The 115,343-nt window shown below is 71.4% G+C and carries 92 protein-coding genes, 10 tRNA genes, 3 rRNA genes, 1 other RNA gene and 1 riboswitch (2 of these 107 only partly in view); of the genes, 52 read left to right on the forward strand and 54 right to left on the reverse strand.

From position 1 onward, the window contains the following. From OG357_RS17965 to pstB, 9 genes are all read left to right on the forward strand, one after another. A protein-coding gene (locus OG357_RS17965) for an ABC transporter ATP-binding protein (protein ID WP_329622124.1) crosses the window boundary here: on the forward strand, positions 1–717 show its 3' portion. Its footprint begins 129 nt before the window's first position; 717 of the gene's 846 nt are visible here — the last part of the coding sequence; its start codon lies off the left edge, out of view; its stop codon occupies positions 715–717. Continuing rightward, positions 714–1,631: an ABC transporter permease gene (locus OG357_RS17970; RefSeq protein ID WP_329622125.1), complete on the forward strand. Its 918-nt coding sequence runs from the start codon at positions 714–716 to the stop codon at positions 1,629–1,631. The genes OG357_RS17965 and OG357_RS17970 overlap by 4 nt, the downstream gene beginning before the upstream one ends. Positions 1,632–1,878: 247 nt before the next feature. Then, positions 1,879–4,188, forward strand: coding sequence for an RNA degradosome polyphosphate kinase (locus OG357_RS17975; protein WP_329622126.1), 2,310 nt, complete (start codon positions 1,879–1,881; stop codon positions 4,186–4,188). After that, positions 4,175–5,218, forward strand: a complete 1,044-nt coding sequence (locus OG357_RS17980; RefSeq protein ID WP_329622127.1) for a CHAD domain-containing protein — start codon at positions 4,175–4,177, stop codon at positions 5,216–5,218. The genes OG357_RS17975 and OG357_RS17980 overlap by 14 nt, the downstream gene beginning before the upstream one ends. Then, positions 5,215–5,637: an NUDIX hydrolase gene (locus OG357_RS17985; RefSeq protein WP_329622128.1), complete on the forward strand. Its 423-nt coding sequence runs from the start codon at positions 5,215–5,217 to the stop codon at positions 5,635–5,637. Before OG357_RS17980 ends, OG357_RS17985 begins: the two co-directional genes overlap by 4 nt. A gap of 209 nt (positions 5,638–5,846) precedes the next feature. Next, positions 5,847–6,992 (forward strand): phosphate ABC transporter substrate-binding protein PstS, encoded by a 1,146-nt coding sequence (gene pstS, locus OG357_RS17990; protein ID WP_329622129.1) that lies wholly within the window; start codon positions 5,847–5,849, stop codon positions 6,990–6,992. A gap of 107 nt (positions 6,993–7,099) precedes the next feature. Beyond that, positions 7,100–8,074, forward strand: coding sequence for a phosphate ABC transporter permease subunit PstC (gene pstC, locus OG357_RS17995; protein WP_329622130.1), 975 nt, complete (start codon positions 7,100–7,102; stop codon positions 8,072–8,074). Next, positions 8,071–9,147, forward strand: coding sequence for a phosphate ABC transporter permease PstA (pstA, locus tag OG357_RS18000; protein WP_329622131.1), 1,077 nt, complete (start codon positions 8,071–8,073; stop codon positions 9,145–9,147). Before pstC ends, pstA begins: the two co-directional genes overlap by 4 nt. Positions 9,148–9,173: 26 nt before the next feature. After that, on the forward strand, positions 9,174–9,950 hold the full coding sequence (pstB, locus tag OG357_RS18005) for a phosphate ABC transporter ATP-binding protein PstB (RefSeq protein WP_329622132.1): 777 nt from the start codon (positions 9,174–9,176) through the stop codon (positions 9,948–9,950). Between the two features lie 288 nt (positions 9,951–10,238). Here pstB and OG357_RS18010 read toward each other — a convergent pair whose 3' ends face one another. Next, positions 10,239–11,237: an inorganic phosphate transporter gene (locus tag OG357_RS18010; RefSeq protein ID WP_329622133.1), complete on the reverse strand. Its 999-nt coding sequence runs from the start codon at positions 11,235–11,237 to the stop codon at positions 10,239–10,241. Between the two features lie 5 nt (positions 11,238–11,242). After that, positions 11,243–11,863, reverse strand: coding sequence for a DUF47 domain-containing protein (locus OG357_RS18015; protein ID WP_327163361.1), 621 nt, complete (start codon positions 11,861–11,863; stop codon positions 11,243–11,245). Between the two features lie 194 nt (positions 11,864–12,057). Here OG357_RS18015 and OG357_RS18020 point away from each other — a divergent pair, with 194 nt between their 5' ends. After that, entirely contained in the window at positions 12,058–12,423 is a 366-nt protein-coding gene (locus OG357_RS18020) for a metal-sensitive transcriptional regulator (RefSeq protein ID WP_317597654.1), read from the forward strand. A gap of 34 nt (positions 12,424–12,457) precedes the next feature. Here OG357_RS18020 and OG357_RS18025 read toward each other — a convergent pair whose 3' ends face one another. From OG357_RS18025 to OG357_RS18045, 5 genes are all read right to left on the reverse strand, one after another. Then, positions 12,458–12,637 carry a hypothetical protein gene (locus OG357_RS18025; protein WP_125753417.1) on the reverse strand — a complete coding sequence of 60 codons (180 nt, stop codon included), beginning with the start codon at positions 12,635–12,637 and terminating at the stop codon, positions 12,458–12,460. 143 nt (positions 12,638–12,780) lie between these two features. Continuing rightward, the gene (locus tag OG357_RS18030; RefSeq protein ID WP_329622134.1) at positions 12,781–13,623 is read right to left on the reverse strand and encodes a hypothetical protein; all 843 of its coding nucleotides are present in this window, start codon (positions 13,621–13,623) and stop codon (positions 12,781–12,783) included. A gap of 306 nt (positions 13,624–13,929) precedes the next feature. Beyond that, a complete protein-coding gene (locus OG357_RS18035) occupies positions 13,930–14,652 on the reverse strand; it encodes a phosphatase PAP2 family protein (protein ID WP_329622135.1) in 723 nt (240 codons plus the stop codon). Positions 14,653–14,865: 213 nt separating this feature from the next. Continuing rightward, positions 14,866–15,894: a C40 family peptidase gene (locus OG357_RS18040; protein ID WP_443066692.1), complete on the reverse strand. Its 1,029-nt coding sequence runs from the start codon at positions 15,892–15,894 to the stop codon at positions 14,866–14,868. 87 nt (positions 15,895–15,981) lie between these two features. After that, complete coding sequence (locus OG357_RS18045; protein WP_329622137.1) at positions 15,982–16,854, reverse strand: NAD(P)-dependent oxidoreductase; 873 nt, start codon at positions 16,852–16,854, stop codon at positions 15,982–15,984. A gap of 125 nt (positions 16,855–16,979) precedes the next feature. Here OG357_RS18045 and OG357_RS18050 point away from each other — a divergent pair, with 125 nt between their 5' ends. The 7 genes from OG357_RS18050 (at position 16,980) to OG357_RS18080 (ending at position 24,905) form a co-directional block, all read left to right on the forward strand. After that, complete coding sequence (locus OG357_RS18050) at positions 16,980–17,552, forward strand: TetR/AcrR family transcriptional regulator (protein WP_329622138.1); 573 nt, start codon at positions 16,980–16,982, stop codon at positions 17,550–17,552. A 278-nt stretch (positions 17,553–17,830) separates the two neighbouring features. Beyond that, the gene (locus tag OG357_RS18055) at positions 17,831–18,139 is read left to right on the forward strand and encodes a hypothetical protein (RefSeq protein WP_017242359.1); all 309 of its coding nucleotides are present in this window, start codon (positions 17,831–17,833) and stop codon (positions 18,137–18,139) included. Between the two features lie 115 nt (positions 18,140–18,254). Beyond that, complete coding sequence (locus OG357_RS18060) at positions 18,255–19,088, forward strand: hypothetical protein (RefSeq protein ID WP_329622139.1); 834 nt, start codon at positions 18,255–18,257, stop codon at positions 19,086–19,088. Beyond that, positions 19,078–20,409: a hypothetical protein gene (locus OG357_RS18065; RefSeq protein ID WP_329622140.1), complete on the forward strand. Its 1,332-nt coding sequence runs from the start codon at positions 19,078–19,080 to the stop codon at positions 20,407–20,409. The genes OG357_RS18060 and OG357_RS18065 overlap by 11 nt, the downstream gene beginning before the upstream one ends. Further along, the gene (locus tag OG357_RS18070) at positions 20,406–21,959 is read left to right on the forward strand and encodes an SCO6880 family protein (protein ID WP_329622141.1); all 1,554 of its coding nucleotides are present in this window, start codon (positions 20,406–20,408) and stop codon (positions 21,957–21,959) included. The genes OG357_RS18065 and OG357_RS18070 overlap by 4 nt, the downstream gene beginning before the upstream one ends. A gap of 20 nt (positions 21,960–21,979) precedes the next feature. Beyond that, positions 21,980–23,374, forward strand: a complete 1,395-nt coding sequence (locus OG357_RS18075; RefSeq protein WP_329622142.1) for an ATP-binding protein — start codon at positions 21,980–21,982, stop codon at positions 23,372–23,374. 4 nt (positions 23,375–23,378) lie between these two features. After that, positions 23,379–24,905 (forward strand): type IV secretory system conjugative DNA transfer family protein, encoded by a 1,527-nt coding sequence (locus tag OG357_RS18080; RefSeq protein WP_329622143.1) that lies wholly within the window; start codon positions 23,379–23,381, stop codon positions 24,903–24,905. Here the strand turns inward: OG357_RS18080 and OG357_RS18085 are convergent. Beyond that, on the reverse strand, positions 24,895–25,461 hold the full coding sequence (locus OG357_RS18085; RefSeq protein ID WP_329622144.1) for a GNAT family N-acetyltransferase: 567 nt from the start codon (positions 25,459–25,461) through the stop codon (positions 24,895–24,897). The two genes, OG357_RS18080 and OG357_RS18085, sit on opposite strands and share 11 nt — an antisense overlap. A 152-nt stretch (positions 25,462–25,613) precedes the next feature. Between OG357_RS18085 and OG357_RS18090 the strand changes: the two genes are divergently transcribed. From OG357_RS18090 to OG357_RS18105, 4 genes are read left to right on the forward strand one after another with little or no spacing between them, the layout of a single operon-like run. Then, complete coding sequence (locus OG357_RS18090; protein ID WP_329622145.1) at positions 25,614–26,516, forward strand: ABC transporter ATP-binding protein; 903 nt, start codon at positions 25,614–25,616, stop codon at positions 26,514–26,516. Then, the gene (locus OG357_RS18095; protein WP_329622146.1) at positions 26,513–27,289 is read left to right on the forward strand and encodes an ABC transporter permease; all 777 of its coding nucleotides are present in this window, start codon (positions 26,513–26,515) and stop codon (positions 27,287–27,289) included. The genes OG357_RS18090 and OG357_RS18095 overlap by 4 nt, the downstream gene beginning before the upstream one ends. 13 nt (positions 27,290–27,302) lie before the next feature. Next, entirely contained in the window at positions 27,303–28,550 is a 1,248-nt protein-coding gene (locus OG357_RS18100) for a sensor histidine kinase (protein WP_329622147.1), read from the forward strand. Beyond that, the gene (locus OG357_RS18105) at positions 28,547–29,218 is read left to right on the forward strand and encodes a response regulator transcription factor (protein ID WP_329622148.1); all 672 of its coding nucleotides are present in this window, start codon (positions 28,547–28,549) and stop codon (positions 29,216–29,218) included. Before OG357_RS18100 ends, OG357_RS18105 begins: the two co-directional genes overlap by 4 nt. A 97-nt stretch (positions 29,219–29,315) precedes the next feature. On the opposite strand, the gene rrf is transcribed toward OG357_RS18105, so the two are convergent. The 4 genes from rrf to OG357_RS18125 form a co-directional block, all read right to left on the reverse strand. After that, positions 29,316–29,432: ribosomal RNA gene (rrf, locus tag OG357_RS18110) — 5S ribosomal RNA — on the reverse strand. 83 nt (positions 29,433–29,515) lie between these two features. Then, positions 29,516–32,636, reverse strand: a 23S ribosomal RNA gene (locus OG357_RS18115). Positions 32,637–32,924: 288 nt separating this feature from the next. Next, a 16S ribosomal RNA gene (locus tag OG357_RS18120) occupies positions 32,925–34,450 on the reverse strand. The 16S, 23S and 5S rRNA genes sit together here, the layout of an rRNA operon. A 641-nt stretch (positions 34,451–35,091) precedes the next feature. After that, positions 35,092–35,658 carry a MarR family winged helix-turn-helix transcriptional regulator gene (locus OG357_RS18125; protein ID WP_329622149.1) on the reverse strand — a complete coding sequence of 189 codons (567 nt, stop codon included), beginning with the start codon at positions 35,656–35,658 and terminating at the stop codon, positions 35,092–35,094. A 154-nt stretch (positions 35,659–35,812) separates the two neighbouring features. Here OG357_RS18125 and OG357_RS18130 point away from each other — a divergent pair, with 154 nt between their 5' ends. After that, positions 35,813–37,087, forward strand: coding sequence for an MFS transporter (locus OG357_RS18130; RefSeq protein ID WP_329622150.1), 1,275 nt, complete (start codon positions 35,813–35,815; stop codon positions 37,085–37,087). Here OG357_RS18130 and OG357_RS18135 read toward each other — a convergent pair. Both OG357_RS18135 and OG357_RS18140 read right to left on the reverse strand, forming a co-directional pair. Then, complete coding sequence (locus OG357_RS18135) at positions 37,084–38,742, reverse strand: ATP-binding SpoIIE family protein phosphatase (protein WP_329622151.1); 1,659 nt, start codon at positions 38,740–38,742, stop codon at positions 37,084–37,086. The two genes, OG357_RS18130 and OG357_RS18135, sit on opposite strands and share 4 nt — an antisense overlap. Positions 38,743–38,848: 106 nt before the next feature. After that, positions 38,849–40,213, reverse strand: a complete 1,365-nt coding sequence (locus OG357_RS18140; protein WP_329622152.1) for an NAD(P)/FAD-dependent oxidoreductase — start codon at positions 40,211–40,213, stop codon at positions 38,849–38,851. Between the two features lie 353 nt (positions 40,214–40,566). Between OG357_RS18140 and OG357_RS18145 the strand changes: the two genes are divergently transcribed. Further along, a complete protein-coding gene (locus tag OG357_RS18145; RefSeq protein WP_329622153.1) occupies positions 40,567–41,334 on the forward strand; it encodes a TetR/AcrR family transcriptional regulator in 768 nt (255 codons plus the stop codon). Between the two features lie 221 nt (positions 41,335–41,555). Then, positions 41,556–43,685: a sigma-70 family RNA polymerase sigma factor gene (locus OG357_RS18150; RefSeq protein WP_329622154.1), complete on the forward strand. Its 2,130-nt coding sequence runs from the start codon at positions 41,556–41,558 to the stop codon at positions 43,683–43,685. On the opposite strand, the gene OG357_RS18155 is transcribed toward OG357_RS18150, so the two are convergent. Together OG357_RS18155 and OG357_RS18160 are read right to left on the reverse strand one after the other, a co-directional pair. Beyond that, positions 43,672–46,986: an ATP-binding protein gene (locus OG357_RS18155; protein WP_329622155.1), complete on the reverse strand. Its 3,315-nt coding sequence runs from the start codon at positions 46,984–46,986 to the stop codon at positions 43,672–43,674. The two genes, OG357_RS18150 and OG357_RS18155, sit on opposite strands and share 14 nt — an antisense overlap. Before the next feature lie 154 nt (positions 46,987–47,140). Next, positions 47,141–49,363, reverse strand: a complete 2,223-nt coding sequence (locus OG357_RS18160; RefSeq protein WP_329625620.1) for an asparagine synthase-related protein — start codon at positions 49,361–49,363, stop codon at positions 47,141–47,143. A 573-nt stretch (positions 49,364–49,936) separates the two neighbouring features. Between OG357_RS18160 and OG357_RS18165 the strand changes: the two genes are divergently transcribed. The 4 genes from OG357_RS18165 (at position 49,937) to OG357_RS18180 (ending at position 55,160) form a co-directional block, all read left to right on the forward strand. Beyond that, positions 49,937–51,394, forward strand: coding sequence for an MFS transporter (locus tag OG357_RS18165; RefSeq protein WP_329622156.1), 1,458 nt, complete (start codon positions 49,937–49,939; stop codon positions 51,392–51,394). Between the two features lie 184 nt (positions 51,395–51,578). After that, positions 51,579–52,763: an L-2-hydroxyglutarate oxidase gene (gene lhgO / locus OG357_RS18170; protein ID WP_317597606.1), complete on the forward strand. Its 1,185-nt coding sequence runs from the start codon at positions 51,579–51,581 to the stop codon at positions 52,761–52,763. Between the two features lie 174 nt (positions 52,764–52,937). After that, positions 52,938–53,732, forward strand: coding sequence for a tRNA (guanosine(46)-N7)-methyltransferase TrmB (trmB, locus tag OG357_RS18175; protein WP_329622157.1), 795 nt, complete (start codon positions 52,938–52,940; stop codon positions 53,730–53,732). Between the two features lie 66 nt (positions 53,733–53,798). Beyond that, positions 53,799–55,160 (forward strand): PrsW family intramembrane metalloprotease, encoded by a 1,362-nt coding sequence (locus OG357_RS18180; protein WP_329622158.1) that lies wholly within the window; start codon positions 53,799–53,801, stop codon positions 55,158–55,160. A gap of 18 nt (positions 55,161–55,178) precedes the next feature. Here OG357_RS18180 and OG357_RS18185 read toward each other — a convergent pair whose 3' ends face one another. From OG357_RS18185 to OG357_RS18225, 9 genes are all read right to left on the reverse strand, one after another. Next, the gene (locus OG357_RS18185) at positions 55,179–56,126 is read right to left on the reverse strand and encodes an aldo/keto reductase (RefSeq protein ID WP_329622159.1); all 948 of its coding nucleotides are present in this window, start codon (positions 56,124–56,126) and stop codon (positions 55,179–55,181) included. A gap of 49 nt (positions 56,127–56,175) precedes the next feature. Next, positions 56,176–57,396, reverse strand: coding sequence for a M23 family metallopeptidase (locus OG357_RS18190; RefSeq protein ID WP_329622160.1), 1,221 nt, complete (start codon positions 57,394–57,396; stop codon positions 56,176–56,178). An 11-nt stretch (positions 57,397–57,407) separates the two neighbouring features. Beyond that, positions 57,408–57,554, reverse strand: a riboswitch (cyclic di-AMP (ydaO/yuaA leader). 201 nt (positions 57,555–57,755) lie between these two features. Further along, entirely contained in the window at positions 57,756–59,027 is a 1,272-nt protein-coding gene (locus OG357_RS18195) for a PP2C family protein-serine/threonine phosphatase (protein ID WP_329622161.1), read from the reverse strand. A gap of 165 nt (positions 59,028–59,192) precedes the next feature. After that, on the reverse strand, positions 59,193–60,422 hold the full coding sequence (locus OG357_RS18200; protein ID WP_329622162.1) for an MFS transporter: 1,230 nt from the start codon (positions 60,420–60,422) through the stop codon (positions 59,193–59,195). Then, positions 60,419–61,477: a PLP-dependent cysteine synthase family protein gene (locus OG357_RS18205; RefSeq protein ID WP_443066693.1), complete on the reverse strand. Its 1,059-nt coding sequence runs from the start codon at positions 61,475–61,477 to the stop codon at positions 60,419–60,421. Before OG357_RS18205 ends, OG357_RS18200 begins: the two co-directional genes overlap by 4 nt. 74 nt (positions 61,478–61,551) lie before the next feature. Next, a complete protein-coding gene (locus OG357_RS18210; protein WP_329622163.1) occupies positions 61,552–61,926 on the reverse strand; it encodes a hypothetical protein in 375 nt (124 codons plus the stop codon). A 160-nt stretch (positions 61,927–62,086) separates the two neighbouring features. Next, positions 62,087–62,827 (reverse strand): MerR family transcriptional regulator, encoded by a 741-nt coding sequence (locus tag OG357_RS18215; RefSeq protein ID WP_329622164.1) that lies wholly within the window; start codon positions 62,825–62,827, stop codon positions 62,087–62,089. 131 nt (positions 62,828–62,958) lie between these two features. After that, positions 62,959–63,032 (reverse strand) — tRNA-Met (locus OG357_RS18220). A 51-nt stretch (positions 63,033–63,083) separates the two neighbouring features. Beyond that, the gene (locus tag OG357_RS18225; protein ID WP_329622165.1) at positions 63,084–63,578 is read right to left on the reverse strand and encodes a rhodanese-like domain-containing protein; all 495 of its coding nucleotides are present in this window, start codon (positions 63,576–63,578) and stop codon (positions 63,084–63,086) included. A 184-nt stretch (positions 63,579–63,762) separates the two neighbouring features. Between OG357_RS18225 and sigJ the strand changes: the two genes are divergently transcribed. After that, entirely contained in the window at positions 63,763–64,725 is a 963-nt protein-coding gene (gene sigJ, locus OG357_RS18230; protein WP_329622166.1) for an RNA polymerase sigma factor SigJ, read from the forward strand. A gap of 111 nt (positions 64,726–64,836) precedes the next feature. Next, a complete protein-coding gene (locus tag OG357_RS18235; RefSeq protein WP_329622167.1) occupies positions 64,837–66,147 on the forward strand; it encodes a DUF1254 domain-containing protein in 1,311 nt (436 codons plus the stop codon). Between the two features lie 21 nt (positions 66,148–66,168). Here the strand turns inward: OG357_RS18235 and OG357_RS18240 are convergent, their stop codons facing one another. The 3 genes from OG357_RS18240 to OG357_RS18250 all read right to left on the reverse strand — a co-directional run bounded on the left by OG357_RS18240 (position 66,169) and on the right by OG357_RS18250 (position 71,141). Next, complete coding sequence (locus OG357_RS18240) at positions 66,169–66,762, reverse strand: phosphatase PAP2 family protein (RefSeq protein WP_329622168.1); 594 nt, start codon at positions 66,760–66,762, stop codon at positions 66,169–66,171. A 20-nt stretch (positions 66,763–66,782) separates the two neighbouring features. Next, entirely contained in the window at positions 66,783–68,183 is a 1,401-nt protein-coding gene (locus OG357_RS18245) for a diacylglycerol/lipid kinase family protein (protein WP_329622169.1), read from the reverse strand. 150 nt (positions 68,184–68,333) lie between these two features. Further along, positions 68,334–71,141, reverse strand: coding sequence for an ATP-binding protein (locus OG357_RS18250; protein ID WP_329622170.1), 2,808 nt, complete (start codon positions 71,139–71,141; stop codon positions 68,334–68,336). A 149-nt stretch (positions 71,142–71,290) separates the two neighbouring features. Here OG357_RS18250 and OG357_RS18255 point away from each other — a divergent pair, with 149 nt between their 5' ends. Both OG357_RS18255 and OG357_RS18260 read left to right on the forward strand, forming a co-directional pair. Beyond that, on the forward strand, positions 71,291–71,650 hold the full coding sequence (locus tag OG357_RS18255) for a VOC family protein (RefSeq protein WP_329622171.1): 360 nt from the start codon (positions 71,291–71,293) through the stop codon (positions 71,648–71,650). A gap of 9 nt (positions 71,651–71,659) precedes the next feature. Beyond that, positions 71,660–72,112: a pyridoxamine 5'-phosphate oxidase family protein gene (locus tag OG357_RS18260; protein ID WP_329622172.1), complete on the forward strand. Its 453-nt coding sequence runs from the start codon at positions 71,660–71,662 to the stop codon at positions 72,110–72,112. Positions 72,113–72,177: 65 nt separating this feature from the next. Here OG357_RS18260 and OG357_RS18265 read toward each other — a convergent pair. The 5 genes from OG357_RS18265 to OG357_RS18285 all read right to left on the reverse strand — a co-directional run bounded on the left by OG357_RS18265 (position 72,178) and on the right by OG357_RS18285 (position 79,431). Continuing rightward, positions 72,178–72,250, reverse strand: a tRNA-Lys gene (locus OG357_RS18265). Positions 72,251–72,346: 96 nt separating this feature from the next. Continuing rightward, the gene (locus OG357_RS18270; RefSeq protein WP_329622173.1) at positions 72,347–75,451 is read right to left on the reverse strand and encodes an FG-GAP-like repeat-containing protein; all 3,105 of its coding nucleotides are present in this window, start codon (positions 75,449–75,451) and stop codon (positions 72,347–72,349) included. 158 nt (positions 75,452–75,609) lie between these two features. After that, entirely contained in the window at positions 75,610–77,994 is a 2,385-nt protein-coding gene (locus OG357_RS18275; protein WP_329622174.1) for a DEAD/DEAH box helicase, read from the reverse strand. 198 nt (positions 77,995–78,192) lie between these two features. Then, the gene (locus OG357_RS18280; protein ID WP_329622175.1) at positions 78,193–78,888 is read right to left on the reverse strand and encodes a hypothetical protein; all 696 of its coding nucleotides are present in this window, start codon (positions 78,886–78,888) and stop codon (positions 78,193–78,195) included. A gap of 192 nt (positions 78,889–79,080) precedes the next feature. Next, on the reverse strand, positions 79,081–79,431 hold the full coding sequence (locus OG357_RS18285) for a metallopeptidase family protein (protein ID WP_024756838.1): 351 nt from the start codon (positions 79,429–79,431) through the stop codon (positions 79,081–79,083). Positions 79,432–79,558: 127 nt separating this feature from the next. On the opposite strand from OG357_RS18285, the gene OG357_RS18290 reads away from it, so the two are divergent. From OG357_RS18290 to OG357_RS18300, 3 genes are all read left to right on the forward strand, one after another. Continuing rightward, a tRNA-Glu gene (locus tag OG357_RS18290) sits at positions 79,559–79,631 on the forward strand. Between the two features lie 38 nt (positions 79,632–79,669). Further along, positions 79,670–79,743 (forward strand) — tRNA-Asp (locus tag OG357_RS18295). Positions 79,744–79,765: 22 nt separating this feature from the next. Then, positions 79,766–79,839 (forward strand) — tRNA-Phe (locus tag OG357_RS18300). A gap of 111 nt (positions 79,840–79,950) precedes the next feature. Here OG357_RS18300 and OG357_RS18305 read toward each other — a convergent pair. The 3 genes from OG357_RS18305 to OG357_RS18315 form a co-directional block, all read right to left on the reverse strand. Continuing rightward, complete coding sequence (locus tag OG357_RS18305) at positions 79,951–80,793, reverse strand: cytochrome c biogenesis CcdA family protein (RefSeq protein WP_317597497.1); 843 nt, start codon at positions 80,791–80,793, stop codon at positions 79,951–79,953. Then, positions 80,790–81,524 carry a DsbA family protein gene (locus tag OG357_RS18310; protein WP_329622176.1) on the reverse strand — a complete coding sequence of 245 codons (735 nt, stop codon included), beginning with the start codon at positions 81,522–81,524 and terminating at the stop codon, positions 80,790–80,792. Before OG357_RS18310 ends, OG357_RS18305 begins: the two co-directional genes overlap by 4 nt. Positions 81,525–81,593: 69 nt before the next feature. Further along, complete coding sequence (locus OG357_RS18315) at positions 81,594–81,956, reverse strand: hypothetical protein (protein WP_329622177.1); 363 nt, start codon at positions 81,954–81,956, stop codon at positions 81,594–81,596. Positions 81,957–82,059: 103 nt separating this feature from the next. On the opposite strand from OG357_RS18315, the gene hrpA reads away from it, so the two are divergent. From hrpA to OG357_RS18330, 3 genes are all read left to right on the forward strand, one after another. Beyond that, a complete protein-coding gene (gene hrpA, locus OG357_RS18320) occupies positions 82,060–85,998 on the forward strand; it encodes an ATP-dependent RNA helicase HrpA (protein WP_329622178.1) in 3,939 nt (1,312 codons plus the stop codon). 88 nt (positions 85,999–86,086) lie between these two features. Continuing rightward, a tRNA-Asp gene (locus tag OG357_RS18325) sits at positions 86,087–86,160 on the forward strand. A gap of 125 nt (positions 86,161–86,285) precedes the next feature. Further along, positions 86,286–86,477: a DUF6274 family protein gene (locus OG357_RS18330; RefSeq protein WP_329622179.1), complete on the forward strand. Its 192-nt coding sequence runs from the start codon at positions 86,286–86,288 to the stop codon at positions 86,475–86,477. Positions 86,478–86,807: 330 nt separating this feature from the next. Here OG357_RS18330 and bldC read toward each other — a convergent pair whose 3' ends face one another. After that, positions 86,808–87,014: a developmental transcriptional regulator BldC gene (gene bldC / locus OG357_RS18335; protein ID WP_003949541.1), complete on the reverse strand. Its 207-nt coding sequence runs from the start codon at positions 87,012–87,014 to the stop codon at positions 86,808–86,810. 587 nt (positions 87,015–87,601) lie between these two features. Beyond that, a complete protein-coding gene (locus tag OG357_RS18340; protein ID WP_329622180.1) occupies positions 87,602–88,447 on the reverse strand; it encodes a hypothetical protein in 846 nt (281 codons plus the stop codon). A 175-nt stretch (positions 88,448–88,622) separates the two neighbouring features. Here OG357_RS18340 and OG357_RS18345 point away from each other — a divergent pair, with 175 nt between their 5' ends. Together OG357_RS18345 and OG357_RS18350 are read left to right on the forward strand one after the other, a co-directional pair. Further along, positions 88,623–89,723 (forward strand): Leu/Phe/Val dehydrogenase, encoded by a 1,101-nt coding sequence (locus OG357_RS18345; protein WP_329622181.1) that lies wholly within the window; start codon positions 88,623–88,625, stop codon positions 89,721–89,723. A gap of 300 nt (positions 89,724–90,023) precedes the next feature. Further along, positions 90,024–90,275 (forward strand): DUF3073 domain-containing protein, encoded by a 252-nt coding sequence (locus OG357_RS18350; RefSeq protein WP_329622182.1) that lies wholly within the window; start codon positions 90,024–90,026, stop codon positions 90,273–90,275. A 150-nt stretch (positions 90,276–90,425) separates the two neighbouring features. Here the strand turns inward: OG357_RS18350 and purM are convergent, their stop codons facing one another. The 4 genes from purM to OG357_RS18370 form a co-directional block, all read right to left on the reverse strand. Continuing rightward, complete coding sequence (gene purM / locus OG357_RS18355) at positions 90,426–91,511, reverse strand: phosphoribosylformylglycinamidine cyclo-ligase (protein ID WP_329622183.1); 1,086 nt, start codon at positions 91,509–91,511, stop codon at positions 90,426–90,428. A 44-nt stretch (positions 91,512–91,555) separates the two neighbouring features. Then, positions 91,556–93,082 carry an amidophosphoribosyltransferase gene (purF, locus tag OG357_RS18360; protein ID WP_317597479.1) on the reverse strand — a complete coding sequence of 509 codons (1,527 nt, stop codon included), beginning with the start codon at positions 93,080–93,082 and terminating at the stop codon, positions 91,556–91,558. Positions 93,083–93,310: 228 nt separating this feature from the next. Then, positions 93,311–94,126: an META domain-containing protein gene (locus OG357_RS18365; protein WP_329622184.1), complete on the reverse strand. Its 816-nt coding sequence runs from the start codon at positions 94,124–94,126 to the stop codon at positions 93,311–93,313. Between the two features lie 34 nt (positions 94,127–94,160). Then, the gene (locus tag OG357_RS18370; protein WP_329622185.1) at positions 94,161–94,949 is read right to left on the reverse strand and encodes a maleylpyruvate isomerase family mycothiol-dependent enzyme; all 789 of its coding nucleotides are present in this window, start codon (positions 94,947–94,949) and stop codon (positions 94,161–94,163) included. 82 nt (positions 94,950–95,031) lie between these two features. On the opposite strand from OG357_RS18370, the gene OG357_RS18375 reads away from it, so the two are divergent. Beyond that, positions 95,032–95,439: a nuclear transport factor 2 family protein gene (locus OG357_RS18375; RefSeq protein ID WP_329622186.1), complete on the forward strand. Its 408-nt coding sequence runs from the start codon at positions 95,032–95,034 to the stop codon at positions 95,437–95,439. Here OG357_RS18375 and OG357_RS18380 read toward each other — a convergent pair. The 5 genes from OG357_RS18380 to purS all read right to left on the reverse strand — a co-directional run bounded on the left by OG357_RS18380 (position 95,424) and on the right by purS (position 100,139). Next, positions 95,424–96,275, reverse strand: coding sequence for a M23 family metallopeptidase (locus OG357_RS18380; RefSeq protein ID WP_329622187.1), 852 nt, complete (start codon positions 96,273–96,275; stop codon positions 95,424–95,426). The genes OG357_RS18375 and OG357_RS18380 overlap by 16 nt on opposite strands. A 54-nt stretch (positions 96,276–96,329) precedes the next feature. Continuing rightward, on the reverse strand, positions 96,330–96,845 hold the full coding sequence (locus tag OG357_RS18385; protein WP_329622188.1) for an ArsR/SmtB family transcription factor: 516 nt from the start codon (positions 96,843–96,845) through the stop codon (positions 96,330–96,332). Positions 96,846–96,949: 104 nt separating this feature from the next. Beyond that, positions 96,950–99,217 carry a phosphoribosylformylglycinamidine synthase subunit PurL gene (gene purL / locus OG357_RS18390; protein WP_329622189.1) on the reverse strand — a complete coding sequence of 756 codons (2,268 nt, stop codon included), beginning with the start codon at positions 99,215–99,217 and terminating at the stop codon, positions 96,950–96,952. Then, on the reverse strand, positions 99,217–99,897 hold the full coding sequence (gene purQ, locus OG357_RS18395; RefSeq protein WP_317597467.1) for a phosphoribosylformylglycinamidine synthase subunit PurQ: 681 nt from the start codon (positions 99,895–99,897) through the stop codon (positions 99,217–99,219). The genes purL and purQ overlap by 1 nt, the downstream gene beginning before the upstream one ends. Continuing rightward, positions 99,894–100,139 (reverse strand): phosphoribosylformylglycinamidine synthase subunit PurS, encoded by a 246-nt coding sequence (purS, locus tag OG357_RS18400; RefSeq protein WP_015035032.1) that lies wholly within the window; start codon positions 100,137–100,139, stop codon positions 99,894–99,896. Before purS ends, purQ begins: the two co-directional genes overlap by 4 nt. Before the next feature lie 379 nt (positions 100,140–100,518). On the opposite strand from purS, the gene OG357_RS18405 reads away from it, so the two are divergent. The 8 genes from OG357_RS18405 to OG357_RS18440 all read left to right on the forward strand — a co-directional run bounded on the left by OG357_RS18405 (position 100,519) and on the right by OG357_RS18440 (position 105,036). Beyond that, positions 100,519–100,866 (forward strand): histone-like nucleoid-structuring protein Lsr2, encoded by a 348-nt coding sequence (locus OG357_RS18405; RefSeq protein WP_329622190.1) that lies wholly within the window; start codon positions 100,519–100,521, stop codon positions 100,864–100,866. Between the two features lie 98 nt (positions 100,867–100,964). Continuing rightward, positions 100,965–101,036: transfer RNA gene (locus OG357_RS18410), tRNA-Gly, on the forward strand. Positions 101,037–101,115: 79 nt separating this feature from the next. Further along, positions 101,116–101,188, forward strand: a tRNA-Gly gene (locus OG357_RS18415). Between the two features lie 143 nt (positions 101,189–101,331). Further along, the gene (locus OG357_RS18420; RefSeq protein ID WP_329622191.1) at positions 101,332–102,282 is read left to right on the forward strand and encodes an ABC transporter ATP-binding protein; all 951 of its coding nucleotides are present in this window, start codon (positions 101,332–101,334) and stop codon (positions 102,280–102,282) included. After that, complete coding sequence (locus tag OG357_RS18425; protein ID WP_329622192.1) at positions 102,279–103,043, forward strand: ABC transporter permease; 765 nt, start codon at positions 102,279–102,281, stop codon at positions 103,041–103,043. The genes OG357_RS18420 and OG357_RS18425 overlap by 4 nt, the downstream gene beginning before the upstream one ends. A 27-nt stretch (positions 103,044–103,070) precedes the next feature. Continuing rightward, on the forward strand, positions 103,071–104,327 hold the full coding sequence (locus OG357_RS18430) for a sensor histidine kinase (protein ID WP_329622193.1): 1,257 nt from the start codon (positions 103,071–103,073) through the stop codon (positions 104,325–104,327). After that, a complete protein-coding gene (locus OG357_RS18435; protein WP_329622194.1) occupies positions 104,324–104,938 on the forward strand; it encodes a response regulator transcription factor in 615 nt (204 codons plus the stop codon). The genes OG357_RS18430 and OG357_RS18435 overlap by 4 nt, the downstream gene beginning before the upstream one ends. A 22-nt stretch (positions 104,939–104,960) precedes the next feature. Then, positions 104,961–105,036, forward strand: a tRNA-Gly gene (locus OG357_RS18440). A gap of 44 nt (positions 105,037–105,080) precedes the next feature. Here OG357_RS18440 and OG357_RS18445 read toward each other — a convergent pair. The 6 genes from OG357_RS18445 to ffs all read right to left on the reverse strand — a co-directional run bounded on the left by OG357_RS18445 (position 105,081) and on the right by ffs (position 113,595). Further along, positions 105,081–106,001: a phosphoribosylaminoimidazolesuccinocarboxamide synthase gene (locus OG357_RS18445; RefSeq protein WP_329622195.1), complete on the reverse strand. Its 921-nt coding sequence runs from the start codon at positions 105,999–106,001 to the stop codon at positions 105,081–105,083. An 88-nt stretch (positions 106,002–106,089) separates the two neighbouring features. Beyond that, positions 106,090–107,550 carry a N,N-dimethylformamidase beta subunit family domain-containing protein gene (locus OG357_RS18450; protein WP_329622196.1) on the reverse strand — a complete coding sequence of 487 codons (1,461 nt, stop codon included), beginning with the start codon at positions 107,548–107,550 and terminating at the stop codon, positions 106,090–106,092. A gap of 207 nt (positions 107,551–107,757) precedes the next feature. Next, positions 107,758–109,647 carry a hypothetical protein gene (locus OG357_RS18455; RefSeq protein WP_329622197.1) on the reverse strand — a complete coding sequence of 630 codons (1,890 nt, stop codon included), beginning with the start codon at positions 109,645–109,647 and terminating at the stop codon, positions 107,758–107,760. 275 nt (positions 109,648–109,922) lie between these two features. After that, a complete protein-coding gene (purD, locus tag OG357_RS18460) occupies positions 109,923–111,173 on the reverse strand; it encodes a phosphoribosylamine--glycine ligase (RefSeq protein ID WP_329622198.1) in 1,251 nt (416 codons plus the stop codon). A 61-nt stretch (positions 111,174–111,234) separates the two neighbouring features. After that, on the reverse strand, positions 111,235–113,394 hold the full coding sequence (locus OG357_RS18465) for a DNA polymerase III subunit gamma and tau (RefSeq protein ID WP_329622199.1): 2,160 nt from the start codon (positions 113,392–113,394) through the stop codon (positions 111,235–111,237). 102 nt (positions 113,395–113,496) lie between these two features. Continuing rightward, positions 113,497–113,595, reverse strand: an RNA gene (ffs, locus tag OG357_RS18470) — signal recognition particle sRNA small type. A 325-nt stretch (positions 113,596–113,920) separates the two neighbouring features. Here ffs and OG357_RS18475 point away from each other — a divergent pair. Both OG357_RS18475 and OG357_RS18480 read left to right on the forward strand, forming a co-directional pair. Then, a tRNA-Ser gene (locus tag OG357_RS18475) sits at positions 113,921–114,008 on the forward strand. 121 nt (positions 114,009–114,129) lie between these two features. After that, a complete protein-coding gene (locus tag OG357_RS18480) occupies positions 114,130–114,351 on the forward strand; it encodes a hypothetical protein (RefSeq protein ID WP_317597447.1) in 222 nt (73 codons plus the stop codon). Positions 114,352–114,483: 132 nt separating this feature from the next. Here OG357_RS18480 and OG357_RS18485 read toward each other — a convergent pair whose 3' ends face one another. Continuing rightward, a complete protein-coding gene (locus OG357_RS18485; RefSeq protein ID WP_329622200.1) occupies positions 114,484–115,083 on the reverse strand; it encodes a hypothetical protein in 600 nt (199 codons plus the stop codon). A 215-nt stretch (positions 115,084–115,298) separates the two neighbouring features. Between OG357_RS18485 and OG357_RS18490 the strand changes: the two genes are divergently transcribed. Next, a protein-coding gene (locus OG357_RS18490) for a DUF1269 domain-containing protein (protein ID WP_125746565.1) crosses the window boundary here: on the forward strand, positions 115,299–115,343 show its 5' end (the start). The gene runs 441 nt beyond the window's last position; only the first 45 of its 486 coding nucleotides appear in the window; its start codon is at positions 115,299–115,301; its stop codon lies off the right edge, out of view.

Consider the following 115,343-nt stretch of genomic DNA (forward strand, 5'->3'; position numbering starts at 1 on the left):
CCCAACGGCGCCGGCAAGTCCACCCTCCTCGCCCTCGCCGCCGGGCTCCTCCGCCCCACCGAGGGCACGATCCAGGCCCCGGCCCGCGAACACCTCGCGTACGTCGCCCAGGACAAGCCGCTCCACCCCCGGCTCTCCGTCGCCGACACCCTGCGCATGGGCCGCGAGCTCAACCCGGGCCGCTGGGACGAGACCGCCGCGCAGCGCGTGATCGCCGACGAACTCGACCCGCGCGCCCTCGTACGCGACCTCTCCGGCGGCCAGCGCACCCGCGTCGCCCTCGCGCTCGCCCTCGGCAAGCGCGCCGAACTGCTACTCCTCGACGAGCCGATGGCCGACCTCGACCCGCTCGCCCGCCACCAGCTGATGGGCCTGCTCATGGCCGACGCCGCCGAACACGGCACGACCGTCGTCATGTCCTCGCACATCCTCACCGAGCTGGAGGGCGCCTGCGACCACCTCCTCCTGCTCCACGGCGGCCGGATCCGCCTCGACGGATCCGTGGACGAACTCCTCGCCGCCCACACCCTGCTCACGGGCCCGGTCGCCGACCTCGCCCCGCACACGGTCGTCGAGTCCCGCACGACGGGCCGTCAACTCACGGCCCTGATCCGCCACGAGGGCCCGGTCGAAGGCCCCTGGGAAACCCAGGAACCCTCCCTGGAGGACCTCCTCCTCGCCCACCTCCGCGTCACCCCCGAAGGAGCCAAGGCATGAGCACCCTCGCCCTGAAGGGCCCCTACTGGGTGACGGTCCGCCAGTACCGACGGACGCTGTGGCTGGCGGGGGCGGGAGTCCTGCTGAGTCTCGTGGGCATGTCCTGGCTTCGTTATTGGGACGGCCGGACCGTCGGTACCGATCGGGACACCGGCCACTCCCTCCTCCGCATCGCCGTGGAGTGGGCCGAGGGCGGCATGATCCTCGTACCCTTCCTCGTCGGAGCATTCGTCGCCGGCCCGATGGTGGCGCGCGAGCTGGAATCGGGCACGTACAAGCTCGCCCTCACCCAGTCCGTCTCCCCCGCACGCTGGCTCGGCGCGAAGCTCGCGGTCGCCGGTGCCGTGACCGTCGTCGGCACGATCACACTGATCGGCGCCTATCGGCTCGGCTGGGCGAACCTCGGCGACACCTTGTCCTTCCTCTGGTACGAACCGGGGACGTACGTGTCCACCGGACCCGTCTTCGTCGCGCAGGCGCTGTTCGCCCTCGCCCTCGGCTCCCTGATCGGCCAACTGGTCCGCCGCACCGTGACGGCCATGGCCCTCACCGGCCTCGTCACCGGCCTCGTCCTCCTCGTCGTCGGCCAGCTCCGCTGGTCGCTGATGCCGGTGAAGACGCTGACCGGGCCGCTCACGGAAGGCGTCTCCGCTGCCCTGCCCTTCACCTCCCACGAGACCGACTCAGGTCTCGTCACGACCAGCGGGGAACGGCTCCCCCTGCACGCCTGCTTCGAACGGACCGAGCAGTGGGGCGTCTGCCCGGCCGACATGAACGTCGCCGGCCAGTACTGGGACTATCACCCGGTCTCCCACTACTGGCCCATCCAGCTCATCGAGACCGGCATCCTCCTCGCGCTCGCCGCCCTCGCGCTGTACGCCGCCTTCCGCGTCCTGCGCGCCCGACACGCGTAGACCCCGCACGCCGCAGACCGGGGGCGGGGCCCGCACACGGCCCCGCACACGGCCCCGCCCCCGATCAGCCCCCGATTCCCGAACGACATGTCGTCGTTACCGGCCATTCAGACGCGCTTGCGACGCTCACGCAATGAAGCGCTCCGTGACCACGCCCGGCAGGGCGGTCCTCCCCAAAGGGAGACTTCCCTCCCCCACGGCCCGCTCCGACGCGCCCGATGACCTCTTCGCGCGGAAGAATGGGGCCATGAGCAAGCAGCCCGCCGAGGTCCCGGTCCAGTCCTCCGCCACGCCGTCCGCCCAGACCTCCTCGCAGACGTCCGCAAACGCGTCCGCGAAGACGTCCGCCTCGTCGTCCCTCGGGTCCATAGCCGCACACCGCCCGCTCGGCGGCGCGAACGCGGTCGACGCGACCGAAGCGGCCGACGTGGCCACCGTCGCCGGCATGGACGCCGATCCCGACTCGTACGTCGCCGACGCCACCCTCGGTGACGAGCTGCCGCAGGGACGCTTCCTCGACCGGGAACGCAGCTGGCTCGCGTTCAACGAACGCGTCCTCGAACTCGCCGAGGACCCGACCACCCCCCTCCTCGAACGGGCGAACTTCCTCGCGATCTTCGCCTCGAACCTCGACGAGTTCTTCATGGTCCGGGTCGCCGGCCTCAAGCGCCGCATCGCCACCGGCGTCGCCACCCGCTCCGCCTCCGGCCTCCAGCCCCGCGAGGTCCTCGAACTCATCTGGACCCGCTCCCGCGAGCTCATGGCCCGGCACGCCGCCTGCTACCAGCAGGACGTGGCACCCGCCCTCGCCGACGAGGGCATCCACCTGATCCGCTGGCCCGAACTCACGGAGAAGGAGCAGGCGCGGCTCTTCACCCTGTTCCGGCAGCAGATCTTCCCGGTCCTCACCCCGCTGGCCGTGGACCCCGCGCACCCCTTCCCGTACATCTCCGGCCTGAGCCTCAACCTCGCCGTGGTCGTACGCAATCCGGTCAGCGGCCACCGCCACTTCGCGCGCGTGAAGGTCCCTCCGCTGCTCTCCCGCTTCCTCGAAGCCTCCCCGCAGCGCTACGTCCCCCTTGAGGACGTCATCGCGGCGCACCTGGAGGAGCTGTTCCCCGGCATGGAGGTGCTCGCGCACCACATGTTCCGGGTCACGAGGAACGAGGACCTGGAGGTCGAGGAGGACGACGCCGAGAACCTGCTCCAGGCCCTGGAGAAGGAGCTCATGCGGCGCCGCTTCGGCCCGCCGGTCCGCCTGGAGGTCGAGGAGTCCATCGACCCGTACGTCCTCGACCTCCTCGTGCGCGAGCTGAAGGTCTCCGACGCCGAGGTGTACCCGCTGCCCGGCCCCCTCGACCTGACCGGTCTGTTCGGGATCGCCGGGCAGGACCGTCCGGAGCTGAAGTTCCCGAAGTTCGTCGCGGGCACGCACCGGGACCTGGCCGAGGTCGAGTCGGCGTCCGCGCCGGACATCTTCGCCGCGCTGCGCGAACGGGATGTGCTGCTGCACCACCCGTACGACTCGTTCTCCACCTCCGTCCAGGCCTTCCTGGAACAGGCGGCGGCCGACCCGGACGTCCTCGCGATCAAGCAGACGCTGTACCGGACGTCCGGCGACTCCCCGATAGTCGACGCCCTCATCGACGCCGCCGAGTCCGGCAAGCAGGTCCTCGTCCTCGTCGAGATCAAGGCCCGCTTCGACGAGCAGGCCAACATCAAGTGGGCGCGCAAGCTGGAGGAGGCCGGCTGCCACGTCGTCTACGGCCTCGTCGGCCTGAAGACGCACTGCAAGCTGTCGCTGGTCGTCCGCCAGGAGGGCGAGCTCCTCCGCCGGTACTCGCACGTCGGCACCGGCAACTACCACCCCAAGACGGCCCGGCTCTACGAGGACCTCGGCCTCCTCACCGCCGACCCCCAGGTCGGCGCGGACCTGTCCGACCTGTTCAACCGGCTCTCCGGCTACTCGCGCCGCGAGACGTACCGGCGCCTGCTCACGGCGCCGAAGTCGCTGCGCGACGGGCTGGTCTCCCGGATCACCAAGGAGATCGCCCACCACCGCGCCGGCCGGCCCGCGTACGTGCGGATCAAGGTCAACTCGATGGTCGACGAGGCGATCATCGACGCCTGCTACCAGGCCTCCCGGGCCGGCGTCCCGGTCGACATCTGGGTCCGCGGCATCTGCGCCGTACGCCCCGGCGTCACCGGCCTCTCGGAGAACATCCGGGTCCGTTCGATCCTCGGCCGCTTCCTGGAGCACTCCCGGGTCTTCGCCTTCGGCAACGGCGGCGAACCCGAGGTCTGGTTCGGCAGCGCCGACATGATGCACCGCAACCTGGACCGCCGGATCGAGGCCCTCGTACGGGTCTCGGACCCGGCCCACCGGGCTGCGCTGACCCGGCTCCTGGAGACCGGGATGTCCGACACCACCTCCTCCTGGCACCTCGGCCCCGACGGGAACTGGACGCGGCACGCGACCGACCCCGAGGGCCGGCCGCTGCGGCACGTCCAGGAGATGCTCATCGACGCGCGGAGGCGCCGGCGTGCACAACCTTGACCCCCTGCGGGACGTCACGGCGGGGGAGGTCGTGGCCCCCTATCTCCACGCCCGGGCCGCGGACTTCCTCCGCGGCCTGCGGATCCACGGCGAGAGCGGCTCGGACTCGGCCGGTACGGACGAGGCGGCCCGTACGCTGCGGGCCGCCGCCCGGCGGATCAGCGGCACCCTCCACACCTTCCGGCCGCTCCTCGAACCCGCCTGGGCCGACCAGCTGCGGACCGAGCTGGCCTGGCTCTCCGGGACCCTGGCCCTGGAGCAGGCCTGTACGTCCCGGCTCGTCCGGCTGGTGGACGCGCTGTCCCGCCTGTCGAGCAGCGGCGGCCCGGTGCCGGCCGCCCGCGGCGGCGAAGGCCCGAGGACGGGCGCGAGTACGGGTGCCGGCGCGGGTACGGGCGCCGGTACGGGCGCCGGTGCGGGGCTCACCGTGGGTGCCGCCCGGGCCGGCGCCCTCCTCGAACGCCAGCTGACCCTGGCCCGGACACGCGCCCACTCGGCCGCCCTCCAGGCCCTCGGCTCCGCCCGCTTCCACGCGGTCGCCGACGCCGTCGCCCTCCTCGCCTCCGACGTACCGCTCGGCCCCGCCGGCGGAGCCCCCGCCATGGAGGTCGTCGACGCGCCCGCCGCGGTCGCCGAGCGGCGCCTCCTCGAATCGGTGGCCGCGCTCCCCCTGACCCGGGCGGCCCACCCGTACAACGCCGACGCCCTGGCCCTCGCCGCCGGGGAGGCCCAGGACGCGCCCTGGCACCGGACCCGGCACCTGCTGCGCCTCCACCGGTACGCCTCCGAGGTCCTGCACACCGGCGGCGAGCCCGACCCCGTCCTCTACGAGTCCGCCCGCGCCCTGGACCGGCACCGCGACGCCGCCGAGGCCGCGGCGGCCGCCGCCGCGGCGGCCCGCACCCCCCGGATCGCCCCGGCGACGGCGTACGCCCTCGGCGTCCTCCACGCCGACCAGCGCCACGAGGTCGAGGCGGCCCGCTTCGCCTTCCAGCACGCCTGGCGAAGAGCGACGGCCCCGGTCCCGTGACCACCCCACCCCTCCAGGAACCCATCCGCGCCGCCGGGTGCGTCCTCTGGCGCCCGGCACTTTCCGGCCACGGCATCGAGCTGGCCTTGATCCACAGACCGAAGTACGACGATTGGTCGCACCCGAAGGGCAAGCGGAAGCGCGGGGAGAGCGCCGAGGCCTGCGCGCTGCGCGAGGTCCTGGAGGAGACGGGTCGGCGCTGCGCGCTCGGCCCCCGCCTGCCCACGGCCCGCTACACCGTGGACGGCCGCCCCAAGGAGGTCGTCTACTGGGCGGCCCGCGCCCTCGACGGCGCCTTCGCGCCGTCCCGTGAGGTCGACCGCCTCGTCTGGCTGCCGCCCGGCGAGGCCCGCGCCCGCCTCACCCAGCCCCGGGACCGCGAGCTCCTGGACGCCGCCGTGGCGACCTCACGCCACTGAGGCCCCGTCCGACGTAACCGCACCCGGCCTTACGGCACGGTTCACTTTCCGTTCACTCTCTTCCGTCGGTCGCTTCACCTGTTCTGCCTAATTTCGGACTCACACGGTGCACGAAGCGCAACAGTGCACCACCACCCGACACACGCCGCCGTAGAACGATCAGGACACTGGGTCCGCGGCAAGGCGGCTTCTGGAAGGAACACCCGAAAGTGAAGCTTTCGCGCAAGAACGGGCTTCGCGCCTCCGCGATCGGTGCCCTCGTCGTCTCCGGCGCCCTGGTCCTCTCGGCGTGTGGCTCGGACGACAACACGGAGACCCCGGCGAAGGAAGGCGGCAAGACGACGACCTCCGCCGCCGCGTCGAACATCGCGTGCGAGGGTGCCAAGGGCAAGCTGCTCGCCGCCGGCTCCAGCGCACAGCGCAACGCGATGGACCTGTGGGTCAAGAACTTCCAGGCCGCCTGTGAGGGCGTCGAGATCAACTACCAGGGCATCGGCTCCGGTGGCGGCATCACCAAGTTCAACCAGGGCCAGGTCGCCTTCGCGGGCTCCGACTCCGCCCTGAAGGACGAGGAAGTCGCCGAGTCGCAGAAGATCTGCAAGGGCGGCAAGGGCATCAACCTGCCCATGGTCGGTGGCCCCATCGCCATCGCCTACAAGCTGGACGGCGTGGACAACCTCGTCCTGGACGCCTCCACCATCGCCAAGATCTTCGACAACAAGATCACCAAGTGGAACGACCCGGCGATCGCCAAGCTGAACCCGGGCGCCAAGCTGCCCGACAGCACGATCCAGGCCTTCCACCGCTCGGACGAGTCGGGCACCACCCAGAACCTGGGCAAGTACCTCTCCACCGCCGCCCCGGCCGACTGGAAGCACGACCCGAAGTCGAAGTCGTGGCCCGCCCAGGGCGGCCAGGCCGCCAACGGCTCCTCCGGTGTCGCCACCGCGGTCAAGGACACCGAGGGTTCCATCAGCTACATGGAGCTCTCCTACGCCACCGCGAACAAGTCCTCCACGGTCAGCATCGACACCGGTGCCGCCACCCCGGTCGCCGCCTCCTCGGAGAACGCGTCCAAGGCCATCGCCGCCGCCAAGGTCAAGGGCACGGGCAACGACGTCGCCCTCTCCCTCGACTACAAGACCAAGGCCGAGGGCGCCTACCCGATCGTCCTCGTCACGTACGAGATCGCCTGCGACAAGGGCAACAAGGCGGAGACCCTGCCGACCCTGAAGGCGTTCCTCAACTACACCGTGAGCGAGGAGGGCCAGAAGGTCCTCGCCGACGCCGGCTACGCCCCGCTCCCGGCCGAGATCGCGGCCAAGGTCCGCGCGATCGTCCCCACCCTGTCCTGACCCCCGGCCGGGTCCGGCCCCTCCCCTAGGGGGGCCGGACCCGGCATCCGGTGCACCGCCGCCAGGAGCCCGCACACCCGTACGGGCACCGCAGACCGGAGAAGCAGATGGCTACCACCACACCAGACATACAGAGGAGCCGGCGCGCCAAGAACGCGTCCCGCCCCGGGGACCGCATCTTCGCGGGTCTGTCCCGAGGCTCCGGCATCACCCTCCTCGTGATCATGGCCGCGATCGCCGGCTTCCTCACCTACCGCGCCGTCCTCGCCATCTCGAAGGACAGCACCAACTTCTTCACCACCTTCGAGTGGAACCCCGCCGGCAACCCGCCGGTCTTCGGCATCGCCGTCCTCGCCTTCGGCACGGTCGTCTCCTCGATCATCGCGATGGCGATCGCCGTGCCCGTCGCGATCGGCATCGCGCTCTTCATCTCGCACTACGCACCGCGCAAGCTGGCCAAGCCGCTCGCGTACGTGGTCGACCTGCTCGCCGCCGTGCCCAGCATCATCTACGGCCTCTGGGGCGCGATCTTCCTCGTCCCGTACCTGGACGGCCTGAACCTCTGGCTCGACGAGTACCTGGGCTGGACGTACATCTTCGACAAGGCCAACGAGGGCCCCGCCCGCTCGCTCTTCACCGTCGGCATCCTGCTGGCGATCATGATCCTGCCGATCATCACCAACGTGACCCGCGAGGTCTTCCTCCAGGTCCCGAAGATGCACGAAGAGGCAGCCCTCGCCCTCGGCGCCACGCGCTGGGAGGTCATCCGCATGTCGGTCCTGCCCTTCGGCCGCTCCGGCATCATCTCCGCCTCGATGCTGGGCCTGGGCCGCGCGCTCGGCGAGACCATGGCCGTCGCCGTGGTGCTCTCCCCCAGCTTCCTCATCTCCGGCCACCTGCTGGACCCGGGCGGCGGCACGTTCGCCCAGAACATCGCCGCGAAGTTCAACGAGGCCAACGAGTACGGCCGTGACGCGCTGATCGCCTCCGGTCTCGTCCTCTTCGTCATCACGCTGCTGGTCAACGGCGCGGCTCGCTGGATCATCGGCCGCCGCAAGGAGTACTCGGGGGCCAACGCATGAGCCACGCCATACAGGATCGCCCGCCCGTGCAGTCCCGGGTCACGCACGATCCGCTCAAGCACGCCCGGCTCCCCCGCTGGACCCCGTTCGCCATCGCCCTCGGCTCCGTCGCCGCCGGCTGCGGCCTCGGTCTCGTCGCCGGCTGGCACAGCCGCATCCAGTGGGGCCTGCTCTCCTCGCTCTTCTTCGTCCTGGCCACCTACGTGATCACCTCGAAGGTGGAGGGCAGCCGCCAGGCCAAGGACCGCGTCGCGACCAGCCTCGTGTGGGTCTGCTTCATCCTGGCCGTGATCCCGCTGCTCTCGCTGGCCTGGGTCACGATCAGCAAGGGCATCGAGGTCCTCGACCCGTACTTCCTCTCCCACTCGATGAACGGCGTCCTGGACACCGAGGCCGGCGGCGGCGTCTACCACGCGCTGCTCGGCACCATCGAGCAGGTCCTCATCGCGACCCTGATCGCGGCCCCGATCGGTCTCCTCACCGCGGTCTACCTCGTCGAGTACGGCGGCGGAAAGCTCGCCCAGGCCGTCACCTTCTTCGTCGACGTCATGACGGGCATCCCGTCGATCGTCGCGGGCCTCTTCATCCTCGCCACCTGGAATCTGATGCTGGGCTTCGGGCCCTCCGGATTCGCCGGCGCGATGGCCCTCGCGATCCTGATGATGCCGGTCGTGGTCCGCTCCACCGAGGAGATGCTCAAGCTCGTCCCGAACGAGCTCCGCGAGGCCTCCCTCGCGCTCGGCATCCCCAAGTGGCGCACGATCCTGAAGGTGGTCCTGCCCACCGCGATCGGCGGCATCACCACGGGCGTCATGCTCGCGGTCGCCCGCATCACCGGTGAGACGGCCCCCGTCCTGCTCCTCGTGTTCGGTACGAAGCTCATCAACCCGAACCCCTTCGAAGGCGCTCAGTCCTCGCTGCCGCTGTACGTGTACGAGCAGTACGCGGTCGGCACCGACGCCGCTGTGTCCCGTGCCTGGGCCGCCGCGCTCGTCCTGATCGCTTTCGTCATGATCCTCAACATGGTGGCCCGCGGCATCGCCCGCTGGAAGGCCCCCAAGACCGGCCGCTGACGCGGTCACCCTGGAAGTGAATTGATATGGCCAAGCGAATCGACGTCAGCGGCCTCTCCGCGTACTACGGCGCCCACAAGGCGATCGACGACATCTCCATGACCGTCGAGCCCCGCTCCGTGACGGCTTTCATCGGCCCCTCCGGCTGCGGCAAGTCCACCTTCCTGCGCACCCTGAACCGCATGCACGAGGTCACCCCCGGCGGCCGCGTCGAGGGCAAGGTGATGCTGGACGACGAGAACCTGTACGGGTCGCACGTCGACCCGGTCGCCGTGCGCCGCACGGTGGGCATGGTCTTCCAGCGCCCCAACCCCTTCCCCACCATGTCGATCTTCGACAACGTGGCGGCGGGCCTGCGCCTCAACGGCAAGTACAAGAAGGCCCAGCTCAACGACATCGTCGAGAAGTCCCTCAAGGGCGCGAACCTCTGGAACGAGGTCAAGGACCGCCTGAACAAGCCGGGCTCCGGCCTCTCCGGCGGCCAGCAGCAGCGTCTGTGCATCGCCCGTGCCATCGCGGTCGAGCCCGACGTCCTGCTGATGGACGAGCCCTGCTCGGCCCTCGACCCGATCTCCACCCTCGCCATCGAGGACCTGATCGGCGAGCTGAAGGAGCGCTTCACGATCGTCATCGTGACGCACAACATGCAGCAGGCCGCCCGCGTCTCGGACCGCACGGCCTTCTTCAACCTGTCGGCCGTCGGCCAGCCCGGCAAGCTCATCGAGCTGGACGACACCGAGCGCATCTTCTCCAACCCGAGCGTCCAGGCGACCGAGGACTACATCTCCGGCCGCTTCGGCTAGACCGCTCCCCCCAAGACCGTCTTACGGTGCTGCATGGCGGTGCCACCGTAATGACGAAAGGGCCCGGCTCCCCCACAGGGGAGCCGGGCCCAACCATTTGCCCAGCTGCGTCAGCGTCAGCGTCAGCCGAAGAACAGCTTCACCACGCTGTGTCCTCCCGGGGGATAACCCCCGGACCCCCAGCAAGTCCGGGTGGCATCGCTCGTCAGCCGAAGAACAGCTTCACCACGCTGTGTCCTCCCGGGGGATAACCCCCGGACCCCCAGCAAGTCCGGGTGGCATCGCTCGTCAGCCGAAGAACAGCTTCACCACGTAGTAGCTCGCGGCAGCGACCAGCGCGGCGGCCGGCATCGTGATGAACCAGCCCAGGATGATGTTCTTGGCGACACCCCACCGCACCGCGTTGACGCGCTTCGTCGCGCCGACGCCCATGATCGCGGAGGTGATGACGTGGGTCGTCGAGATCGGCGCGTGGAAGAGGAACGCCGAGCCGAACATGATCGACGCACCCGTCGTCTCCGCCGCGAAACCCTGCGGCGGGTCCAGCTCGATGATCTTGCGGCCGAGCGTCCGCATGATGCGCCAGCCGCCCGCGTACGTACCGAGCGAGAGCATCACGGCACAGGCGATCTTCACCCACACCGGGATGTCGTCGCCCGACTGCTGCACATCGGCGATGACCAGGGCCATCACCACGATGCCCATCGTCTTCTGCGCGTCCTGCAGACCGTGGCCGAGCGCCATGCCGGCCGCCGACACCGTCTGCGCGATACGGAAGCCGCGCTTGGCCTTGTGCGGGTTGGCCTTGCGGAACATCCACATGATCGCGCACATGACCAGGTAACCGGCGACGAGACCGACGACCGGCGAGATGAACATCGGGATGACGACCTTGTCGAGGACGCCGCCCCACAGCACCTCGGTGCCACCGGCCAGCGCCGCGCCCACCATGCCGCCGAACAGCGCGTGCGAGGAGGAGGACGGCAGACCGAAGTACCAGGTGACGAGGTTCCAGATGATCGCGCCCACCAGCGCGGCGAAGAGGATGCCCATCCCCTTGTCGCCGGTCGGGGTCTCGATGAGCCCCTCACTGACGGTCTTGGCGACCCCGCTGCCCATGAAGGCACCCGCGAGGTTCATGACCGCCGCCATCGCCAGCGCCGCCCGGGGGGTCAGCGCCCGGGTCGACACCGAGGTGGCGATGGCGTTGGCGGAGTCGTGGAAGCCGTTCGTATACGTGAAGCCGAGCGCGACACCGATGGTCACGATCAGAGCGAAGGTGTCCACGAAGCTCAGGACTCCTTGACCGCGATGGTCTCCACCGTGTTGGCGACGTGCTCGAAGGCGTCGGCCGCCTCTTCCAGCACGTCGACGATCTGCTTGAGCTTGAGCACCTCGATGGCGTCGTACTTGCCGTTGAAGAGCTGCGCGAGCAGCTTGCGGTGGATCTGGTCGGCCTGGTTCTCCAGACGGTTGACCTCGATCCAGTACTCCGTGAGGTTGGCCATCGTCCGCAGGTTCGGCATGGCCTCGGCGGTCAGCTCCGCCGCCCGGGCCAGGACCTCGATCTGCTGCTCGACACCCTTGGGGAGTTCCTCGACGTTATAGAGGACGACCAGGTCGACGGCCTCCTCCATGAAGTCCATGATGTCGTCGAGGGACGACGCGAGGTTGTAGATGTCCTCACGGTCGAAGGGCGTGATGAAGGAGGAGTTCAGCTGGTGGAAGATCGCGTGGGTAGCGTCGTCGCCGGCGTGCTCCGCTGCCCGCATCCGCTCCGCGATCTCGGCCCGGGCGGAAGGCTCCGCTCCGAGCAGTTCCATCAGGAGCTTCGAGCCCGTGACGATGTTGTCCGCGGACGCGGCGAACATGTCGTAGAAGCTCGTCTCCCTGGGGGTCAGACGAAATCGCACGTGAGGTCCTCGGGGTGCTGGGTTTCGGTCAGGCTGATGCTAGGCGCATCATCCGGCCACGGCTAACCGGCGTCCTCTCAGTGTCGCCCATCAGGCACAGTGAACTGCACGGGCCCCCGCCCGGATCGGCGGGGATCGGTACCATATACCCACGAGGGGTATACACCCCCTTATCTGGACAACGGGAGGACGCGATGACGACCACCGAGGCGGACCAGGTCACCCCCGAGACCGTCGAGGCAGTCGGGGCCGTCGAGCCTGCCGACCACGACCACGGCGTGCACGGCTACCACAAGCAGAAGGACGAGCACCTCAAGCGGCTCCGCCGCATCGAGGGCCAGATCCGCGGCCTCCAGCGGATGGTCGACGAGGACGTCTACTGCATCGACATACTGACCCAGGTCTCGGCGTCGACGAAGGCGCTCCAGTCCTTCGCCCTCCAGCTCCTGGAGGAGCACCTCCGGCACTGCGTCGCCGACGCGGCCGCCAAGGGCGGCGAGGGCATCGACGCCAAGGTCGAGGAGGCCACCAAGGCCATCGCCCGCATGATGCGCACCTGAGCGGGACCCCTCCACGAGCCAGGGGGCCGTACGGTCAGCGTTTCCGTACGGCCCGCTCGGCGGCGACCCGCAGGATCTCGTCGATCCGGTCGGCGCTGAGGCGCTCCCCGTCCGCGGCGGAGGCGGCGATGATCAGTTCGCCGCACAGTTCGATCTCGGCGAGGGCGACGCAGTCCGGGTCTGCGGGCACGGTCGCGGTACCGGGCGGGGCCACGTGCGGTCACCTCTTCCTGCCGGCTTCTGTCTCCCAGGTCTCCCGGCGGTCTCCCAGCGTAGGGAGAGGGCCACGCAGGGCGCATGACACGTCCGGACCATTTGACGATGGTCCGAACCACCCCGGCCGCGCAGCGGCCCTGCTCAGGCCTTGATCTTCCCGGCGTAGATGTCCCGCCGGTCCGGCAGCGTCACCTGGACGCGGACCCCGAAGCCGTACAGCAGGGTGGTCGACGCGACCGCGACCGTACGGCCCTGGTTGCTGAAGCTGAACTGGTGGCGGACCTTCCGCAGCCGCCCCTCCGCGTCCAGATACGCGTCGAAGGGCACCGTGTCCTTGGCGAACCCTTTCGCCGCCGCGGCGAGCGCCCCGCGCAGCTGCGGCGAGGCGGCGCGCGCCGCGTGGGCGATGTCGGCGACGCCGCGGTAGTGGCGGACCTTCACCCCTGCCAGGTCGACCTCTCCGAGGTACGTGACCTCCCGGGCGCCCCGCAGCAGCTCCGCCGCGGCCGCCGGGTCGGTGGCCCCGCCCGTGACGAGGTTCCCGTCGTCGAGGGTCGTGGTGTCGACGCGGACCCACTTGTCGGCGGGCACTCCCGCGCCCCGGTTCTTCATGTAGAGGGCGCCGGGGGTGAGGAGCTCGGTGATCGGCCGGTGCTCGTCGGTCCCGGCGGCGTCCTTGGGCAGTACCACCTGGAGCCGGCCGGTGCGGCGGCGGAAGTCGTAGCCGCCCTCGCCGCGGATGGTGACCCGGGTCCCGCCGGCGGCCATCTCCATGGAGGTGCTCGTCTTGGCGGTGCCGGCCCTGGTCAGCGCGTCGGCCGCGTTCCGTACGGCGAGGAGCGGGTCCACCGCGGGCTTCGGGTCCTCGGGTGCGGCGCAGCCCGCGACCGCCGAACCCCCGACGAGTGAGCCGACCAGGGCGGCGGTGACGGCGAACGCCCCGCTCCCGCGACCGTGCGGACGCCCGTATAGCTGCACCACCATCGCCTGCCAACCCCCAACGCCTCACCGCTGTTTGCCCGGGACCCGCACGTCCCCCGGTCCCGCGGGCCTGGGAACGCCCGATCCGCATAACGACGGCACGGGCGAGCCGTCACGCGCAGTACCGTGGTGGGGTGCACGCGCAGTCCTCCCCTCACACGACCACGACGACGGAACGCGGCTCGTTCGCGCTGGCCAGGTGCAGCTGCGGCTGGTCGGGGCCGGCCCGCAGATCGCGGGAGAGAGCGCGTACGGACGCCTCGGAACACCTCCGTACGTCGGCGGCGTCCGGCGACGCCCCCTAGACCCTCAGGCCGCGAGGTCGTTCTGGGTCGTCCCGCCGGCCGGGCCGCCGAGCCGGGGCTCGGGGATGTCGACGGCCTCGGGCCGGAGCGGTTCCGCGGCCCGCCGGGAGCGGACGAGCCGGGCGCCGCGGCCGGAGCGGGCGACGGCGGAGACGACGGGGGTCAGCAGGGCGAGCGCGACGGGCGCGAGGAGCAGCGCCACCGCCGTACCGAGGGCGAATCCGCCGATCACGTCGGTTGGGTAGTGCACGCCCATGTAGACCCGCGCGAAGCCCTCGGCGAGGGCGAGGGCGATGGCGGCGAGGCCGAACTTCCGGTGGGCGACGAAGAGGCCGACGCCGAGCGCCATCGCCATGGTGGCGTGGTCGCTGACGAACGAGAAGTCGGTCTTGCCCTCGACGAGGACGTCGAGGCCCTCGTGGTCGTTGAACGGCCTGGGGCGCTCGACGAAGCCCCGGATGGGGATGTTGACGAGAAGGGCGACACCGGCGGCCAGCGGGGCCCAGACGAGCCCGGCGACGGCCGAGACGGAGTCCGCGAGGGCGCCGCTGCGGCGGACGCTCCACCAGCACCAGAGCACGACGAGGACCATCCCGAGCATGATCCCGTACTCGCCGACGAACTCCATGACGCGGTCGAACCACGGCGGAGCGGCCTTCGCAAGACCGTTGATGTCGTAGAGCAGGCTGACATCGGGGTTGGAACCGTCCGATGCGAGTCCAGCCATCTGCTGTGGCCCCTTGCTTCTCGTGTCTGTCTTCCCACCCCCGTGGTCAGAGCGTTCGAATCAGGGAACGAACTGTCTGAGGCGTGCGTTCCGCTCTCTCCGGTGGATCATGCCGACGTTATCGAAGAGTGACGGTTCACCGCAGCTCAGGGCCACTGCATGACGGAGAGTTCCGGCCATGTCCCTTACGACCCGACGGTCCGTCTCCTGCCCCTACGTCTGCGGAAGATGGGTGGGCAGCGCGGCTGCGCCTTCCTTGGTGACCCGGGTCGCGCCGAAGTAGTCGGGGGTGTCGATCCGGCCGAAGCGGATCACCGCACCGGTGCGCGGGGCGTCGATCATGTACCCGCCGCCCACGTAGATGCCGACGTGCCGGATGGCACGCGAGTTCGTCAGATCGTCGGAGAAGAACACGAGATCGCCGGGGAGGAGTTCCTCCCGGCTCGGGTGCGGACCGGCGTTGTACTGGTCGTTGGCGACGCGCGGCAGCTCGATGCCGACGCTCAGGTACGCGGCCTGGGTCAGCCCGGAGCAGTCGAACCGGCCATTTTGCGCCGCCGTGCCCGTACCGCCCCACAGGTACGGGGTGCCGAGCTTCTGCTGGGCGTAGTGGATGGCCCCCGCGGCCTGCCGGGAGGGCTCGACACGGCCCAGCGGCCGGGCGAAGCTCTTCTCCAGGGAGCGGATGATCCGCACGTAGTTCTGCGTCTCGCTGATCGGCGGCACCCCGCCGTGCTTGATGACGCGGTACGCGCCCGCGTTGTACGCGGCCAGCATGTTGTTCGCGGGGTCGCCGGGCACCTTCTTCACGTACCCGGCGAGCTCGCAGTCGTACGAGGCGGCCGAGGGGATCGCGTCCTTGGGGTCCCAGATGTCCCGGTCGCCGTCCCCGTCGCCGTCGATGCCGTGTCCGGCCCAGGTGCCGGGGATGAACTGGGCGATGCCCCGGGCGTCGGCCGAGGAGACGGCCCGCGGGTTCCAGCCGCTCTCCTGGTAGAGCTGCGCGGCGAGCAGGGCGGGGTTGATCGCGGGGCAGAGGTTGCCCCATTTCTGCACGAGCCCCTGGTAGAGGGCGGGGACGGAGCCCTTGGCCAGCCCCACGGTGCCGTTCTTGCCGCTGCCCGCGCCGCCGATGAGACCCGACGCCGCGGAGTACGTCCCGACGACGAGCAGTGCGACAAAGCTGAGGCAGACCCCGAAGGCCCCGCCGGCCACCAGCCACGCCTTGCCAGCCCTACGCACCGTCAACCACCCCTCGGCTCATGGCAGTACGCCCCGGGGTCAGTCTAGGCGGCGGGGAGTCCGGAGGGGTGGTTGCACGACGTGCCGTCAGTTCTTCTTGAGCAACTCCACAAGACTGGAGGAACTGTCGTCCCCGTACCCGGCTTCCACACCACGGCGGAACAGGTCGGCGATCGCGGCCGGCAGGGCACCGTCCACGCCCGCGTCGGTGACGGTGTGCAGGACGTGTTCGGCGCTGGCGAGACCCATGGCGAGGCGGTCGACGTCGCCGCCGTGGTGGCCGGCGTCGACCCGGGGCCCGTAGAAGTCGAGGAACTGACCGAGGTCGAGCGCGTTCCTGGCGTACGGCTGGAGCTCGGCGGCCGTGATGCCGTGCGCGCCGGCGAGGGCGAGGGCCTGCCAGTATCCGGAGAGCGCCGTCCAGAACATGACCATGTTGAGCTGGTAATAGAGCGCCGCGAGCCCGGGGTCCTCACCGCGGTAGTCGGTGCCGGTGAGCACGGAGAGCGTGCCGCGGTGGGCCTCGAAGACCTCCCGGGGGCCGCTGTAGAAGGCGGAGGTCGTGGCAGGGTCGCCGACGCCGGACGGCGGGGTGAGGACGCCGCCGGTGAGCTGGACGGCGCCGCGCTCCGCCGCCCAGGCTGCGGCCTCCCGGGCCCGCAGCGGGGTGTCGGAGCTGAGGTTGACGAGGACCCTGCCCGCGAGGACGGCGGGGTCGACCTCGCCGAGGACGGCGTAGAAGGCGTCGTAGTCGGTGAGGCTGAGGACGACGAGCTCGTTCGCGGCGACGGCCTCGGCGGGGCCGGCGGCGAGCACCGCTCCCCGCCGGACGAGCTCGGCGGCGCGGCTCGGGGTCCGGTTCCAGAGGGTGACCTCGTACCCCTGGTCGAGATAGGCACCGGCCATGGCGCGCCCCATGGGCCCGAGCCCGATGACGGTGACGGAAAGTTCGTTCTGCACAGCAACAACCCCCTGCGATACATGCGATACGCGCTCTAAAACGAACGCTCTAACTACCGACGAGGTAAGACCGTAGCACGCTCTAAAACGAACGCTCTACTCAATACGCCGTCTAGACTCACCCCATGCAGACCAGCAGCACCCACGACCGGATCGTCGTCGCCGCCGCACGCCTCATCCAGCGCCAGGGCTACGTCGGAACGGGCATCAAGCAGATCGCGAAGGAGGCGGACGCCACCCTCGGCTCCGTCTACCACTTCTTCCCGGGCGGGAAGGAAGCCGTCGCGGTCGCGGCGATCGCGCACGGCCGCGAGGAGTTCGCCGCCCTCCTGCGCGCCGCCCTGGACGGCGAGGACGACCCCGCCAAGGCCGTCGACGCCTGCGCGCGCCTCCTGGCCCGCGAACTCCGCGCCTCAGGCTGGACGGACGGCTGCCCGGTCACCGCCGCCGCCCTGGAGACCCTCGGCCCCGACAACCCCATCCAGCGGGCCTGCGCCGACGCCCTGCGCGCCTGGCAGAACCTGGTCGCCGACAAGCTCCTCGGCTGCGGACTCCCCTCCCCCGAGGCCTGCGACCTGGCCGCCACCGTCATCAACACGCTCGAAGGCGCGGAAGTGACCGCCCAGGTCACCCGAAGCGAGGACCCCCTCCTCCTGGCGGGCCGTCACTTGTCGCGCCTGATCGCCTCGTACGTCTGACGACCCCGGGGGCGGGGCGACGGCGCCCCAAGAGTGCAACAACGACAATCATTGCCCGGAGTCACCCCCCGTGATACACAGAGTGACCATACGCTTCTTCGCATAGAAACCGGCCACGCCCTCGCAGGTCAAGACGGTCAGACCGGTCAAGTGTGCGGGGATCGGGTAAAGAGACCCGTCAAGGCGTCACACGCGAGCGGTTTCATCAGCGAAGATAGGGCGATGACCCATGCCGTCCGGCAGGGCCAGTTAACTACCCAACAGGGGCGGTGAGTTACATGTACCTGGCGGCAGAAAAGGGCGACATCACCACCATCATCGGTGGAATCGCCCCGAACTGGGGGCCTTTCGGGAGCCTGGGCGCCGAGGCCAAGATCATGATCGAGGTCGTGATGGCCGTGGCCATCCTGCTCTGCCTCGGCATCGCCATCTGGGGTGCGGCCAAGCAGCGCATCGGCGCGACCGCGCTCCGCGACACGTTCAGCGCGGAACAGGGCAAGGGCCTGATCGTGGCCGGCCTCACCGGCGTCTTCATCATCGGATCGCTGGGGACGCTCTTCACCATCGTGTACGGGATGGCCGTCTGATCCCCCGTCGGACTCCATCCTCCTGAGGCCTGCTGATGTCGTGTTTGCGTTCCCTGATGCCCAGCCATGTTGCAGCACTGTCGTACCCGCGAACGAGTGAGGGGGCGTACCCGGCATGAGCCTCGGCGACGAGCACGACGGCTTCGGCGGCGTGGGCGGCTCGGGCCAGACCCGGACCCGCCTGCCCGAGGGCAACAGCGGCGACGTCTACGGCGGCGCCCGCCGCCCCGTACGCAGCTCCCGCTCCCTGATCACGGTCATGGGCGTGGTGGTCCTCCTCATCGCGGCGATCGCCTTCGCCAACCGCGGCGGCGGAGACCCGGCGGACGCGGCCCCCACGACAGGCACCCCGGGCAAACCGGCCCCGACGGCAGCAACAGGCATCCGCCCGGTGACGGGCAAGAACGGCCAGTTCCCGGCAGGCTTCGCACACGACGAACAGGGAGCCCAGAGCGCCGCGTCGAACTACGCGGTGGTGCTCGGCTCGGCCGAGATGTTCCAGGACGGACCCCGCGCGGAGATCGTGCGCGCCATCCACGACCCCGCGGTCGTGGAGGACCTCCTGAAGAAGCTCGACACCTCGTACTCCGCGGGCCTCATGGCCGGCATGGGACTCGACGAGAACGGCGCGGCACCCTCCGGCACGACCTTCGTCTCACGCACCGTCCCGGTCGGCGCCAAGGTCCGGGACTACACGGAGAACTCCGCGACGGTCGAGGTCTGGTGCACCGGCCTGGGCGGCCTCGCCGGAGCGGGCTCGACCAAGCCCGTCACCTCCTCCTGGTTCACCATCACCCAGAAACTCACATGGGTCGGGGGCGACTGGCGCGTGGAGTCATTCAGCCAGAGCGAGGGCCCCACCCCGGTCAACGGCGACAGCCTCGCCTCCACGGCCGACGAGATCGCCGAGGCCGTCGAGGGATACGGAGGGTTCACCTATGCCCGCTAGCCGAAGCCTGGCAGGGCGCGCGTCGACCGCGGCCTTCGCCGCCTTCCTCGCCGTACCCCTCCTGCTCTCCCGGGCCGCCCAGGCGGCCCCCACCCCGACTCCGACTCCGTCGGCGCCCACGCCGTCCCCGACCCCGGGCAACAAGGAGTGCGACCTCCTCACGGGAACGGCCAGGCAGCTCTGCGAGAGGAGCGAGTCCGGCGGAGCCGGCGCCCCCCTCCCCGACTCCAACACCGCGGTCGACCCCCTCTCCTCCCTCGCCCGCGGCTGCGCCGACGCCGCCATCGCCACCATCGACTACCTCTCCAAGGCCGTCAAAGAAACCGCCGACGTCGACTTCACCAACGTGGAGTTCCTCGGCCGGTACGCGATCGTCTTCGCCGCCGCCACCGTCCTCACCCTCCTCCTCTGGCTCCTCGCCGTCGCCAAGCGGGCCATCCGCGGCGTCCCCCTCGCCACCGCCCTCTCCGAGGCCATCGGCTTCCTCTGGCTGACGGTCCTCGCCTCCGCCTTCACCCCGCTCATCCTCTACACCGTCGTCAACGCCACCGACGCCGTCACCGAGGTCATCGCCTCCGGCACCGGCCAGCAGACCGACGTCTTCTTCGGCAGCTTCAAACAAGCCCTCCAGAAGGGCGACAGCATCGGTGGCGGCCCCATCATGCTGATCATCGTGTCGCTGGTGACCGTCGTCGCCGCCGGCGTCCTCTACCTGGAGCTGTTCCTCCGCGCCGTGATGCTCTACGTCGGCGCCCTCCTCGGCGTCGTCGTCTACTCCGGCCTCGTCGACAAGAACATGTGGGGCCACGTCCGCCGCTGGGCCGGAATCATGATCGCCGTGATCCTCGTCAAGCCGGTCATCGTGATCGTCCTCGGCCTCGCCGGGGCACTCTCCTCCGGCACCGGCCCCGACTCGTTCTCCGCCGTCGTCTCCGGACTCGCGATCATCCTGCTCGCCATCTTCGCCTCCGGGGTCATCTACCGCTTCGTCCCCGGCTTCGGCGACGAGATCGCCGCCTCCCGCAACAACCGCCTCCACCGCGCCGGCGAGAACACGGCCGCCGCCGTCATCTCCTCCCCCGCCTCCCTCGTCTCGCAGGGCATCAAGACCCACAGCACCCGCGACAGCGGAGGCGGCGGCGGCCAGGGCTCCCAGGCCGCCCGCCCCGCCAACCCCCTCGCCGGCGGCGTCGCCGCCCACAGCAGCCGCGGCGGCGACAACCGCGGCGGCGGGGCCACGCCCCCGCCCGCACCCCGTAGCAGCAGTCCCACCACGGGTACCCCGCACAGCAACCGCAACTCTGGAGGTGGAGGGCGTTGACGACCCAGTCCCAGCCGGTCGCGCCCCGCCGCACGTATCTCGTCGGCCGCGCCCGGCCGAACGCGATCGTCGGCAAGAACCGTGAGACGGGCGAGATCGCCCTCATCATCGTCGGCGCGTTCCTCGGCATGATGAGCGGACTCCTCGTCCCCGTCCTCCCCCTCCGGATCGCGCTCCTCGCCGGCCTCCCCATGGTCGCGATCGCCGCCGTGTACCTCCCGTACAAGGGCCGCACGTTCTACAAGTGGTTCGAGATCAACCGCAGCTACAAGCGCATGCTCAAGCGCGGTACGGCCTACCGCTCCGTCGCCGCCGAGTCCGGCACCCGCCTCGACGGCCGCGAGGTCGAGATCGGCCCGCCCCCCGGCATCGGCCGCGTCGGCTGGCTCGCCGCCCCCTTCGGCCCCGACGAGATCGCCGTCCTCCTCCACGCCGACCGCCGCACCGTCACCGCCGCCATCGAGATCGAGGGCCCCGGCGTCGGCCTGCGCGACAGCGAGGACCAGGAGGCCCTCGTCGACCGCTTCGGCACCCTCCTCAAGCACGTCGCCAACGGCGACGGCTTCGTGACCCGCCTCCAGATGCTGGCCCGCACCCTCCCCGCCGACCCCGACGCCCACGCCAAGGACGTCAGCCAGCGCGGCGACACGGCAGCCCCTGCCTGGCTCAAGGAGTCGTACGAGCAACTCCAGTCGATGGTCTCCACCTCCAGCGAGCAGCACCGCGCCTACCTCGTCGCCTGCATGCACTACACGCGCGAACTCGCCGCCGAGGCCAACGTCATGGCCCGCGCCGCCCGCCACGCCTCCGGCGCCCGCAAGCTCGACCGCGACGCCGGCCTCGCCGTCGTCATGGCCCGCGAGCTCACCGACATCTGCGCCCGCCTCGCCGAGGCCGACATCCGCGTACGCCAGCCCCTCGGCCAGTCCCGGCTCGCCTCCCTCGTGCACTCCATGTACGACCCGGACCACCCCATCGACCACATCCAGGCCATGACGAAACGAAACGCTTGGCCCGCCGAACTCGACGCGATGGAACCGACGTACCTCCAGGCCAAGACCCGCGAGTCCTCCACCCGCGCCCCCTGGTGCCACGCCACCGCCTGGGTGAAGGAGTGGCCCATGACCCCGGTCGGCGTCAACTTCCTCGCCCCGCTCCTCGTCCACACCCCGGACGTCATCCGCACGGTCGCCGTCACCATGGACCTGGAGCCCACCGAGGTCGCCATCGAGCGCATGCTCACCGAGAAGACCAACGACGAGGCCGACGCCAGCCGCGCCGCCAAGATGAACCGCACCGTCGACCCCCGTGACATCGCCGCCCACGGCCGGCTCGACCAACGGGGTGAAGATCTCGCCAGCGGCGCGGCCGGAGTGAACCTCGTCGGGTACATCACGGTGTCGTCGCGTTCGCCCGAGGCCCTCGCCCGGGACAAGCGCACGATCAGGGCCTCCGCCGGCAAGTCGTACCTGAAGCTGGAGTGGTGCGACCGCGAGCACCACCGGGCCTTTGTGAACACCCTGCCGTTCGCGACCGGCATCCGCCGCTAAGGCCGAAGGGGCACCGTCCGATGCGAGATCCGATGTCCGTCCTGACCGACGCCTTCACCTCCTTCGTCTTCGGCAAGGTGGAGACGACCCGTCTGCCCGTCCGCACGTCCACCGGACAGGCCCAGGCCGTCTACCTGCCGACCGCCGCCCCCGGCCTCGGCGACTCCGGCGTGATCATCGGCCGCGAGGTCTACAGCGGCAAGGGGTACATCTACGACCCCTTCCAGCTGTACGGGCAGCAGCTCCCCGCCCCGCACTGGCTGGTCCTCGGCGAGTCCGGAAACGGCAAGTCGGCGCTGGAGAAGACGTACGTGCTCCGCCAGCTCCGCTTCCGCGACCGGCAGGTCGTCGTCCTCGACGCCCAGGGCGAGGACGGCGTCGGCGAATGGAACCTCATCGCGCAGGAGCTGGGAATAACTCCCATCCGGCTCGACCCGATGGTCGCCAACGACTCCGGCATCCGCCTCAACCCCCTCGACCCCTCGATCACCACCACCGGCCAGCTCGCGCTGCTCCGCACGATCATCGAGGTGGCCATGGGCCACGGCCTCGACGAGCGCTCCGGCTTCGCGCTCAAGGTCGCCCACGCCTTCGTCACCGAGCACACCACCCACCGCCAGCCGATCCTCACCGACATCGTCGAGCAGCTCCGCCACCCCAAGGCCGAATCGGCGGAGGCGATGAACGTCGACATAGACGACGTACGGGCCTGGGGCCTGGACGTCGCCCTCGTCCTGGACCGTCTGGTCGACGGTGACCTCCGGGGCATGTTCGACGGCCCGACGACCGTCGGCATCGACCTCGACGCGCCCCTCATCGTCTTCGACCTCTCCCACATCGACCGCAACTCCATCGCCATGCCGATCCTCATGGCGATCGTCGGCGTCTGGCTGGAGCACACCTGGATCCGCCCCGACCGGAAGAAGCGCATCTTCCTCGTCGAGGAGGCCTGGCACATCATCAACAGCCCGTTCGTGGCGCAGCTGTTCCAACGGCTGCTCAAGTTCGGCCGCCGCCTCGGCCTGTCCTTCGTCGCCGTCGTCCACCACCTCTCCGACGTCGTCGACGGAGCGGCGGCCAAGGAAGCCGCGGCGATCCTCAAGATGGCCTCCACCCGGACCATCTACGCCCAGAAGGCCGACGAGGCACGCAACACGGGCCGGGTCCTCGGCCTGCCACGCTGGGCGGTCGAGATCATCCCGACCCTCACCCCCGGCATCGCGGTCTGGGACGTCAACGGCAACGTGCAGGTGGTCAAACACCTCATCACCGAGCGCGAACGCCCCCTCGTCTACACCGACCGCGCGATGACCGAGTCCTCGGTCGCCGACCCGGAACTCGAGTGGGAGACGGAGCAGCGCGCGATCCTCGTCGAACAGCAGATGAACGGCACGTCGCAGTCGACGGTGGCGTAGCCGGATGGACACGACGCGAAAGGGAGGGGGAGGCATCTCCGACGGGCTGCTGCTCAGCCTGTTCGGCCTCCTCCTCTGCCTCACGGTCCTGGTGTGGACGGCGACCGGCCTGGCCGGCCTCTTCTCCCACGGCGCCTGGCCGCAGGACGTCGCCTACACGGGCACCCCGTCGGCCCTGCGCTCCCTGGTGACGGCCCCGACGGACCTCCCGGCGGCCTGGCCGACCACCCCACCGGGCCAGCTGTCGGGGTACGGCCTGTTCTGGGGCCTGCTGATCGGCGAGGCGATGATCCTGCTCGTCCTCGCGGTCTTCGCCCTCGGCACGATCGCCCGCTGGCGCGCGGTCCGCGCGAACAGGAAGGCGGGTACGTACGGGACGACCCGGGAGCCGGTACGGGACACCCGGGAGCCCGCGTACGAGAAGCCCGTACGGCAGGCCCAGCCCCCGAAGTCCGCGCCCGAGGAGCCCATACACGAGGAGCCCGTACGGAAGGCAGCTCCCCCGGCCCCCCGACGGCCCGCGACGGCGGAGGCACCGGAGACGGCTCCCACCGCGATCCCGATCCCGGCAACCACCCCGGCACCGCCCGCTCCCCTCGCCACGGGAACCCCCCGCCTCGTCTACGGCCCTCCGGAGACCCGCCACCCCCTCGCCGTCCAGGCGATCAGGGACGCCGAGGGACCCGTCCTGGTCGTCACCTCCGACCCCACCGTGTGGTCGTCGACGAAGGACGCGCGCGGCAAACTGGGCCCGGTCCTCGTCCACGACCCCGGCCACCTCTGCGACACCCCCGCCCGGCTCCACTGGTCGCCGTCCGAGCAGTGCGAGGACCCGGCCGTCGCCCAGCAGCGGGCGGCCGCCCTGCTCGCCCCCGTACGCCCGCACTCCCGCCTCGACGCGGCCACCGCCGACACCGCGGAAACGCTCCTGCGCTGCTGGCTGCACGCCGCCGCCGTCGACGGCCGCCCCTTCCGTCAGGTCCACCGCTGGGCCCAGGGCGCCGGCGCCCACGAGCCCGTACGCATCCTCCGCAGCCACCCCAAGGCCGCCTCCGGCCACGCCGGGCTCCTCGAATCGGCGCTCACCGCCCACCCCGAAAGCCGCCGCCTCGCGCAGGAACTGACGGCCCGTGCGCTCGCCGCCCTGTCCTCGATCCACATCAGGGAGGCCTGCGTCCCGAATCGAACGGATTCGCTGACGCTCGCATCATTCGTCGCCGAAGGGGGCACCCTCTACGTGGTGGGCGAACCGATCGAGGACCCGCGGACCCACCCCGGCGCGATGCCCCTCCTCACGGCCCTCGCCGCAAGCGTGGTCGAGCACGGCCGCCGCATGGCCGCACGGTCATCCGACGGTCGGCTCGACCCACCACTGACGCTCGTCCTCGACGACGTCGCCGCCGTGGCCCCGCTCCCCCACCTCCCGGAGCTCCTCGCCACCGGCCACGACCAGGGCCTCCCGACCCTGGCCCTGATGCGCTCCCGCGAACAGGCGAGGTCCCGCTGGCCGGAGGACTCGCTCAGCCGCTGAGCGAGGTGCGCCTGATCTCGTACTCGTTCTCCATGGCCGTGTCATGCCCCGGTACCGGCACCCGGTCGCCCGTCGCCACGAACCCGAACCGGCGGTAGAACGCAGCCGCTCGCGCGTTCTCCTCGTGGACGTACAACCGCACCCGCTCGACCGGCTCCGCCAGCGACCAGGACCACTCCACACCCGCCCGGAACAGCGCGTCGATCACACCCGCCCCACGCGCCTCGGGGCGCACGTAGACACCCACGATGTGCGTCTGTCCGACCTTCGCCGCCTCACCGAAGCGCACCTCGTCCGACGGCCGCTCCACGAGCAGCGTGATCGTGCCCGCCCAGCTGCCGTCCGGGCCCTCGGCCACGAACTGCCGCGCGTTCCCGGCGCCGCTCTCGGAACCACCCTCCGCCCGCTCCTGCCAGAAGGAGTCGGGCCGCTCGACCGAGGCCTCGTACGTGTCGAGGAACGCGAGGTGCGCGACCGGGTCCTGAAGGGCGGCCAGCCGGATCTCGCGGGTCTTCTCCCACTCGTCGGCGCGGATGGGGCGTATCGAATAGTCCATGCCGACGATCCTGACGACGCCCACACCCTCCTGACAAGGGCATTTCCCCGAGACCATGCCCACCCGCCGTCGTACCCCGGTACTACGCCCGCGCCGGACCTCCCGCCCCCGGTCGGACGAACGCCCCCCGCCCGCTCCCTACCGTCGAAGACATGATCCGAGCAGAGAACCTCACCAAGCGGTACGGGGACACCACCGTCGTCCAGGACCTCAGCTTCACCGTCCGCCCCGGCGCCGTCACCGGCTTCCTCGGCCCCAACGGCGCCGGAAAGTCCACCACTCTCCGCATGATCCTCGGCCTCGACGCCCCGACCCGCGGCCACGCCACCGTCGACGGCCGCCCCTACGCCGCCCACCGCGCCCCGCTCACCCGGGTCGGCGCCCTCCTCGAAGCCCGCTCGCTGCACCCGGGCCGCTCCGCGTACCACCACCTCATGGTCCTCGCCCACACCCACGGCATCCCCCACACACGCGTGGACCGGGTCCTCGCCCTCACCGGCCTCACCCACGTCGCCCGCAAGCGCGTCAAAGGCTTCTCCCTCGGCATGGGCCAGCGCCTCGGCATCGCCGCCGCGCTCCTCGGCGACCCGGCCACCGTCGTCCTCGACGAACCCGTCAACGGCCTCGATCCCGAGGGCGTGCTCTGGATCCGCACCCTCCTCAAGTCCCTGGCCGCCGAAGGCCGTACCGTCCTCGTCTCCTCCCACCTCATGAGCGAGATGGCGCTCACCGCCGACCACCTGATCGTCATCGGCAAGGGCCGCCTCCTCGCCGACACCACGGTCGACGAACTCGTACGGACCTCCGGCGGCGCCTCGGTCAAGGTCGTCACCCCGGAAGCGGACCGGCTCCGCGGACTCCTCCCCGGCGCACGCTGCACCACGGAGGCCCCCGACACCCTCCTCGTCACCGGCCTGGAAGCCCCGGAGATCGGCCGCACGGCCGCCGCCCACGGCCTCCCCCTCCACGAACTCACCCCGCAGGCCGCCTCGCTGGAGCAGGCGTTCATGGACCTCACCCGCGACTCCGTCGAATACCAGGGAGCCTCCGCATGACGAACACGACCTACCACCTGACCCCCACCCGCGTCCTCCGCGCGGAATGGCACAAGCTCCGGACCGTTCGCTCCACCTGGATCACAGCGGGCACCGCCATCGCGTTCGTCCTCGGCGTCGGCATCCTCATGGGCACCACCTACACCGCCGACGGCGGCGACTCCGACGTCGACACCGTCGTCCTCACCCTCTACGGCTCGCAGCTCGGCGGCATCGCCCTCGCCGTCCTCGGCATCCTCGTCACCGCCGGCGAGTACGCGACGGGCATGGCCCGCGCCTCCTTCACCGCCGTCCCGCGCCGCCTCCCCGTCCTGTGGGCGAAGGCGGCGGTCTACACGGCCACCGTCTTCACACTCTCCCTCGCCACCGCCCTCCTCACCTTCCTCACCGCCCAGCTCTTCCTCTCCGGCACCGACCAGGCCGCCTCCCTCACCGACGACGGCGTCCTCGCCGCGATCGCGGGCAACGCCGCGGGCATCACGCTCCTCGGCCTCATCGCCCTCGGCCTCGGCGCCACCCTGCGCTCCGTGCCGGGCGCGATCGGCGCGTTCGTCGGAGGGGTCCTGATCGTGCCCGAGATCCTCGGGATGCTCCCGTACGAGGCCATGGACACGGCCATCCGGTACTTCCCCACCCAGGCGGCCGGAGCCCTCGGCTCCGCGACCCCGATGCCCGGCGCGGCCTCGCCCGGCGCCGCACTCCTCGCCCTGCTCCTGTGGGCGGCCGCGACCCTCGCCGTCCCCGCCCTGTTGCTCAAGTCCCGCGACGTATGAGGATGATGACCGGGTGACCACACAGGAGACGACTGCCGAGGCGACGGGCCTGAGCAGGTACATCCAGCGCCTGCTGGCCCGGGCACGCGCCTTCGACGCCCGGCGCCCCGCGGTGTGGGACGCCGCCGTGACGCTCTTCTGGACGGGGGCGGCGCTCGTGGACGCGTCCGGCGGCTGGCGGAACACCGCCCCCGACCCGTCCGTCCCCGTCTGGCTCGTGTTCGCCACGAGCCTGGCCCTCACCCTGCCGCTCTACTGGCGCCGCCGGCGGCCCATGGCCGTCCTCGCCGTGATGGCCTGCGCGGCGCTCGTCAGCGACAGCACGGGAGCCTTCCTCCAGGCCGGCTACCTCCAGATGATCCCGGTCTTCCACCTCGCGCTCACCCGCCCGCCCCGCGCACTCCTCTGGGCCTTCGCCCTCATCCTGCCGCCGCTCGTGACGGGCGCGGTCCGCTTCCCCCGCGAGACCTGGGACCAGCGCGTCGTCCCCACCCTGTGGGCGTACGCGCTCGTCGCCCTCCTCGGCATCGTGGTCCGCTCCCGCAGGGACCACACCGCGGGACTCGTCGACCGGGCCCGCCGGCTGGAGATCGAACGCGACCAGGAGGTCAGGCTCGCCGCCGCCGCCGAACGCACCAGGATCGCCCGCGAGATGCACGACATCATCGGCCACAACCTCTCGGTCATCACCGGTCTCGCGGACGGCGGCCGGTACGCGGCGGCCAAGAGCCCCGAGCGCGCCGCCCAGGCCCTCGACGCCATCGGCACGACGAGCCGCCAGGCCCTGGACGACCTCCGCCGCCTCCTCGGCGTCCTGCGCGACGACGAACAGGAAGCGGTCCGCGACCCCCAGCCCACCCTGGCCGACCTGGACACCCTCCTCACCGGCGTACGGAAGGCGGGCCTCGCGGTGGAGCTCGACATCCAGGGCGAGCCGACCGCCCAACCCCTCGCACCAGGCGCCCAACTGACGGTCTACCGGGTGATCCAGGAAGCCCTCACGAACACGCTCAAGCACGCGGGCCCGTCGGCAAGGGCGACCGTACGGCTGGCGTACACCCCGAAGGAACTCCTGGCAGAGGTGACCGACACGGGCACGCAGAGCACCACGGCCCCCGCTCCCGCCACCGCCCCCGGCCAGGGCCTCACGGGCATGCGCGAACGCGCGGCCCTCTACGACGGCCATCTCACCTGCGGCCCCCTGCCGGCCGGCGGCTGGCAGGTCCGTCTCCGACTCCCCCTTGAGGACTCCCCCTCGTGACGACCGTACTCATCGCGGACGACCAGCCGATGCAACGCTTCGGCTTCCGCATGCTCCTCGAGAGCCAGGACGACATGACGGTCGTCGGCGAGGCCTCGAACGGCACCGAGGCGATCCGTCTGGTCGACCGCCACCACCCCGACGTCGTCCTGATGGACATCCGGATGCCCGGCCTCGACGGCATCGAGGCCACCCGCCGCATCGTCACGACGGGCGCCCGCACCCGGATCCTCATCGTCACCACGTTCGACCTCGACGAGTACGCGTACGAGGGCCTCCGCGCCGGCGCGAGCGGCTTCCTGGTGAAGGACGCCCAGCCGGAGGAGCTCCTCGCGGGCATCCGCGCGGTCGCGAGCGGCGACGCGGTCGTGGCTCCGAGCCTGACGCGCCGTCTCCTGGACGCCTACATCCACCACTTGCCGCAGTCCGCAGCGACGGCGGCCCCGCCCCAGGAGGACCCACGTCTCTCCTCCCTCACGGAACGGGAGCGCGAGATCCTCACGGTCGTCGGCCAGGGCTGGACGAACACGGAGATCGCCGAGCGTCTCCATCTCGCGGAGTCCACGGTGAAGACCCACATCGGCCGCATCCTCGCGAAGACGGGCGCCCGCGACCGCGTCCAGGCGGTCATCCTGGCCTACGACACCCAATTGGTAGCGCCGGCCTGACGGCCGGCGTTTCCGGACCGGATTCCTGGACCAGATTTCTGGCCCTGAACGCAGAAAAGCCCCGCACCATAAGGTGCGGGGCTTTCCCACAATGATTGTTCGGCGGCGTCCTACTCTCCCACAGGGTCCCCCCTGCAGTACCATCGGCGCTGAAAGGCTTAGCTTCCGGGTTCGGAATGTAACCGGGCGTTTCCCTAACGCTATGACCACCGAAACTCTATGAAGATATGAACCGCCGCACCACCCAAAGGGGGCGTGTTCGTTACTTCAGAACTAACACAGTGGACGCGAGCAACTGAGGACAAGCCCTCGGCCTATTAGTACCGGTCAGCTCCACCCATTACTGGGCTTCCACATCCGGCCTATCAACCCAGTGGTCTACTGGGAGCCTTACCCTCTCAAGGAGGTGGGAATACTCATCTTGAAGCAGGCTTCCCGCTTAGATGCTTTCAGCGGTTATCCCTCCCGAACGTAGCCAACCAGCCATGCCCTTGGCAGGACAACTGGCACACCAGAGGTTCGTCCGTCCCGGTCCTCTCGTACTAGGGACAGCCCTTCTCAATATTCCTACGCGCACAGCGGATAGAGACCGAACTGTCTCACGACGTTCTAAACCCAGCTCGCGTACCGCTTTAATGGGCGAACAGCCCAACCCTTGGGACCGACTCCAGCCCCAGGATGCGACGAGCCGACATCGAGGTGCCAAACCATCCCGTCGATATGGACTCTTGGGGAAGATCAGCCTGTTATCCCCGGGGTACCTTTTATCCGTTGAGCGACGGCGCTTCCACAAGCCACCGCCGGATCACTAGTCCCGACTTTCGTCCCTGCTCGACCCGTCGGTCTCACAGTCAAGCTCCCTTGTGCACTTACACTCAACACCTGATTGCCAACCAGGCTGAGGGAACCTTTGGGCGCCTCCGTTACCCTTTGGGAGGCAACCGCCCCAGTTAAACTACCCATCAGACACTGTCCCTGATCCGGATCACGGACCGAGGTTAGACATCCAGCACGACCAGAGTGGTATTTCAACGGCGACTCCACCATGACTGGCGTCACGGCTTCAAAGTCTCCCACCTATCCTACACAAGCCGAACCGAACACCAATATCAAACTGTAGTAAAGGTCCCGGGGTCTTTTCGTCCTGCTGCGCGAAACGAGCATCTTTACTCGTAGTGCAATTTCACCGGGCCTATGGTTGAGACAGTCGAGAAGTCGTTACGCCATTCGTGCAGGTCGGAACTTACCCGACAAGGAATTTCGCTACCTTAGGATGGTTATAGTTACCACCGCCGTTTACTGGCGCTTAAGTTCTCAGCTTCGCCACACCGAAATGTGACTAACCGGTCCCCTTAACGTTCCAGCACCGGGCAGGCGTCAGTCCGTATACATCGCCTTACGGCTTCGCACGGACCTGTGTTTTTAGTAAACAGTCGCTTCTCGCTGGTCTCTGCGGCCACCCCCAGCTCACGGAGTAAATCCGATCACCAGTGATGGCCCCCCTTCTCCCGAAGTTACGGGGGCATTTTGCCGAGTTCCTTAACCATAGTTCACCCGAACGCCTCGGTATTCTCTACCTGACTACCTGAGTCGGTTTAGGGTACGGGCCGCCATGAAACTCGCTAGAGGCTTTTCTCGACAGCATAGGATCATCCACTTCACCACAATCGGCTCGGCATCAGGTCTCAGGCTTAATGTGTGACGGATTTGCCTATCACACGCCCTACACCCTTACCCCGGGACTACCACCGCCCGGGCTGGACTACCTTCCTGCGTCACCCCATCGCTTACCTACTACCACCTTGGGTCGACGGCTCCACCACTTTCCTTTCCCCGAAGGGTCCGGAACGGCTTCACGGCCTTAGCATTAATGGGCTCGATATTGGGCGTTTCAAAGCGGGTACCGGAATATCAACCGGTTGTCCATCGACTACGCCTGTCGGCCTCGCCTTAGGTCCCGACTTACCCTGGGCAGATCAGCTTGACCCAGGAACCCTTAGTCAATCGGCGCACACGTTTCTCACGTGTGTATCGCTACTCATGCCTGCATTCTCACTCGTGAACCGTCCACAACTAGCTTCCGCTGCTGCTTCACCCGGCACACGACGCTCCCCTACCCATCACAGCGGGCGTTGGCCCTATTGCTGCAATGACACGACTTCGGCGGTACGCTTGAGCCCCGCTACATTGTCGGCGCGGAATCACTTGACCAGTGAGCTATTACGCACTCTTTCAAGGGTGGCTGCTTCTAAGCCAACCTCCTGGTTGTCTCTGCGACTCCACATCCTTTCCCACTTAGCGTACGCTTAGGGGCCTTAGTCGATGCTCTGGGCTGTTTCCCTCTCGACCATGGAGCTTATCCCCCACAGTCTCACTGCCGTGCTCTCACTTACCGGCATTCGGAGTTTGGCTAAGGTCAGTAACCCGGTAGGGCCCATCGCCTATCCAGTGCTCTACCTCCGGCAAGAAACACACGACGCTGCACCTAAATGCATTTCGGGGAGAACCAGCTATCACGGAGTTTGATTGGCCTTTCACCCCTAACCACAGGTCATCCCCCAGGTTTTCAACCCTGGTGGGTTCGGTCCTCCACGAAGTCTTACCTCCGCTTCAACCTGCCCATGGCTAGATCACTCCGCTTCGGGTCTTGAGCGCGCTACTAAATCGCCCTATTCGGACTCGCTTTCGCTACGGCTTCCCCACACGGGTTAACCTCGCAACACACCGCAAACTCGCAGGCTCATTCTTCAAAAGGCACGCAGTCACGAGAAACAAGCAAGCTTGTTTCCGACGCTCCCACGGCTTGTAGGCACACGGTTTCAGGTACTATTTCACTCCGCTCCCGCGGTACTTTTCACCATTCCCTCACGGTACTATCCGCTATCGGTCACCAGGGAATATTTAGGCTTAGCGGGTGGTCCCGCCAGATTCACACGGGATTTCTCGGGCCCCGTGCTACTTGGGTGTCTCTCAAACGAGCCGTTAATGTTTCAGCTACGGGGGTCTTACCCTCTACGCCGGACCTTTCGCATGTCCTTCGCCTACATCAACGGTTTCTGACTCGTCTCACAGCCGGCAGACTGTGAAAGAGAGATCCCACAACCCCGCATGCGCAACCCCTGCCGGGTATCACACGCATACGGTTTGGCCTCATCCGGTTTCGCTCGCCACTACTCCCGGAATCACGGTTGTTTTCTCTTCCTGAGGGTACTGAGATGTTTCACTTCCCCTCGTTCCCTCCACATGCCCTATGTGTTCAGGCATGGGTGACAGCCCATGACGACTGCCGGGTTTCCCCATTCGGAAACCCCCGGATCAAAGCCTGGTTGACGGCTCCCCGGGGACTATCGTGGCCTCCCACGTCCTTCATCGGTTCCTGGTGCCAAGGCATCCACCGTGCGCCCTTAAAAACTTGGCCACAGATGCTCGCGTCCACTGTGTAGTTCTCAAACAACGACCAGCCACCCATCACCCCACCGGACAAGCCGATGAGTTCACTGGGGCCGGCATCACGAAGGCAACGACCATACGGCCGTACCCTCAGATACCCAACAACGTGCCAGGCACGATCCTCCGCATCCCCGTCACTTTCCACGCCGAAGCAGTACTTGTGAGGAGATCCTTGAGACCGTGCCAACTAATCAACGTTCCACCCATGAGCTGACCGTGCAGCACGTTTGTCTGCAATCGGTACTGTGCTCCTTAGAAAGGAGGTGATCCAGCCGCACCTTCCGGTACGGCTACCTTGTTACGACTTCGTCCCAATCGCCAGTCCCACCTTCGACAGCTCCCTCCCACAAGGGGTTGGGCCACCGGCTTCGGGTGTTACCGACTTTCGTGACGTGACGGGCGGTGTGTACAAGGCCCGGGAACGTATTCACCGCAGCAATGCTGATCTGCGATTACTAGCAACTCCGACTTCATGGGGTCGAGTTGCAGACCCCAATCCGAACTGAGACCGGCTTTTTGAGATTCGCTCCGCCTCGCGGCATCGCAGCTCTTTGTACCGGCCATTGTAGCACGTGTGCAGCCCAAGACATAAGGGGCATGATGACTTGACGTCGTCCCCACCTTCCTCCGAGTTGACCCCGGCGGTCTCCTGTGAGTCCCCATCACCCCGAAGGGCATGCTGGCAACACAGGACAAGGGTTGCGCTCGTTGCGGGACTTAACCCAACATCTCACGACACGAGCTGACGACAGCCATGCACCACCTGTATACCGACCACAAGGGGGGCACTATCTCTAATGCTTTCCGGTATATGTCAAGCCTTGGTAAGGTTCTTCGCGTTGCGTCGAATTAAGCCACATGCTCCGCTGCTTGTGCGGGCCCCCGTCAATTCCTTTGAGTTTTAGCCTTGCGGCCGTACTCCCCAGGCGGGGAACTTAATGCGTTAGCTGCGGCACCGACGACGTGGAATGTCGCCAACACCTAGTTCCCAACGTTTACGGCGTGGACTACCAGGGTATCTAATCCTGTTCGCTCCCCACGCTTTCGCTCCTCAGCGTCAGTAATGGCCCAGAGATCCGCCTTCGCCACCGGTGTTCCTCCTGATATCTGCGCATTTCACCGCTACACCAGGAATTCCGATCTCCCCTACCACACTCTAGCCTGCCCGTATCGGATGCAGACCCGGGGTTAAGCCCCGGGCTTTCACACCCGACGTGACAAGCCGCCTACGAGCTCTTTACGCCCAATAATTCCGGACAACGCTTGCGCCCTACGTATTACCGCGGCTGCTGGCACGTAGTTAGCCGGCGCTTCTTCTGCAGGTACCGTCACTTTCGCTTCTTCCCTGCTGAAAGAGGTTTACAACCCGAAGGCCGTCATCCCTCACGCGGCGTCGCTGCATCAGGCTTTCGCCCATTGTGCAATATTCCCCACTGCTGCCTCCCGTAGGAGTCTGGGCCGTGTCTCAGTCCCAGTGTGGCCGGTCGCCCTCTCAGGCCGGCTACCCGTCGTCGCCTTGGTAGGCCATTACCCCACCAACAAGCTGATAGGCCGCGGGCTCATCCTTCACCGCCGGAGCTTTTAACCAGCTTCCATGCGGAAGCCGGTGTTATCCGGTATTAGACCCCGTTTCCAGGGCTTGTCCCAGAGTGAAGGGCAGATTGCCCACGTGTTACTCACCCGTTCGCCACTAATCCACCCCGAAGGGCTTCATCGTTCGACTTGCATGTGTTAAGCACGCCGCCAGCGTTCGTCCTGAGCCAGGATCAAACTCTCCGTGAATGTTTGCCGGTAATCCGGCGATACACTCGCGTTGAGCGGAACGATCGAGTCGGAATAAGACCGATCGTTCACAGCGTCCTCGCTGTGTGCCACCCGGCTAGGGGTGGACTTTTTCAAAGGAACCTCGACCATCCGAAGATGGACGGGGTATCAACTAATCTGGCGTTGATTTTTGGCACGCTGTTGAGTTCTCAAGGAACGGACGCTTCCTTTGTACTCACCCTCTCGGGCTTTCCTCCGGGCTTCCCTTCGTTCCGAAGCTTATCAGATGTTTTCGATCCGATTTCCTCGGTGCTTTCCGGTCCTGTTCGCTTTCGCTTCAGGCCCTTCCGGCGTTTCCGACTCTATCAGATCCTTTCGGCGTCTGACCCCCAGTCAGCGGGGTTTGTCTTTCCGGCTGTTGGGCCGTTCCGACGTCTCAAACTCTAGCGGATTCCCCCGTCAACTCATAATCGAGTCTTTCGAATTGAATTTCGGCATGCCGAAATTCGTCCCGGTGGGGAGATCGTGCTGAGTAGAGGTGCCGCATCAGCGGCGGGAGTGGCTGTCGAAGAACCGTTCCGGCTCCGTGACAACTCGGAGAACATTACGTATCCGGCGGGGGCGTGTCAACCCCCGGCCGGTGGCTGCGCGTGGTGGCGTCAGTCCAGGTCCGTGAGGCGGCCGCCGGCGTCCGGCTGGGTGAGCTCCACGCGGCGCAGGAGGCGGATGAGCACCTCGCCGAGGACGCCCTTCTCCTCTGCCGTGAGGTCCTGGAGCAGGTCCTCCTCGAAGTCCGTGGCCATGCGCATGGCCTCCAGCCACTTCGAGCGGCCCTCGTCCGTGAGCTCGACGATCACGCGGACGCGGTTGCTCTCGTCGCGGTCGCGGGTGACCAGGCCCTCGCCGGCCATGCGGTCGATGCGGTGGGTCATCGCCGCCGGGGTCAGGCCCAGTCGCTTGGCCAGCTCGCCCGGGCCCAGACGGTAGGGCGCTCCGGCGAGGACCAGAGTCTTGAGGACCTCCCACTCGGCGTTGCTGATGCCGAGCTCGGCGAGCTGGCGGCCGTACGCCACGTTCATCCGGCGGTTCAGCCGGCCGAGGGCCGAGACGACCTTCTCCACCTGGGGGTCGAGGTCGCGGTACTCGCGCTGATAGGCGGCGATCTGCTCGTCGAGGGTCGGTTCCTGGGGGGCCTGCGGGCCGGACCGCTCGGGGGTGTCGGACATGCGGCGAGTATCCCACGGGTCTCGTTGGCGTTGAAGTCCTTCGGTGTGTACTGTTAAGGCTCTAACTTTAGTGTTGAAGTCTTCAAGGTTCAGGGCTACACCTCTGAACCTGCGACCGAAGTGGGTGAGTGTGACCAAGGCGAGGGGCGCTGCGATGCGCCGTATTCAGGCAGGCAGCGCGCTGAGCGCGTTCGGACTCGGCTTCACCGTGCCGTACCTCTATGTGTACGTCGCCCAGGTGCGGGATCTGGGCGCGGCGACCGCGGGCATCGTTCTCGCCGTCTTCGCCATGGCCGCGCTCGTGGTGCTGCCCTTCAGCGGGCGGACCATCGACCGGCGCGGGCCGGTGCCCGTACTGCTCGTGGCGTCCGTCGTGGCCGCCGTGGGTGCGGTCGCCATGGGCTTCGCGTCGAGCGTGCCGGCGGCCGTGGCGGCCGCGGCGCTGCTCGGTGCCGGTACGGCCGTGCTCCAGCCGGCCCTCGCCACGATGATCGTCTGGTGCTCGACGCCGGTGGGCCGGACCCGGGCCTTCGCCACGCAGTTCTTCCTGCAGAACCTCGGCCTCGGTGTCGGTGGTCTGATCGGCGGCCTGCTCGTCGACACGAGCCGGCCGGGCAGCTTCATCCTGCTGTTCTCGATCGAGGCGGCGATGTTCCTGGTGCTCGCGGCGGTCGTGGGGACCGTCCGGATGCCGGGCTCCCCCGCGTTCCGGGGGACCCGTCCCTCCGAGGGCGGCAAGGGTGGCGGCGTCCGCGCGCTGCTCGGGCACAAGGCGATGGTGCAGCTGTGCGTCCTCGGCTTCGTCCTCTTCTTCGCCTGCTACGGACAGTTCGAGTCGGGTCTCGCCGCCTACGGCACGGAGGCCGCCGGAATCGAGCCGTCCACGCTCGGGATCGCGCTGGCCGCCAACACGGCCGTCATCGTCGCCGCCCAGTTCCTGGTGCTGAAGTTCGTCGAGCGCCGCAAGCGGACCCGGGTGATCGCGGCCGTCGGTCTGATCTGGACCGTGGCGTGGCTCATCGCGGGGTACGCGGGGCTCGGGCACGGCAGCCAGGCCATGGCGACCGCGGCGTTCGTCTCCACGTACGCGCTCTTCGGGCTCGGCGAGGCGATGCTGTCGCCGACCGTGGCGCCGCTGGTGGCCGATCTGGCGCCGGAGTCGATGGTCGGGCAGTACAACTCGGCCTTCGCCCTGGTCAAGCAGCTCGCGCTGGCCGTCGGTCCGGCCGTGGGCGGGCCCATGGGGGCCGCGCTGCACGGTCCGTACATCGTGACCTTCGTGCTCTTCTCGCTCGGCATCACGTTCCTCGCGGTCCGGCTCGGCCGGCAGCTGACCCCCGAGCAGAACCAGCCGTCGCTCACCGCCGCCAAGCCCTCGAAGGTCGTGGCGCGGCACCAGCCGGAGCGGAAGGTGGAGGCCGCCGCCTAGCCGGACACTCCCCGGGGCTTGTTCGGCAGGGCGAACTCGCACCACACCGCTTTGCCGCCGCCCGGTGTGCGGCGGCTCCCCCAGGACGAGGCGATCGTCGCGATGATCGAGATACCGCGACCCGCCTCGTCCTCCGATTCCGCCCTGCGGCGGCGGGGCAGGTGGTCGTCCCCGTCCGTGACCTCGATGATCAGCCGGCGGTCCGTGCGGCGCAGGCGCAGCCGCATGGGCGGGGTGCCGTGCTGGAGGGAGTTCGCCACGAGCTCGCTGGTGGCGAGGACGCCCAGGTCGCGCAGCTCGACCGGGAAGCGCCAGGACGACAGGACGCCGGAGGCGAAGGCACGCGCGCGGGGTGCGGCCTCCACTCCGCCGAGGAGCTCCAGGGCGGCGTTGTGGAAGAGCTCGGCGTCCGAGCCCTGTCGGGACGGGTGCTGGACGACGAGGACGGCCACGTCGTCGTCGTGCTCGGCGGTGACGCCCAGGGCGCGGAGCAGCCGGTCGCAGACCACCTGCGGGGTGCCGCTCGCGCCGGAGAGGGCGCGGGCCAGGGCGGCGACGCCCTCGTCGATGTCCTCGCGGCGGCGCTCGACCAGGCCGTCGGTGTAGAGGACGGCGGTGGAGCCGGGCGGCAGGGCGATGGAGCCCGAGGCGTGCAGCCAGCCGCCGGTGCCGAGGGGCGGGCCTGTGGGGTCTTCGGCGCGGCGCACGGTGCCGTCCTCGTCCCGTACGAGGATCGGGAGATGGCCGGCCGAGGCGTACACCAGCTTGCCCTCGCTGGGGTCGTGGATCGCGTAGACGCAGGTGGCGATCTGGCTGGCGTCGATCTCGGCGGCGAGGCCGTCGAGGAGCTGGAGCACCTCGTGCGGGGGCAGGTCCAGGCGGGCGTAGGCCCGGACGGCGGTGCGGAGCTGGCCCATGACGGCGGCGGCGCGCACGCCGCGGCCCATCACGTCGCCGATGACGAGCGCGGTGCGGCCGGCTCCGAGGGTGATCACGTCGTACCAGTCGCCGCCGACGGCCGCGTCCGTGCCGCCGGGCTGGTAGGTGGCGGCGATCCGCAGGTCGTCGGGCTGCTCCAGCTCCTGCGGGAGCAGGGAGCGCTGGAGGGTGACGGCGGTCTCGCGGTGGCGGCGCTCGCTGGCGCGGAGGCGCTCGGCGGCCTCGGCGTGGTCGGTGACGTCGGCGGCGTGGACGAGGACTCCGCCCTCGATGTGGGGGCTGTCGACGGGCAGGCATGTGACCGTGTACGAGCCGCCGTCCTGGGTGCGGCGGGACTTGACCGTGCGGGGCTTTCCGCTGCGCAGGACCTGGTCCATGAGGGGCAGCAGGCCGAGGTCCTCGGCCTCGGGGCAGGTGTCGGCGACGGTGGCGCCCGCGGGGCGGGGGCCGAAGGCGGCGGCGTAGGCGTCGTTGACGTACGCGATGCGGTGCTCCGGGCCGTACACGAGGGCGACCAGGCCGGGGAGCCGGCCGAGGAGCTCCCGTACGGAGAAGTCCTCCAGGGCGGGGATGTCGGTCGCCTGGTCGGTTTCGTCGGCCACATGCTCCAGCTGCTGCCCGTACTCACCGCGGGCGGCGGGCACGGAGCCTTCGGTCCCCCGCGCCGCGCGGCGCTGCGTGCCGGGGAGCCGGGCGCTCCAACGGGTGAAGTTCACGGATCTGTATGCCTCGTGGTGTCGGTGCCGTGCAGAGTCACGCTGTGCAGGTGTGAGCCCACCTATGGTCACACGTCCAGTGTGGACGAGTGCACTGACAGTGATGTCAGGACGACGGCTTGTCGCCGTGGTCGGGTGGCGGTGCGGCGGCGAGTTCGAATTCGGCGCGCGGGTGTTCCAGCGAACCGAGAGAGACGATTTCCCGCTTGAACAGGCCGGAAAGGGTCCATTCGGCGAGGACGCGGGCCTTGCGGTTGAAGGTCGGGACCCGGCTGAGGTGGTAGGCGCGGTGCATGAACCAGGCCGGGTAGCCCTTGAGTTTACGTCCGTAGACGTGGGCCACTCCCTTGTGGAGGCCGAGGGAGGCGACGGACCCCGCGTACGCGTGCGCGTACTCCGTGAGCGGGCGGCCGCTCAGGGAGGCGGCGACGTTCTCGGCGAGGACCTTGGCCTGGCGGACGGCGTGCTGGGCGTTGGGGGCGCATTCCTTGCCGGGTTCTCCGGAGGTGACGTCGGGGACGGCGGCCGCGTCGCCCGCCGCCCAGGCGTGCTCGACGCCTTCGACGGCGAGGTGGGCGGTGCAGCGGAGCCGGCCGCGTCCGTTCAGGGGCAGGTCGCTGGCGGCGAGGACGGGGGCGGGCTTGACGCCGGCGGTCCAGACGACGGTACGGGTGGGCAGGCGGGTGCCGTCGCTGAGGACGGCGACCCGGTCCTCGCAGGATTCGAGGCGGGTCTCCAGACGGACGTCGATGTTGCGGCCGCGGAGCTCGCGGATGGCGTACTTGCCCATGGCCTCGCCGACCTCGGGGAGGATCCGGTCCGAGGCCTCGACGAGGACCCATTTCAGGTCCTCGGGCTTGACGTTGTGGTAGTACCGCGAGGTGTAGCGGGCCATGTCCTCCAGCTCGCCGAGGGCCTCCACGCCCGCGTAGCCGCCGCCGACGAAGACGAAGGTGAGGGCGGCGTCGCGGAGCGCGGGGTCACGGGTGGAGGAGGCGATGTCCATCTGCTCGATGACGTGATTGCGCAGGCCGATGGCCTCCTCGACGGTCTTGAAGCCGATGCCGTGGTCGGCGAGGCCGGGGACCGGGAGGGTGCGGGAGACGGAGCCGGGGGCGAGCACCAGCTCGTCGTAGACGAGCTCGATGCCGCCGGTGCCCTCCTCCTCGGTGGCGAGGGTGGAGAGGGCCGCGGTCCGCTTGGCGTGGTCGATCGAGCCGACCTCGCCGATGAGGATCCGGCAGCGGTCGAGGACCCGGCGGAGGGGGACGACGACGTGGCGCGGGGAGATGGAGCCGGCCGCGGCCTCGGGCAGGAACGGCTGGTACGTCATGTAGGGATCGGGGGTGACCACCACGATCTCGACGGTGCCGGCTCTGAGCTCGGCCCGGAGCTGCCGCTGGAGGCGCAGCGCGGTGTACATGCCGACGTAGCCACCGCCGACCACGAGAATGCGCGCAGGTTCCGTCACTGTCCCATGACGCAACGCCGTCCGTTGTTTGTCCACAGGCCTGACAAATTGTGTGACCGGAGGGGTACGGAGGCGCGGGGTGGCGCGCAAGCGGGGTGCGGGGCGAACGGTGCAGGTCACAGTGGGCGTGACGGGTGGGTGGTGGGGTCGGAATCGGGAGTCTTCCGGTCCTTGCTCCGATCGGGGGGCGCACCGTACGGAACTCCCCCTTCTGAATTGACCCGGACTCAACTATGTTCGTACTTCATCGGGGTGTCGGACGGGTGCGCGTGGACCGAAGCGCTCACGGACCGGAAGCCCCGTGTCAGGGCGGGGAGTCTCCGGGGGGAGACATCATGAGCGGGGGAACGCTTATGCAGATTCAGGATTCACGGTGGCAGTCGGTCGTCGGGACGGCGACCGCCGACGACGGCCAGGGTGCCGGGGCGGTGTCCCCGTTGGCGGGCGGCAGGTCCGCGCCGCTGCGGGTGGATGCCCAGCGCAATCTGGAGCACGTGCTGCGGGCCGCGCGCGAGGTCTTCGGCGAGCTCGGTTACGGGGCGCCGATGGAGGACGTGGCGCGCCGCGCCCGGGTGGGTGTCGGCACCGTCTACCGGCGCTTCCCCAGCAAGGACGTGCTGGTGCGGCGGATAGCCGAGGAGGAGACCTCCCGGCTGACCGAGCAGGCACGGGCCGCGCTGGGCCAGGAGGACGAGCCGTGGTCGGCGCTCTCCCGGTTCCTGCGGACCTCGGTGGCCTCGGGTGCGGGCCGGCTGCTGCCGCCGCAGGTGCTGCGGGTGGGTGTGGACGACCCCTCGGGGCCGGTCGGCGCCGACGCCGCGGAGGACGCCGCCCGGGTGCCGTTCCAGCGGGGTGTCGCCGATCCCGACGCGCGGGTGATCGCGCCGCGCGCGGTGCCGGCCGAGGAGCGGGACGACGCGGGGGCGGCGGAGCTGCTCGACGTCGTCGGCCGGCTCGTCGACCGGGCGCGTGAGGCGGGCGAGCTGCGGGCCGACGTGACCGTGGCCGACGTGCTGCTCGTCATCGCCACCGCGGCCCCGGCCCTGCCGGACGCGGTGCAGCAGGCGGCCGCCTCGACGCGGCTCCTCGACATCCTGCTCGAGGGGCTGCGCTCCCGGTAGCGCCCGGGCGCCCTTGTGGTGCGGGGTGTTTGCTGTGGTGCGGGGCGTTGCTGTGCTCCGGGCGGACCAACGAGCATCGCACGAACGTGTGAGCGGTTACGCCCGGATACAGGAAGTCGCCCCGGACGAGTGGTAAGTGGACGCGCCGCTTCGGCGTGCCCGCGCTCTGTGGCAGTCTTGGCCGGTGTTCGGGTCTGGGCGTGCGTACGGGGGCTTCCGCGATGAGCGGTGACGGTCGGGACGATCCGCTGGGCAGCGGCGGCGGCGCGGAGACCGGGGGTCTGCCTCCCCGTCAGGTGCCGAGCCAGGGTGGCCCGGGAAGCCTCTCCGGTGCGCCTGTGAGCGGGCCGGGGACCGGGGCGGGGACCGTCGAGGCGAGCGTTCCGTCGCAGCGCGAGGGCAAGTCGGGTGCCGGGCCTGGTGCCGGTGCGGGTGCCGGGGTCGGGGTCGTCGCGGGGGCGGACGACGCCCGGGCGGACCAGGTCGGGGACGATCCCGCCGACGAGTCCGGCGGTGTCCTTCCGCCGCCCGTCGAGCTGCCGCCCTCCGACGCCGAACTCGTCCAGCTCATGCGGGACGGCGACGACTCCGCGTACGAGGAGCTGTTCCGGCGCCACTCCGAGGCCGTCCGGCGGTACGCGCGCACCTGCTGCCGCGACGCGCACACCGCCGACGACCTCACCGCCGAGGTCTTCGCCCGCACCCTCCAGGCGGTACGCGGCGGGGCCGGGCCCGAACAGGCCGTGCGCGCCTACCTCATGACCACCGTCCGGCGGGTCGCGGCGAACTGGGCCAGGACGCAGAAGCGCGAGCACCTCGTCGAGGACTTCGCCGTCTTCGCCGCGGAGGCCTCCCGCTCCTCCGAGGTCTCCGACCACGACACGATGGACCTCGGCGCCGACGTACGGGCCATGCACGAGGCCGAGCAGTCGCTCGCCATGCAGGCCTTCCGCTCGCTCCCCGAGCGCTGGCAGGCCGTGCTGTGGCACACCACCGTCGAGGAGGAGTCGCCGAGCGACGTCGCCCCGCTCTTCGGACTGACCGCCAACGCCACGGCCGTGCTCGCCAGCCGGGCCCGCGAGGGCCTCAAGCAGGCCTACCTCCAGGCCCACGTCAGCCAGTCCCTCACCTCGGGCGGCGACTGCGCCCGGTACGCGGACCGGCTCGGCGCCTACGCGCGCGGCGGGCTGCGGATGCGGGCCGAGCGCGGGCTGCGCAAGCACCTGGAGGAGTGCGCCAAGTGCCGGCTCGCCGCCGGTGAGCTGGCCCATGTGAACGCCGGGATCCCCGCGCTGCTGCCGGTCGCCGTCATCGGCTGGTTCGCCGCCGGGTACTCCCTCAAGGCCGCCGGTGTCGTCGCGGGCGGTGCCGTCGGTGCCGCCGGCGCGGGCGCGGCCGCCGCGGCGTCGGGCGCGTCCGGAGGGGCCTCCGGAGGCGCGAGCTCGGGCGGTGCCGCCGCCGAGGGGCTCGGCATGCCCGCGAAGGCCGGGATCGCGGCCGGTCTGGCCGTCGCCGCGGCCGCCGGGCTCGTCTGGGCCATGGCCGGCGACCCGCAGCCCGTCGCCGCGCCCAAGCCCACGCAGCCGGTCGTCGCCCCCGTCGTACCGCCGGAGCCCGCTCCCCCGGCGAAGCCGACGCCCGCGCCCGTACCGCCGCCTCCGCCTGTCGCGTCCGATCCGCCGAAGCCCGCGCCGAAGCCGACTCCGACGCCCGAGCCGACGCCGACGCCCAGCCCGGAGAAGCCTTCCCCGAAGCCGAGCCCGACGCCGACGCCCACAACGCCTCCGAAGCCGACAGCGACACCGACGCCCAGTCCCGAGCCGACGCCGACGCCTACCCCGAAGCCGACGCCCAAGCCGACGCCCAGCCCCGAGAAGACGTCTCCGAAGCCGCCTCCGCCCGCGCCGCCCGTCGTCTACCAGGTCAACGAGCTGGAGTACGGGATCTTCGGCGACGGCACCAAGCCCGAGGTGTCCCTCTCCGACAGCAGCTGGATGTGGCCGCGGAACGGCCCCTCGATCGGCGGCACCCGGTACGCCCACGGGGTGAGCGTGCACGCGCCGTCCTCGCTGTTCGTCAACCTCAACCGGCAGTGCACGAGCTACGACGCGGTCGTCGGCATCGACGACATCAGCGGCCTGCTGGGCCCGCAGGCCGGCGTCCGCTTCTCCGTCTACGGGGACGGCGAACGGCTCTGGCGCTCCGACGTGGTCCGGGCGGGCGACCCGCCGCTCCCGGTGCACGTCGACATCACGGGCCGCTCCACGATCCGGCTCGTGGTGGAGGAGCACACGCCCCTCGGCCGGGCCGCGGTCGCCGACTGGGCGCAGTCCCGGATCAGCTGCTCCTGACCCGCCCCGGTCCCTCAGGCGCCGCCGTGCCGGTGTAGGCGGCGGCGAGTGCCAGGACGTCGTCGGGGCCGAGGTCCGTGCCGGCGGCGCGGGCGGCGGCGACGCCGGCCGGGCCGAGGGCGGCGAGCGCCCGCGCCGTCACGTCCTCGGCCTCCCGCAGCTCCGGGACCGAGCGGGGCAGCTCGTGGCGCCAGGAGTCGACGGCGGCCAGGACCGTCACCGCGAGGGCCGGTTCGTCCGCCTCGGCCAGGGTGACCGCGAGCCCCTCGCCGAGCGCCGCGACGATGAGGTCCGCGCACTGGACGTCCCGGGCGGCGCGCAGCGCGGCGGCGGCGGAGGCCGTGGCGGCGGCGCCCCTGCCCTCGTACGCCTCGACGCGAGCGCCGAGTCCGGCCAGCACCGCCGCGAAGTGCGGGGGCGCGGGGCCGGTGTCGACCAGGCTGCCCGCGGTCTCCAGCCGGGCACGGGCCGCCTCGACGTCACCGAGGTGGAAGGCGACGGCCGCACCCAGGAAGCACACGAACATCTCGGTGTCCCGTACGTGGTAGCGCTCGGCCTCCCGCGAGGCCTCTTCGAGCCCCTTCGCGGCGGCCTCCATGTCACCGGCGCGATAGGCGAGTTCGGCGAGCCGGGCGATGAGGAACGGGGTCTCGGCGTGGGCGCCGACCTCGCGGGCCAGGCCGAGGGCCTCCTCGTACGCCTCTCCCGCCTCCTCGTGGCGGCCGCGCATCATGTTGGCCTCGGCGGCGGCGCTCGCGATCTGGGCGCCCATCCAGCGGTCGCCGACGCGCCGGGAGAGGACGCGGAGTTCGGCCAGGTCCTCGTCGATCCCGGCGACGCCGCCGGACATGCCGCCCGGCATGTCGACGACCAGGTGCGTACGGAACATCAGGCTGACGCCGACCTCCCAGTCGCCGCCGTGGCGGCGGCAGTTGGCGACGGAGGAGTCCAGCAGGGCGCGGATCCGCGCCGGTTCCTCGGTGAGGTACGCGGTGAACGGCCAGAGCATGCCCGGGAAGCGGGCGCCCTCGGGGCCCGGCTCGGCGCCGAACGCGGCGCGCACCCGGCCGACCAGGGCGAGGGCGTCGGGGTCGTCGCGGTAGTGGGCGGCCGTATGGCTCTCGACGGCGAGGAAGAAGTGGAGCATGCGCAGGTGCATGCGCGGCCAGTACCGGGGGTCGGCCGGGTCGTCGGGGTCCTCGCCGAGGGCGGTCGCGCGGTCGACCCAGGCCAGGGCCTCGGGGCGGTAGTTGCGCAACCACCAGAACCAGCCCATGGCGAAGACCAGGCGGTGGGCGGCGGCCTCGTCGGGGGCGGCGACGAGGACGCGGTGGAGCGCTGCGCGGATGTTGTCGAGGTCCCGCTCGATCCGGTCGATCCAGGGGAGCTGCTCCCCGGACCGCAGCTTCGGCTCGGCCTCCTCGGCGAGGGCCGTGAAGTGGGCGGTGTGGGCGGCCCCGGTGGCGGCGAGGAGGGCGGGGGTCTCGGCGGCCCGCTCGGCGGCGTACTCGTGGATGGTCTCCAGGAGGCGGTAGCGCATCTCGCCCTCGTCGGTGGGCGCGGCCACGACCAGCGACTTGTCGACGAGCGCGCCCAGGGTGTCGGCCGCGCCGGGGGTGTCGGCCGCCCCGGGGGTGTCGGCCGCCGCGGGGGCCAGTGCCTCGGCGGCGGCGAGGTCCCAGCCGCCGGCGAAGACGGAGACCTGGCGGAGCAGGGTGCGCTCGGCGGGTTCGAGCAGGTCCCAGGACCAGTCGACGACCGCGCGGAGGGTCTGCTGGCGGGGCAGGACCGTGCGGGAGCCGGAGGTGAGGAGCCGGAACCGGTCGTCGAGGCGGTCCGCGATCTGGCGGGGGGTGAGCAGCCGGAGGCGGGCGGCGGCCAGTTCGATGGCGAGCGGCAGACCGTCGAGGCGACGGCAGATCTCGTCGACGGTGTCGGCGTCGGCGGCCGGGTCGAAGGAGGGGCGTACGGCGCGGGCGCGCTCGGCGAAGAGGCGGTGGGCCGGGTCGGGCGGGAGGGGCTCGACGGGGCGGACCGATTCGCCGGGGACGCCGAGGGGTTCGCGGCTGGTGGCGAGGATGCGGAGCCGCGGGCAGTGGGTGAGGAGGGTCTCGGCGAGGGCGGCGGCCGCGCCGATCACGTGCTCGCAGTTGTCGAGGACGAGGAGCAGGGGGCGGCGGGCGAGGTGCTCCACGAGGTGGGCGGTCGGATCGTCCTGGAGGGGCAGGCCGTCGCGGCTGATCAGGCTGATCTCGCGGAGGCGGAGCGCGGAGAGCACGGCGCCGGGGAGCGCCTCGGGGTCGTCGAGCGGGGCGAGTTCGGCGATCCAGGCGGCGGGGCCGACGGCGCGCAGCGCGGCCACCTCGGCGAGCCGGGTCTTGCCGGAGCCGCCGGGCCCGGTGAGGGTCACGAGGCGGGAGCGGGTCAGGTCGCCCTGGAGCGCGGCGATCTCGGGCTCGCGGCCGACGAAGGAGGTGAGGCGGGGGCGGATGTTGCCGGGGGTGGGGTCGTCGGCGGGGTGGTGCTCCGTGTCGGGCTGGGGCTGGGGCTGGCGCTGGGGTCCGGGCTCGGGAGCGGGCTGGGGGGTGGCCGCGAGGAGTTCGCGGTGGAGGGCGGTGAGTTCGGGGCCCGGGTCGGTGCCGAGGGTGTCCGCGAGGGTGCGGCGGGCCGATTCGTACGCGGCGAGTGCGTCGGCGTGCCGGCCCTCGGCCCGCAGGGCGCGGATGAGGTGGGCGTGGAAGGCCTCGTCGTACGGGTACGTGGTGGTGAGCTCGGTCAGCTCCGGTACGAGTCCGTCGGTGGCGCCCCGGCGCAGATCGGCCTCGACGCGGCGGCGCAGGGCCGCGAGCCGCTGGGCCTCGGGCCGGACGCCCGCCGGGGCGGGGAGGTCGGCGAGGGCGGGGCCCCGGAAGAGGGCCAGGGCTTCCCGGAGGAGGGTGGCGGCGGTGTCGGGGTCGCCGGCGTCGAGGCGGGCGCCCGCGTCCCGGACACGGCGCTCGAACACGTACAGGTCGATGTCGTCGGGACCGGCGACGAGCCGGTAGCCGGGGCCGGGCGTCGAGACGACGGCCTCCGCGCCGAGGACCCGGCGCAGGCGGCCGACGAGGGCCTGGAGGGCGGCGGGCGCGTCCTGCGGCGGGTCGTCCCCGTACACGTCGTCGGCGAGCTCGGTGGTGGAGGCGGCTCGTCCGCCGCGCAGCGCGAGCGCGGCGAGGAGCGCGCGCAGGCGGGCGCCGCCGAGGGGGAGGGGGGCGCCGCGGGGGTCGAGGGCCTCGGTGGTGCCGAGGATGAGATACCGCACCGGCTCATTGTGTCCGGTGGGCTCGGGGTGCGCCTCGGGGTTTACCCGGGTGCGCCCCCTAGCCGGAAGGGGGACGAGTGTCCCCAGCCTGTGGACGGCCGCGCGGCCGTAACCGTCACCGTCGTCATGGCGGCGCTCCTGCCTCTGCGGGGCCTCACGCCGGTAGTGACCTCGATGCCGGGATCAGTGGGCCCTGGACCGCTCGGTGGGCGCGGGGTTCCGTGGTGTTCGTCCAGCAGGAGCCTCGGCGGGCGAGGAGGCGGTGGAGCCAGAGTTCGGTGGAGACCAGGTCGGCGAGGCCGTCCAGGGGGACGGGGGCGCCGTCGGCCGCCGCGCACAGTGCCTCGCGGACGACGCGGGCCTCGATCAGGCCCGCGTCCGCGAGGAGCGGGGCGTCGAAGAGGGCCAGGAGGTGGGGGAGCGCGGCGCGCAGGCCCGCGCGCGCGGCGGCGGCCGGGACCGCCGGGTGGGGTGCGCCCCAGCCCGGGGGGAGGTCGTGGACGCCGGCGCCCGTGAGGACGGTGCGCAGGATGCCTGCTCGGGCGTCCGGTTGGACCCGGAGGGATTCGGGGAGCGCGCGGCAGGCCCGTACCACCTGGTTGTCGAGGAACGGGGCGTGGAGCCGCTGGCCGCGGATCTCCGCGGCCTGCTCCAGGACCCGGTGGTCGGCCGCGGCGCGGGCGAGGGCGGCACGCGCGCGTGCCTCGCCCGGGCGCTGGACGGAGGTCGGCAGGGTCGCCGCGCGGTTCAGGCGAACCGATACTTCAGCCAGCGCCTCCCCCGTCATCCAGCGTGCCGCGGGGCCCGGCCGCGACCAGGTGAGCGCGGAGAGCGAGGCCTCCAGGGGGCCGAAGCCGTCGGGGGGCGTGCGGTTCGCCTCCTGGACCCGGCGGGCCGCCGCCTCCAGGCCGGTGCGGTACGGGGTACGGGCCAGCTTCCGCGCCGCTCGGTACACGGTCAGCGGCACCAGGAGCGCCCCCGCCGACGCGCCCGTCGCCTTGGCGAGCGCCGCCACCGGGCGCACCAGCGAGCGGCGCCTGCGGTCCATCAGGAGGTCGGCGAGGCGCGCCGGGTGCGCGTCCAGGACCTGCTTGGCGCCCATGCCCGTGAAGTGGTCGGCGCTGCCGCCCGCGAGCCGCCTGCGGTGCCGCTCGGCCGTGACGAGAGCAGGGCCCGGCTCGTCGGTGAGGGGCCCGTCCAGGGCCGCGTACGGGAGTGCCTCCTCGCCCGCCGCGACGACCACGTGGTGCAGGCGCGGGTCGGCCGCGAGCTCCCCGGCCCGCTTCAGTTCGTCCTCGCGGCCCGAACCGGCCCGGGTCGCCAGGTCGTTGAAGGTGACCGCGAGCAGCCGCTCCCCCGCGCCCGTGCCGTGGCCGAGGATCGTGCCCGGCCGGCCCGGCAGCCCCGCCGCGAGGAGCGCGATCGTGCCGGAGGCGCTGCCGCCGGACAGGTCGGCGCCGATGCCGGCCGCCGGGCCGCCGCCCCGGGCCGCGCGCCGGTCGGCGGGCCCCATCCCGGGGACCGGGCCCGGGTCGGGCAGCGGGGCCTCGGGCGCGTGCCGGGGCGCGGTGAGCCGGGCCCTGACGGCCTCGACCAGGGCGTCCCGTACCCCTTCGACGGCCTGCCGGGCGTCGGTCTCGGCCGCCGCGACCGCGAGCGAGGCCACCGTCTCGTACCCGGCGATCTCCCGCGAACCCTCCCGGAGGATCAGCGCGTGGCCGGGCGGCACCCGCCGCACCCCCTCGTACGGGGTGGAGTCGCGGAGCGCCTCCGGGGTCTCGGGGCAGGCGAGCAGGGCGCCGAGGTGGCCGATGTCGAGCTGGGCCTCGACGAGGTCGGCGAGCGGCAGGGCGGCGGTCGCGAAGGCGGTGCCGCCGGCCCACGGGGTGTGGAAAACCGGCCGGGCGCCCGCGAGATCACCGGTGACGGTGACGCGGCGGCCGGCCTTGACGACGGCGGTATAGCTGCCCGGCCACGCCGTCAGATGCCGCAGTGCGCCCCCGCGCGCGGTGAGCAGGCCGACCCGCAGCTCCTCGTCGGTGGCGGCGCAGCAGCCGAGCACGGCGAGGCGGGTGTGGTCGTCGACGGCCACCACCCGCACCTCGTCGGGGCGCCAGTCGCCGACCGCCCACAGCGGATCGGGGTCGCCCCAGAGGAGTTGGGCGCCCACCGGTTGCACCGTGCGCGCCTCGGACGCCGCCGTGCCGGCGCTCGCGTAGCCGGTCGCGCCGGAGTCGTAGCCCGTCGTGGAGCCGTAGCCGCCCGTGGAGTCGTAGCCCCTTGTGGAGTCGTAGCCGCCGTTCACCGCTCCCGCCCGCGCCCCCGCGGTCGTTGCGAAGCTCGCGGCGACACTGCTCCAGCCCACCAGCCATCGCATCGGCGCCTCCACGTCCGTTTCGGTGGAGGCCATGCTGCCACGACAACGGCGCACGGGGCGGAGTCCGGGCGCACGCTTACGAAAGCTGAATGCGCCCCTGGCATGGGCCAGTTGGGAACCGGCGTCATTCGGCCAAATATCGACCCTCCCCGGAGGGTCCCGAAGGCGTCCACGCCTTCGCCCGGCGCACCGCCGGCCCTCATGCGTCACCGGCAGCCCGGGAGGCGCTCCCGCCTCCCGGCGCCGTCCGCCGCCCGCGGGGAGCAGAGCGGCGGTGTCCCCCAGCCCACTGGTCCGGGACACCGTTCCCGGCCGAGCGGGCCGACCCACGCACCACCCATGGAAGCGCTCCCCCCGCCGGCCGGACGAGAGCGCACGGCCGGGCGCACGGCCACACGGCGGGAGCACGGGGCGGGCCGGCTGCCCTCGGCGCCGACCGTTCACACAACAATCTCGCCATCCGGAACACCGCCCCTTAACGGTAGGGATGCGGCGAACTACGCTGTGTTTACGAATGCCGCACGCCTATGCCCGGCGTCGTGGCGGCCGTCTGTGGTGTCGAGGGGTGGCGTCATGTCCAGGGAGCAACGCGGGCCGAACGAAAAGCTCGGCACGGTTCTCGCCCTCGCGGGAATCAGCAACGCCGGGCTGGCCCGGCGCGTCAACGACCTCGGCTCGCAACGGGGTCTGACGCTTCGTTACGACAAGACCTCGGTCGCCCGGTGGGTGTCGAAGGGCATGGTGCCGCAGGGCGCCGCCCCGCACCTGATCGCCGCCGCGATCGGCCAGAAGCTCGGCCGGCCCGTGCCGCTGCACGAGATCGGGCTCGCGGACGCCGACCCGGCGCCGGAGGTGGGGCTCGCCTTCCCGCGCGACGTGGGCGAGGCGGTCCGCTCGGCCACCGACCTGTACCGGCTGGATCTCGCCGGGCGGCGGGCGGGCGGTGGTGGCATCTGGCAGTCACTGGCCGGCTCCTTCGCCGTGAGCGCGTACGCCACGCCCGCGTCCCGCTGGCTGATAACCCCCGCCGACCCGTCGGTGGAGCGCGAGGCGCCCCGCTCCGGCCCCGGCGGGGAGGGCGCGAGCTCCGCCGCCACGGCCGCCGCGGAGCACGCGCGCGTGGGCCACAGCGACGTCGCCAAGCTCCGCGAGGCCGCCGAGGACGCGCGGCGATGGGACTCCAAGTACGGCGGCGGGGACTGGCGTTCGTCGATGGTGCCCGAGTGCTTACGCGTGGACGCGGCGCCGCTGCTGCTCGGCTCGTACTCGGACGAGGTCGGCCGCGCGCTCTTCGGGGCGACCGCCGAGCTCACGCGCCTGGCCGGCTGGATGGCCTTCGACACCGGCCAGCAGGAGGCCGCCCAGCGCTACTACATCCAGGCCCTGCGGCTCGCCCGCGCCGCCGCCGACGTGCCACTCGGCGGGTACGTCCTCGCCTCCATGTCCCTCCAGGCCACCTACCGGGGCTTCGCCGACGAGGGCGTCGACCTCGCCCAGGCCGCGCTCGAACGGAACCGGGGGCTCGCCACCGCCCGCACCATGTCCTTCTTCCGGCTCGTCGAGGCCCGCGCGCACGCCAAGGCCGGCGACGGGCCGGCCGCCGCGGCCGCGCTGAAGGCCGCCGAGGGGTGGCTGGAGCGGGCCCGGGCGGGCGACGCCGACCCGACGTGGCTGGGCTTCTACTCGTACGACCGGTTCTGCGCCGACGCCGCCGAGTGCTACCGGGACCTGAAGGCGCCCCGCGAGGTGCGCCGCTTCACCGAGCAGGCGCTGTCCCGGCCGACCGAGGAGTTCGTCCGCTCGCACGGGCTGCGGCTCGTCGTCTCCGCCGTCGCCGAGCTGGAGTCGGGCAATCTGGACGCGGCCTGCGCGGCGGGCACGCGCGCGGTGGAGGTGGCGGGGCGGATCTCCTCGGCGCGGACCACCGAGTACGTACGGGATCTGCTGCACCGGCTCGAACCGTACGGGGACGAGCCCCGCGTCATGGAGCTGCGGGAGCGGGCGCGGCCGCTGCTGGTCGCGCCGGTGTGACGTCCGGCCCCACGGCGTCCGGCCCACGACGCCGGGCCATGACGTCCGGGCCATGACGTCCGGCCCACGACGTCCGGCCTCACCTCGATCCACGTGACCTGCGTCTCGTGCGCTCTCGCGAGGTTTCGCGGGATTGTCAGTGGGCCAGTGCACTATCGGGGGTGGGAGGTGACAGGTGGCGCCGGTGTTTGACTGTGACGTGCTGGTGATCGGCGGCGGGATCGTCGGTCTGTCGACGGCGTACGCCCTGACGCGCGCCGCCCCCGGCACGCGGGTCACGGTCCTGGAGAAGGAGCACGCCCCCGCGCGGCACCAGACCGGCCGCAACAGCGGGGTGATCCACAGCGGGATCTACTACCGGCCCGGCTCGCTCAAGGCGCGGTACGCGGTCGAGGGCGCGGCCGAAATGGTCAAGTTCTGCGCGGAGTGGGGCATTCCGTACGAGGTGACGGGGAAGCTCGTCGTCGCCACCTCGCGCGACGAGCTGCCGCGGCTGCACGCGCTCGTGCAGCGCGGCAGGGAGAACGGCATCCCGGTGCGGGAGCTCGGCCCGGCGCAGATCAGCGAGTACGAACCGCGGGTGCGGGGGCTGGCCGCGATCCATGTCGGCACGACCGGCATCTGCGACTACACGGCCGTCGCCGAGCGGCTCGCGGAGGCGTCGGGAGCGCGGATCCTGTACGGGGCCGAGGTCACCGTCATCGACCGCCGCCCGTGGGGTGTCGCCGTGCGGACGGCGGACGGGCGGATCGTGCGGGCGCGGGTCCTGGTGAACTGCGCCGGGCTGCACTGCGACCGGATCGCGCGGCTCGCGGGCGACGATCCGGGGATGCGGATCGTCCCCTTCCGTGGGGAGTACTACGAGCTGGCCGACCCCTCGCTGGTGCGGGGGCTGGTCTATCCGGTGCCGGATCCGGCGTTCCCGTTCCTCGGGGTGCATCTGACCCGGGGCATCGACGGCGGCGTCCACATCGGGCCGAACGCGGTGCCGGCGCTCGCCCGGGAGGGATACGGCTGGTCCGTCGTCCGCCCGCGCGAGCTGGCCGCCACGCTGGCCTGGCCCGGGTCGTGGGCGATAGCCCGCGACCACTGGCGGTACGGGGCGGGTGAGCTGCGGCGCTCGGTGTCGAAGCGGGCCTTCACGGAGGCGGTGCGGAGACTGCTGCCGGTGGTGGAGGAGTCCGACCTGCGGCGCGCGGCGCCGGGGGTGCGGGCGCAGGCGGTGCTGCGGGACGGGACGCTGGTCGACGACTTCCTGATCCGGGAGGCGGCGCGGACGGTGCACGTGCTGAACGCGCCTTCGCCGGCGGCGACGGCGTCGCTGCCGATCGGGCGAGAGGTGGCTCGGCGGGCGCTGGCGCGGTTGTAGCTCCGCGAGTGGTGGGTGGGTGTCGCGCCGCGGGTGGCGGGCCCGGTCGACGGGTTGCGGCCCGACGGGTTGCGGCCCGACCGGCAGGCTCAGCGGTCCCGTCGGCGGGGCCCGGGTCCGTGCGCTCCCTCGTGGGCCCCGGGCATCGGCGGGGCGATCGTAGAATCGGACATTGTGTCCGAGCAGCCAGAGAACAGCCCGCAGTCCGCCGCCGATCCCGTCCAGCCCGTCGCGCGGCGGGGCAGTCGGATGTTCGCCCCCGGTGAGGGGCCCCTGCCCGATCCCGCCGGGGCTCATCACGAGCGGCGGATCCGGAGCTTCCAGCCCCGCCGCAGCCGCGTCACGTACGGGCAGGCCGAGGCCATGCTCAAGCGGTGGCCCGACTGGGGCCTCGACATCGACGGCAAGCGGGTCCTCGATCTCGGCGAGATGTTCGACGGGCTTCCGGTCGTCCTGGAGATCGGCTTCGGCATGGGCGAGGCGACCGCGCAGATGGCCGCCGCCGACCCCGGCACCGGCATCCTCGCCGTGGACGTCCACACCCCCGGCCAGGGCAACCTCCTCGGCCTCGCCGACCGGAACGGCCTGACCAACGTCCGGGTGGCCAACGGCGACGCGATCATCCTGCTCCGCGAGATGATCGAGAAGGACGCCCTCGACGGCTGCCGCGTCTACTTCCCGGACCCGTGGCCCAAGGCCCGCCACCACAAGCGGCGTCTGATCCAGCCCGAGTTCCTCAGCCTGCTCGCGACCCGCCTCAAGCCCGGCGGCGTGCTGCACTGCGCCACCGACTGGGAGTCGTACGCCGAGCAGATGCTGGAGGTCCTCTCCGCGCATCCCGACTTCGAGAACACCCGCGCCGACGGCGGCTTCTCGCCCCGCCCGGACTTCCGGCCCGTCACCCGCTTCGAGGGGCAGGGCCTGGACAAGGGGCACGTCGTGCACGATCTCCTCTTCCGGAGGAAGTGACAGGAAGTGACAGGGAGTACGTAACTCCTTCGCCCGGTGTCGGTGGGGGTCGTTAGGGTCGCTCACGTGTCGAACCCCGTCCCCGCCGAAGCCGCGGCCGAAGAAGCAGCGGCCGAGGCGCATCGCGCGACCGCTCCCGTCCCGCACCGGGACACCGACGAGCCGGACTTCCCGGCCGCCGCCGACCGGTCCCAGTGGCGCTACCGGCCCCGCCGCGCCTTCTGGCGCAGCCGGCTGGTCCGGGCCGTCGCCGTGATCACCGTGCTCGCGACCTGCGCCCTGTTCATCCTGGCGCTGGTCCGCGAGCAGACCGGCACCCAGGGCTTCCTCGTCGGCCTGGGCCTCGCCGTGTTCCCCGTACCGCTGCTCATGGCCGCGTTCCGCTGGCTCGACCGGGTCGAGCCAGGCCCCTGGAAGAACCTGCTCTTCGCCTTCGCGTGGGGCGCCTTCGCCGCCGCGCTCGTCGCGATCCTGGCGAACACCTTCGCGGTCCGCTGGATCGCGACGGCCACCGCCGACCCGGACTCGGCGGACACCCTCGGCGCCACGGTGGTCGCGCCGGTCGTGGAGGAGTGCGCGAAGGCCGCCGCGATCCTGCTGCTCTTCCTCTTCCGCCGGCGGCACTTCGGCGGACTCGTCGACGGGGTCGTCGCCGCCGGTTTCACCGCGACCGGCTTCGCCTTCACCGAGAACATCCTCTATCTCGGCAACGCCTTCGGGGAGGACCAGGAGTTCGGCAACTCCGGCATCGGCTCGGTGACCGCCGGGACCTTCTTCGTACGGGTCGTGATGTCGCCGTTCGCGCATCCGCTCTTCACCGTGCTCACCGGCCTCGGCTTCGGCTTCGCCGCGCTCGCGCCGCGCGGGAAGCGGATCCGGCGGGTGCTGCTGCCGATCACCGGCCTGCTGCTCGCCATGGGCATGCACGCCGCCTGGAACGGCGCCGCCACCTTCGGCGGTCCCCTGGCCTTCTTCGTGGTGTACGGCTGCTTCATGGTCCCCGCCTTCGGCCTGCTGACCTGGCTCGCCGTGTGGAGCCGGCAGCGCGAGCTGCGCACGATATCCGGGGAGCTCCCGGCGTACGCGGCGGCCGGCTGGCTCTCCCCCGCCGAGCCGCTCGCCCTCTCCTCGATGCGCGCCCGCCAGGTGGCCCGGGCGTTCGCCGCCCGGACGTACGGCGCTCCGGCGGCGCGGGCCGTCAGCGAGTACGAGTCCTTCGCGACGACCCTCGCGTCCCTCCGGGACCGGGCCCGGCGCGGCGCGGCCGGACCCGATTTCCCGGCGCGGGAGCAGGAGCTCCTGCACCACCTCTGGCAGCGCCGGGCGGTCGCCTCGCCCGCGCTCACGTACGCGGCGCGGGCGACCGGCCGGGCGTGGACGCCGCCGCAGTACCTGGACTACGGCGACTACAACCCGTACCGCAGTTAGCCGGAGTGAGCCGGTGCCTCAGACCGCCGAGGCCTCCGTCAGAAGCGTCAGGTCCGCCGCGGTGAGGGTGAGGTCCGCGGACGCGACCAGGGCGGGGAGCTGCTCGACCGTACGGGCCGAGGCGATCGGCGCGGCGACGGTCGGCCGGGAGGCCAGCCAGGCGAGGGCGACGGTGGCGAGCTCGGCCTCGTGGGCCTCGGCGACCGCGTCGAGTGCGGAGAGCACGGCCCGGCCCCGGTCGGTGTCCAGGTGTTCGCCGGCTCCGGAGGCGCGGACGCTGTCGACGGTGGCACCGGGGCGGTACTTGCCGGTGAGGAAGCCGGAGGCGAGCCCGAAGTACGGGACGGCGGCGAGCCCGGCGCTCTCGACGGTCTCCAGGAGCGGGCCCTCGTAGGTGTCGCGCGAGACCAGGTTGTAGTGCGGCTGGAGCGCGACGTACCGGGCGAGGCCCTCGGCCTCCGCGAAGTCGAGGGAGGCGCGCAGCCGCTCGGGGGAGATGTTGGAGGCGGCGACGGCCCGCACCTTGCCGTCCTTCACGAGCTGGTCGAGGGCGGTGACGATCTCCTCGACCGGGACCGACTCGTCGTCGAAGTGCGTGTAGTAGAGGTCGATGCGGTCGGTGCCGAGGCGGCGCAGCGATTCCTCCACGCCCGCCTTGATGGTGGTGGCGGAGAGCCCCTTGAAGCGGGGGTGGGCGCCGACCTTGGTGGCGACGACGATGTCGTCGCGGTTGCCGCGGGAGGCGAGCCAGCGGCCGATGACGGTCTCGGACTCGCCGCCCTCGTTGCCCTCGGCCCAGGCGGAGTACATGTCCGCGGTGTCGACGAAGTTTCCGCCGGCGGCGGCGTAGGCGTCGAGGACGGCGAAGGACTGTGCCTCGTCGGCGGTCCAGCCGAAGACGTTGCCGCCCAGGGCGAGCGGGAAGACGTGCAGATCGGAAGAGCCCAGCGTGCGGAGAGAAGTCATGGGTTGATCAACCCTCTCCACCGCCGGGCCTATTCCGCGCTGGGCGGGATCAGATCGGCAGGCCCTTGGAGCGGAGCCAGGCCGCCGGGTCGATGCCGTCGCCGCCGGAGGTGTGGACCTCCATGTGGAGGTGGGCGCCGGTGACGTTGCCGGTGGCGCCGACGCGGCCGATCGTCTCGCCGGTGGTCACGGTCTGACCCGCGCCGACCGTCATGGAGGAGAGGTGGGCGTACCAGACCTCGGTGCCGTCCTCCAGCTCCAGGACGACCCGGTAGCCGTAGGAGCCGGACCAGCCCGCCGACTTGACCGTGCCGCTGTGGACGGCCTTGAGCGGGGTGCCCGTGGGGGCGGCGAAGTCGAGGCCGGTGTGGTAGCCGGAGGACCACATCGAGCCGGACTGCATGTAGGTGGCGCTGACGGAGTACGAGGAGAGGGGCATCGAGTAGCTGGCGGCGAGCTGGGCGAGGCGCTCGGCCTCGGCCTCCGCGGCCTTCCGCTCGGCCTCCGCCTTGGCTTCCGCCTCCGCCTTGGCCTTGGCTTCCGCTTCGGCCTTGGCCTTCGCCTCGGCTGCCGCCTTCTCCGCCGCCTCGGCCTTGGCCGCGGCCTCGGCCGCCGCCTTCTCCGCCGCGGCCTTCTCGGCGGCGAGCTTCTCGGCGGCGTCGGCGGAGGCCTGCTGCTGCTCGGCCTGCTGGAGGATGCGGGCGCGCAGGATCTCGCCCGCGTCGGCCACGCCGGCGGTGGTGGCCGTCGTGGCGGTCTCGGCGGTCCCGGTCTGCGTGGTGTAACCGGCCTGGGCGGTCCGGGCGGTCGCGGCGGTGCCGTTCGCCTTCTCGCCGGCCGGGGTGACGTACGTCGCGGCGGTGAGCGGGTTCGGGTTGCCGCCGGTCCGCTCGATGGTGTCCTGGATGCGCTGGTCGGCGTCGTCCGCGTCGTCGGCGAACAGCTCGCCGACGCCGGGGAGGTCCTCGGCGGCCGGGAGGTTCAGGTCGGCGAGGTCCGGGAGGTCCGGGAGCGATATCGCGACCGGCGGCTTCTCCTGCGCGGTGGCGAGGCCGCCCGCACCGACGGCCGCGATGACGCCGACGCCGAGGACGGTGGAGGAACGGGCGAAGTTGGAGCGCTGCTTGACGACCCGGTGCCGGCCGCCGGAGCGGCTCTCGGCGCGGAGGGTTCCCTCGGTGGGGTTCCACTCGGTGTCCGGAGCGGCAGGACCCGCACCACCACCGAAGGCATCAAAGGGGGCTTCGGGTGCGGGAGTGTTGGACGCCACGGAGGCGCGCTCCTTTCCTTCCTTCTCGCCTACCGGGTTAGCTGACGGGTTCGGAGCAGGAAGGTCTCCTACGGGCACGGTCGCACGGGTGCGAAGGGCCCGATTCACCCCAAGTAGTGGTTCCCCGGTTCCTTTTCAGGATTCGGCGCGTGCGCACGGTGCCGTCTCTTGCGACGGTTGTGACGACCGCGCTGCGTTATCGAACGTTAATAGACAGGGGGGTCCGATTCCAAGCCGTTCCCGGTGATCGTTCATTGAATTGGTGGGGAATCGCCCGAGTTGACCCCCCTTCAGCAAGGGGCGGCCAAACACTCGCGATCTGACGTTATGTCAATTGTTATCGCAGCGACACCCTGCGACTACGCCTGGTGACCGGGCCGGACCGGGGGCCCTTCCGGCGGCGCCGACGGCACCGGCGGCACCACCGGCATCGTCCGGCGCCTCTCCTGCTGCCCCGCCGCGGGCCGGCTCAGCGCGAGCAGCGCCATGTCGTCCGTCGACCCGCCGCCCGTATGGAGCCGTACGTCGTCCACGAGCGCGTCGAGCAACTCCTCGGGTCCCGGGAAGATCCGCCCGGCGAGGCGGGACGCCGGGTCGTAGAAGACGCCCTCCGCGTCCCGCGCCTCCGAGAGGCCGTCCGTGTAGAACAGCAGCGTCGCGCCCGGCGGGTACGGCCGCTCCTCGGCCCTGTCCGGCCACGCCGCCAGCTCGCCCATGCCGAGCGGCAGCGCCGGCTCCGCCGGATCCAGCACGTCCAGCTTCCCGTCCGCGTACAGCAACAGCGGTGGCGGATGGCCTCGGTTGACGACCCGTACGCTCCCGGCGTCACCTTCGCCCCTGGCATCACCCTCGCCGCCGCCCGTCCCGTCGGCGCGCGGGATCTCCGCCAGGACGGCCGTCGTGAACCCCTCGAAGGCGTCGAGCCCGTCCCTGCGGGTCCCCTCCCGGGCCAGCGCCCGTTCCAGCCGCTGCGCCACCCCCTCCAGACTGACCTCCTGCTCGGCCGCCTCCCGGAACGCCCCGATCACGACGGCGACGGCCTCGACCGCCTCCATCCCCTTGCCCCGCACGTCCCCGACGACGAGCCGCACCCCGTGCGGGGTGTCCTGCACCGCGAACAGGTCACCGCCGATGAAGGCGTCCGCCTGCGCCGCCTCGTAACGGGCCGCGCACTGCAGCCCGCCGATCCGCTCGGCCGGCGTCGGCAGCACCGCCTTCTGCGCGGTCTCCGCGATGACCCGGGCGGAGGCCAGCCGCTCGCCACTGCGCCGCACGACCCGGTTGACCAGCAGCGCGAGCGCGGAGACGGTGACGACGGTGAAGACCTCGGTGAGGGCCGGGATCTCGGTCGCTGTGCCGTTGTAGACGTGCAGCCCGACGGAGGCGAGAACGGCGGCGATCCCGGTGAGCAGGGTCGTGAGCGTCGAGAAGAACGGCGCGGCGATCAGCGGGGCGGCGGAGAAGAGCGGCGCGGCCGTGTACGTGGCCGGCGTCGACAGGTCGAAGACGACGCCGCCCACGATGATCAGCGGGGGCAGCGCCCGGAGGAAGCGCCGGGCCCCTCCGTACGGGCCGGGGCGGCCCTCGCCGCCCCGCCGCCCGCGACCCGCTGCTCCTAGGGGGTGCCCCACCTGTGCTCTCCTGCCCGGTCCGTACCGGCCACGGCGTTCCCGTACCGCGCCCTCCCAGGGTGGCCGCCACCGCACCCGGAGGCGACCCCCATGGGGCCGACTGGCGTACGCCCTCCCAGGGGAATCCCTCCAGGGCCTACCCGACCCTGATCCGCCGGACAGGCCCTAGGGGGCTTCCGGCGCCGGCGTCTCCGCGAGACGTCCGCCGCGGGCGAGGAGGGCGACCGCCCCCGCGCACACCAGACCCACCGCGCACAGCGCCAGCCACGGCACCGCCGACCACCCGGTGACGTCGAGCAGCGCGCCCGTCGCCAGGTTCCCGAGGGTGATCCCGATCCCGCAGACCGTGTTGTAGAGCCCGTAGTGGGTGGCCACCCAGCGCCCCCGGGAGAGGGCGACGACGGTGTCCATCTCGTACGGGTAGAGCACGGCGTTCGCCACGGCCAGGACCGCCGCGCACAGCAGCAGCCCCACCACGCCCCTGCCCAGGGCCGCCGGGACCAGGAAGGCCCCGCCCATCAGCGCGAGCCCGAGGACCAGGCACCGCTCGCGGTCGAGGCGGCGCCGGCACCAGGCCGTGATCCGCAGCTGCCCGGCGAGCGCGACCAGCGCCGAGACGACGAACAGCGCCGTCGTGAGCCCCGTGCCCTCCGCCGCGAGCGGCAGCGCCAGATAGACCTGGAACGACAGCACGTACGAGCCGGTCATGGCGAGCGAGAACAGCCAGAACGTGCGGTGGGACAGGACGGTGCGGAACTGCCCCCGCCCGCCCTCCCCCGCCGAGGGGGCGTCCCCGCCCCTGACGGGCAGATGCCGGAGCTGTACGAGGGTCAGGCCGGCGAACAGGACCGCCGCCACCGTGCACGTCAGCCGGAACGACACCCCGGTCAGCGCCACCCCCACGAGCGGCCCGAGCAGGATGCCCGCCTGGTAGTACGCGTGGAACAGCGCGAAGGCCTGCACCCGCCGCTCCTCCCCCGCCTCCGCCGCGAGGCAGGCCCGGACCGCCGGGTTGAACAGCGCCCCCGCGAGCCCGGTCGCGAGCGAGGCGGCGATCAGCATCGGCAGCGACTGCGCGAAGGCGAGCGCCCCGAAGCCGACCGTCCGCAGCGCGCAGCCGGCGACGATGAGCGGCTTGAAGCCGAGCCGGTCGGCGAGCGCCCCGCCGACCAGGAACATGCCCTGCTGGGAGAGGTTCCGGGCGCCGAGGACGAGGCCGACCGACCAGGCCGCCATGCCGATCCCGTCCGCGAGGTGCGCGGCCAGGAACGGCATCAGCATGTAGAAGCCGAGGTTGATGGTGAGCTGGTTGAGGAAGAGCAGCCGCACGGCCGGGTCGAAGGTACGGCTCTGCTTCCAGATGCCTCCCTGGGGAGGCGCGGTCGTGGTGCTCAACGTCCCACCGACCCCTGCCGGTCCGCGGCCTTGCGGTCCAGGACCCTGCGGGTCCAGCCGTCGACCCGCGCACCCTCCTCGTACGCGACGGGGTCCTCCCGCACCGGCCCGTCGAGGAGCCCGTGCGCCGCGCAGAACTCGTCGTTGAAGACCGTGTCGAAGTACCGCTGCGGCCCGTCGGGGAAGACGGCCGCGATCCGCGTCCCGCGCGGCCGGGAGCGGGCCAGCCACCCGGCGACGAGCGCGACCGCGCCCACGCTCCAGCCGCCGGTGGCGAACTGACGCGAGGCCAGCCGGCGGGCCGCCCGTACCGCCTCCGCGGGAGCCACCCAGTGGACCTCGTCGAACGCCCCGTGGTCGACGTTGGCCGGATGGATGGAGGAGCCGAGGCCGCGCATCAGCCGCTCCCCGGCGGGGAGACCGAAGACGGTGGAGTTCACCGAGTCCACCCCGACCAGCTCCAGGGCGGGGCTGCCGCCGGCGCGCAGCGCGCGGGAGATCCCGGCCGAGTGGCCTCCGGTGCCGACGGCGCAGACGAGGACGTCGATCCGGTCGAGCTGCCCGGACAGCTCGGCGGCGAGCCCGGCGTAGGCGTCGCAGTTGTCGGGGTTCCCGTACTGGTTGGGCCACCAGGCCCCGTCGAGGCGCCCGAGCAGCTCGGCGACCAGGTCCATCCGGGCCTGCTGCCAGCCGCCCCGCGGGCTGGGCTCGGCGGCGACGTGGACCTGGGCGCCGTGGGCGACGAGCATCCGCTCGACGATCGGTTCGAGTCCGGGGTCGGTGACGACGTGCACGGGGTGGCCGTGGAGCACGCCCGCGAGGGCGAGTCCGAGGCCGAGCGTCCCGGAGGTCGACTCGACGATCGGGGCGCCGGGCCGCAGCTCGCCGCGGCGGCGGGCCTGCTCGACCATGTAGAGGGCGGCGCGGTCCTTGATGCCGCCGAAGTTGAAGCCTTCGAGCTTGGCCCAGTAGCCGTCGTCCGTCCGGAGGACGGGGGTGTTGCCGACGGTCTGGACGGCGATGGGCGGGGTGTTGCCGAACAGGAGACTGTTCACGGGAGTTGTGTCCTTGGGGTGGTACGCCGAAGGGAACCTGGTCACGCGCGTGCGGGGCACGCTCCGGACCCGGCTCAGTTCCGGTCCACTCCGAGGGCGATCAGCAGACGGCCCGGCTCGGGGCCGGGTCCCGCCCTGCCCCGGACGCAGCGCGCGCGGGGGTCGGTGCGGTGGTCCGCCGCGTACGAGGACGGGGTCACGGCCCCGGCTGAGCCGTACGGCGCGGCGAGCTGCGAGGCGGCGGTCTGCGCGGGCAGGTGGGCGTCGAACGACCAGGCCTCGCCGGACCGCTCGCAGCCGTGCGGCAGGGCGGGGGCGGAGACGGTCGCGGTCGCGGTGCCGGAGGCGGGCAGGACGTGCCCGTGCGCTCCGTGGCAGATGCTCATCACGAGGGCGAGGAGCGCGAACAGGACGAGGACGGCGGGCGCCCGCCGTCGTACGTCACTCACGCACTCGTCACTCATGGTGCGCGTGAGACTACGGTGGGGTGTCGCGCTCCGGCAAAGCGACGGGCGCGGTTTTGGCCACCGTTTACTTCCGAGTACTTCCGATACTTCCGAGTACGTCCGACCGCTTCAGACACCGCTTCAGACGGTCGCGACCGCAGAGCTACAGGTTCCGCTCCGCGTAGACCGCCATCGCGTCCCGGACGAGGAGCGCGGTGCCCTCGCCGTGCTTGTCGTAGTTCACGGTGAAGCGCGGATCGTCGACGTACATGCGGCCGAGTCCGATCACGTACTCCTTGGTCGGGGTCGTGGTGGCCGACAGCCACGCGATCTGGCGCCGCGTGATCGCCTGCACCTCGTCGCTGTCGGCGGCCAGGCCGTCCCGTACCGCCTGCCCGAAGTCGCGGGCGATGCCGGCCTGCTCGTCCAGGAACGCCTTCTTCCCTTCGGCGTCGAGCGAGCGCCACCAGCGGTCGCCCTTCTCGTACGCCGCGCGGCCCCAGCGCTCGGTGACCTCCTCCTCGTACCGCGTGTGGTCGAAGCCGTCGAAGACTTCCTCTGCCATGAGCTCTTCTCCCTTCTCGGTCTTGTGGAGAGTGGTGCGGACGGCCTCGATCTGGCGGCCGATGCGCTCCCGCTCCTGCTCCAGGAGGAGCAGATGGGTGCGCAGCGCGGCGGACGGGTCGCTCTGCCCCTTGAGGACCTCGGCGATCGCGGGCAGGGAGAGCCCCAGCTCGCGCAGCAGCAGGATGCGCTGCAGGCGTACGAGCGCCGCCTGGTCGTAGTACCGGTAACCGTTCGCGCCGATCCGGCTCGGCTCCAGCAGTCCCCGCTCGCCGTAGTGGCGGAGGGTGCGGCTGGTGGTGCCGGCCTTCTTGGCGATCTCTTGGATCGACCACTCCATGTCGACAACGCTAAATCTTGACGTCGCGTCAAGGTCAAGCGGACAGGTGCACGGGAACGACAAAGGCCCGAGAACACGACGAAGGCCCGGATCCGATCGAAATCGGATCCGGGCCTTCGTTTGCTACTGAGTAGCGGGGACAGGATTTGAACCTGCGACCTCTGGGTTATGAGCCCAGCGAGCTACCGAGCTGCTCCACCCCGCGTCGGTAAACACGACTCTACGTCATGACCGGCGCAAACGTGAAATCGGTTTCTCAGCAGCCGCAGTCGTCGGAGTCCACGGGCGCCGTGAGCGGGTCCGCGGCCTTCTCCGCGGGCCCTTCCCAGGTCTCGTAGGCGAAGCCCTCGCGCACCCAGTACTCGAAGCCGCCGAGCATCTCCTTCACCTGGAAGCCGAGCTCGGCGAGGGCCAGCGCGGCGCGCGTGGCGCCGTTGCAGCCGGGGCCCCAGCAGTACGTGACGACCGGCACGGCCTTGTCGAGGAGCTGCTCGGCCTGCTCGGGGATGAGCGCGGTCGGCAGGTGGAGCGCGCCGGGGACGTGCCCCTGGTCCCAGGAGGCGGTGGAGCGCGAGTCGATCACGACGAAGCCCGGGTCCGTGCCCTCGGCGGTCGCGGAGGCCAGCACGGAGGCCACGTCGGAGACGTCGGCGTGGAAGGCGAGGCTGGCGGAGAAGTAGGCGGCAGCGGCGGCGGGAGAGGCCGGCGGGGTGCGGAGTACGGGGTTGACCTGCGTCGTCGTCGTCGTCATGGTGATCAATCTACGGACGAAGATCATCATGCTGAAGTGTGGATCCACGGCGGTCAGGGGCCTCGGCCGGGGAATCCCGGGCGTTCGCCACGGGGCGGCGGGGATCTCACGCAACGAGACCGTTCGGCCCGCTCGAACGCCGCGGCTCGTGTCACATCGGCAGGGTTCCATCCGTCATGAAGGCATGACGGGACGCGAAGGGGGAGATCGACGAGTGAACGGCGAGCTGAACAACGTCAAGGATGCCGAGGAAGGCAAGGAAGCGCTGGCCCGGCGGTTCGAGGACGATCGGGGCCACCTGCGGGCCGTCGCCTACCGGATGCTCGGTTCGCTGAGCGAGGCGGAGGACGCGGTCCAGGAGGCCTGGTTCAAGCTCAGCCGCGCCGACGTCAGCGCGGTGCAGAACCTCAGCGGCTGGCTGACCACGGTCGTCGGCCGCGTCTGCCTCGACATGCTGCGCTCCCGCGGCTCGCGCCGCGAGGACCCGCTGGAGTACTACGTCCCCGACCCGGTCGTCAGCCTCCCCGACACCATGAACCCCGAGCACACGGCGGAGCTCACCGAGTCCGTCGGGCTCGCGCTCCTCGTCGTCCTGGAGACGCTGTCGCCGGCCGAGCGGCTCGCGTTCGTGCTGCACGACATGTTCGCCGTCTCCTTCGACGAGATCGCGCGGATCGTGGACCGCACCCCGGCCGCGACCCGCCAGCTCGCCAGCCGGGCCCGCCGCCGGGTGCAGGACGCCTCGCCCGCCGCGGGGCCGGACGCGCGCCGCCAGCGGGAGATCGCCGACGCCTTCCTCGCCGCCGCGAACGGCGGCGACTTCGAGGGCCTGCTCGCGGTCCTCGACCCCGACGTGGTGCTGCGCGCGGACGGCGGCCTGGCCCTCGCGGCCGCGTCCAAGGTGGTGCGGGGCGCCGAGGCCGTCATCTCGCAGGCCCTCATGTACGCGAAGTTCCGTCAGGCGTCGCTGCCGGTCGTGGTCAACGGCGCGCCCGCGTTCGTGGCGGTCGCCGACGGCCGTCCGACCGTCCTCATGTCGTTCACGATCGCCGGGGACCGGATCGTCGGGCTCCAGATCCTGGCGGACCCGGAGCGGCTCGCCGCGCTCGGCCTCTCGGAGGAGGACCTGGCCCGCGCGACGTTCTGACGCTCCGCCCGGCTCCACGTCACCCCGCGCACCGCATGCGGGAGGGAATCATTCGTGCGATTTTGTACGGGTTGGTTCCCTCCCGTCCGCGTACCCGCAAAGGTGGCCGCCGTGCAGCTGACTCCCGAGGAGGCCCGCCGGACGGCGGCCGACGCCTGGATCCGGGGCGTCCCGATCCTCGACAACTACCGCACGATGTACGCGCAGGCGATCGACGCCGACGACCCCCGGTACGTGGGGGGCTTCGGGCGCTTCCGGCACTACTCGGAGCCGTTCACCGCCGCCAATACCGACATCGTGACCCCGAACAACGACACCCCGTACTCCTGGGCATGGCTCGATCTGCGCGCCGAGCCCGTCGTGGTCTCCGTCCCGGCCGTCGACCGCTACTACGTGCTGCCGTTCCACGACCTCGACACCGCGTACGTCGGCTTCGTCGGCGCCCGGACGACCGGCCAGGAACCGGGCGACCACCTGCTCGTGGGCCCCGGCTGGACCGGCACCGTTCCCGACGGCATCGAGAGCGTGCTGCGCGCCGACACCTTCCTCGTCGGCGTCGTCGGCCGCACCTACCTGTCCGGCCCCGACGACGTGCCCGCCCTGCGCGCGATCCAGGAGCAGTACCTGCTGCGTCCCCTCTCCGCGTACACGGACACGGCCGCGCCGCACCCCGTCGACGAGCCGGTCTGGCCGGTCTGGCGCGAGGAGGACCTCGGGAGCATCGAGTTCTTCACGCTCCTCGACTTCCTGCTCGGGTTCTTCCCCGTCCTGGAGCGGGACCGCGAGCTGCGCACCCGCCTCGCGGCGCTCGGCGTCTCCGGCACGGGCGAGTTCGAACCGTCCGCGCTGGCCCCCGACATCCGTACGGCGGTCGAGCAGGGCATCGCCGACGCCCGGGCCCGGCTGGAGGAGGCCAAGGCCGCCACCCTGGTCTCCACCGACCTCTTCGGCACCCGCGCGGAGCTCGGCACCGACTACACGGGCCGGGCGGTCGGCGCCGACAAGGGGCTGTACGGTCTCCCCGCGGCCGAGGCCTGGTACGGCGGCTGGGTGGCGGACGACCGGGGCAACCGGCCGCCGAACGCCTCGGACCACGACCACGTCGTCCACTTCCCGGCAGGACACCTCCCGCCGGCCCGGTTCTTCTGGTCGGCCACCCTCTACCGGCTGCCCGAACGGCTGCTCGTCGACAACGAGATCGACCGGTACTCGATCGGCGACCGCACCCCCGGGCTCGTGTACGACGACGACGGCGGTCTCACCCTGTACGTACAAAGGGACCGTCCTGCCGACGCCAAACAGGCCGCGAACTGGCTGCCGGCCCCCGACGGGCCCTTCACCGTCGTGATCCGGATGTACGGCCCCGAACCCTCCGTCCTGGACGGCGACTGGAGGCTCCCGCCCCTCGCCGTCGCCGACTGACGGCGAGTCACCGACGGCGCGTCACCTCTCCCCGGTGGCCACCCAGGTCACGGCCGCCAGGGAGACGGCGGCGCTCGCGACGCCGAGGACCGCACCCGCGGCGACGTCGCCCGGGTAGTGCACCCCGGTGTGCACCCGGGAGTAGCCGACGGCCCCCGCGAGAAGCGCGAGGGGCACGGCAGCGATGGGCAGCACGACCCCCACGGCGGTGGCGAAGGCGACCGCCGACGCGGTGTGCCCGGAGGGGAACGAGGCCGAGTCGGGCATGGGGACGTGCCGGCCCACCACCACCCGGGCCGCCTCCCGGTCCGGCCGCGGCCTGCGCACGAGCCGCTTGCCCAGCAGATTGGACGTGGCCGAGGCCACGGCGATCGCCCCGGCGCCCGCGAGCGCCGCCCGGCGGGGCCGGCCGGGGACGAGGGCGAGCGCGGCGGCGACGGAGAGCGAGATCTTGGAGTGGTTCGCCGCGGTGGACAGCCGGCGCAGCGCCGTGTCGAGCGTGGGCGTGGGCGTGGCGGCCACGGCGGCGTACACGGCGCCGTCGACGGCGCGGAGGTCGTGCAGGACGGCCTGGAAGGTCTCGGGCTCCGCCGTCTCCGCTGTCATGTCCGTCATGCGCCACTCCTTGGGATGGTTCAGGGGGTACGAGGGGTGTGGAAGGCGAGCGTGGTGATCCGCCGCCAGTCGAGCGGCGGCAGGGGAGGCACCGTGCCCGGCCGGTCGCGCGGGACACGGACCCGCAGCGCGCCGGGGCGGAGGGTGCAGACGACCGGGGTGGGCAGGGTCAGCGCCTCCCCGTCCACGGCGACGGAGATCCCACCGGAGCCGGAGCCGTTGCCATTGCCGTTGCCGTTGCCGTTGCCGTTGCCGTTGCCGGCACTTCCCGGGCTTTCCACGACCTCGACCCTACGGGCCGTCAGAACGTTCAGGCCGGCCGACTGGGTCCCCCGTACCGCCAGCTCGGCGGCCTGCGCGGCGCCGTCCACCCGGATGCCGATCACCCCGAGCTCGCCCCGGTCGAGGCGCGGCCGGTGGGCGGAGGCGACACCGAAGGGATCGGGCGCGGCATAGGGGTTGTTGCTGACGAGGAGCGCCTGCTGGGCCGGGAGCCGGAGGGTGTCGACGGTCGCGTCGAGGCGCGCGCCCTCGCCGCCCTGGAGCAGGTCGGGCAGGACGTCGACGGCGGTGCCGGCCTTCGCGTCGCGGTACTCGGGGCGCTGGACGACGTCCGCGTACACCCCGAAGGAGACGGTGTTGACGAAGGGACGCCCGGCGACCTCGCCCAGGTCGACCCGGAGCTCCTCGCCGTCGGTCAGGGCGTTCAGGCAGGTCGCCGGGTCGGTGCGGTCGAGGCCCAGGTCCATGGCGAAGTGGTTGCGGGTGCCCGCCGAGATGACGAGGAACGGCAGGTCGTGCTCGGCGGCCACCGCGGCGACCAGCGCCTGGGTGCCGTCGCCGCCGGCCACGCCGAGGAGGTCCGCGCCGTCGGCCACGGCCTTCCGGGCGAGCGCGGTGACGTCGGTCTGCGCCGACAGGTCGAGCAGGACGACCTGGGCGCCCATGGCCTCCGCGCGCGCGACGAGCCCGAAACGGCCGACCTTCCCGCCCCCGGACTTCGGGTTCATGATCAGGACGGGCCGCCGGGGGCGGGCCGCGGGCGCGCCGCTCATCAGCGCGCTCCGCTCCCGGTCGGGGCGGCGCAGCGCTGTCCGCGCGCAGCCGAGCGCCGTGCCCCAGAGCGCGAGGGCCACCAGCGCGTTGCCCCAGACGCCGCCGACGACGTACAGGACCAGGACCGCGATCGGCGCGGCCACGGCGAGCAGCCCGCCGAGCACCCGCGGCAGCCCGCGATGGGCGAAGAACCACCAGAGGCCCATGGCCGAGGCGACGAGCCCCACGAGCCCGGTGAGCAGGATCAGCACACCGCCCGTCAGGGCGGTCACGATCGCCACCACCGCGCCGGCCGCGGCCAGCAGCGCGCAACGGGCCAGCCGCCGGGCCGACCTCGCCGGATCACCGGAACCGCTCGCCGTCACCGACCCACCTCCATGCTCGGGATCCACATTCCCCCACGGTCCCTCACTCCGCGCTCCGGAAAGGCCCGTTCGAAGGAAAAGATCTTCGCGTCGCCCGGGTTCTCCCTCTCGGGGGGCTCTTACGGAGCCTCACGGATCCTTACGAAGGCCTCACGGAGCCAGGCCCAGTCCGGCGAGGGCGGCCGTACCGGCGGCGGCGTGCTCGCCCCCGGCGAGGAGCAGCGTGCGCGCCGCCTGGTAGCGGCTGCCGGCCGCGTCGAATGCCCGCGCCGCGGCGAGGAGCCGCTGCGGGTCGCCGTCGAGCAGCGCCTCCGCCCGGTCCAGCTGGGCGGTGGCGACGGGGTTGCCGGCGACCACCGGACGGGCGGCGGCCGTCCGGGCCCGGGCGTCCGGGTGCCCGGCGAGTACGGACGCCTCGGCCCGGAGGGCCACGTACCAGTGCAGCCAGATCCAGGTGACCCACTTCCACACCTGCTCCGGCTCCGGCGCGACCCGGTCGAGGGCCGCGGCGGCGTCGCCTTCGTGGAGCAGGACCGTGGCGTCGAGGATGGCGCCGTAGCCGTGGCGGTACTCGTCCGCGGTGCCCGCCAGGTCGACGATCCCGAGCCACTCCGCCCGGGCGGCGCTGTCGCCGCGCAGGCCGTGGACCATGGCGACGGAGGCGGCCGCGGGGCCGAGGGAGAAGGACTGCTGACGGCCGCTCCGCTCCCACGCGTCGAGGAACCGCCCGCCGCCGGTGAGCACGTCGTCGCCGCGGCCGGCGAAGGCATCCGCGACCAGAAGCCAGGCCGTGGCGTGGTGACCCACCTCGGCAAGGATCGGATGACCGGCGAGCTGCCTGCCCCAGCGGCGGGCTTCGGCGAGCCGGCCCGCGCCGAGGGCGGTTCCGGAGGCCATGGCGAGGGCGTCGAGGAGTTCGTGGGTACGCGCGGGGTCCGGCGGCAGGGGGCTCAGGAGGTCGATCCGGCGGCGCGCTGCGGCCGCGGCGGCGAAGGTGTCACCGGCCCAGCTCCGGGCGCCGGACAGCGCGTCGAGGGCGGCGGACTCCGCCACCGGGTCGCCGACGCTCCGGGCGAGCGCGACGGCCCGCTCGGCGAGGGCGATCGTCTCCTCCACGGTGTTGTCCGTGGCGCCCTGAACGGCGCCGAAGGCGTCCGCGAGCACGGCGGCCTCGGCGAGCGCGACGGCGGCGCCGGCGGGGCCCTCGCCTCCCTCGCCCGCCTCGCCCGCTGCCTCGCCCCCGGACAGCTCCCGCGCCTGCGCGAGGAGGGTCGTCGCCTCCTCCACCGACGGGAGGCGCGTGAACTCGCTGGAGAAGCGGTACGCGACGGTGGCGGCGGCCGCCAGGTCGCGACCCGCCCCGGCGAGGTCCCCGGCCCCGCGGGCGGCGTCCCCGGCCGCCCGGTGCAGGCGGAACATGTCGTCACCGAGCCGCCGGCACCCGGCCACCGCGGCGGCGAGCCGCAGGGACTCCCCGGCCTCGGCACCCGGATCGGCGAGCGCGGCGGCCTGCTCGTACCGCTCCTGGGCTTCGCCGAGCAGGTTGCGGGTGAAGGCCGACTCCGCCAGGGACAGGGCGAGCCGATGGGCGTCGGCGCGCAGCTCCGGCCGCTCGGCGGCCCAGGCGAGGGCGGCCCTGAGGTCCTCGGCGACGGCGTCGAACCGGGCGCGCCAGTCCGCGCCGCCGGCGTCCAGGAGGCCGGCGGCCCGGTCCAGACACCACGCCACGTGACGCGAACGGACGACCTCCGACTCACCGGCCTCGGCGAGGTGCTCGGCGCCGTACTGCCGGATGGTCTCCAGGGCCTGGTAGCGGGTGCCGGCGGCGGACGGTGTCACGGTGAGCAGGCTCTGCTCGGCCAGCCGGCCGAGTCCGTCGGCGACCGCGCCGGGATCGAGCGGGTCGAAGCCTGCGACCTCCGCGGCCGCCTCGGCGGTGAACGGCAGCACGAAGACCGACATCCGGCGCAGCAGCGCCCGGTCCGCCGGCTCCAGCAGGTCGTGGCTCCAGTCGAGGACCGCCCGCACCGACCGGTGCCGGTCGGCGGCGCGGGGCCCGCCGGCGAGAATCCGCAACTGGTCGGAGAGCCCGGCGACGAGCCCGTCGAGCCCGAGCGTGGGCCAGCGCGCCGCGGCGAGCTCGATGGCCAGCGCCATGCCGTCGAGGCGTTCGCAGAGGGCCACGACCGTGTCGCGTACGGCTGGATCCGGCCGCATGCCGACCGCCGCCGCCCGCTCCAGGAAGAGCTCCACGGCCTCCGATTCCCCGCCTCCGTCCCGCGACAGCGGCGGGACGGGGAAGACCCGCTCGAACGGCACCATCAGCCGGGCCCGGCTGGTCACGAGCACGCGCACGCGCGGGCAGGCCGCGAGGAGCCGCTCCAGGAAGGGCGCCACGCCGTCGCGTATCTGCTCGCAGTTGTCCCACACCAGCAGCGCATGACGGTCCGCCAGCGCGGCGAACAGCGACTCGTCGACGCCCCGCCCGGGCTGTTCGCCCACACCGACGGCGGCCGCGACGGCCGCGCCCACCCGGCCCGCATCGGTGACCGGGGCCAGGTCGACGAACCAGACGCCGTCGGCGAAGTCGTCGGCCAGCTCCGCGGCGACGGCCAGCGCGAGCCGCGTCTTGCCCACGCCCCCGGGCCCCACCGCGGTGACCTGCCGATACGCCTTCAGCGCCTCCGCGAGCTCACCGCGCTCCCGCACGCGGCCGACGAACGCCGTCAGCGGCGCGGGAAGAACAGGCGCCCGCATCGCGGCGGGAGCGGACTCGGCCGCCCGCCGGGAGAGCGCCCGCCGGTCCGGCACCGCCAGCTTGCGGAGCAGCGAGGAGACGTGCGACTCGACGGTCCGTACGGAGATGAACAGCCGTGCGGCGATCTCGGCATTGCTGAGGTGCTCCCCGAGGAGAGCGAGCACGTCGGCTTCCCGAGACGAGATCTCTGAAGTGGACACGACGTCATTATCGGCTCGTACGGAGTCCGTTCCGTAGTCCTTTCCGTGGTCACCACGGAGGCGCGGGCCGCCCGGCTGACGGAGAGTGGAACCACGGCGAACGAGAGACCGCCGGAAACCACAGCCCCGCACACACCACAGGAGTGACCATGCCCGGTACGTCCACCACCCAGGGAATCAAGACGGTGCTGCACCCCGTGTCCGACCTGCCGAAGGCCAAGGCCGTGTACGCCGCCCTGCTCGGCGTCGCGCCGCAGATCGACGAGTCGTACTACGTCGCCTTCGAGGCCGAGGGCCAGCACATCGGGCTGCTCCCGGGCGGTGGCCCGCAGGGCCTGACCTCGTCGCTCGCCTACTGGCACGTGCCGGACATCGAGGCGAAGCTCGCCGAGGTGACCGCGGCGGGCGCCACCGTGAAGGACGCGGCGCAGGACGTCGGCGGCGGCCGCCTGGTCGCCACCGTCGTCGACCCCGACGGCAACCTCATCGGCCTCCTCCAGGACAGCTGAGCCCCGCCGATGACCGCCGCGCCCCGCTCCCGCGCCCAGCGCCGCCAGGACACCGAGCACCGGCTGGCGCACGACGTCGACGTCTGGGTGGCCACCGCCTCACCCGACGGCACGCCGTACCTGGTTCCGCTGTCCTTCGACTGGGACGGCGAGGCCCTGCTCGTGTCCACCCCGGCGAACAGCCCGACCGGCCGCAACCTGGCCGCCACCGGCCGCGTCCGCCTGGGCCTCGGCCTCACCCGCGACGTGTCGATGATCGACGGCACGGTCGAGGTCCTGGAGATCGACGCGCTGCCGCAGGACCGCGGCGACCGCTTCACCGAACGAACCGGCTTCGACCCGCGCACCCAAACGGCCCCGTACCGCTGGTTCCGCATCACCCCGCACCGCATCCAGGCCTGGCGCGAGGCGAACGAACTCCACGCCCGCGAACTGATGCGCGCCGGCCAACCGGTGTCCTGACACCCCGGGAACGACGAAGCGCCCCGACGGTCGAAACCGATCGGGGCGCTCCTCGGCGCAGTCAGTAGGCCGTGTGGGACTCGAACCCACAACCAATGGATTAAAAGTCCACTGCTCTGCCAATTGAGCTAACGGCCCGTGGACAAGCACACCCGAGCAGCATAGCCCGAGAGCTCCCCGGAACCGATCGGGTATCCGACACCGGCCGCGCCGTGCGTCATGTATCGCGCCGTATCAGAAGAGGGCCTTGAAGGCGTTCCAGCCGCCGCCGATCAGGATGCGGGAGCCGTACGGGCCGCGGCAGGTGCCGTCGTAGTCGTACAACCGGCCCGCCGTGTCACGGGCGACCAGGTCCGCGCAGCCGTCGCCGGAGATGTCGCCGACGCCCACCAGGGAGGTGTAGACGCCCCAGCCGCTGCCGACCTTCACCCGCGCCGTCACCCCACCGGTGGCCGTGCCGTAGTACCGCCACAGCACGCCCGAGGCGTCCACGCCGAGCAGGTCGCCACGCCCGTCGCCGTTGAGGTCGCCGGCGCCGACGACCTTCTTGTACAGCTTCCAGTTGGTGCCGATCCGGACCCGGGACTTCACCCGGTGGTCGGCCGTGCCGGCGTAGAAGTACACGTCACCCGTCGACGTCTGGCGTGCGATCAGATCGGTGAACCCGTCACCGTTCGCGTCGCCCGGGGACGTCAGGACGTCGTACTGCCCCCAGCCCGCGCCGATCGTCGTGTACGGCGACGAGGCCGAGACCACCTTGCCGCAGCCCGGCCGGTAGGCCCGCAGCTGATCCCCGACGCGCACCAGCACGTCCGCGCACCCGTCGGCGTTCACGTCGCCGAACGGCACCAGGACGGACGCGGTCGGGAACTTCGCACCGGTGCCCGCGATCCGCGCCGACACACCGCTGTACCCGGTGCCCCGGTACATCGACACGAGCCCCGCCGTGTCCATCACCAGGAGATCGCCCTGCGTGTCGTTCCCGGCCATGTCACGCCAGGCCGGCTGGCCGCCGGAGACCGTGACCGTGCCGGTCAGGGACAGGTCGCTGCCCTGCCCGTCCGCCGTGTTCGCCTGGAGGTGCCAGGTGTACCGGCCGTTCGCGACGGGCTTCCCCGCCGACGTCCTGCCGTCCCAGGAGACGTCGATACGGCTCCGGGTCTCGCCGCCCCCGTAGGCACGGACCGGGTTCCCGGAGTGCACGTCGCGCAGCGTCAGCTGCCAGTACGAAGAGGGCTTGGACAGCGTCCAGTACGCCTTCCAGCCGTCCTGGAGCCGCATGGTCGCAGGCACCTTCGCCGAGGCGGCGGTGAGGCCGGACGTGGGGACGCCGGGCCACACGACGTGGACGACGTTCCGGGCGTCCTTGTAGGCGACGGCCCCGCCGAAGCGGTCGACGGTCCAGTACTCGCGGCGGTCGCCGCGCACGGGCGCGGCGTCGACGAGCCGGCGCACCGCGGGCTTGCCGTTGGTGACCTTGGTGAGGTCGGTGAGGCGGAGGTACGCGTCGGGGTCCCGGTCGACGACGTAGCCGTCGCCCAGCAGGGCGTCCTCGGACGTCCCCCCGGACAACAGCAGCTTCGTGTTCGTCCTGATGTCGACCACGCCCCGCGGCTTGGCCGGCCCGCACGACCAGTACAGCCAGCGTCCGGCGGACGCCTGGAGCTCCGTCGGGGCGCACGCCGTCCCGGTCGTGACCTTGGTGAGGTCCTTGCCGGTGGCCAGGTCGGTCCGCGCCACCTCGCCCGCCGTGGCCGTGCCCGTGTACAGGGTGTCGCCCCAGAGGGCCGCCGGCGCCGTGGACGCCTTGTTGCTGACGACCGTCTGCGCGTCGAGGTCCACGACGAGCGTCTTGCCGCCGCCCTGGAAGACCGCCCGACGGCCGAAGACGTCGACGATCCGTCCGGCCGTCTCGCCGGTGGACACCCGGCGCACCTGACCGTCGGAGGTACGGCCGGTGACCTCCAGCGGCTTGGAGTCGTCATGGGCCAGATAGACCGTACGGCCGTCACCGCTGTCGAACAGCGGTGTCCTGCTCTCCAGCCGCTTCGACTCGGCGCCCGCCCACAGCGACTGCGGATGACCGGTGTGCACCGGCCCGACCGGCAGCGGCGTCCGTCCGTAGAAGCCGCTGCCCATCCTGGTGTCGAGCTCCAGCGTGGAGAGCCGGCCCGCGCCGAGGGCGAGCGAGCGCACCTCGGCGGGCAGCGGCTCCACGCGGCTCAGCTTCTCCAGGAGCGGCGCGCCGCCGTCCTTCGCCGCGACGATCTTGAAGGCGGACCAGTCGGAGGAGGACGTACCGCCGACGACGGCCACGCCCCCGCCCGCGATCTGGGTGAGCTCCGCCTCGGCCTTCGCCAGGAGGGTCTGCGAGCGCCCGTCGGGGTGCAGCGCGACGAGCCTCGGCTTCAGGGAGGCGTCGGCGCCGGAGGCCTCACCCAGGGCGAGGACCCAGTCGCCGACGAGTCCGATACGGGCGGTGCCCAGGCCCTCGGGAAGGACGGTCGTCTGCTCGGAGCCGGTCAGGGCCGCACGCTGCCGCACGTGGACGGTGCGGTTGTCGTCGATCCAGGCGATGCGGTCGGGGCTCACGGCCACCGGCGCGCCGCGCCCGCTCCCTTGCGGGGTGGGGGCCGGGATCACGGTCATCCGACCGGTGCTCAGGTCGATGACGCCGAGGTCGGAGTAGCCGTACGCGGCCGGGTCGCCGGACCGGCCGAAGCGGATCACGGCGACGGAGGCGTCGCCGGCCACGAGCGGCGCCGCGTGCAGGGAGGCGCCCGCGGGCCAGCCGGTGACGGGCGTGCGGGTTCCGTTCGGGGCCTCGGCGGGCACCAGGTAGTAGCCGGTGGTCGTGGAGTGGTCCTCGGCGGAGGCGTACTGCTGGAAGAGCAGGGTCGAGCCGAGCAGCCCCCGGTAGCTCGCGTCGGCCGGCATGTCGAGCGGCTGCTCGATGCCGGTCTCCAGGTCGCGGACGGCGTGGACGCCGATGCCGCGCTGGACGTACAGGTGATGCCCACCGGTGCCGGACTCGGCGAAGGGCAGGGCCGCCTTCGTCCCGTACCCCAGCGGAACGCTCTTCGCGGGGTCGGTGAAGTCCGTCCACTCCAGCTGCCCGCCGGAGGACCGGTCAGGGTCCTCCGTCTCGTGCACGTAGCCCGTGGGTCCGGCCGCGGTGACGGTCACCTTCCGGGGCACGGCCCGCCAGTTCGGCGCGATGTCGAGCTGGTCGACGCCGACGGTCGGCGACGCCTCGGCGGCCACGGCGGGCGAGAGGCCGACGGCCGAGGCGAGGAGCGCGGTGGCGAGGACGGCTGTACGCGTGCGGGGACGCCGCACGCGGGCGATACGAGACAAAGAGAGGTCCCTCCCCAGGGCAACCTGATGACCGGCCGAGCGTATCCGCCCGCACAGCCACGCGAGTCCCGGATACGAGTCAGGGCCCGTACCAGCACCGAAGTGCTCGTACGGGCCCTGACTCAGGGTGCTACGCGGACTCAGCCGTTGCGCTTCCAGCGCGGCTTGTCGTCGCGGCGGCCGAAGGAGGAGCCACCGGTCGAACCGGTCGAACCGGCGGGGCGGTCGTCGCGACGGCCGTACGGACGGTCGCCGCCACCGGTGCGGAAGCCGCCGGCGGGGCGGTCGTCGCGACGGTCGCGGTTGAACGGACGGTCGCTGCCGCGGTGGCCGCCGGCCGGACGGTCGTTGTCACGGCGCTCGAAGGGGCGGCCGCCACGGTCGTCACGGTTGAAGCCGCCCGACGGACGGTCGTCGCGACGGAAGCCACCGGTGGACGGACGGTCGTTGTCGCGGCGGAAGCCACCACGGTCGCCGCCACGGTCATCGCGGTTGAAGCCACCGGACGGACGGTCGTCACGACGGAAACCACCCGAGGACGGACGGTCGTTGTCGCGGCGGAAGCCACCACGGTCGCCGCCACGGTCATCGCGGTTGAAGCCACCGGACGGACGGTCGTCACGACGGAAACCACCCGAGGACGGACGGTCGTTGTCGCGGCGGAAGCCACCACGGTCGCCGCCACGGTCATCGCGGTTGAAGCCACCCGAGGGACGGTCGTCACGACGGAAACCACCCGAGGACGGACGGTCGTTGTCGCGGCGGAAGCCACCACGGTCGCCGCCACGGTCGCCACCGCGGAAGCCGCCACGGTCGCCACCGCGGTCGCCGCCACGGTCACGGCGCTCGAAGTTGCCGCGCTCGTCGCGGAACGCCGGGCGCTCCTCACGGCGCTGCTCCTCGGCGCGAGCGGCACGCTCGGCCTCGACGGCAGCGGCCGCGACCTCGGCCTCGGCGGCCTCGGTCACCTCGGCGACAGCGGCCTCCGGGTCCTCGCCACGCTCACGGGCGGCGCGGGCCACCAGACGGTCGGCCTCCTCGCGGAGCTCGACCGCACGGCGCTGGAGGCGCTCCAGCTGCTTGGTCAGGTCGACGACCTCGCGCTCGGCCTGCTTGGCCGAGTTGTTCGCGGAGTCGGCCTGGACCTCGGTCAGCGAACGGGCGCCGGTGATCTCGGCGACCTCGGGCTCGAAGACGCCGGAACCGCCGACCATGTGGCGCGAGGCGTCGACGCCCGCGTCCTCCATCAGGCGGAAGATCTGACGGCGCTGGTGCGGCAGGGCCAGGGAGACCACGACACCGGAGCGGCCGGCACGGGCGGTACGGCCCGAGCGGTGCAGGTAGTCCTTGTGGTCGCCGGCCGGGTCCACGTTGAGGACCAGGTCGATGCCGTCGACGTGGATGCCTCGGGCGGCGACGTCGGTCGCCACGAGGGCGTTGACGTAACCCTTCTTGAAGTCCTCCAGGACGCGGGTACGGGCGCCCTGCGTCATGCCACCGTGCAGCGCGTCGGCCTTCACGCCGGAGTCGCAGAGCTGCTCGGCGATGCGGTCGGCGCCCAGCTGGGTGCGGACGAAGATGATCGTGCGGCCCTTGCGGGCGGCGATCGCCGCGGTGACCGGGGCCTTGTCCTTCGGCTTCACGACGAGGACGTGGTGGGTCATGGTCGTGACGTTGCCCTGCGCGCTGTCGACCTCGTGCGTGACGGGGTCGGTCAGGTAGCGCTTGACCAGGGTGCCGATCTCGTTCTCCATGGTGGCGGAGAAGAGCATGCGCTGGCCGCCGCCGGGGATCTGGTCGAGCAGCTCGGTGACCTCGGGCAGGAAGCCCAGGTCGGCCATCTGGTCGGCCTCGTCGAGGACGGCGATCTTGACCTGCTCCAGGGAGCAGGCGCCGCGGTTGATGATGTCGCGCAGACGGCCCGGGGTGGCGACGAGGACGTCGACGCCGCGCTCCAGGGCGTAGATCTGGTTGCCCATCGACGTACCGCCGCAGACGACCTTCATCTTGAGGCCGAGCACGTCGCCGTACGGCTGGAGGGCGTCCGCGACCTGCATCGCGAGCTCACGCGTCGGCGTGAGGATGATGCCGCGGGGCTTCTTCTTCTCGGTGTGACCGTCGGCCAGGCCGGCGAGCAGCGGCAGACCGAACGAGAGGGTTTTGCCGGAGCCGGTACGGCCACGGCCGAGGATGTCCTTGCCGGCCAGGGCGTCCGGGATGGTCGCGGCCTGGATCGGGAAGGGGGTCGTGACGCCGTTCTGCGCGAGCTTGCGCACGACGCCCTCGGGCAGACCGAGGTCGCCGAAGGTGATGGTGGGCTCGGCGGGCTCCTCGTCGGCCTCGTCGGCGTCGGCGGAGTCCTCGATGTCCTCGACGTCGTCGAAGTCGGTGGTGTCGTCGTCGAAGTCGACGACGGCCTCGGCGGGGGCCGCGGCCTCGGTGGTGACGGTCTCGGTGGCCTCTACGGCCTCGACGATCTCGTCGTTCTCGGGCATGACGGCGTGGTCAGAACTGAAAATGGACATGCGAAATGCGAAACCTTCCGGAGTCTCGGCACGCGCCCGTCAACTCCGTGAATTCGCAAATCGACCGCCTCAATGCGGTCAGCCACGGCTAGGGAGAGTACGCGCCACACGGCGCTCTTCTGTGTCGGCGCCGGGCAATGGGATCAAACGATCTACCACCATACGCACCCTCCCCCACCTATGGCAAACCGGACTCCGTCACACCGGCCCGACCTGCGGAGATGCCACCGGCTCCGAGGGCGCTCCCGGCCCGTCCGCCGCCCGCATCGCACCCAGCTGGGTCTCGGGTCCGGGGGTCGGCGGATCGGTCGGATTCGAGGTCGGCTCCGGCGTCGGTTCCGGGGTGGGCTCCGGGGTCGGCTCCGGCGTCGGTTCCGGGGTGGGCTCCGGGGTCGGCTCCGGCGTCGGCGTCACCCCGCCGCCACCCGGACCGCCGGTCCCGCCGCCGTCGCCACCGCTGCCCGCGCCGCCGTCACCGCCGCCGCTTCCCCCGCTCGCGCCGTTCCCGCCGCTCCCCCCGGACGCGCCGCCACTCCCGTCGCCCCCACCGCTTCCGCCGTCGACAGGACCCCCGCCCGAGCCCTGCTGACCGCCCGCGGCGCCGCCGGACCCGCCGGCCGGCTGCCCGGGCTTCGGGGAGCCGCCGATACCGGCAGGGCCCTCCGAGGGCGGCGTCGCGCCCGTCGAGGGCTTCGCGGAGCCCGTCGGCGAACCGCTCGGCACCGGGGACTTCCCGCCGCCGTCCGCGTCGGGCCCGCCCTTCTCCGCGCTCCCGTTCCAGGAACCGCCGCCCCCGTCCTGGAGCCCGCCGCCGCCGTCGGCCTCGGCCGCCACACCGCGCTTCCCCCCGGACGCGCCGGGCGCCGGCTTCGCCCCCTCGTCACTCACACTCATACAGCCGCTCAGACCGGCGCAGGCCGCGACAGCCAGCGCGGCGGCGGCCCATCTCACACGGGTGGGCAAGCGGGTGGGCAAATGGCGCACGGGGGCACCTCCAGGGACACAACAGGCAGGAACGGAACGCGTTGCCCTGCCCAACTCCCTTTGCGCCGCAAGGGACACGCCCGAGAGGGGACACGCCTCCGCTCAGCCGTAGCCCAGCGCGTGCAGCCTCTCGTCGTCGATGCCGAAGTGGTGGGCGATCTCGTGCACCACCGTGATCTCGGTCTCCGCGACCACGTCCGCGCGTGACTCGCACATCCGCAGCGTCGGCCCCCGGTAGATCGTGATCCGGTCCGGCAGCACCCCCGCGTACCACTCGCCGCGCTCCGTCAGCGGCGTCCCCTCGTAGAGCCCGAGCAGCTCGGGATCGTCCGGGGCGGGTTCGTCCTCCACGAACACCGCGACGTTGTCCATCAGCCGGGCGAGTTCCGGGGGGATCCGGTCCAGCGCCTCGGCGACAAGTTCCTCGAACTCCTCGCGCGTCATCTCCAGCACGCGCCCATTGTCCCCCCGTCAGGGGGACTCGCCCGGGGTGCGCGGAAACCGTTTTGGCGATCGCGGCCGACATCCCATATGCTTCTCACGTCCCCGACGCGCTGAGAAGCGCCCCGGCGGGCCCTTAGCCCTCATCGTCTAGTGGCCCAGGACGCCGCCCTTTCAAGGCGGTAGCACGGGTTCGAATCCCGTTGGGGGTACGCATTAACGTGTGCGAGACTTGTCTCGCACATTGCAAGGCTCTGTGGAGCAGTTGGTTAGCTCGCCACCCTGTCAAGGTGGAGGTCGCGGGTTCAAGTCCCGTCAGAGTCGCTGAAGCTGGAAACAGCTTCGTGGCTGGGTAGCTCAGTTGGTACGAGCGATCGCCTGAAAAGCGATAGGTCGCCGGTTCGACCCCGGCCCCAGCCACAAACAGAAGGCCCCGTTCGAAAGAACGGGGCCTTCGTCGTTTCCCCGGACACCCGGACACCCGGACACCCGTGTACGGGGAAGGGGCCCGCGCCCCTTCCCCGCGTACGGTCACACCTCCTCGCGCTCCCCCGTACGGCTCCCCCGCCTGCCCCGCACCACGAGCGCCACCGCCACCACGGCCACCACGGCGACCAGCAGCGCCCAGTCCGGCACCGCGCGCCCCAGCTCGGCCACCCGCTCCTCCACCGCGAACGACTCGTCCACCGAGAGCAGCCCCGGCAGCGCGGTCGTCCCGTCGAAGACCAGGAAGAGCGTGCCGAGGGCGATGAAGAACAGGCCCGAGAGGACCGAGGTCGAGTGGAGCGTGAGGGGGCCGACCCGCAGCGGCCGGCCGCGCAGCCAGCGCCGCCGGCCCAGGTCGTACCGCTCCCAGAGCAGCGCGAGGACGAACAGCGGGACCGCCATGCCCAGCGCGTACACCGCGAGGAGCAGGCCTCCGTACGCCGGGCTGCCGCTCAGCGCCGCCACCGTCAGGACGCTGCCCAGGATCGGCCCCGCGCAGAAGCCCGCGAGGCCGTAGACCAGGCCGAGGGCGTAGACGGACAGCGCCGACGTGGGCCGGATGCGGCCGCTCGCCTCGGCGATGCGGCGGGAGGCGAAGCCCAGGCCGAGGAGCTGGAGGACGCCGAGCCCGACGATCAGCCAGCCGCCGACGGTCACCAGGAGGTCGCGGTTGCCGTAGAAGAACCGGCCGGCGAAGGATCCGGCCGCGCCCAGCGGGACGAGGGTGGTCGCCAGGCCCGCGTAGAGGATCCCGGTCCTCGCCACCAGCTTCGCGCGCGTGTCGATCGAGTACGCGAAGAAGGCCGGCAGGAGCAGGGCGCTGCACGGGCTGAGGAGGGCGAGCAGGCCGCCGAGGAACGCGGCGAAGTACCCGATGCCGGAGGTCACTGCCCGGCCTTCGCGGGCTTGGCCGCCGCCTTCGCCGCCGCCTCGATGGCCTCGGTGAAGGTCTCCAGCGGCTGCGCGCCCGCGATCGGCCGGCCGTTGACGAGGAAGGACGGGGTGGAGGTCGCGCCGAGCGCGTACCCCTGCTCCTGGTCCTTGCGGACGGCCTCGCGGGCCGCCGCCCCGTCGGTGTCCTTCGCGAACCGGGCCGTGTCGGGGACGCCGGCCTCCTTCGCGAGGGCCGCGAGCCGGTCCTTCCCGAAGCCCTTCTCCTTGGCCCCCTCGGCGTACGCGGCCTTGTGGAACTCCCAGAACCGGCCCTGCTGCCCGGCCGCCCAGGAGGCGCGGGCGACGGCCTCCGACTCCTCGCCGAAGATCGGGAAGTTCCGCCACTCGATGCGCAGGGTGCCCTGGTCCACGTACTTCTTCACGAGGACGGGTTCGGTGTCCCGGGCGAACTTCCCGCAGTAGCCGCACTTGAAGTCGGCGTACTCGATGAGGACGACGGGCGCGTCCGCCCGGCCCAGGGCGAGCTTGTCGGAGGCGTCACGGCGGGCGTACGCCTCCAGCTCGGGATAGACCCCGGCGGACGGATCGGCGGAGACCTCGGCGACGGCGGACGAGCCGCCCGCGCCGCCGGAGGACGGCGCGGTGGCGGTGTACGAGACGACGCCGAGCAGCACGGCGGCGGCCGCCACCGCGGAGACGATCACGATCGGCTTGGACTTGGACATGCGGAAGCGCTCCTGAGGAGGAAGAGGAGAAAGGGAGAACGAGAAGGACGGCGGAGTGCGGCCGTCCGTCTACACCCTCATCAGGGTCGACAGCTCCACCGGTGACGGCGCCACGCGCTCGGGCGGCTCCCGGCCCGGCGCCGTCCCCCGCCCCTCCGGCTCCCCGTGCCGGACCGCGCACGGCGTCCGGTCGGCGGCCAGCGCGGGCAGCAGCTCCGCGAAGCCGTTGGCCCGCGGCGGTACGACGGGACCGGAGGCGCCGGTGTCGGCGGCGTGGCCCGGGTCGCAGCCCGGCACGACGGCGACGGCGGCGGCCTGGGTCCCGGGCGGCGCGGCGGAAGCGGACACCGTCGCCGTCCCGCACACCAGCAGGCCCAGCACCAGACCCGTCAGCGCCGCGAAGGCCGCCAGCGCGCGGGTGGTGCGGAACATGCGATACCTCTCGGGTCCGGTCGACGTGCCCGAAATAGTACGCACCCCCCACCCGGAAATCGGTTCGCCGCTTCTCGTCCGCAGGTGCGATCCTGGGATCCGTATGTCTACTTCCTTCGCCGCCCTCCAGTCCGTCCTGGCCGAGGTCTCGCTGCGGGACTCCCACCGGCTCGGCCGCCGTCTCGAAGGCGCCCGCCGCATCCGTAAGCCCGAGGCCCGTGAGGCCGTCCTGGACGAGATCGCCGCCGAGGCGGCCAAGGCCAAGGAGCGCGTCGACGGGCGCGCCTCTCGCGTGCCCGCGATCACGTACCCCGAACAGCTGCCCGTCTCGCAGAAGAAGGACGAGATCCTGGAGGCGATACGCGACCACCAGGTCGTGATCGTCGCCGGTGAGACGGGTTCCGGTAAGACCACCCAGATCCCGAAGATCCTCCTGGAGCTCGGCCGGGGCGTCCGGGGCATGATCGGGCACACGCAGCCCCGCCGGATCGCCGCCCGCACGGTCGCCGAGCGGGTCGCCGAGGAGCTGCGGACCCCGCTCGGCGAGGCCGTCGGCTGGAAGGTCCGCTTCACCGACCAGGTCAGCCAGGACGCGACCTTCGTGAAGCTGATGACGGACGGCATCCTGCTCGCCGAGATCCAGACGGACCGCGAGCTGCGCGCCTACGACACGATCATCATCGACGAGGCCCACGAGCGGTCGCTCAACATCGACTTCCTGCTCGGCTATCTGGCCCAGCTGCTGCCGAAGCGCCCCGACCTCAAGGTCGTCATCACCTCCGCGACGATCGACCCGGAGCGCTTCTCCCGCCACTTCGGCGATGCCCCGATCGTCGAGGTCAGCGGGCGTACGTACCCGGTCGAGGTCCGCTACCGCCCGCTCCTCGAAGAGGACAGCGAGGAATCGGACCGGGACCAGATCACCGCGATCTGCGAGGCCGTGGACGAGCTCCAGTCCGAGGGACCGGGCGACGTCCTGGTCTTCCTCTCCGGCGAGCGCGAGATCCGGGACACCGCGGACGCGCTCCTGAAGCGGAACCTCCGGAACACCGAGATCCTCCCCCTCTACGCCCGCCTGAGCCACGCCGAGCAGCACCGCGTGTTCCAGGCCCACTCCGGCCGCCGGATCGTCCTCGCCACGAACGTCGCCGAGACGTCCCTGACCGTGCCCGGCATCAAGTACGTGATCGATCCGGGCACCGCCCGCATCTCGCGCTACTCGCACCGCACCAAGGTCCAGCGCCTGCCGATCGAGGCGGTCAGCCAGGCCAGCGCCAACCAGCGCAAGGGCCGCTGCGGCCGTACGTCGGACGGCATCTGCATCCGGCTCTACTCGGAGGACGACTTCCTGTCGCGTCCGGAGTTCACGGACGCCGAGATCCTCCGTACGAACCTCGCCTCCGTCATCCTCCAGATGACCGCGGCGGGCCTCGGCGAGATCGAGAAGTTCCCCTTCATCGACCCGCCGGACCACCGCAACATCCGGGACGGCGTGCAGCTCCTCCAGGAGCTCGGCGCGATCGACCCGGCGGAGAAGGACCCGAAGAAGCGGCTCACCCCGCAGGGGCGGAAGCTCGCCCAGCTGCCCGTGGACCCGCGGCTCGCCCGCATGGTCCTGGAGGCGGACAAGAACGGCTGTGTCCGCGAGGTCATGGTGATCGCGGCCGCGCTCTCCATCCAGGACCCGCGCGAGCGGCCGTCCGAGAAGCAGACGCAGGCCGATCAGCAGCACGCCCGCTTCAAGGACGAGGCGAGTGACTTCTCCGCCTACCTGAACCTGTGGCGGTACGTCCGCGAGCAGCAGAAGGAGCGGGGATCCAGCTCCTTCCGCCGGATGTGCAAGCAGGAGTACCTGAACTTCCTGCGCATCCGCGAGTGGCAGGACATCTACACGCAGCTGCGGACCGTGGCCAAGCAGATGGGCATCCATCTGAACGAGGACGACGCTCCGGAGCAGTCCGTCCACGTCTCGCTGCTCGCCGGCCTGCTTTCCCACATCGGGCTGAAGGACGTGAAGGACGGCGCGAAGAACGACTACCTCGGCGCCCGCAGCGCCAAGTTCGCGATCTTCCCCGGCTCCGCGCTCTTCAAGAAGCCCCCGCGCTTCGTCATGTCGGCCGAGCTCGTGGAGACCTCGCGCCTCTGGGCCCGGGTGAACGCCCGGATCGAGCCCGAGTGGATCGAGCCGCTCGCCGAGCACCTGACGAAGAAGACGTACAGCGAGCCGCACTGGGAGAAGGACCAGGCGGCCGTGATGGCCTTCGAGAAGGTGACGCTGTACGGCGTGCCGATCGTCGCCGACCGCAAGGTGAACTACGGCCGGATCGACCCGGAGGTCTCCCGCGACCTGTTCATCCGGAACGCGCTGGTGGAGGGCGACTGGCGCACCCACCACAAGTTCTTCGCCGACAACCGCAAGCTCCTGACCGAGGTCGAGGAGCTGGAGCACCGCGCCCGGCGCCGGGACATCCTCGTCGACGACGAGACGCTCTTCGACTTCTACGACAAGCGCGTCCCCGAGCACGTCGTGTCCGGCGCCCACTTCGACTCCTGGTGGAAGCACAAGCGCCATGAGGAGCCGGAGTTCCTCGACTTCGAGCGCGAGATGCTCATCAACGAGAAGGCCGCCGGGGTCACCAAGGACGACTATCCGGACTCCTGGCGGCAGGGGCCGCTGAAGTTCCGGGTGACGTACCAGTTCGAGCCGGGCGCGGACGCGGACGGGGTGACCGTCCACATCCCGCTCCAGGTGCTCAACCAGGTGACGGACGAGGGCTTCGAGTGGCAGATCCCGGGTCTGCGCGGCGAGGTCGTCACCGAGCTGATCCGCTCCCTGCCCAAGCCGATCCGCCGCCACTACGTGCCCGCGCCGAACTTCGCGACCCGCTTCCTGGACGCGGTCGTCCCGGTGCAGGAGCCCCTGGCGGGCGCGCTCGCCCGCGAGCTCCAGCGGATGGTCGGCGTCCCGGTCACCGCCGAGGACTTCGACTGGGCGAAGGTGCCCGAGCACCTCAAGGTCACGTTCCGGATCGTCGACGAGCGGCGTCGCAAGCTCGCCGAGGACAAGGACCTGGAGACCCTGCGCCTCCAGCTGCGCCCCAAGGCCCGTAAGGCGCTGTCCCAGGCCGCCGCGGCGGCGACGGCCGGCCCGGACGGCTCCGGGCCCTCCCTGGAGCGCACAGGGCTCACGGAGTGGACGATCGGCACCCTCACGAAGGTCTTCGAGACCAAGCGGGGCGGGCAGCCGGTCAAGGCGTACCCGGCGCTCGTGGACGAGGGCGCGACCGTCGCCGTACGGCTCTTCGACTCGGAGGCCGAGCAGGCGCAGGCGATGTGGCGGGGCACCCGGAAGCTGATCATGCTGAACATCCCGGTGAACCCGGCGAAGTTCGCCTCGGACAAGCTGACGAACCAGCAGAAGCTGGCCCTGTCCTCGAACCCGCACGGCTCGATCCAGGCCCTCTTCGACGACTGCGCCACCGCCGCGGCCGACAAGCTGATCGCCGACCACGGCGGCCCGGCCTGGGACGAGGAGTCCTTCCGGAAGCTGTACGACAAGGTCCGCGCGGACCTCGTGGACACGACGGTACGGACAGTGGGGCAGGTCCAGCAGATCCTGGCGGCCTGGCAGGCCTGCCAGCGGCGGCTGAAGTCCACGAACAGCCTGGCCCTGATCAACAACCTCACGGACGTGCGCGAGCAGCTGGCCTGGCTGGTGCCGACGGGCTTCGTCACCCGTACGGGGCTCAAGCGGCTCCCGGACCTGATGCGCTATCTGGTGGCGGTGGACCGGCGGCTCCAGCAGATGGCGACCGGCGTCCAGCGGGACACCACCCGCATGGAGAAGGTCCACGAGATGCTCGACGAGTACGCGTGGCTGCTCGAACAGCTCCCGAAGGGCCGCCCGGTGCCGACGGAGGTCACCGACATCCGCTGGATGATCGAGGAGCTGCGGGTGAGCTACTTCGCGCACGCGCTGGGCACGGCGTACCCGGTCTCGGACAAGCGGATCGTGAAGGCGATCGACGCCGCGGCGCCCTGACCGGCGGCGGGTCCGGCGGTGAGTTCGACCAGACCGCTGACCTGCTGTACAGTCTTCCTCGCAGCCACTTACGAGGGGCTGCGAGCAAGGACCTGTGGAGCAGTTGGTTAGCTCGCCACCCTGTCAAGGTGGAGGTCGCGGGTTCAAGTCCCGTCAGGTTCGCTTTTCACGAAGGCCCGCATCGCGAGATGCGGGCCTTCGTTGTGTTCCCGTGTATTGACGGCGCGGTGTGCCCGCCGGTACTCCGGAGACAGGGAACCGGGGGACCGCAGCGGAGGTGGTCGCGCATGGCCGCGGCGTCGGCGGCACGACATGACACGCGAGCGCTGCTGCGTGCCCATCTGGCGGCCGCTTCCCGGTACGGACACCTCACCCGCCACTGCGTGGTCTGCCATCGCCTCCAGCGGCTCGTCATGGAGTTCCCGGAGCCCGAGGGTCCGGAGCCGGCGACGGAGGACGAAAGTCCCACCGACCCGTGACCAACGGCGGGTTGGAAGCGATCCCGGGGGTGGCAGGCTGTTGATTGGCAAGGCTTCGCCAGTGTGACGGGTGTCACCGAACGAGTTTCACGAACCCCTTCACTTACACCCCTCCTACACCGGCCCGATTTAATATGTGCAATTGCACCACCTCCCGCAGAGTGGCGCCGGGCACAAAAAAGATCGCGCCAGACCCGGCGGAGTCCAGCGCGATCGTTGACGAAGGCCTGTTGGGGCAGGATTCCGTCGGCAGTACTAGGGGTGGGCGACCGGATTGGGGGATCCGGACAGGCCCGGTGTTACAGGGTGCTGCGGGGTGTTGAGCGAGCCTCAGGCCTCGCTGCGCTGCTGCGGAATACCCGCGAGCAGTGCGCGAACTTCAGCCTCGCGGTAACGGCGGTGCCCACCCAGCGTGCGGATGGACGTGAGCTTGCCTGCCTTCGCCCAACGGGTCACCGTCTTCGGGTCCACACGGAACATCGTGGCAACCTCGGCAGGGGTCAGCAGCGGCTCGGCATCAGGGGTGCGAGCGGTCATGAGCGGCCTCCTCGGGAGAACCGAACCAATCTCGGTTCTTTCCTCTAAATTCTGCACCTTGACCCGCCTTGCCCGAAATGGCAGAAGCGGGCCGAGTCGGTTATAGGACGAACGGCTTGTCCTCGGCACTACAACTACACCATCCGTCCAGCCACGTCGGCCAAACCGATGGAATTGCCCTCGCAGGTGTTCATCAGCGGCGGAAGTCGATGGACCATGCCATAACGGACAGTCACGCGCCCGTGACGATCAGTCACAGGACGATCAGGAGTCCTCAGACCCCCCATAGAGTGCAATGCTGAGCGTTCCGCCCAAACTTGGACGGAAGGAACCCTCCCCGGACTCCTTGTCCTATTTTGGCACGAGGGTGGGTGATGGGCGCAAGGGTGCGTTAAGTGCTGTCCGTCACGCTTGAGCCAAAGGCCCGGATCAGGACCAACGTCCTCGTCCTCGGCGTGCCGAAAGACCCCGGAGCGCGGAGCGCACCGAGAAGCGCCCGGAGCCGTCGGGTCCGGATGCCTGAAGATCATTTACCCCAGCCGGACATGTCTTGTCGATGGCGACCTGACGAAGATGCCCGACTGATGTCAGTTCGCGCCCCGCAGGTCCCTGACGACCCGCCAGCGCTCCGCGAGCCGCCCGTACACCTCACTGGCCCGCTCGCCGTCCCCCGCCCGCAGCGCCGCGATCCCCTCCGCCATCTCCGCCGCCGACCGCTCCGCCGCCAGCCACTCCTCCGCGAGCGCATGCACCAGGCCCCCGAAGTCCAGCTCCACGAGCGCCCGCGGATGGAACTCCTCCAGCCAGCGCCCCACGTCGACCAGACCCTCCGTCATCGGGCCCTCCTCGATCGACTCCCGCAGGGCCCGCAGCGCCCGCGCGAGCCGCCGCCGCGCCTGCGCCATCGTCGTCCGGTAGCGCAGCACCGGAGCGGCCTCGGGGCCGCCCGGCTCGTACCGCCGGTCCTCGTCCCCGAAGAGCGCGAACCAGCGCAGCGGCACCTGCCAGACCGCCGTACGGATCCACGGCCGCGCGTCGGGGTTCCGCTCCAGCCACCGCTCGTAGTCGCCCGCCACCTGGGCCCGGACCACCGGCGGCAGCATCGCGTCGAGCACCGGCTCCGGGTACCCGTCGGCCATCAGCTCCTCGACGGCCAGCCAGCTCCGCAGCCGGGTCCGCCACGGACAGATCACCACCACCCCGTCCAGATGTGCGACGAACGCCTCCGCGCTCTCCTGGACCGGCACCGGCACCGGGGGCGTCGGCAGCAGGTCGGCGAGCGAGCGCCGCAGCTCCTCCTGCGCGCCGGGTGTACGCGGCCGGCGGGCGTACCGGGCCCAGTGGCTCCGCTCCGGCTCGGGGAACGCGGCCAGCGGCTCGTACACCCGCAGATAGGACGCGTAGGGGACGAGGACCGAGGAGGCGACCGTCATGCCGCGAATCCTTCCACGGAGGTACTCCGGGAGGGGGTGATCCCGAAGGACAGGGGGTGATCCTGAGCACTGCGGCCGATCTACGCACAGGTAGGACTTACTCTCTTGCCGAACTGGTCCTCCCCCACCCACAGGGAGGGCCGCAACCGCCGCCTCGTACTTGGGAGTCACCACCGTGACCGATGTGACCGGCGTTCCTGTCGTTCCCGCAGACGTGCTGCACACCCTGTTCCACTCGGAGCAGGGTGGCCACGAGCAAGTCGTGCTCTGCCAGGACCGTGCCACCGGCCTCAAGGCCGTCATCGCCATCCACTCCACCGCCCTGGGCCCGGCCCTCGGCGGGACCCGCTTCTACCCGTACGCCACCGAGGCCGAGGCGATCGCCGACGCGCTCAACCTCTCGCGCGGCATGTCGTACAAGAACGCCATGGCCGGCCTCGACCACGGCGGCGGCAAGGCCGTCATCATCGGGGACCCGGAGAAGATCAAGACGGACGAGCTGCTGCTCGCCTACGGGCGCATGGTGGCCTCTCTCGGCGGCCGCTACGTGACGGCCTGCGACGTCGGCACCTACGTCGCCGACATGGACGTCGTCGCCCGCGAGAACCGGTGGACCACCGGCCGCTCCCCCGAGAACGGCGGCGCCGGCGACTCCTCGGTCCTCACCGCCTTCGGCGTCTTCCAGGGCATGCGCGCCTCCGCGCAGACCCTGTGGGGCGACCCGACGCTGCGCGGCCGCAAGGTCGGCGTCGCGGGCGTCGGCAAGGTCGGCCACTACCTCGTCGAGCACCTCCTGGAGGACGGCGCCGAGGTCGTCATCACCGACGTGCGCGAGGAGTCGGTCCGCCGGATCACCGACAAGCACCCGCAGGTCTCCGTCGTCGCCGACACCGACGCGCTGATCCGCGTCGAGGGCCTGGACGTCTACGCGCCCTGCGCGCTCGGCGGCGCCCTGAACGACGAGACCGTGCCCGTGCTCACCGCGAAGATCGTCTGCGGCGCGGCCAACAACCAGCTCGCGCACCCCGGTGTCGAGAAGGACCTGTCGGACCGCGGGATCCTCTACGCGCCCGACTACGTGATCAACGCCGGTGGCGTGATCCAGGTCGCCGACGAGCTGCACGGCTTCGACTTCGACCGCTGCAAGGCGAAGGCCACGAAGATCTTCGACACCACGCTGGCCATATTCGCACGTGCGAATGCGGACGGAATTCCGCCGGCCGCCGCGGCCGACCGGATCGCCGAGCAGCGGATGGCGGAGGCCCGACGGGGCTGAGCCCCGCCCGTTCGCACGGAGGGTCGCCCCGCCGTCGGAGGCAGGTCGACGAGACTTCGCTCACGCCGCTCGGCGGGTCGACCCTCAAGAAGAGGTTAAAATCGCGATTGACCAGCGAGGAAAGGGCGCCTCGCGGGTTCTGTACCGAGGTATGTGATGCGCACGGCGTACCGTAGAGCCGAGGAAACAGGTACCGTTGAAGCCCTACGGGCCGGTCTCTCTGTCGAGAGCCCGTTCCGAATCATGAACGCGTGTCAAGACTCTGGGGTCATCGAGCCCCGTCACCGAGGGGGTCGAGCCATGGGGCGCGGCCGGGCAAAGGCCAAGCAGACCAAGGTCGCCCGCCAGCTGAAGTACAGCAGCGGCGGGACTGACCTGTCGCGTCTGGCCAATGAGCTGGGCGCTTCGACTTCGAACCAGCCGCCGAATGGCGAGCCGTTCGAGGACGACGACGAGGAAGACGACCCGTACGCGCAGTACGCGTCTCTTTACGACGACGAGGACGAGGACGAGGACGACGAGTCCGGTTCGTCGTCCCCACGTCGCGCTTGACCTTCTGAATCACCGAAACCCGGTCCGGTACACCCGGCCGGGTTTCCGTGCTGTCCTGCTCCGTGCGGATGTACGGACGGACATACGGGCATACGGGAGCGGCCCGGCAGCACCCCTGAGGGGTTGCCGCCGGGCCGCTCCCGTTTGTCTTTACTTGGCGTAGTCCCCGACCAGCTCCGCGCCGGTCGTGTGCGCGCCGCGCTCGGTGATCTCGCCCGCGACCCAGGCCTCGACCCCGCGGTCCGCGAGGGTCGTCAGGGCCACGTCCACGGAGTCGGCCGGCACGACGGCCATCATGCCGACGCCCATGTTCAGGGTCTTCTCCAGCTCCAGGCGCTCCACCTGACCGGCCTTGCCGACCAGGTCGAAGATCGCGCCGGGGGTCCAGGTGGAGCGGTCGACCGTGGCGTGCAGGCCGTCCGGGATCACCCGGGCCAGGTTGGCGGCGAGACCGCCGCCCGTGATGTGGCTGTACGCGTGGACGTCCGTGGTCCGGGTGAGGGCCAGGCAGTCCAGCGAGTAGATCTTGGTGGGCTCCAGGAGCTCCTCGCCGAGGGTCCGGCCGAGCTCCTCGACCCGCTGGTCCAGGGTCATGCCGGCGCGGTCGAAGACCACGTGCCGGACGAGCGAGTACCCGTTGGAGTGAAGACCCGAGGAGGCCATGGCGATGACCGCGTCCCCCGTACGGATGCGATCGGCGCCGAGGAGGCGGTCGTGCTCCACGACACCCGTGCCGGCGCCTGCGACGTCGAAGTCGTCCGGGCCGAGGAGGCCCGGGTGCTCCGCGGTCTCGCCGCCGACGAGGGCGCAGCCGGCGAGGACGCAGCCCTCGGCGATGCCCTTGACGATGGCGGCGACCCGCTCGGGGTGGACCTTGCCGACGCAGATGTAGTCGGTCATGAAGAGCGGCTCGGCGCCGCAGACGACGATGTCGTCCATGACCATCGCGACCAGGTCGTGGCCGATCGTGTCGTACACGCCCATCTGGCGGGCGATGTCGACCTTCGTGCCGACGCCGTCGGTCGCCGAGGCGAGCAGCGGACGCTCGTAGCGCTTGAGGGCGGAGGCGTCGAAGAGACCGGCGAAACCGCCGAGGCCACCAAGGCCCGCGACTTCTGCGCGCTGGGTCTTCTTCACCCACTCCTTCATGAGCTCGACGGCGCGGTCGCCCGCCTCGATGTCGACGCCCGCGCTCGCGTAGCTGGCGCCGCTTCCGGCACTGGTGGACTCAGACATGCTGAAGAACTTTCGTGTCGTACTGCGGGGTGTGCAGCGGGGTCTTACGGGCGGCGCAGGGCGTCGGATGCCGCGGTGGCGGCCGGTCCCGCGGCCAGCTCGGTCTCCAGGAGCTGCTTGCCGAGGAGCTCGGGGTCCGGGAGCTCCATCGGGTACTCGCCGTCGAAGCAGGCACGGCAGAGGTTCGGCTTCTGGATCGTGGTCGCCTCGATCATCCCCTCCAGGGAGATGTACGAGAGCGAGTCCGCACCGAGCGACTTGCCGATCTCGTCGATCGACATGCCGTTGGCGATCAGCTCCGCGCGGGTGGCGAAGTCGATGCCGAAGAAGCAGGGCCACTTCACCGGCGGCGAGGAGATCCGGATGTGGATCTCGGCCGCGCCGGCCTCGCGGAGCATCCGGACGAGAGCGCGCTGGGTGTTGCCGCGGACGATCGAGTCGTCGACGACCACCAGGCGCTTGCCCTTGATGACTTCCTTGAGCGGGTTCAGCTTCAGGCGGATGCCGAGCTGGCGGATGGTCTGGGACGGCTGGATGAAGGTGCGCCCGACGTAGGCGTTCTTCACCAGGCCCGCACCGAAGGGGATGCCCGAGGCCTCGGCGTAGCCGATGGCGGCCGGGGTACCGGACTCCGGAGTCGCTATCACCAGGTCGGCGTCGACCGGCGCCTCCTTCGCGAGGCGACGGCCCATCTCCACGCGGGAGAGGTAGACGTTCCGCCCGGCGATGTCGGTGTCGGGGCGAGCCAGGTACACGTACTCGAAGACACAGCCCTTGGGCTTCGCTTCCGCGAATCGCGAGGTACGGATGCCGTTCTCGTCGATCGCGATCATCTCGCCCGGCTCGACCTCGCGGACGTAGCTGGCGCCGCAGATGTCGAGGGCGGCGGACTCGGAGGCGACCACCCAGCCGCGCTCCAGGCGGCCGAGGACCAGCGGGCGGATGCCCTGCGGGTCACGGGCCGCGTAGAGCGTGTGCTCGTCCATGAAGACGAGGGAGAAGGCGCCCCGGACATCGGGAAGGACCTTGGCGGCGCCCTCCTCGATGGTGAGCGGCTCGCCCTCGTCGTCGACCTGGGCGGCGAGGAGCGCCGTCAGGAGGTCGGTGTCGTTGGTGGCCGCGACACGAGTGGAGCGGCCTTCCTTCTTGGGCAGGTCCGCGACCATCTCGGCGAGCTGCGCCGTGTTCACCAGGTTGCCGTTGTGGCCGAGCGCGATCGAGCCGTGGGCGGTTGCCCTGAACGTCGGCTGCGCGTTCTCCCACACGGAGGCCCCGGTGGTCGAGTAGCGGGCGTGACCGACCGCGATATGACCTTGGAGGGAACCGAGAGAGGTCTCGTCGAAGACCTGGGACACGAGGCCCATGTCCTTGAAGACGAGGATCTGGGAGCCGTTGCTGACCGCGATTCCCGCGGATTCCTGGCCCCGATGCTGGAGGGCGTAGAGCCCGAAGTACGTGAGCTTTGCGACCTCTTCACCCGGAGCCCAGACACCGAAGACGCCACAAGCGTCCTGGGGGCCTTTCTCTCCGGGGAGCAAGTCGTGATTGAGTCGACCGTCACCACGTGGCACGTTTCCGAGTGTAGACGGGCTCGACCACTGGTCCGAATTGAAGAAAAGTGGGCCCTGCGCCACTCGTGCGATCGCACGAAATGATCATCTCCGACTTGGAGAGGCCTACGAGGCAGGCGCCGGAAGGGATTCCGCCCCCGGGGCCCCGATGAGCAGACGCTCGTACCAGGCAGCGAAGGCCCCGGCGATGTGACGGAGTGCACCTTCTTTCGAGTTCATTCGGGGCCGCTACCCCACTGCCGTGGCCGTGAGGCCCTCGCCCGTGGGGTCGGTGAGGGTCAGGGTGCGGTGGTCGAGGCGGTAGGTGAGCGGGCCGTCGAGGAGCTCGTACAGCTTCGTCTCCAGCTCCATCTCCGCGCTCGCGCACATCATGCGGGTCGTCGCCGCCGGGCCCTCGACGGTGAGGGTGGTGCCGTCGACGCGGGCGGTGGCGGCGAAGTTGTTGCAGCCCAGGTTGCCGGTGACCCGGCCGTCCTCGCCGAGCGTGAAGCGGGCCTTGCTCCCGCTGCCGGCGGGCAGCGAGGCGGCCGTGTCACCGGAGACGAGCGAGTCGATCTTCCAGGTGGTGCCGCGCAGCGGGGCGCCCGGCTCCGATGCCAGTTCGAGGTCGTTCCGACCGTCGGCCGACACCAGGGTGAACCGTCCATCCTTGATCGTTCCCGTGAGGGGGCCCGAGAAGGCCCTGAGCAGCTCCTTCTCGAAGCGCCCCCGGTCCCCGGAACAGCCGATCGCGGTGATCTCCTGCGGGGTGATGGTGACGATGTCGCCGTTCACCTCGGCGGTGGCGCCGAAGTGGTTGCAGCCGGTGTTGCCCCGGGCGCGGCCGTCCTCCGTGAACGCGATGCGTGCGTCGGCGGGGGCCGTGGACCTGCGCCCGTCGACCGTCACGGCCTTGATCGACCAGTGCGTCCCGCCGACGGGCAGGCCGGCGCCGACGGTCCCGGCCGGCGCGGCGCCGGGACCCTGCTCGGTGCCGCAGGCGGTGGCGGTGGCGGTGAGGAGGAGGAGCGGGACCAGGGCGGCGAGGGCGCGTGGCTTCGACATGGAAATGGGACGGGCCGGCCCGCGCGTCGGTTCCCTAGGAGAGGACGGGCAGGACGTCGCTCAGGTCCGCGCGTTCGCCGCTCGCGCTCACGCGGGCGGCCTCCTTCTCCGTCGCCCACTCCGCGCGCCCGGTCGCGAGCCTGATCCAGGTCAGCGGGTCCGTCTCGACGACGTTGGGCGGGGTGCCCCGGGTGTGCCGGGGGCCCTCCACGCACTGCACGACCGCGTACGGCGGGATCCGCACCTCGACGGCGCCGCCGGGGGCCTTCGCCGCGAGGGCGTCGGCGAGCAGCCGGACGCAGGCGGCGAGGGCCTGCCGGTCGTACGGGATGCCGGCGCCGGTCGCCGCGTTCAGGTCGTCGGTGTGGACGACGAGTTCGACGGTCCGGGTCACGAGGAAGTCGGCGAGGGTCATGGCGCCCAGGCGGGTCTGGACGAGCCGCTCGTCGGCGGCGCCCGCGGCCCGCTCCTCGTACCGCGCGGCCGTCCGCCCGTACAGGCCCGGCAGGTCGGCCGTGTCGATCGCCCGGGTGTCCTCGTCGATGCGGGCCGAGGCCGTGGCGGTGGCGAGGGGCCAGTCGAGGAGGGTGAGCTCCCGCTTCGCCGGCTCGGGCTCGTCGAGGTTCCGCGCGACCGCTCCCAGGGCCATCGTCACGTGGGCCGCCAGCTCCCGTACGGTCCACTCCCCCAGCCGGGTCGGCCTGGCGAGCTGCTCGGGCGTGAGCGCCGCGACCCCGTCCCGTACGTTCCCGAACTGGGCGAGCACGGCGGCCCGGATCTTGGCGGAGTCGTAGCTGCGGGTGCGCTTCTTGGCCGGTGGCATGGGGGCGAGGGTAGCCGGAGACTGAGAGGGAGGGAGGGCTTCCCGCACACACCTCAACGCGCACGAGAGGGGTCGAGCAGCCATGGCTGAGCACCCTGACATCGCTCTGGTCCGCCGGGGCTTCGAGGCCTGGACCCGAGGGGACATGGAGACCGTCGGCACCCTGATGACGGCGGACTGTACGCACCACTCGCCCGGCAGCAGCCAGATATCCGGGCACTTCAAGGGCCGCGACAACATCCTCGCCATGTACGGAAAGATGTTCGAGCTCACCGGCGGCAAGATGCAGGTGGAGATGGACAGCATCAGCATGGACGGCCGCGGGCACGTGGTGGCGTCGAACAAGTTCTTCGCCGAGCGCGGTGACCGGGGCATCGAGATGAAGGGCGCGCTGATCTTCACGATCATGGGCGGCAAGATCACCGACATCGACGAGTGCGTCGAGGACATCGAGCAGTCCGACGCCTTCTGGGGTCAGGCGGAGGGCTGAGACTCCGCGACGGGCGCTGCCGCTGCCGCTGCCGCCGCGAAAGTCGCGCCGTTCGCCGGTACGCCGATCCCGGTCCAGGTGAACGGGACGCCCAGGGCCGTGTCCAGGTCCGGGCCGTCCATCAGCTGGAAGTGCACGTGGGGCTCGGTGGAGTTGCCGGAGTTGCCGCACCGGGCGAGTTCCTGGCCGGCGACGACCCGGTCGCCCGCCCGCACGGCCAGTGAGCCGCGCCGCAGGTGCGCGTACATCGCGTACGTACCGTCGCCGAGGTCGAGGACGAGGTGGTTGCCGGTCACGCGGCGGGCGCCGGCGAGCGCGCGGACGGAGGACTCGATCAGGATCAGGTAGAGCAGCGCGGGCAGCGAGTTGCGGCTGAGGTGGTCGCGCTGGCCGTCCTCGGCGTGGACGACGGTCGCGTCGGCGACGGCGAGGAGGGGCGCGTCGAAGGCGGGGAAGTCCCGGTTCCCGCGGACCAGGGGCCAGAGCCAGGCGAAGGAGGGGCGCGGACGCTTCTCGTCCTCCTCCACGATGTCGATGGCGTACGTCTGGCCGAAGCGGTGCGTGCCGTGGCTCGGCGTCCGGTCGGCCGGGCTGTTGAGGGCCGACCAGAGGCCGGTGACCGGCGGGCCCACCTCGACGGCCTCCCGGGGCTCCGCCGCGACCCGGCGGCGGGCGGTCGCGGAGATCGCGAGACCGAGTGCGACGGCGGCGATCGCCGGCAGCCAGCCCGCCCAGTACGGATAGGGCGGCTCGACGGCCACCGAGGCGAGCGCCTGCACGATGAACAGCAGCCAGAGCGCGCGGTGCAGCACGGTCACGGACTTGTGCGAAAGCATGGATGTTCCCCCTGAGGTCCCTGGGTTCCCCTGTGTCGGTCTCGGTCTCGGTCTCTACGGGCGGGCGGCGGTGAGCATCACCAGGAGCGGGACGACCCGCGCCCCGGGCACCTCGTAGCGCCCCCGGCCCGTCGTGTGGAGCCAGCCGGCGCCGGTGAGCTGCTTCAGGTGGTGGTAGATCTGGCCGGTCGTGCCGATCTCCGCCAATTCCGCCAGCTCGGCGGCGGTACGGCGGCCGCCGAGGATCTCCCGCAGCAGCCGGAGCCGTACGGGATGGCCGAGCGCGGCGAAGGAGTCGGCGGTCTCGGCCCACTCCTCGTCGAGCAGCCGCTCGGTGAGCGCGCCGAACTGCCACTCGTACCGCTCCTCGGTCGGCAGCCGGACCGAACCCGTGAACAGCACACCGCCGTCGGCGCCCTGCTCGCCGGCCGCGGCGAGCTCCGCCTTGAACCCCTCCAGGGCCCAGAGCACGCTCTCCGTGGACTCGCCGCGGTCGGGTACGGGGCGCTCGGCGCCCTCCAGGGCGGCCATGCGCCGTTCGAGTGCGGCGACCCGCTCTTCCAGCTCCATGGCTCGGAGATTACGTAATTACGTAATCTCATGCAAGCGGGAAACGAGAAAACCCCCGCCCGGACCCGAAGGTCCCGGCGGGGGCTTGCTCGGAAAGCGTCGGATCAGGCCAGCAGGGCCGGGATCGTCGCCTCGTGGGCCGTGCGCAGCTCCTCCAGGGAGAGCGCGAACTCGCCCTGGACGTCCACGACTGCGTTTCCATCAGACTCAGTACCGTCGACGACACCGATCCGGGCCGCCGGCAGACCCCGCGCACCGCACATGTCGGTGAAGCGGAGCTCCTCGCTGCGCGGGACGGCGACGACCGCACGGCCCGCCGACTCGCTGAAGAGGAAGGTGAAGGCGTCCAGGCCCTCCGGGACGACCAGGCGCGCGCCGTTCCCGCCGCGCAGGCAGGACTCGACGACCGCCTGCACGAGACCGCCGTCGGACAGGTCGTGCGCCGCGTCGATCATGCCGTCGCGGGAGGCCGAGATCAGGATCTCGCCGAGCAGCTTCTCCCGGTCGAGGTCCACGGCCGGCGGCAGGCCGCCGAGGTGCTGGTGGATCACCTCGGACCAGGCCGAGCCGCCGAACTCCTCACGCGTGTCGCCGAGCAGGTAGAGGAGCTGGCCCTCTTCCGCGAAGGCGATCGGCGTACGGCGGTTGACGTCGTCGATCACACCGAGCACGGCCACGACCGGCGTCGGGTGGATCGCGGTCTCGCCCGTCTGGTTGTAGAGCGAGACGTTGCCACCGGTGACCGGGGTGCCGAGCTGGAGGCAGCCGTCCGCGAGACCACGGGTGGCCTCGGCGAACTGCCACATGACAGCCGGGTCCTCGGGCGAACCGAAGTTCAGGCAGTCCGAGATGGCGAGCGGCTTGGCACCGGACGCGGCGACGTTGCGGTACGCCTCCGCCAGCGCGAGCTGCGCACCCGTGTACGGGTCGAGCTTCGCGTACCGGCCGTTGCCGTCGGTCGCCATGGCCACGCCGAGGTTGGTCTCCTCGTCGATGCGGACCATGCCCGCGTCCTCGGGCTGCGCCAGGACCGTGTTGCCCTGTACGAACCGGTCGTACTGGTCCGTGATCCAGGACTTCGAGGCCTGGTTCGGGGAGGAGACGAGCTTCAGGACCTGCTCCTTCAGCGCGGCGCCGTCCTGCGGCCGGGGCAGCTTGCCGGCGTCGTCGGCCTGGAGCGCGTCCTGCCACTCCGGGCGGGCGTACGGCCGGTGGTAGGTCGGGCCCTCGTGGGCGACGGAGCGCGGCGGCACGTCGACGATCTGCTCGCCGTGCCAGAAGATCTCCAGGCGCTCGCCGTCCGTCACCTCACCGATGACGACCGCGATGACGTCCCACTTCTCGCAGATCTCCAGGAAGCGGTCGACGTGCTGCGGCTCGACGATCGCGCACATGCGCTCCTGCGACTCGCTCATGAGGATTTCCTCGGGCGAGAGCGTGGCGTCGCGCAGGTGGACCTTCTCGAGGTCGACGTGCATGCCGCCGGAGCCCGCGGAGGCCAGCTCGGACGTGGCGCAGGAGAGCCCGGCGCCGCCGAGGTCCTGGATGCCCGCGACGAGCTTCTCCTTGAAGATCTCCAGGGTGCACTCGATGAGGAGCTTCTCCTGGAAGGGGTCGCCGACCTGCACGGCGGGGCGCTTGGTGGGCTTGGTGTCGTCGAAGGTCTCGGACGCGAGGACCGAGACGCCGCCGATGCCGTCGCCGCCCGTGCGGGCGCCGTAGAGGATGACCTTGTTGCCCGGGCCTGAGGCCTTGGCGAGGTGGATGTCCTCGTGCTTCATCACGCCGATGCAGCCGGCGTTGACCAGCGGGTTGCCCTGGTAGCACTCGTCGAAGACGACCTCGCCGCCGATGTTCGGCAGGCCCAGGCAGTTGCCGTAGCCGCCGATGCCGGCGACGACACCGGGCAGCACGCGCTTGGTGTCGGGGTGGTCGGCCGCGCCGAAGCGCAGCGGGTCGACGACCGCGATCGGGCGGGCACCCATGGCGAGGATGTCGCGGACGATGCCGCCGATGCCGGTGGCCGCGCCCTGGTAGGGCTCGATGTACGAGGGGTGGTTGTGCGACTCGACCTTGAAGGTGACCGCGTACCCCTGGCCCACGTCGACGACGCCGGCGTTCTCGCCGATGCCGACGAGCATGGCGTCGTTCTCCGGGACCTTCTCGCCGAACTGCTTCAGGTGGACCTTGCTGCTCTTGTAGGAGCAGTGCTCGGACCACATGACGGAGTACATGGCGAGCTCGGCGCCGGTGGGACGGCGGCCCAGGATCTCGCGGATGCGCGCGTACTCGTCCTCCTTGAGGCCGAGCTCCTTCCAGGGCTGCTCGCTGTCCGGCGTCTCGCTCGCGTGCTTGACGGTGTCGAGGCTCATCAGGCGTTGACCAGCTTCTTGAGGATCGAGGTGAAGAAACCGAGGCCGTCCGTCTTGCCGGTGCCGATCAGCGGCTCGACGGCGTGCTCCGGGTGCGGCATGAGGCCGACCACGTTGCCCGCGGCGTTGGTGATGCCCGCGATGTCGCGCAGCGAGCCGTTGGGGTTCATGTCCAGGTAGCGGAAGGCCACCCGCCCCTCGGCCTCGAGCTCGTCGAGCACGCGCTCGTCGGCGACGTACCGGCCGTCCATGTTCTTGAGCGGGACCTCGATCTCCTGGCCCCGCTCGTAGTCGGACGTCCAGGCGGTCTCCGCGTTCTCCACCCGCAGCTTCTGGTCGCGGCAGATGAAGTGGAGGTGGTTGTTGCGCAGCATCGCGCCCGGCAGCAGATGGGCCTCGGTGAGGATCTGGAAGCCGTTGCAGATGCCGAGGACGGGCATGCCCGCCTTGGCCTGCTCGATGATGCTCTCCATCACCGGCGAGAAGCGGGAGATGGCTCCGGCCCGCAGGTAGTCGCCGTAGGAGAAACCGCCGGCCAGAACCACGGCGTCGACCTGCTTGAGGTCCTTGTCGCGGTGCCAGAGCGAAACGGGCTCGGCGCCCGCGAGGCGGGCCGCGCGCAGCGCGTCCTGGTCGTCGAGCGTTCCGGGGAACGTGACGACGCCGATGCGTGCGGTCACGACTCGACCTTCACGACGAAGTCTTCGATCACGGTGTTGGCAAGGAAGGTTTCGGCCATCTCATGGATGCGGGCGAGGGCGGCGTCGTCGACCGGCCCCTCCACCTCCAGCTCGAAGCGCTTCCCCTGACGGACGTCGGCGATTCCGGCGAATCCCAGGCGAGGCAGTGCACGCTGCACCGCCTGCCCCTGAGGGTCCAGAATCTCCGGCTTGAGCATGACGTCGACTACGACGCGTGCCACTGGCACTCCCGGTGGTGTGTTGCGTGGGCGGTTCCCTCAGCGTACCTGCCTCCAAATTCTACGCGGGTAGAGATCTGAAGGATCCTCCAAAGAGATCCACCAAAGACTCGTGAACGGACCACGAACGGACCGCGAACACCACCTACCGCCCACACGCACACTCACGCCCAAATTTCCAGCGAAATATTGCGTCCCCCAATCCGCCGGGACACGCTGAAACAATTGCCGGGGCTTCACAATGCGACGTCCACCGCTGTACAAAGGAATGCAGAGGAAAACAGCATTGTCCCGGCACAGCCGAACGGTCGGCATCGTCGCACGTCAGAGACGTCACAAGCGTCGTTCAGACCCCGGCGGCCGCAGGAAAGGACCGATATCCGTGGCTCAGCGTGTGGTGGTCACTCTCTCCGATGACATCGACGGCGGAGAAGCTGCTGAGACGGTCGCGTTCGGCCTCGACGGGAAGACGTACGAGATCGACCTGAATGCTGCCAATGCAAAGAAACTCCGCAAGACCCTCGCCCCCTACCTCGCCGCCGGCCGCAAGCAGCCGGCCGGAGCGAAGGCCGGGACGAGGGAGCGGGCGGGCGTCGAGACCTACACCCGGACCGCGCTCGCGCCCGACCCGGCGGCGGTCCGCGCCTGGGCGCAGTCCAACAAGATGGACGTGCCCGCCAGGGGCCGCATCCCGAAGAAGGTCTACGAGGCGTTCCACGCCGCGAGCTGACGCGAGCCGGGAGCGGATTTGCATTCCACCCCCCATGATCCGCTAGAGTCTGGAACACGCCGAGGGGCGAGGCCGCAGGGCCGAACCTCACGCAGCGTGCGGGTGTAGTTCAGTAGTAGAACATCCCCCTTCCAGGGGGAAGGCGCAGTGTGCAATTCCTGTCACCCGCTCTGCATCGCATTACCAAGCACTCCGGTGCATCAGGTAGAGTGGTGCTCGCGCCGCCCAGTGAAAGCTGGTCGGAGGCATGCGGACGTGGCTCAGTTGGTAGAGCATCACCTTGCCAAGGTGAGGGTCGCGAGTTCGAATCTCGTCGTCCGCTCAGGAAGTCGAAGGCCCCGGTTCTCAGGAACCGGGGCCTTCGTCGTGTCCCCGTCCCGCGCACCGGTCCCCATGACATTTGTCAGAAGCCCGCGATGACAGCGCGCACTGCCGGACGGCCCCGGCCGCCGCGAGGCTGGTCACATGACCAACGCGATCGAAGCGGAAGGCCTGCGCCGCGCCTACTCCGGCGGCTTCGAGGCCGTGCGCGGCATCTCCTTCACCGTCCCCCACGGCGAGATCTTCGCCCTGCTCGGCACCAACGGCGCCGGCAAGACCTCCACCGTCGAACTCCTGGAGGGCCTCGCCGCCCCCAGCGCCGGAACCGCCCGCGTCCTCGGCCACGACCCGTACCGCGAACGGGCCGCCGTCCGGCCGCGGATCGGGGTGATGCTCCAGGAGGGCGGCTTCCCCAGCGATCTCACCGTGGCCGAAACCGTACGGATGTGGGCGGGCTGCACCACCGGCGCCCGGCCCGCCGGCGAGGCGCTGGAGGCCGTCGGACTCGGCTCCCGCGACAGGGTCCGGATCAAGCAGCTCTCCGGCGGCGAGCGGCGGCGCCTCGACCTCGCCCTCGCGCTCCTCGGCCGCCCCGAGGTCCTCTTCCTCGACGAGCCGACCACCGGACTCGACGCGGAAGGGCGGCACGACACCTGGGAACTGGTGCGGGCGCTGCGCGACGAGGGGACGACCGTGCTCCTCACCACGCACTACCTGGAGGAGGCCGAGTCCCTGGCCGACCGGCTCGCGATCATGCACCGGGGGCGGATCGTGCTCTCCGGCACCCCGGCCGAGGTCACCGCCGCCCGGCCCGCCCGGATCCGCTTCGCCCTCCCCGAGGGAGTCGCGCCCGCCCGGCTGCCGCTCGCGCTGAAGGCCGCCGCTCACGGCCCGCGCGTGGAGATCCGTACGCACGCGTTGCAGGACGACCTCGCCACGCTCCTCGGCTGGGCCCGGGAGAACGGCGTACGCCTCGACGGGCTCGACGCGCGGTCCGCCTCCCTCGAAGAGGCGTTCCTGGAGATCGCCTCCCGCGCCGACGACGCCCTGGACCTGGACATGGACCGGAACGTGGACCTGGAGACCGCCCGATGAACGCGACCGCACGCCGGATGACCTCGCTCGGACGGGCCGAGCTGACCCTCCTCGGGCGGAACAAGAACAATCTCTTCATCGCCCTCCTGATGCCGCTGATGATGATCTTCGTGCTGCGGTCCTCGCTCGGGCAGATGAGTACGGACGAGCTGCCCGGCGGCATGGCGGGAACCACCGTCATCGGCGGGACGGGGCTTGTCCTCGTCCTCGTCGTCTACATGGGCCTCGTCTCCGCGCTCGTGGCCCGGCGCGAGGAGCTCGTCCTCAAGCGGCTGCGCACGGGCGAGGCGACCGACCTGGAGATCCTCGGCGGCGCCGCGCTCCCGTCCGCCGCCATCGCGCTCGTCCAGTGCGCCGTCCTCGCCGTCGGCGGCGTCCTCGTCCTCGACGTCCCCGCGCCCCGGCGGCCGGACCTGCTCGTGCTCGGCCTGCTCGCCGCGATCCTGATGCTCGCCGGACTGGCCGCCGCGACCACCGCCATCACGCGGAACGTCGAGAGCGCGGGCCTCACCACCCTGCCGTTCTTCCTGATCTCGGCCATGGGCTCGGGGCTGATGGTCCCGCTCGACGTCCTTCCGGACCCGGCCGCGAACATCGCCCGACTGCTGCCGTTCAGCGGAGTCATGGAGTTCGTCCGGGCCGGGTGGCTCGGCGTCGGCGACACCAAGGACCTCATGACCGCCGCGCTCACCACACTGGCCTGGGGCGTCCTCACCGTGTTTGCTGTCCGCAGGTGGTTCCGCTGGGAACCCCGCAGGTGAATCAGGGGCGGAAGGGGGGCCGGGCGCGTGTCCAGGCTGACGGGGTGGTGGAGCGGGCGCGGCAGTGCGGCCAAGGTCGAGCTGTACACCCGGTGGAGCTTCCACTTCTTCCTGGTGATCGAGATCGCCGCCATCGGCCTGGTACCGGTCGCGGACTCCCGGTACAACCCGCTCGTCACCCCCCTCGGGCTCGCCCTGACACTGCTGGTCTGCGCGCACGCCGTGCTGAACGCCGTGCTCTCCTCACGCGCCCTGGACTGGGCCCTGGACCGGCGTGACCGGCCGGTCGGGCTCGCGACCGCGATGATCCTCCTGACCGCGAGCGGTTCGCTGACGGTGCTCGCGCTGCGGGCCACGGGCGTGCTGGACGACCCCTCGGTCGTCGCCGCCGTCGTCACCGGCCTGGTCACCTTCGCCATGGGCGGCCTCGTGCTCTGCGCGCGCCGGCCCCGGCGCATGCTGTACGTCGTCCCGGCCGCCGGGCTCGCGACCGGCACCGCGGTCGTGGCGATGGGCGCCCACCCGGGCGAAGGCCTCGGCTACGTGATCGGGATCACCCTGGGCGGTGGCGGCCTCGCCGCCGCCTGCGGATTCTCCGCCTGGCTGATGAAGATCGTCTGGGAGCTGGAGCGCTCCCGGGACGTGCAGGCCCGGCTCGCCGTCGCCGAGGAGCGGCTGCGGTTCGGGCGGGACCTGCACGACATCCTCGGCCGGAACCTGTCCGTGATCGCCCTCAAGAGCGAGCTCGCCGTGCAGCTCGCGCGGCGGGAACGGCCGGAGGCCGTCGACCAGATGATCGAGGTGCAGCGCATCGCCCGGGAGTCCCAGCGGGAAGTGCGGGACGTCGTACGCGGCTACCGCGAGGCGGACCTGCGCGTGGAGCTGGAGGGCGCGCGGGGTGTCCTCGACGCGGCCGGGATCGACTGTGACGTCCGGTCCCCCTTCCGCTCCTCCGCCGGTTCCTCCGGGCTCGTGCTGCCCGGTGACGTGCAGTCGGCGCTCGGGTGGGTGGTCCGGGAGGCCACGACGAACGTACTGAGACACGGGGACGCGCGGCGCTGCGCGATCGCCGTCCGCGAGAAGGAGGGTGCGGTGCTGCTGACGGTGGAGAACGACGGGGTGGGGAGCCCTTCCGGGCCCGGCGGCGCGCCCGGTTCGGGGCTCGCCGGGCTCCGGGAGCGGCTCGCTGCCGTCGGCGGGACCCTGGAGGCCGGGCCCGGCGACGGCGGTACGTTCCGGGTGACGGCCCGGGTGCCCGTGCCCCGTACGGAGGTGACCGGGTGACCCCGCCCGTACGTCTCCTGCTCGCCGACGACGAGCATCTGATCCGCGGCGCGCTCGCCGCGCTGCTCGGCCTGGAGGACGACCTCGTCGTCGTCGCCGAGGCCGCGACCGGGCCCGAGGCACTCGCCATGGCCCGCGCCCACCGGCCCGACGTCGCCGTGCTCGACCTGCAGATGCCGGGCGCGGACGGTGTGACGGTCGCCACGGTCCTGCGGGACGAACTGCCCGGCTGCCGCACCATGATCGTGACCGGTCACGGCCGTCCGGGACACCTCAAGCGGGCCCTCTCCGCCGGCGTCCGGGGCTTCGTCCCGAAGACCGTCAGCGCCCAGCGGCTCGCCGAGATCATCCGTACCGTGCACGCCGGAAACCGTTACGTGGACCCCGAGTTGGCGTCCGACGCGATCGCCGCCGGGGACTCCCCGCTGACCGCCCGGGAGGCCGAGGTCCTCGAATTCTCCGCCGACGGAGCCCCCGTCGCGGAGATCGCCCGGCGCGCCTCCCTCTCCCCCGGAACCGTCCGGAACTACCTCTCCTCGGCCGCCGCGAAGCTCGGTGCCGAGAACCGTCACACGGCCGTGCGTCTCGCGCAGGCGAAAGGATGGGTATAGTTAGCCCCGCGCTACGGCGCATGCGGACGTGGCTCAGTTGGTAGAGCATCACCTTGCCAAGGTGAGGGTCGCGAGTTCGAATCTCGTCGTCCGCTCCATGAAGAAGCCCCCCGGTCGATCCGACCGGGGGGCTTTCTCGTGCCTAGAAGCTGTCGGACCAGGTCTTGCCGGTCAGCAGCTCGTACGCCTCCAGGTACTTGGCGCGCGTCGCGTCGACGATCTCCTGCGGGAGCGGCGGCGGCGGCGTCTCGCTCTTGCGGTCCCAGCCCGAGGCCGGGGACGTCAGCCAGTTCCGCACGAACTGCTTGTCGTACGAGGGCTGGGTGCGGCCCGGCTGCCACTGGTCGGCCGGCCAGAAGCGCGAGGAGTCCGGGGTCAGGACCTCGTCGGCGAGGACGAGCCGGTCGCCGTCCGGGGTGCTCTCGAAGCCGAACTCGAACTTGGTGTCGGCCAGGATGAGTCCGCGCTCGCGGGCGATGTCCCGGGCTCGGGAGTACACGGCGAGGGTCGTCCGGCGCAGCTCCGCCGCTGTCTCGGCGCCGACCTGGCGGGCGACCTCCTCGTACGAGACGTTCTCGTCGTGGTCGCCGACCGCGGCCTTGGTGGCCGGGGTGAAGATCGGGGCGGGCAGCTCGGAGCCGTCGCTGAGGCCCTCGGGGAGCGCGACGCCGCAGACCGTGCGGGACTCGTTGTACTCGACGAGGCCGGAGCCGGTGAGGTAGCCGCGGGCGACGCACTCGACCGGGACCATGTTCAGCGACTTGCAGACCGTGGTGCGGCCCGCCCAGTCGGCGGGGGCGCCGGCCGGCAGCTCGGTGGAGAGGACGTGGTGCGGGACCAGGTCGGAGAGCTGGTCGAACCACCACAGGGAGAGCTGGGTGAGGACCCGGCCCTTGTCGGGGATCTCGCTGGGCAGGACCCAGTCGTACGCGGACATGCGGTCGCTCGCCACCATGACGAGGTCGCCTGCCTCGTTCCGGTACAGGTCGCGGACCTTGCCCGTGTGGAGATGGGTGAGGCCCGGGACCTGCACAGGCTCGGGCTTTTCTACGAATCCGGACACGGTTCCTCCGCGTAGGTTGATCCAGGAGCGAGTCCGATTCTCTCGCACATCCGGGCGGCCCCGGCCGCCAGGCCCTGTGACTCCCCGCTCAGTCCCTCTTGCAGATCCGGTCGAGGAGGTTCGCGGTGGCGCGCTGGACCCGGGCGTCGACATGGCCCGGACGGTCGAGCGCCGGAGACCAGGCGAAGGTGCCGGAGGCGAAGACCCAGGCACCGGAGGGCGCCTTGTAGAGCGAGGTCTCCTGGTGGCGGACCGCTCCGTCGCCGTCCCGGTAGGGAGAGTGGGCCAGCAGGATGCGGCCCTGGTGCTCGGGGAGCGCGGTGCGCGGGAAGTAGCGGTCGGCCTCGCCCGCGACCAGGCCGGGGAGCTCGTCGCCGTCGCCGGCGCCGGTGGCCTCCCAGAGCCAGTGCTCGGCGTTCCGTACGATCAGCGGGTGCGGTTCGGGCACCCGGCCCGCGTACTGGATGCCGAGGAGCCGCTGCTCGGGCCGGTCGACCTCGCGCCAGAGGGCGGGGCGGCCCGGGCCGCGCCGCTTGCGGCAGGTGAGGAGGCGGTCCGGCACCCCCGACGGGGACGGGCCCAGCTCCACCTGCCAGTACATGGTGTTGGCGGAGAGGAAGACGAGGGACGTGCCCTGGTCGCGGGCCAGTTCGGCGGTCCGCCGCATCGGCGCCGACCAGTACTCGTCGTGGCCCGGGAAGACCAGGCCCCGGTAGCGGCTGGGGTCGACCCGGCCCGCGTGCAGGTCACGGGTCTCCGCGTAGGCGAGGTCGTAGCCGTACCGCTCGGCCCAGCGGATGAAGTCGTAGGCGTGGCCGACGTGGAGGGGCAGGCCCGCGCCCGCGTACGGGCGGTCGAAGGAGACGGTGACGGCCGCGTCCTCCTCGCCGAGCAGCCGGCCCTCCTCGTCCCAGGCGTGGTAGAGGCTGGCGCCGGTGCGACCGTCCTCCGGATAGAGGTTGTACGCCTGCCAGGTCACGTCCGGGAGGACGAGGAGAAGGTCCGCCGGGTGACTGTCGCGGACCGTGAAGGGGATGTGGGAGCGGTAGCCGTCGGCGGTGGTGAGGACGGCGACGTACGCGCCGATCGACCAGTACGACGGGACCTGGAGCCGCCAGGACTGCCACCAGTGGTGACAGGAGACCGTGCGGTCGGCGGTGAGCGGGGCCGGCTGGACGATCCCCGAGAGCCGCGGGCTCGTGGTGATCTTCGCGGCGCCGTCGCCGCCGTAGTGGCCGATCCGGTAGACGTCGACCAGGAACTGCTGCGGCGGGTCCACGGTGATGTGGAAGTCGATCGACTCGCCCGGCGCCACGGCCCCGGTCGAGGCGAAGCCCTTGATCTGCCGCCGGACGTCGTCGGCCGTGCGCGGGCCGCCGCTGCGGCCGCGGGCCAGGATCTCGTCCGCGTACCAGGGGACCATCTGGCCCGTGTCGTCGAAGTAGTTCTCCGAACCGCGGAGCCAGGGCAGCGGGCCCTGTCCGAAGGGATCGCTCACGGCGTGCGCCAGCGCGCCGGACTCCCACCGTCTGATCTGCTCGGCCCCCATGCTGCGCCCCTCCCTCGACTCCCCCGGTCGGCTGGTCAGTGCCTCTGGTTCTTGCCTTTGTCAGTGACGGTCTCCAGCACATCACATAACGCACGCACTCCGTCACCGTTCGTCGTGAATTGACGAGAGTGGAAGCCGGGCCTCCGGGACGGGGTGGTTCCGGGGGCGCATCCGGGGGGCGCGTCCGGAGGCGGTTCTCGGGGCCGTTCAGACCAGGCGCACGGGCTTCTCCGGGCGGACTCCGGTGCGGGCGAGCCAGGCGCGCAGGGGCTCCGGGTCGCCGTCCTCGACGAGCGCGAGGACCCGGGGGCCGAGGTCCGCCGCGCGCTCGCCGCCGACGAGGAGGGCGGGGCCGTCGAGCCAGTCGAGGCCGGGGGTGGCCTCCGCGGTGTCGACGGCGGCGCAGCAGACCATCGCGGTCACGTGGTCGGCGAGCAGGTCGCGGCCGGAACGGGGCGGCTGGAGCGGGAAGAGCGGCAGGGGCCCGTCCGGGCCGCTGACGACCGCGTGCGGGGTGCCGGCGTTCGGGGCGGTCGCCGCCGCCTTCGCCGCCTCGGCGGCGGTGGCGGTCGCCCGGGCCTCGCGAGCGGCGTCCTCCCGCGCGAGGAGCGCGCTGAGCGCGGCGGCGAGGGCGTCGGCGGCGGGGTTGGCGTGCGGCTCGTCGTCGAGGTCGGGGAGGTCGGGAAGGTCGGGAAGGTCGGAGACCTCGTGGAGGTCGTCCGGGGCTGCGGGGTCGTGGCCGGGTTCGGGGTCGTGCCCGGGTTCGGGGTCCGCGACCTGCGGTGTGGTCGGGGGTGCGGTCGATGGCGTGGGGGGCTGCGGGGCGGACAGGTGGGCCATCACACGCGTCAGGGTCGGGCCGTCGGAGGCGGCCGGGGACCCGGCGGCCGCGGCGGCGACGCCCAGCCGGTCGAGGACCTCGTGGAGCCGGGCCGCGTCCGTACGCCACTTCCGGTCGACGACCTCTTCCGGGTACTGGCTCCACTCCACCGGCGACCAGTCGGGGCCGGGCTCGGCCGGGCCGCCGTGGAAGAGGCGGGCGGCGAGCAGCGAGGTCGCCTCGTCGACCGCGCCCGGCTCCTCCAGGAGGTCGCAGGCCGGCCGCTCGCCGAGCCGGGAGGAGAAACCGTCCGCGAGCCGGTCGCGGCGGGAGAGCTCCGTCAGGGCGGAGACCACGCCCGCGTCGAGCTTGGCGGGCCAGCGGCCCATGCGCCAGGCGGGCAGCGCGACCCGGGTCAGGAGCCGGTCCCAGCCCGCGTAGGCCAGGCCCACCTGCTCCTGGGCGACGATCCGTACGCCGTAGTCCACGCTCTGCGCGCGCTCCGAACCGGCGGAGGCGACACCGCGCTCCATCTCGGCGGCGTGCCCTCGGCAGGCGCGCAGCAGGACGCGGGCGACCTGCCCGACACCGTGGGCACCGAGCCTGCGGAAGGGATCGAGCCCGGGGGTCTCGGGGACGGCGACGGCGGCGTCGAGGCCGCGGACGAAGCGGCGGGCGGCGGCTATGTCGGGGTGGGCGGCCGGGCCCGTACCGGCGACGACCGGGGCGAGGACCGCGCGGAGCTCGGCGACCCGCATCCACCAGAGGAAGGGCGAGCCTATGACGAGGACGGGGGCCGCTCCGCCGTCGGACGTGTGGTGAGCGCTGCTTCCGTGCTTGCGGTGGGCCCGGTGGGTGCGGTCCTCCAGCCAGCTGTCGCAGTCCGGCGTCAGGGCTATCGCGGAGGGCGCGGGGACGTCGAGCCGGTCGGCCAGGTCCCGCACGAGCCGGTACAGATCGGGGGCCCCGGCCTCGGAGAGCTCCACGGTGGGCGTGGCGGCCGGCCGGGCGCGGGCGACGACGAGGGCGACGGCCGTGGCGGCGAGGGCGACGAGGACCGCGAGGACGGTCACCACCCAGCGGGCGGTGTCCCAGCCGGTCCCGGTGAAGTGGCCGGTGACCCCGCCCGCGTACAGGACGACGGCCACCGCGGCGGGGAGCACGGCGAGGCCGAGGGCCCTGCCTCGGACACGGAGGACGGCGAGGGCCCGGGAGCGCGCGGCGCGCGCACCCCACTCCTCGCCGACAACGGCACCGGTACCGGACACGCCGTCCATCACCCCCTCCTGCCCATGTCGGGACCGCCCATGTCGGGACTGCCTGTGGCGGTGTTGCTCACTCCCCCACTGTGGCACCCGCCCCTGACATCGCAATGCCGGTGGGCCAAGTGCCGGAACGCCTCCGCCGCACCCTAGTTGGGGCGGTGGCGGGCGTCATCCGGATGGCCGAGCCGTCACTCGATGGAATGGCTTTGGGCAAAGGTGATGGCGCTCGTGCGGCCGTACGGTTCACCGCACGGCCGCACGAAATAACGGCGTGTCGCCGCGGGGGATCAGGCCTCGGCGGCCTTCCGCGCGATGTCCGTACGGTGCTGCGAGCCGTCGAGCCGGATACGGCCGACCGCCGCGTACGCGCGCTCGCGGGCCTGCGCCAGGTCCGTTCCGGTGGCGGTGACCGAGAGGACCCGGCCGCCCGCGCTGACGATCGCGTCGCCGTCCCGCTTCGTCCCCGCGTGGAGGACGTACGCGTGCGGGGCGTCCTGCTCCGCGATCGCGTCCAGGCCCTCGATGGGGTCGCCGGTGCGCGGGGTCTCCGGGTAGTTGTGGGAGGCGACGACCACGGTGACGGCGGCGTCGTCGCTCCAGCTCAGCGGCGCCTGGTCGTCCAGGGTGCCGTTGGCGGAGTGCAGCAGGACGCCCGCGAGCGGGGTCTTCAGCCGGGCCAGGACGACCTGGGTCTCGGGGTCGCCGAAGCGCGCGTTGAACTCGATGACCCGGACGCCGCGGCTGGTGATCGCCAGGCCCGCGTACAGCAGACCGGAGAACGGCGTGCCGCGGCGGCGCAGTTCGTCGACCGTGGGCTGGAGGACGCTCTCCATGACCTCGTCGACGAGCTTGGGGTCGGCCCAGGGCAGCGGCGAGTAGGCGCCCATGCCGCCGGTGTTCGGGCCCTCGTCGCCGTCGAGCGCGCGCTTGAAGTCCTGCGCGGGCCGGAGCGGGAGGACGGTGACGCCGTCGGTGATCGCGAAGAGGGAGACCTCGGGGCCGTCGAGGTACTCCTCGATGACGACGCGGTCGCAGGCGAGGGCGTGCGCCCGGGCCTTCTCGACGTCCTCGGTGACGACGACGCCCTTGCCTGCGGCGAGGCCGTCGTCCTTGACGACGTACGGAGCGCCGAAGGCGTCGAGCGCCTCGTCGATCTCCTCGGGGGTGGTGCAGACGTAGCTGCGGGCGGTGGGCACGCCGGCGCCGGCCATGACGTCCTTGGCGAAGGCCTTGGAGCCCTCCAGCTGCGCCGCCTCCCGGGACGGGCCGAAGGCCGGGATGCCGACCGCGCGGACGGCGTCGGCGACACCGGCGACCAGCGGGGCCTCCGGGCCGACGACGACCAGTTCGGCGCCGAGCTCGGTGGCGAGGCGCGCGACGGCTTCGCCGTCCAGCTGGTCGACGGGGTGGAGCTCGGCGACCTCCGCGATTCCGGCGTTGCCGGGCGCGCAGTGCAGAGCGGTGACGTCGGGATCGAGGGAGAGAGAGCGGCACAGGGCGTGTTCGCGGGCGCCGCCGCCGATGACGAGGACCTTCACGCCAGCCAGGGTAGCCCGCCGACCGGGGTGCCCCTTGTGCGGGCCACCGAGCGAGACGGCCCTAGTCGTTCGTGTATTCCTCCACAACGGTGGCTCCGAGCTCGCGCACGATCAGGTCGTGCCCGGAGAGGGCGGAGTCGACGAGGTCGGGATCGTCCTCCTCCGGCACGTCGTCCTCGGGCGCCACGGGCTGCGGTGCGGGCGGCGCGTACGCGGGCTCGGGGGCCTGCGCGGGAGCGGGGGCGAAGCCGGGACCGGGGGCGGACGCCTGCGGGAAGGCCTGGGTGGGCTGCGCCTGTGCGGGGGCGGGCGGCGGGGCCTGCTGGAAGGCGGGGGCGGGGGCCTGGGGCCGGCCGCCGCCGAAGTTGGCCGCGGCGGGCGGCGGATTGGCACCGCCCGAGGGGTCGATGATCGCCTCGACCCGCCACTGCACGTTGAACTGCTCGGAGAGGGCCTGCTTCAGGACCTCCTCGCTGCCGCTGCTCGCGAAGTTGTCGCGGGCGCCGGCGTTGAGGAAGCCGAGCTGGAGGGTGGTGCCGTCGAAGCCGGCCACCTGCGCGTTCTGGCTGAGCAGGATCCAGGTGAAGCGGCGCTTGTTCTTGACGGCTTCGAGGATCTGCGGCCAGAGGTTCCGCACCTGCGCCGTGTCTCCGCCGCCGGCGCTTGCCGCGGGAGCCGGTGCCTGTGGCGCGGGCTGCGCGTGCACGGGGGCGGGGGCGGCCGGTGCGGGTGCCTGAGCGGCCGGGGCGGCGGGGGCTGCCGTACCGGGCCAGGCGCCGGGTGCACCGCTGCCGGGGGCGGCGGCCCCGGGCCACGCACCGGGCCGGGACGCGGGGGGCTGGTTCTGTACGGGGGCGGGCTCGGGGGCGGGCGCGTGCTGTACGGGCGCGTGCTGCGTCGGCGCGGGCTGCACGGGAGCGTGCTGCACCGGCTGCGCGGGGGCCGGGGCGGGCGGGAGCGGGGGCGGGGCCATCGGGGTGTGGGCCTCGGGCCCGGGCACGTACCCCATGGCGGGCGTGGGCGGCGCGGGCGTGTAGACGGGCGCGGGCCCGGATCCGACGGCCGCGCCCCGCTCCAGCCGGTCGAGGCGCGCCTGGAACGACCGCTCGTCGTCGAAGGCGGCGGGCAGCAGCACGCGCGCGCAGATCAGCTCCAGCTGGAGCCGGGGCGAGGTGGCGCCGCGCATCTCGGTCAGGCCGGTGTTGACCAGGTCGGCGGCCCTGCTGAGCTCGGCGGCTCCGAAGACGGAGGCCTGGGCCTGCATGCGCTCGATGACGTCGACCGGGGCGTCGATGAGCCCCTTCTCGGCGGCGTCGGGCACGGCGGCCAGGATCACCAGGTCGCGCAGCCGCTCCAGGAGGTCGGCGACGAACCGCCGGGGGTCGTTGCCGCCCTCGATGACGCGGTCGACGACCTCGAACGCGGCGGCGCCGTCGCCGGACGCGAAGGCGTCCACCACCGAGTCGAGCAGGGACCCGTCCGTGTAACCGAGGAGAGAGGTCGCCATGGCGTACGTCACACCGTCGTCGGCGGCACCGGCGAGCAGCTGGTCCATGACGGACATCGAGTCACGGACGGAGCCGGCGCCGGCGCGCACGACGAGCGGCAGCACGCCGTCCTCGACGGAAGCGCCCTCCTGCCCGCAGACCTGGCCCAGGTACTCCCGCAGGGTGCCGGGCGGCACGAGCCGGAAGGGGTAGTGGTGGGTCCGCGACCGGATGGTGCCGATGACCTTCTCGGGCTCGGTCGTGGCGAAGATGAACTTGAGGTGCTCCGGCGGCTCCTCGACCACCTTCAGGAGGGCGTTGAAGCCCGCCGAGGTGACCATGTGCGCCTCGTCGATGATGTAGATCTTGTACCGGCTGGACGCGGGCCCGAAGAAGGCCTTCTCCCGCAGGTCACGGGCGTCGTCCACACCACCGTGGGACGCGGCGTCGATCTCGATGACGTCGATCGACCCCGGTCCGTTCCGCGCGAGGTCGCGGCAGGACTGGCACTCGCCGCAGGGCGTCGGCGTCGGACCCTGCTCGCAGTTCAGGCACCGGGCCAGAATCCGCGCACTGGTCGTCTTTCCGCAGCCACGGGGCCCACTGAACAGGTACGCGTGATTGACCCGGTTGTTCCGCAGGGCCTGCTGCAACGGGTCGGTGACATGCTCCTGCCCGATGACCTCGGCGAAGGACTCGGGGCGATAGCGGCGGTACAGCGCGAGAGACGACACGTATACGAGGTTATAGGCGTCCACCGACAACCCGGGAAAAACCACCGGGCGGGACCCTGCCGCCACCACCTCCGGCACCCGGCGGAATCCACCGCGCCGGGGAACGCAAGCGCCCCCCACGCACCCGCCAGAGCCAACCTACCCTTGCTGCCTTCCGGCCCTGGGGGAGTTCAGTCAGATAGCGCCGCGTGAGGGGCTCCGCCCAGCGTACCCGATCCCGGCAGCCCCACGTCCCACTCCCCCTCACACACCCTCCGCACCCCTCGAAACCTCCCGGGAAACCTCCCTCGAAACCTCCGGGGAACCTCCCTGGGGACCCCGCTCGACCACCCCTGACCTCGCCTCGACCGCTCCACGACCTCCCGCGCCTCTCCCTCCACCTCCCCTCCGCCCCTCCCTCCGCCTCTCCTCCGATCACCTCTGATCACTTCCGCAGGACCTCCGCCGGACCTCGGCCCGACCCCGCTTCGACCCCTGATCGAATCGAGTTCGCGAGCACCCTCCTCGGTCATGTAATGTTCCGACCGGAGGATTCGCCTAGTGGCCTAGGGCGCACGCTTGGAAAGCGTGTTGGGGGCAACCCCTCACGAGTTCGAATCTCGTATCCTCCGCCAGTTCAGAGGGCCGGATCGCGTCAGCGATCCGGCCCTCTGGCGTTGCTTCGGAGCAGTTTGTGTCCCATTCGCAGTCGGACGACAGCCGCACACGGCGGCTCGCGGGCGCATACTGGTCGCAATGACAAAGCCAGCAGCACCGAAGCGCTACTTGCCGACCAGTCCCTTCAAGGCCCCGGTCGCCCCTCCGCCCAAGGAGTTCGCCGTGGGCGACCAGGTCACACACGACATGTACGGCCTCGGCCGAGTGATCGGCATCGAGGACGGAGTCGCAGCACTTGTCGATTTCGGCTCGCTGCAGGAGCGGATCCTGAGCCCGTACAACAAGATGAGCAAGCTGTAGTACCGCTGTGTCGACCACGGCACGGCAGCCCCAGAGGGCCGGACCGCACCCGCGGTCCGGCCCTCTGGTATTTCCTGCGCCGCCCCGAAGGAGCCACACGGGGCCGGGGCCACACGGAGAGCTACATGAGAGCTACACGGGGCAGGGGCGGTACTCGAGGCTGAGCTCGCGGTCGACGGCGTAGCTCGTCCGCATGGAGGCGTCGATGACCTGCTGCCAGGAGCCGTACTTGGCGTACAGCTGATCGGCGTTCGGGCCGAGCGGGTTGCCGTACTTGGCGAGGTTCCGCTCCTCCAGGATGCGGACCTCCTCCGGGCTCATGCCCGCGCGGGTGATCTCCTTCGCCTGGTTCCGCATGTCGACCAGCTCCCTGGCGATCTCCTCGTCGGTGAAGCCCGCCTCGCGCATGTTGGCCTCGGTGCGGCGCATGTCCTCCAGGAGCCCGTGGTACCGCATCCGCGTCCGCTGGGCCTCGACCTTCTCGTCCATCGGCAGGACGCGGATCCGGCACACGACCGGGTCCGTGCTGGGACAGGCCTCGTCGGCGGAGGCCGGCCGCGCGAGCGGGGCGGTGATGATCGATCCGCACGACTCCGCCGCCGTGGCGACGGACGTGCCCGCCGTGCCCAGCAGGGCGACCGCGGCCACGAACGGGAGCAACGCGCGCCGCACGCGGCGCACGCGGAGAGCAGCAGAGGAGAAGGACGGGGAGGGAGGGAAGGGAAGGTGCATGCGCGCCACCCTGGCGAGAGCGCCGCACCCCTTCACGCAGGCGCACCGGTGATCACTCCTACGAGGAACCCGGATGTCCCGCCGACCCCTCACCTCCCTCACCCCACCCTCACCCCACCTCGCCCATATGCCCGAGATGCAGCATTCGTGATCACCGCATTTACTTAGGGCTACCTGTTGCCGAGCGCCGTTGGGCGATCTTCTGGAGGCTGGACGTGGCCACGTTGACCGTGTGGAAATTCGATGCACCCGAGGGTGCG

This window comes from Streptomyces sp. NBC_01255 (genome assembly GCF_036226445.1).
In the GTDB taxonomy this organism is placed as follows: Bacteria; Actinomycetota; Actinomycetes; order Streptomycetales; family Streptomycetaceae; genus Streptomyces.

Bases quoted from the DNA above. Each gene is read 5' to 3' on its own strand.
- OG357_RS18240 (WP_329622168.1), bottom strand. From the start codon at position 66,762: ATGACGGACATGACAGCGGAGACGGCGGAGCCCGAGACCTTCCAGGCC.
- sigJ (WP_329622166.1), top strand. From the start codon at position 63,763: ATGACGGGACGCGAAGGGGGAGATCGACGAGTGAACGGCGAGCTGAAC.
- OG357_RS18280 (WP_329622175.1), bottom strand. From the start codon at position 78,888: ATGAGTGTGAGTGACGAGGGGGCGAAGCCGGCGCCCGGCGCGTCCGGG.
- OG357_RS17975 (WP_329622126.1), top strand. From the start codon at position 1,879: ATGAGCAAGCAGCCCGCCGAGGTCCCGGTCCAGTCCTCCGCCACGCCG.
- OG357_RS17970 (WP_329622125.1), top strand. From the start codon at position 714: ATGAGCACCCTCGCCCTGAAGGGCCCCTACTGGGTGACGGTCCGCCAG.
- OG357_RS18370 (WP_329622185.1), bottom strand. From the start codon at position 94,949: ATGCCACCGGCCAAGAAGCGCACCCGCAGCTACGACTCCGCCAAGATC.
- OG357_RS18215 (WP_329622164.1), bottom strand. From the start codon at position 62,827: ATGGAGTGGTCGATCCAAGAGATCGCCAAGAAGGCCGGCACCACCAGC.
- OG357_RS18080 (WP_329622143.1), top strand. From the start codon at position 23,379: ATGGACACGACGCGAAAGGGAGGGGGAGGCATCTCCGACGGGCTGCTG.
- OG357_RS18310 (WP_329622176.1), bottom strand. From the start codon at position 81,524: ATGTCCAAGTCCAAGCCGATCGTGATCGTCTCCGCGGTGGCGGCCGCC.
- OG357_RS18365 (WP_329622184.1), bottom strand. From the start codon at position 94,126: ATGTCGAAGCCACGCGCCCTCGCCGCCCTGGTCCCGCTCCTCCTCCTC.
- OG357_RS18225 (WP_329622165.1), bottom strand. From the start codon at position 63,578: ATGACGACGACGACGACGCAGGTCAACCCCGTACTCCGCACCCCGCCG.
- OG357_RS18035 (WP_329622135.1), bottom strand. From the start codon at position 14,652: ATGGCTGGACTCGCATCGGACGGTTCCAACCCCGATGTCAGCCTGCTC.
- OG357_RS18050 (WP_329622138.1), top strand. From the start codon at position 16,980: ATGCAGACCAGCAGCACCCACGACCGGATCGTCGTCGCCGCCGCACGC.
- OG357_RS18260 (WP_329622172.1), top strand. From the start codon at position 71,660: ATGACCGCCGCGCCCCGCTCCCGCGCCCAGCGCCGCCAGGACACCGAG.
- OG357_RS18380 (WP_329622187.1), bottom strand. From the start codon at position 96,275: ATGCTTTCGCACAAGTCCGTGACCGTGCTGCACCGCGCGCTCTGGCTG.
- OG357_RS18055 (WP_017242359.1), top strand. From the start codon at position 17,831: ATGTACCTGGCGGCAGAAAAGGGCGACATCACCACCATCATCGGTGGA.
- hrpA (WP_329622178.1), top strand. From the start codon at position 82,060: ATGTCTACTTCCTTCGCCGCCCTCCAGTCCGTCCTGGCCGAGGTCTCG.
- OG357_RS18095 (WP_329622146.1), top strand. From the start codon at position 26,513: ATGACGAACACGACCTACCACCTGACCCCCACCCGCGTCCTCCGCGCG.
- OG357_RS18020 (WP_317597654.1), top strand. From the start codon at position 12,058: ATGACGACCACCGAGGCGGACCAGGTCACCCCCGAGACCGTCGAGGCA.
- OG357_RS18165 (WP_329622156.1), top strand. From the start codon at position 49,937: ATGTCCAGGGAGCAACGCGGGCCGAACGAAAAGCTCGGCACGGTTCTC.
- OG357_RS18350 (WP_329622182.1), top strand. From the start codon at position 90,024: ATGGGGCGCGGCCGGGCAAAGGCCAAGCAGACCAAGGTCGCCCGCCAG.
- OG357_RS18315 (WP_329622177.1), bottom strand. From the start codon at position 81,956: ATGTTCCGCACCACCCGCGCGCTGGCGGCCTTCGCGGCGCTGACGGGT.
- OG357_RS18065 (WP_329622140.1), top strand. From the start codon at position 19,078: ATGCCCGCTAGCCGAAGCCTGGCAGGGCGCGCGTCGACCGCGGCCTTC.
- OG357_RS18030 (WP_329622134.1), bottom strand. From the start codon at position 13,623: ATGGTGGTGCAGCTATACGGGCGTCCGCACGGTCGCGGGAGCGGGGCG.
- OG357_RS18420 (WP_329622191.1), top strand. From the start codon at position 101,332: ATGACCAACGCGATCGAAGCGGAAGGCCTGCGCCGCGCCTACTCCGGC.
- OG357_RS18150 (WP_329622154.1), top strand. From the start codon at position 41,556: ATGAGCGGTGACGGTCGGGACGATCCGCTGGGCAGCGGCGGCGGCGCG.
- OG357_RS18480 (WP_317597447.1), top strand. From the start codon at position 114,130: ATGACAAAGCCAGCAGCACCGAAGCGCTACTTGCCGACCAGTCCCTTC.
- OG357_RS18450 (WP_329622196.1), bottom strand. From the start codon at position 107,550: ATGGGGGCCGAGCAGATCAGACGGTGGGAGTCCGGCGCGCTGGCGCAC.
- OG357_RS18455 (WP_329622197.1), bottom strand. From the start codon at position 109,647: ATGGACGGCGTGTCCGGTACCGGTGCCGTTGTCGGCGAGGAGTGGGGT.
- OG357_RS18090 (WP_329622145.1), top strand. From the start codon at position 25,614: ATGATCCGAGCAGAGAACCTCACCAAGCGGTACGGGGACACCACCGTC.
- OG357_RS18075 (WP_329622142.1), top strand. From the start codon at position 21,980: ATGCGAGATCCGATGTCCGTCCTGACCGACGCCTTCACCTCCTTCGTC.
- OG357_RS18125 (WP_329622149.1), bottom strand. From the start codon at position 35,658: ATGTCCGACACCCCCGAGCGGTCCGGCCCGCAGGCCCCCCAGGAACCG.
- pstB (WP_329622132.1), top strand. From the start codon at position 9,174: ATGGCCAAGCGAATCGACGTCAGCGGCCTCTCCGCGTACTACGGCGCC.
- purM (WP_329622183.1), bottom strand. From the start codon at position 91,511: ATGTCTGAGTCCACCAGTGCCGGAAGCGGCGCCAGCTACGCGAGCGCG.
- OG357_RS18160 (WP_329625620.1), bottom strand. From the start codon at position 49,363: ATGCGATGGCTGGTGGGCTGGAGCAGTGTCGCCGCGAGCTTCGCAACG.
- OG357_RS18340 (WP_329622180.1), bottom strand. From the start codon at position 88,447: ATGACGGTCGCCTCCTCGGTCCTCGTCCCCTACGCGTCCTATCTGCGG.
- OG357_RS18130 (WP_329622150.1), top strand. From the start codon at position 35,813: ATGCGCCGTATTCAGGCAGGCAGCGCGCTGAGCGCGTTCGGACTCGGC.
- OG357_RS18330 (WP_329622179.1), top strand. From the start codon at position 86,286: ATGGCCGCGGCGTCGGCGGCACGACATGACACGCGAGCGCTGCTGCGT.
- pstC (WP_329622130.1), top strand. From the start codon at position 7,100: ATGGCTACCACCACACCAGACATACAGAGGAGCCGGCGCGCCAAGAAC.
- OG357_RS18385 (WP_329622188.1), bottom strand. From the start codon at position 96,845: ATGGAGCTGGAAGAGCGGGTCGCCGCACTCGAACGGCGCATGGCCGCC.
- OG357_RS18485 (WP_329622200.1), bottom strand. From the start codon at position 115,083: ATGCACCTTCCCTTCCCTCCCTCCCCGTCCTTCTCCTCTGCTGCTCTC.
- pstA (WP_329622131.1), top strand. From the start codon at position 8,071: ATGAGCCACGCCATACAGGATCGCCCGCCCGTGCAGTCCCGGGTCACG.
- OG357_RS18425 (WP_329622192.1), top strand. From the start codon at position 102,279: ATGAACGCGACCGCACGCCGGATGACCTCGCTCGGACGGGCCGAGCTG.
- OG357_RS18145 (WP_329622153.1), top strand. From the start codon at position 40,567: ATGCAGATTCAGGATTCACGGTGGCAGTCGGTCGTCGGGACGGCGACC.
- OG357_RS18185 (WP_329622159.1), bottom strand. From the start codon at position 56,126: ATGACTTCTCTCCGCACGCTGGGCTCTTCCGATCTGCACGTCTTCCCG.
- purL (WP_329622189.1), bottom strand. From the start codon at position 99,217: ATGAGCCTCGACACCGTCAAGCACGCGAGCGAGACGCCGGACAGCGAG.
- OG357_RS18255 (WP_329622171.1), top strand. From the start codon at position 71,291: ATGCCCGGTACGTCCACCACCCAGGGAATCAAGACGGTGCTGCACCCC.
- OG357_RS18275 (WP_329622174.1), bottom strand. From the start codon at position 77,994: ATGTCCATTTTCAGTTCTGACCACGCCGTCATGCCCGAGAACGACGAG.
- bldC (WP_003949541.1), bottom strand. From the start codon at position 87,014: ATGACCGCTCGCACCCCTGATGCCGAGCCGCTGCTGACCCCTGCCGAG.
- OG357_RS18085 (WP_329622144.1), bottom strand. From the start codon at position 25,461: ATGGACTATTCGATACGCCCCATCCGCGCCGACGAGTGGGAGAAGACC.
- OG357_RS18375 (WP_329622186.1), top strand. From the start codon at position 95,032: ATGGCTGAGCACCCTGACATCGCTCTGGTCCGCCGGGGCTTCGAGGCC.
- OG357_RS18060 (WP_329622139.1), top strand. From the start codon at position 18,255: ATGAGCCTCGGCGACGAGCACGACGGCTTCGGCGGCGTGGGCGGCTCG.